Raw genomic sequence first — 114,682 nt, 5'->3', positions numbered from 1 at the left:
CTACGGCGCGTCGCGCACATTTGTGCGCGCCGTCTGCCGCAGCATAGCCGCTCATACGATCTCCTGCTTCGGATGGTCGGCAACGCATGACCATGAGGACTTCGGTGTGCCGTGCGCGGTTCCGGAGGACATGAAAAAGGACCCCTGAGGGGTCCTCTTCCGTTGCTCTCCCGACTGGACTCGAACCAGTAACCTGCCGGTTAACAGCCGGCTGCTCTGCCAATTGAGCTACAGGAGATCGAGCTCCCCCGACTGGACTCGAACCAGTAACCTGCCGGTTAACAGCCGGCTGCTCTGCCAATTGAGCTACAGGGGATCGCTTCGTTGCATCGAACGCACCTACCTGGGTATTCGCCAGGGGGCGTGCGCTTGCTGCGACACATACATTAGCGCAAGCAGGGGGGTGCTCCGCCAATCGGTTCCGCCCCCGCACCGATGCCGACGCAAGGGAAGGGTGGCCGTCATGCGCTACCGGCTCACATTCGTCGCCGGACTGGCTCTGGGTTACGTGCTGGGCTCTCGCGCCGGGCGCGAGCGTTACGAGCAGCTGAAGAAGTCCGCCCGCCAGATCTCGCAGAACCCGGCGGTGCGCAACACCGCCGAGAGCGCCGCCCAGCAGGGCCGCGAGTTCGCGGGCAAGGCGTACCACGCGGTGAGCGAGAAGGTGGGCGACCGGGTCCCCACCTCGGTGACCGACCGGGTCCGCTCCCTGCGCGAGCGGAACGCCAACGGCCGCGGCGAAGACGACTGGGGCACCTCCAACACCTAGCGAGGGGCGCCTCCAGCACGTAGCGATCGGGCCCGCACGATCCGGTCCGGCGCGGTCGCCTCTCGCGGTACGGCAGAATTTGCGCCATGGGGATAGTCGCCGGGTTGGACAGTTCGCCCGATTTCACTCGCATCGTCGTCTGCGACTCGGACACGGGTGTCGTACTCAAGCAGGGGTACGCGCCGCATCCGGTCGAGTCCACCGAGGGCGGCGGGCGTCCTTCCGACGTCGACCCTCAGGCCTGGCTGCTGTCCCTGGGAGAGGCGGCGGGCGGCGGACTGCTCGAAGGTGTGCAGGCCATCGGCGTGTCCGCGCAGCAGAACGGTCTTGTCCCGCTGGACGCGCAGGGGAACACGGTGCGGCCTGCGCTCGTCGGCAGTGACAAGCGGACGCAGGTCGCGGCCGCCGATCTCGTCGACGCGCTCGGCGGGCGCGAGGCGTGGGCCCAGGCCGTGGGCTGCGTACCGCAGGCCGCCCAGCCGGTGACCAAGCTGCGCTGGCTGAACAAGACCGAACCGGATTCCGCGCGGCGGACCGCGTTCCTCATGCAGGCGCACGACTGGCTGGTGTGGCAGCTGCTCGGGCGGCCGGTGCGCAGGACCACCGACCGGGGCGGGGCCTCCGGGACCGGGTACTGGTCGGCGGCGACCGGCGGTTACCGGCCGGACATCGTCGACATGGCGCTCGGGCACCAGGCCGGGCTGCCCGAGGTGCTCGGCCCTTCCGACGCGGCGGGGACCACCCCGGAGGGGCTCCTCATATCCGCCGGGACCGGCGAGACCATGGCGGCGGCGTTCGGGCTCGGCATCGGGCTCGGGGACGCGGTCGTCTCCCTCGGAGCCTCCGGTTCCGTGATGGCCGTACACCCCGAGGCGCTCTTCGACTCCTCCGGCATGATCACCTCACTCGCGGACGCGACCGGGATGCATCTGCCGGTCGTCACCACGCTCAATGCCGTACGAGCCCTGCGCGGCGCCGCCGAACTCCTCGGCCTGCCCGACCTGGAGAGCCTGTCCGACCTGGCGATGAAGTCGACGCCGGGCTCCCACGGCCTGGTGATGCTGCCGTATCTGGAGGGCGAGCGGACGCCGAACCTGCCGCACACGGCGGGGATGCTGGCCGGGCTGCGACGGGAGTCGATGCGGCCCGAGCATCTGGCGCGGGCCGCCTTCGAGGGCATGCTGTGCGGGCTCGCGGACGCGCTCGACGTGCTGCGCGGCCGGGGCGTCGACGTACGGCGGATCTTCCTTCTTGGACAGGCCGCCGAGCTGCCCGCCGTACAGGCCGTGGCGCCCGCGCTGTTCGGCGTGCAGGTCGTGGTGCCGCAGCCGGCGGACTACGCGGCGTTCGGCGCGGCCCGGCAGGCGGCCTGGGCGCTCGGCGTCTCGCAGGGCACCCTCGATCCGCGGACGCCGCCCGCCTGGCAGGGCCCGGTCGCACAGGTGCTGGACCCCGGTGAGGAACTGGCCATGGGCCAGGCCATAAGGCAGCAGTACGTGGCCGTACGGGAGCAGGCGCATCCTGGGGCGTTCCGGGGTTAACAGAGCCCGGGGCGTACGTCCCAGGTCTGAGGCCGGGTCGGTTCTTGGCCTGCACTTGGGTTAATCGGTTGAGGTAACACGGGGGGAGTGTCCGACGATAGGGGGTGGTGCACCCACCGCTCGCCCGTCGTCGACTCCGAGAGACCCCGCGTGCTCATACGACTACTTCGTACGTACCTCCGTCCGTACAAGAAACCCATCGCCCTGCTGGTGCTGCTGCAGCTCCTGCAGACCTGCGCCACGCTCTACCTGCCCACGCTCAACGCGCACATCATTGACAACGGCGTCGTGAAGGGCGACACGGGATACATCCTGTCCTTCGGCGCAGTCATGATCGCGATCTCGCTGGCGCAGGTCGTCTGCAACATCGGCGCCGTCTACTACGGCGCCCGTACGGCTTCGGCCGTCGGCCGGGACATCCGGGGCGCCGTCTTCGACCGCGTCCAGTCCTTCTCCGCGCGCGAGGTCGGCCACTTCGGGGCGCCCTCGCTGATCACCCGCACCACCAATGACGTCCAGCAGGTGCAGATGCTCGCCCTGATGACGTTCACCCTGCTGGTGTCGGCGCCGATCATGTGTGTGGGCGGCATCGTGCTGGCCCTCGGCCTTGACGTGCCGCTGTCCGGGGTGCTGGTCGCCGTGGTGCCGGTACTCGGCCTCGGTGTGACCCTGATCATCCGGCGGCTGCGGCCGCTGTTCCGCTCCATGCAGGTCCGCCTGGACACCGTGAACCGGGTGCTGCGCGAGCAGATCACCGGCAACCGCGTGATCCGCGCCTTCGTACGGGACGACTACGAGAAGGAGCGCTTCCGGAAGGCGAACGCCGATCTGACCGAGGTGTCGCTGGGCACCGGGCGGTACCTGGCACTGATGTTCCCGATGGTCATGACCGTCGTGAACCTGTCCTCGATCGCCGTGGTGTGGTTCGGCGCGCACCGGATCGACAGCGGGGGCATGCAGATCGGTGATCTGACCGCGTTCCTCGCCTACCTCATGCAGATCGTGATGTCCGTGATGATGGCCACCTTCATGTTCATGATGGTGCCGCGCGCGGAGGTCTGTGCCGAGCGCATCCAGGAGGTCCTGGACACCGACAGCAGTGTGGTGCCGCCGACCGCACCCGTCGTGGAGCTGCGGCGCCACGGCCACCTGGAGATCCGTGGCGGCGGGTTCCGTTACCCGGGTGCCGAGGAGCCGGTGCTGACGGCCGTCGACCTGGTGGCGCGGCCGGGTGAGACGACCGCCGTGATCGGGTCCACGGGCAGTGGCAAGTCGACGCTTCTCGGGCTCGTCCCCCGGCTGTTCGACGCCACGGACGGCGAGGTGCTCGTCGACGGCGTGGACGTGGCGACCATCGAGCCGAGACTGCTGGCCAAGACGGTCGGACTCGTCCCGCAGAAGCCGTATCTCTTCGCGGGCACGGTGGCGACGAACCTGCGGTACGGCAACCCGGACGCCACCGACGAGGAGCTGTGGCACGCGCTGGAGGTGGCGCAGGCCAAGGGGTTCGTGGAGGGCCTGGAGAACGGGCTCGACTCCCCCATCGCACAGGGCGGCACGAATGTGTCCGGTGGTCAGCGGCAGCGTCTCGCGATCGCCCGCACCCTCGTACAGCGCCCGGAGATCTACCTCTTCGACGACTCGTTCTCGGCGCTCGACTACAAGACCGACGCCATGCTGCGCGCGGCGCTCGCCGCCGAGACCGCCGAGGCGACCGTGGTGATCGTCGCCCAGCGGGTGTCGACCATCCGGGACGCCGACCGGATCGTGGTCCTCGACGAGGGCCGGGTCGTCGGCACCGGGCGGCACCACGAACTGATGGCGGGCAACGAGACATACCGGGAGATCGTCCTCTCCCAGCTGACGGAAGCGGAGGCTGCCTGATGGCCGGGCCTATGGGGCGGATGATGGCCGGGGGCGGCCCCGATCAGCGCTCGATGGATTTCAAGGGGTCGGGCAAACGGCTCCTCTCCCAGTTCAAGCCCGAGCGCGGCACGATGTACGCGATGCTCTCCCTCGGTGTGGTCAGCGTGGCGCTGTCCGTGCTGGGCCCGAAGATCCTGGGCAGGGCGACCGACCTGGTCTTCGCCGGGATCATCGGACGGGAGATGCCCGCCGGCCAGACGAAGGCCGAGGCCCTCGAGGCGATGCGGGCACGCGGCGACGGCGGCACGGCCGACATGCTCTCGGGCACGGACTTCACTCCGGGCAAGGGCATCGACTTCGGCGCCGTCGGGAACGTACTGCTGCTCGCGCTCTGTGCGTTCGTGGTGGCCGGTGTGCTGATGGCGGTGTCCACCCGGCTCTCGAACCGGGCGATCAACATGACCGTCTACCGGATGCGCGAGGACCTGCAGGCCAAGCTGTCCCGCCTGCCGCTTTCCTACTTCGACAAGCGGCAGCGCGGTGAGGTCCTCAGCCGCGCCACGAACGACATCGACAACATCCAGCAGACCCTCCAGCAGTCGATGGGCCAGCTGGTCAACTCCCTCCTCACCATCGTGGGCGTGCTCGCGATGATGTTCTGGGTCTCGCCGCTCCTCGCCCTGGTGGCGCTGATCACCGTGCCGCTGTCCTTCTTCATCGCCACGCGGGTCGGCAAGCGGTCGCAGCCGCACTTCGTCCAGCAGTGGCGGACCACCGGCAAGCTCAACGCGCACGTCGAGGAGATGTACACCGGGCACAACCTGGTGAAGGTGTTCGGGCGGCAGGACGAGTCGGCGGCGCAGTTCGCCGAGCAGAACGAGCAGCTGTACGAGGCCGGGTTCAAGGCGCAGTTCAACAGCGGGATCATGCAGCCGCTGATGATGTTCGTTTCGAACCTGAACTATGTGCTGGTGGCGGTGGTGGGCGGGCTGCGGGTCGCGTCCGGGTCGCTGTCGATCGGTGACGTGCAGGCGTTCATCCAGTACTCCCGGCAGTTCTCCATGCCGCTGACCCAGGTCGCTTCCATGGCGAACCTCGTGCAGTCGGGCGTGGCATCCGCCGAGCGGATCTTCGAGCTGCTCGACGCGGACGAGCAGGAGGCCGATCCGGTTCCGGCGCTCCGTCCCGACGAGCTGCGGGGGCGGGTGGCGCTGGAGAACGTGTCCTTCCGGTACGACCCCGACAAGCCGCTCATCGAGGATCTGTCGCTGAAGGTGGAGCCCGGGCACACGGTCGCGATCGTCGGCCCGACGGGCGCCGGCAAGACCACGCTGGTCAACCTCCTCATGCGGTTCTACGAGGTCACCGGGGGGCGGATCACTCTCGACGGGGTCGACATCGCCGCCATGTCCCGGGACGAACTCCGGGACGGCATCGGGATGGTGCTCCAGGACACCTGGCTGTTCGGGGGGACGATCGCGGAGAACATCGCGTACGGGGCCTCGCGGGACGTCACCCGGGGGGAGATCGAGGAAGCCTCGCGGGCCGCCCACGCCGACCGGTTCATCCGGACGCTGCCCGACGGGTACGACACCGTGATCGACGACGAGGGGACGGGGGTGAGCGCGGGTGAGAAGCAGCTCATCACCATCGCTCGGGCGTTCCTGTCGGATCCGGTGATTCTGGTCCTTGACGAGGCGACGTCTTCGGTCGACACCCGGACGGAGGTCCTGATCCAGAAGGCGATGGCGAAGCTTGCGCACGGGCGTACGTCGTTCGTGATCGCGCATCGCCTGTCGACGATCCGGGATGCGGACGCGATCCTCGTGATGGAGAACGGGTCGATCGTGGAACAGGGCGCGCACGCCGAGCTGCTTGCCGCGGACGGGGCGTACGCGCGCCTGTACAAGGCCCAGTTCGCACAGGCGGTGGCTGAGGTGGACTAGGTTTTTCGCCCCCTCCGCCCCTACCCGTCCCGTACCTGGGGGCTGCGCCCCCAGACCCCCACTCGCCCGAAGGGCTCGTCCTCAAACGCCGGACGGGCTGAAAGATCTCCCCCTGGCCGGGACGAAAGATTTCTGCTCCGGCCGGGGAAAATTCAGCCTCTCCGGCGTTTGAGGAGCGGGGGTTTGGGGGCGGAGCCCCCAAGGGACGGGAATGGGCAGGGGCGGAGGGGGCGAAACAAACCCCACCTCAGTCCAAGTAACCCCGCAGCTGGTCCGCGAACGCGTGGTCCCTGAGCTTGTTGAGGGTCTTGGACTCGATCTGGCGGATGCGTTCGCGCGTGACGCCGAAGATGCGGCCGATCTCCTCCAGGGTGCGGGGACGCCCGTCGGCCAGCCCGTACCGGAGCTGGACGACCTTCCGCTCCCGCTCCCCGAGCGTGGACAGCACCGCCTCCAGATGCTCACGGAGCAGCAGGAACGCGGCGGACTCGACGGGAGACGTGGCGTCGCCGTCCTCGATGAGGTCGCCGAGCGCGACATCGTCCTCCTCGCCCACGGGGGCGTGCAGGGACACCGGTTCCTGGGCGAGCCGGAGCACTTCGCTGACCCGCTCGCTGGGCAGATCGAGGTGCGCGGCGACCTCTTCGGGAGTCGGCTCGTAACCGCGCTCCTGAAGCATGCGCCGCTGCACACGCACGACCCGGTTGATCAACTCCACGACGTGGACGGGGACTCGGATGGTCCGGGCCTGGTCGGCGAGGGCCCGGGACATGGCCTGGCGGATCCACCAGGTCGCGTACGTCGAGAACTTGTAGCCGCGGGCGTAGTCGAACTTCTCAACCGCCCTGATCAGGCCGAGGTTTCCCTCCTGGACCAGGTCGAGCATGGTCAGTCCCCGGCCCACGTACCGCTTGGCGACGGAGACGACGAGCCGCAGGTTCGCCTCGATGAGGCGGCGCTTGGCCATGCGGCCCATGACGACCAGTTTGTCCAGGTCGAGGGCGAGCTGGCTGTCCAGATCGACGGCGAGGCGGAGCTTCTCCTCGGCGAAGAGACCGGCCTCGACACGGCGGGCGAGTTCGACTTCCTCGGCCGCGGTGAGCAGGGGGATCCGGCCGATCTCGCGCAGGTACTGGCGGAACAGGTCGGAGGAGGGTCCGCCGGTGTCGGCGGCGCGGCTCCGGGGCGGTTCGACGGGCTCGGGAGCCTCGGACTCGGCTTCCACCTCGGTGTTCTCGACGGCGCTCGCGGGCGGCTCGTCCAGCTCGGGCGGGCTCTCCGGCTCCGCTTCGGGGTGGTGCGCGGCACGGCTCTGCGGGGGTACCGCCGCGACGACGTCGGTCTCGGCGTCAGCGTCCGTATCCGTGGTGTTGTCGGTCTGTGCGAGGGTCTGGGTCTGCACGGGGGCGACCTCCAGGAATGTCGCTGCTGAGGGGGGCGGCAGCGTTACGTCGGGGATGGGGTCGACGGCCTCGCCGCTGTCCATCCCGTAGTCGTTTAGCGGAACCGCGGGGATCGGGGACCCGTCGCGTGCGGGTCGGCCGCGCTCCGAGGACTCAGGCACCGCAACCCAGTGTGGAGTACGACACATCGCCGCCACGAGGGGCGTGCGGTGACTTTTTGCGTCCGGTCCGTGACCGCGCGGTTACTTTCATGCACGAGTGCGCGTTTTAGGCGGCGCGAAACAGGTTGAAAGGCGCACGTGGGAAGCGAGTGCGCCGGGACGGGAAATCGCGAGGGCCCGGTGAACGCCCGGCAGACGATGTGAAAGCCCGGCGGGCCGGGCGGCCGCCCCCGCCCTCAGAGCGCCTCCGCGCCCCTCTCCCGCAGTGCCTGCTCGTACTGCTGGAGTACCCACAGCTCGTTCTGTACGGCGGCCAGCTGGGCCGGGTCGCCGTGCGCGCTGAGGCGGGACAGGCTGCCCTGGACGTCGCGGATGCGGCGGTCCACGGCGCGGCGGCGGACCATGACGAGCTGGTCGCCCGCGTAGGTCTCGTCGACCGTCTTGCGCATGATCGCCTCGACTGCCAGCTCGGTGACCATGGCGCGGGCCGCGTCGTCGGGGGCGGCCTCGCGGACCCTGACCAGGTACTCCTGGGGGTCCTGGACGCCGAACTCCGAGCCGCCCGCCTCCATGATCACCTGACGTACGGCGGCGTACGGCGGGGCGGTGAACTCGTCGATCCCGTAGGCGTCGAAGGCCGGGGAGACCAGCTCAGGGCGCTGGAGGGCGAGTTTGAGGAGCTCGCGCTCGGTGGCGAAGACCGGGTTGCGCAGGGTCAGGGCGGGGCCGCCGCCGTTGGGTGCCTGGGTGGTGGTGCCGTACGCCTGCTGGGTGCGCTGCTGGCTCGGCGCGGGGCCCTTGCCGCCGCGGTCGCGGGACCAACGGGCCAGCTGGGCCACCCGCTTGACCACGAACTGGGTGTCGAGGATGCCGAGCATGCCCGCGAGCTGTACGGCGACCTCGTGCTGGGCGCCGCTGTTCTTGATGCGGGCGACGATGGGTGCCGCCTCGTCGAGGGCGGCCGCGCGCCCGGCCGGGGTCTCCAGGTCGTACCGCAGGATGATCTGGCGCAGGGCGAACTCGAAGAGCGGGGTGCGGGGTTCGGCCAGGTCGGCGACTGCCGCGTCGCCCTTCGCGAGGCGCAGCTCGCAGGGGTCCATGCCGTCCGGGGCGATCGCGATGTACGTCTCGGCGGCGAACTTCTGGTCGTCCTCGAAGGCGCGCAGGGCGGCCTTCTGACCGGCCGCGTCGCCGTCGAAGGTGAAGATCACGCGCGCGGAGCCGTTGTCCATCAGCAACCGGCGGAGGATCTTGATGTGGTCGGTGCCGAACGCCGTGCCGCAGGTCGCGATCGCCGTGGTGACGCCGGCCAGATGGCAGGCCATGACGTCGGTGTAGCCCTCGACGACGACCGCCCTGCTGGCCTTGGCGATGTCCTTCTTGGCGAGGTCGATGCCGTACAGGACCTGGGATTTGCGGTAGATCGCCGTGTCGGGCGTGTTCAGGTACTTCGGGCCGTTGTCCGACTCGTAGAGCTTCCTCGCGCCGAAGCCGACGACCTCGCCGCCGATGTCGCGGATCGGCCACATCAAACGGCCGCGGAAGCGGTCGATGGGGCCGCGGCGGCCTTCCTGGGAGAGGCCGGAGAGGAGGAGTTCCTTGTCGGTGAAGCCCTTGCCGCGGAGGTAGCGGGTGAGGTGGTCCCAGCCCTGAGGGCTGTAGCCGACTCCGAAATGGGCGGCGGCCGACTGGTCGAAACCGCGCTCCGCGAGGAATTTGCGGCCGGTGTCGGCCTCGGAGCTGGTGTCGAGCTGTTCGATGTAGAACTGCGCGGCGGCCTTGTGGGCCTCGACCAGGCGGATGCGCTCGCCGCGCTGGTTGGCGGGGTTGTACCCGCCCTCCTCGTAGCGCAGCGTGATGCCTGCCTGGGCGGCGAGGCGCTCGACCGACTCGGAGAAGGTGAGGTGGTCGACCTTCATCACGAATGTGATGGTGTCGCCGCCTTCCTGGCAGCCGAAGCAGTGGAACAGCCCCTTGCTCGGGCTGACCTGGAAGGACGGGGACTTCTCGTCGTGGAAGGGGCAGAGACCTTTCAGGTTTCCGCCGCCCGCGTTGCGCAGCTGGAGGTACTCGGACACCACGGCGTCGATCGGGACCGCGTCCCGAACCGCCTTCACGTCCTCGTCGTTGATCCTTCCGGCCACGCGTGAATTCTACGGGGACGGTGTGACAGTCGAGCGCCGCCGTCGGTCACGGGACCAGACTGTCCAGCGGAACGTGCGGGTCGGCGAGCGCCTCGGTGTCCACCTGGGCCCGGGATCGGATCAGCTGCTGGATGGGCTCCGTGACGTCCCACACATTCACGTTCATCCCGGCCAGCACCCGTCCCTCCTTCACCCAGAAGGCGATGAACTCCCGCTTGCCGGCGTCTCCACGGATCACCACTTGGTCGTACGTCCCCGGGGGCGCCCAGCCCGAGTACTCGAGCCCGATGTCGTACTGGTCGGAGAAGAAATAGGGCACACGGTCGTACGTCAGCTCGCGGCCCAGCATCGCGCGGGCCGCCGCGGGGCCGCCGTTGAGGGCGTTGGCCCAGTGCTCGACGCGCAGCCGGGTGTCGAAGAGCGTGTGGTGGAAGGAGGCGACATCGCCGGCCGCGTGGATGTCGGGGTCGGAGGTGCGCAGCCGTTCGTCGACGGCGATGCCTCCGCCGTGCGCGCGGTCGGCCATCTCCAGGCCCGCGGCCTCGGCGAGAGCGGTGCGCGGGGCGGCGCCGATCGCGGCGAGCACGTCGTGCGCGGGGTGTTCCTCGCCGTCGTCGGTGCGGGCGGCGAGCACCATGCCGTCCTGGCCGACGATCTCGGTGAGGCGGGCGCCGAAGTGGAAGCGGACGCCGTGCTCGCGGTGCAGCTCGGCGAAGAGCTGGCCGAGCTCGGGGCCGAGGACCGCGTGCAGCGGGGTCCCCTCCGGCTCGACGACGGTGACCTCGGCACCGTACTCGCGTGCCGCCGCCGCGACCTCGAGGCCGATCCAGCCGGCGCCCGCGATCACGATGTGCCCGTTGTCGCGGCCCAGCGCGGCGAGGACGCCCTTGAGGCGTTCGGCGTGGGCGAGCCGGCGCAGGTGGTGGACTCCGGCCAGGTCCGTGCCCGGGACGTCCAGGCGGCGGGGCTCGGCGCCGGTCGCGATGAGGAGCTTGTCGTAGTGCACGAGGGTGCCGTCGTCGCCGTAGCGGACGGTCTTCGCGCTCCGGTCGATGGCGTCGACGGTCTGGCCGAGGTGCAGCTCGATGTCGTTGGCCGCGTACCAGGCGGGTTCGTGTACGAAGACGCTGTCGCGTTCCTCCTTGCCGAGGAGGTAGCCCTTGGAGAGCGGCGGGCGTTCGTAGGGGTGGTCGCGCTCGTCACAGATCAGTATCACCCGCCCGGTGAAGCCCTCCGCTCGGAGCGTCTCGGCCGCCTTCGCACCGGCCAGCCCTCCTCCGACGATGACGAATGTCTGATCCGCGTCGACCACTTGATGCCTCCTCGTAAGGATGTCGCCATATGCGAGCGTCCCGCACGCAGCGTGATGCGGGAAGAGGGAGAGACCCGATCAGGCCACGCAGGGTCACACTCCCCGGGACCCATGGGACCGCGTGGTGAGTCTGAGATGCAGGGAACGCGCCGAGGCGTCGGTGAGTGAGGCGATGTGGTCGACGATCACGCGCTTGCGTGCCCTGTCGTCCGGGGCCTCGTCGAACAGGGCGCGGAACTGCGGGTCGAGGCCGTCCGGGGCGCGGACGGTGAGCGCCTGGGCCAGCTCGGCGACGACGATCCGCTGATCGGCGCGGAGCGCTTCCTGCTCGGCGCGCTGCATCACGTACCGGTCGGCGACCGCCTTGAGGACGGCGCACTCCAGGCGCGCGGCGCGCGGGACGACCAGCTCCGCCGCGTACCGGGTGAGGCGACCGGTGCCGTACGCCGCGCGCGTGGCGCCCTCCGCCGCGAGACAGAAACGCCCGATGAGCTGGCTGGTCGCGTCCTTCAACCGGGCCTGCGCGACGGCCGATCCGTCGTATCCGTGCGGCCACCAATCCTGGTCGAGGAGGCGGTCGAGGGCTTCGGCGAGCTCCTCGGGGTCGGTGTCGGCAGGCACGTACCGCCCGATGGCCACCGCGAAGACCGCCTGCCTTTCCGGCTCGGCGTGCAGGCAGTTGGGGTCGATGTGGCCCGCGTGCAGACCGTCCTCGACGTCGTGCACCGAGTACGCCACGTCGTCCGACCAGTCCATGACCTGGGCCTCGAAGCACGTACGGGTGCCGGGGGCGCCCTTGCGGATCCAGTCGAAGACGGGCCGGTCGTCCTCGTAGACCCCGAACTTCCGGGACTTGGGGTCGGTGGGGTGGCCGCCGCGCGGCCAGGGGTACTTGGTGGCGGCGTCGAGGGCGGCGCGGGTGAGGTTGAGGCCGACGCTGACGAGTTCGCCGGTGGCTTCGGAGTGTACGAAGCGCTTCGGCTCGATACGGGTGAGCAGGCGCAGCGACTGCGCATTGCCCTCGAAGCCGCCGCAGTCCTCGGCGAATTCGTTGAGCGCCTGTTCGCCGTTGTGCCCGAAGGGCGGGTGGCCCATGTCGTGCGAGAGGCAGGCCGCCTCGACGAGGTCGGGGTCGCAGCCGAGGGCCGCGCCCAGCTCGCGGCCGACCTGGGCGCACTCCAGGGAGTGGGTCAGGCGGGTGCGGGGGCTGGCGTCCCAGATCTGGCTGCTGGTGCCGGGTGTGACGACCTGCGTCTTGCCCGCGAGACGGCGCAGGGAGGCCGAGTGCAGTACGCGTGCGCGGTCGCGCTGGAAGGCGGTGCGGCCGGGACGCTTGTCGGGCTCGACGGCCCAGCGCTCGGTGGAGGTGACGTCGTACCCGATCCCGTGCCCGTCCTGTCCGTCGGGCGTGGCGTGCTCTGCGTATGCGTTCGGATCGGTGCTTTCGGTCTTCGGTGCAGTGCCTTCCATGCCCCGACAGTAAACGCAGGCAGTGACAAACGGGGCACAGCTGTCTGCTCAGGACACGCTTCAGGCGGTGGCCAGGGCGCGTTCGGGGGCGGGCTCGGGGGTCGCGACGGCCTGGTCGTAGCGGTGCAGGACGAGGCGGGCCATCGCCGGGTGGTCGCCCAGGGGCTCGGCGGCGATCCAGGGGGCGGCCGCGGCGCACTCGGTGGCGAAGCGGCCGGGGGCGGTGAAGTACGAGGCGACGGCGATGCGGTGGCGGCCGCGGGCGGCCATGGCGCGGACGGCGGCTGCGACGGTGGGCGCGGCGGCGGACGCGTACGCGGGGACGACGGGAACGCCCAGTCGCTCGGCGAGCAGGTGCGCGGTGCGGCGGGTGTCGACGGCGGCGTCGGGGTCGCGGGATCCGGCGGCTGCGAGCACGATGCCGCTCGCGCGGCGGGTCGAGTCGCTCATCCGCGTCCGCCAGCCGGCCTCGACGAGCCGCGCGTACAGCGTCTCCACGAGCAGCGGGTGCGGGCCGAGCGGGGCGGCGACGCGGGTACGGAGCGGGGCGGCGGCGGCCGCGGCTTCGGGGATGTCCCGCTTGACGTGGTAGCCGCGGCTGAGCAGCAGCGGCACGAGGACGGCTTCACCGGTCCCGGTGCTCCGGGTGCCCTGGGTGCTCTGGAGTGACGCGAGCGTGTCGGGCAGCAGGGGTTCGTTCAGCTCGATGTGCCCGAGGTGCACGGCCAGGTGCGGGCGCAGCTCGCGGATCCGCTCGATGAGGCTGCGTACGGTGCTCAGGGTGCGCGGGTCGCGGCTGCCGTGCGCCACGAGGACGAGCGCGGGCGGCGCGGGCCGGCGTGCGCCGTCGATCGAGACGCGGCTGAGCTGGCTGCCGAGCTGGCTGGTGATCGCGTTCATGAGTTGCGCCGTACTGTCGAGGTGGGCGCCGCCGAGCGGCGGGGGGCCACCGGGGCTGAGCAAGGACTCGTCGCGTACTGGGTTCGACGCCGTCATGGAGAGATCCTGACGGTAGGAGGTTGCCACGCCGTTGCGCGGGTATGACGGGTGTTTTCCGGGGGTTCACGCCGGGGTACGCGGGAGTGTGAGCCTTCGTGACCTGCGGTGACAGGTTTCTGAGTGAAGCTGGTCACGCCACGGAGGCGAACCGGATCAGCGTTCGACGCGTCCTCCATGGTCGAGGCCACCTGGGGAGGGGACCGTCCGATGCGCCGTCCGATGCGCCGTCCGAAGCTGCCGAAGCTGCGCAGACCGCGTCTGCCGCGCCTGCCGCAGACCCGTGCCGGGCAACGGCGGGGCGTACAGGCCCTGATGCTGCTCTGCGTGCTCGCGCTGCTTCCGTCGACATGGATGTACGCGGTGACGGGCGACCGGCTGCGTACGACCGCCGACGCTCCGCGCACCGAGGTCGCGGTGGTCTTCGGCGCGGGTCTGTGGAACGGCGAGCCGTCCCCGTACCTCGCCAACCGCCTGGACACGGCGGCAAAGCTGTACCGGGCGGGGCAGGTCAAGGTCGTCCTCGTCACCGGCGACAACAGCCGCGTGGACTACGACGAACCGGACGCGATGCGCACGTACCTGACCGAGCACGGTGTGCCCGACGGGCAGATCGTCAGTGACTACGCGGGCTTCGACACCTGGGATTCCTGCGTCCGCGCGAAGAAGATCTTCGGGGTCGACCGGGCCGTACTGATCAGCCAGGGGTTCCACATCCGCCGCGCCGTCGCGCTGTGCCAGGCGGCGGGCGTCGAGTCCTACGGAGTCGGGGTCGACGCCAAGCACGACGCGACCTGGTACTACGGGGGCGCGCGGGAGGTCTTCGCGGCGGGGAAGGCCGCGCTGGACGCGGTGTTCAAGCCCGATCCGCGGTTCCTGGGGCCGAAGGAGTCCGGGGTCGGTCAGGCCCTGGCGGCGGCGGGCGAATGATGGCGGTCACCGACCTCACGCCCGCGGAACGCCGCGTCTGGGAGGCATTCCCGCTCGGCGAGGGAATCGACTTCCGCGAGAGCGCCGACGAGGGCTCAGCGGCCGGCTCGTCGTGGGGTCCCGAGCGGACCGTGCGCGCCGAGGTGCTGCGGGCTCTGCTGATCGACGGGCCGGCCCACGACGGTGAGATCGCCGGACTGAAGCTGACGGGCGCGCGCATCACCGGGCAGCTGGATCTCACGTACGGGACGGTCCAGCACGCCGTGCGGATGCGGTCCTGTCACTTCGAGCAGATCCCGACGCTCTACGGGGCGGAGCTCCGCGTCCTGGTGCTGAGCGACTCGGTGCTGCCCGGGCTCACCGCGGGGAACCTGCGGGTCGACGGGGCGCTGCGGCTCAGCTGCTCCCGTATCACCGGGCCGGTACGGCTCCAGGGGGCGAAGATCTCCGGCGCCGTGTTCATCAACGGGGCGCATCTGGGCAGCCCGGCGGCGCCGGACACCCCGGACGCCGACACCCCGGAGGAAGCGGCGCTCCAGCTGAACCACGCGGACATCGGCACCGACCTGTGGGCCGTCGGTCTGGTCGCCCACGGCCAGGTCCGGCTGAACGGGGCCACGGTCGGCGGGCAGGTGAACCTCGACGACGCCGAGCTGCACGCGCCCGGCGGCACCGCTCTGCATGCCGAGACCCTGTCGGTCGGCACCGACCTGCGTGCGATGCGGCTGCGCGCCGATGGCCGGGTCAACCTGAGCGGCTCCCGGATCCCGCACCAGCTGAACCTCGCCTACTCCCGGCTGTCCCACCCCGAAGGCCAGGCCCTGCGCGCCAGCAGCTGCGTGATCGGCGAGCTGTGGCTGCGCGACGCCGCCCCGATCGTGGGCGCCGTGAACCTGCGCCGCTCCCAGCTGGACCTTCTGCACGTTCCTCCTCAGGTGTGGCCCTCTCATGTCAGGATCGACGGCCTCAGCTACCGCAGCCTCGCCCCGCATCTCCCCGCGAAGGAGCGACTGCCGCTTCTTGAAAGGGAGGAGGGCGGCTATCTTCCGTACGCCTACGAGCAGTTGGCCGCCGCGTACCGCACCGCGGGTGACGACGCCGCGGCACGCACCGTCCAGCTGGCCAAACTCCGCCGGCACCGCAACACCCTGCCGCGCTACGCCAGGTTCTGGGGACATCTGCAGGACGCGACCGTCGGTTACGGCTTCCGCCCGATGCGGGCGGCAGGCTGGCTGGTGCTCCTGCTGTTCACCGGCGCCCTCGCCTTTACGCTGAACCATCCGCAGGCGCTGAAGCCCGACGAGGCCCCCGATTTCATCCCCGTCTTCTACACCCTCGATCTGCTGCTGCCCATCATCAGCTTCGGGCAGGAGGAGGCCTTCTCGCCGCGCGGCTGGTACCAGTGGCTCGCCTATCTGCTGATCGCCACCGGCTGGATCCTGGCGACCACGATCGCGGCGGGCGTCACGCGCTCGCTGAACCGTCAGTGACGCGCCACCGCCCTCACGGCGCCCTCCGCCCGGCCGGGAGGTCCCCGTCCCTGCCGCGTAACGCCCGCCTCCTCCTCCCGTAACACTCCCGACGCACGCTGACCGGTATGCAGGCCACCGCGACGCCCACCCACTGCCCCTACTGCGCCCTGCAGTGCGGGATGAACCTGACGCCCACGCCCGACGGAGGCGTCGAGGTGACGGAGCGCGCGGACTTCCCGGTGAACCGGGGCGCGCTGTGCGGCAAGGGACGTACGGCGCCCGCGCTGCTGTCCTCCCGGGTACGGCTGACCTCGCCCTTGATCCGGCGGGCGGGCACTCTCGAACCCGCGAGCTGGGACGAGGCGCTCGACCGGATCGCCGAGGGGCTGTCCCGCACCCGGACGGAACATGGCCCGGACGCGTGCGGGGTCTTCGGCGGCGGCGGGCTCACGAACGAGAAGGCGTACGCGCTCGGAAAGTTCGCGCGTGTCGTCCTTCGCACCTCGCAGATCGACTACAACGGCCGCTTCTGCATGTCGTCCGCGGCGGCCGCCGGAATCAAGGCGTTCGGCCTGGACCGGGGCCTCCCCTTCCCGCTGGAGGACATCCCGAGGACCGGCTGCGTGATCCTCGTCGGCTCCAACCTCGCCGAGACGATGCCGCCCGCGCTGCGCTACCTCACCGAGCTGAAGGAGAACGGCGGCACGCTGATCGTCATCGACCCGCGCCGCACCCGTACGGCCGAGCAGGCGGACCTGCACCTTGCGCCGCGCCCGGGCAGCGACCTGGCGCTCGCGCTGGGGATGCTCCACCTGATCGTCGCGGAGGGGCGTACGGACGAGGCGTACATCCAGGAGCGTACGAGCGGCTGGGAGGAGGCCCGGGCGGCGGCGATGGCGCACTGGCCCGAGTACGTGGAACGGATCACAGGGGTATCCGTTCCCGAACTCCGGGAAGCCGTACGGCTGTTCTGCGAGCCGGAGAACGCCATGGTGCTCACCGCACGCGGGCCCGAGCAGCAGTCCAAGGGCACCGACACCGTGGGCGCCTGGATCAACCTCTGCCTGGCGACCGGGCGTTCGGGGCGTCCGCTGTCCGGCTACGGCTGCCTCACCGGGCAGGGCAACGGGCAGGGCGGGCGCGAACACGGCCAGAAGGCCGACCAGTTGCCCGGCTACCGCAAGCTGACCGACCCGGCGGCACGACGCCATGTGGCCGAGGTGTGGGGAGTCGACCCGGACTCGCTGCCGGGGCCCGGGCGCAGCGCGTACGAACTCCTCGACGCGATGGGTACGGACATCCACTCGCTGCTGCTGATGGGCTCGAACCCGGTGGTGTCCGCGCCCCGGGCCGCGCACATCGAACAGCGCCTGAAGTCACTGGACTTCCTCGCCGTCGCCGATGTCGTCCTCTCCGAGACGGCCGCTCTCGCGGATGTCGTCCTCCCGGTCACCCAGTGGGCCGAGGAGACGGGCACGACGACCAGTCTGGAGGGCCGCGTCCTGCTGCGCCGCCGGGCGATCACCCCTCCCGACGGCGTACGCAGCGACCTCGACGTCCTGCACGAACTGGCCGACCGGCTGGGCGTGGAGAAGGGTTTCCCGAGGGACCCGGAGGAGGTCTTCGAGGAGCTGCGCAGGGCGAGCGCGGGCGGGGCGGCGGACTACTCGGGGATCACGTACCGCCGGCTGGCGGAAGAGTCGGGGGTGTTCTGGCCGTGCCCCTCCGCTACTGGGGAGACAAACGCCGGGGTCCATCCCGGCACCCCCCGTCTCTTCCTCGACCGGTTCGCCACCGAGGACGGGCGGGCCCGCTTCGTCGCCGTGGTGCACCGTCCGCTCGCCGAGGAGCCCGACGACGAGTACCCCGTACTGCTGACCACCGGGCGGGTCGTCGCCCAGTACCAGTCGGGCGCCCAGACGCGGCGCGTCGACGAGCTGAACGCCGCCGCGCCCGGACCGTTCGTGGAGATGCACCCACGGCTGGCGGCGCGGCTGGGGGCGGGGGAAGGCGATCGCGTCGCCGTGGTCTCCCGGCGCGGACGCGCCGTCGCACCGGCGCGGATCACCCGCGCCATCCGGCCCGACACGGTCTTCATGCCGTTCCACTGGCCGGGTGAGGGGCGCGCCAACACCCTCACCAACCCGGCGCTCGACCCGACTTCGCGAATGCCGGAGTTCAAGGCGTGTGCGGTACGGCTCGAAGTGGTGCCCCGCTTGTAGACGCGCGCGCCCGTCTCGAAGTGGTGCCTCGCCCGTAGCAGTGAACGCCTACGACGACGCGCTCGCCGAAGCGCTCGCGTCGCTGTCCGGCGGTGGGCTCGGCGTACCGCTGGGCATCCCGCTCGGCGGCGACCCGCTCGGCTGCCCGCTGGGCGGCTCTCCCCCGCCGCCCGACCCGTCGTTCTCCTTGTCCGGGTCGATACCGACGGTCAGTGCGCCCGTGAAGCCGTCGTCCACGGTCCCGGTGATGGTCATGAGCCCGTCCTTGGCGCCGCCCCCGGCGTAGACCATGTCGTCGTCGAGCTTGGTCCGGGTCCCGGTGTGCTCGGTGTACGGGGACTTCTTGTAGACCTCCTCGCCGTACTTGTCGTCGAAGAAGAGCTGCCCCGTCCAGTTGACCTTGCCGCCCTCGTACGTGTTGTCGGCCTTCTTGCCGCCGGTGTGCACCTTGACGTGGATGTGGGTGGCGCGCGGGGTGTACCAGCCCGGGTAGATCGTCGTGAGCTCGACGACCCCGTCGTCGCCGGTCGTCTGGAAGCCCCGCAGATACGTCTTGTCGTCGGCGCCGCTGGTGTCCTCGCTCTCGGCGGGCGCGGAGCCGCCGGGGTTGGCGGTGGTGTAGCCGGAGTAGTAGCCCCAGGCGTCGCAGTGCCAGATCTCCACGGCCGCGCCGGACACCGGGTCGCAGGACTCGGTCTGGTCCCGCACGGTCAGCTTCACGGTGAGCGGGACGCCCGGCTTCCCGTCGGTGATGTCCTTCCGGAACAGCGCGCCGTCCAGGTAGTACGGCCCCTCCGTGACGGTGGAGTTGAGCACGCACGTGTCGGAGGCCGCGGAGGCGCTCGCGGACGCACTGGCGGTCACGGAACTCGACCCGTCCGATTCGGAGTCCGAGGAGCACGAGGTGAGTCCGATACCCAGGGCCGCTCCGCCGGCCACGCCGCCGAGTGCAAGGGCGCGCCGTCTGGTGATGTCGCTGTCGGTCATGGCCGGACCATAGGGGCGGGGGCGTGCGGGGAGGCGGGGGCGCACGGGGGCCCTCTGGGCGGCCACTCGCACGAGTGCAATTGACGCACCGGCGTAGTTCAGCCGCCGTTGTGCCAGTCCCCGCCCTCGATGAGCTTGCCGCGGGAACGCAGCCGGGCGGCGACCGCGGGTGCGGCCACGTACACCCAGGCGCGCACGGTCGTCGCGTCGGCACGGGTCACGTCCCGCGCGATGCGCTCGTACAGGTTGCGGGGGTCGCCGGGCACGTACTCCTCCAGCCGGTCGAGAGCGGCCAGCAGTTCGCCGTACGCCCCGGGCAGCGCGGTCACGAGTTCGCCGGTCACCACTCCCCCGGGTTCCTCGACGGCGTACGGATATCCGGGGCCCTCGTAGAGCACGACTCCCCGCATGCGCACCGGCTCCTCGGACTCCGTACGTCCTCGCAGGAAGAGGTCGTGATTGCGCTCGCCGGGACGGAGGGTGCCGTAGACGAAGAAGGGCGCCGTGGCCATGGTTGCGGTCTCCCTTCCGAGGTCTTTGCAGAAACGATTCTCGCCCCCCGAAGACCCTCACACACCCACACACATCCGCCAGTAGGCGCTATGGACATGCCATGTCATGGACCTTTAAATCTTGTTCAACTTCAGCGCCCCCCCCGCAGCCCTCCACAAACCCCCACGCGTACCCCCCACCGCGCCCCACGGCGCCTCCCCTAGGAGACCGATGAGTCAGATACGGCCGATCCGTGGTTCACGCCTCGCCACCGCCGGCATAGCCACGGCCACCGCCGCACTGCTGGCGGCCGCACTGACCCCGACCGCGGACGCGGCCGACCGGCCGAGCAGGGCCACCGCGCTCAGCAACGCGGCGTCGGTACTGACCGCTCAGGCCGCACGCCTCGGCCTGACCTCCGCCCAGGGCACCAGCGTCCGCGATGTAGTGATCGACGCGGACGGCAGCCAGCATGTGCGGTACGACCGGACGTATCGTCAACTCCCGGTGCTGGGCGGCGACTTCGTGGTCCACCTGGCCCCGGACGGCTCCTACCGCGGCGCCAACCGCGCCACCACCCGCGCCATCGCTCTCTCGAGCGTCACGCCCACACTGTCCGCCCCCAAAGCCGCCGATCTGGCCACCGCGGCGCTGCGCGCCGTGAACCTCGGCGAGACCCTGCGCAAGCTGACGGCCAAGCCCCAGCTGGTCGTCGACGTGCTGCACGGAGCACCCCAACTGGCCTGGCGCACCGAGGTGGTGGGGCAGGACTCGCTGGGCAACCCGGTCGGCCGCACGGTGCTGACCGATGCCGGTACCGGCCGGCAGATCGACGCGTGGGACAACATCGAGACGGCGACCGGTGACGGCCAGTCCCTCTACGGCGGCAAGGTCCCGCTGGAGACGACGCTGTCGGGATCGACGTACCAGCTCAAGGATCCGACGCGCGGCAACACGTACACGGGCGACGCCGCGAACAAGACGGACCTGTGCATCCTGGGGATCTGCCTGAGCCGCGCCCCCGCGACGGTCTTCACCGACGCCGACAACCACTGGGGAACCGGGGCGACTTCGGACCGTTCGACGGCCGCGGTCGATGCCCAGTACGGCACGGACGCGACCTGGGACTACTACAAGAACGTCCACGGGCGCAGCGGTATCGCGGGCGACGGCAAGGGCTCGTACAACCGTGTGCACTACGGCACCAACTACAACAACGCCTTCTGGGACGACAGTTGCTTCTGCATGACGTACGGGGACGGTGACGGGACGACGTTCGGTCCGCTGGTGTCGCTGGACGTGGCGGGCCACGAGATGTCGCACGGCGTCACGTCGAAGACGGCGGCGCTGACGTACTCGGGTGAGCCCGGCGGCCTGAACGAGGCGACGTCCGACATCTTCGGCACGCTGGTGGAGTTCTCCGCGAACAACTCCTCGGACCCCGGCGACTGGCTGATCGGCGAGAAGATCGTGAAGTCCGGCTTCGGCCGGTCCGCTCTCCGTTACATGGACCAGCCCTCCAAGGACGGCAACTCCGCGGACTGCTGGAGCAGTTCGGTCGCCAACCTGGACGTCCACTACTCCTCGGGCGTCGCCAACCACTTCGCGTACCTCCTCGCCGAGGGCAGCGGCCCGAAGACCATCGGCGGCGTCGCCCACAACGGCACGACGTGCAACAGCTCGACGGTGACCGGCATCGGCCGCGCCAAGCTGGGAGCGATCTGGTACCGGGCCCTGACCGTCTACATGACGTCCTCGACGAACTACGCGGGGGCCCGGACGGCGACGCTGAGCGCGGCGAAGGATCTGTACGGCGCGGGCAGCACGGAGTACAACGCGGTGGCGGCGGCCTGGAGCGCTGTTTCCGTGGGCTGAGTTCCGGCCTCGGCCCAACGGTCCAACGGTCCAACGGTCCAACGGTCCAACGGCCTGAAGGTCGCCCCTGCCGCACGATCGGCGGGGCGGCCTCCAGGTACCCGAGGCGGTGGATGAACAAGGACGCCTGCGTTACGACGGTGTCCGCGTCACCGCCACGGAGAGGTCATTGTCGACCGTGTAGTAGGGGCGCAGGGTGACGCCGCCGACAGTGGCGGCCGGATAGACGAATATCTCCTTGCGGTCCGCCAGATCATCGAGCAGACGACCGACCCGGACCCGTGGCGCTCCCTCGGCGGGCTGGAGAAAGACGTCCCAGATGCCGCTGCCGCTGCCGGTACCGCCCGCAGCGGCCAACTCCTGGTGGTCCACGGTGAAGGAGAAGTCCCGGCCGTCACCCCCGGCACGGGGTTCGAGTGTCTGTACGACGCCGGCCTCGCCCCGCCGACGCAGCAGTACGGCGGCTCCCTCACCGAGGGAGGCACCGTGCAGCCGGGCCGCGACCGTCATCGACCGGTCCGTGACATCGATGGCGCCGGCCTCCGAGTGGGCGGTGCGCAGCCAGGCCCGTACGGCGAGATAGCCGTCCTTGGTGGCATACGGGATCCGCACGGCCACCGGCGACGACCGGTCACGGGTGTGCCCGTCGACGAGGGTCCGCTGATCCCGCAGCCCCGGGCGCAGCCGGAGCCGCTCCTCTCCCGGCTCCCGCAGGAGATACGCGTCCCACCGGCCCTCCGCGAGAGCGGGCTCCGAATCGAGGACGGCGCGTCGGCGGCCGTCCTCGGCGGGCTCCAGGTCGATCAGGTGAACGACCTGTTCGGGCTGCCCCTTCTTGGGGCGGAGCCGTAGCAGCAGCTGGGGGTGGATGGCCGAGTCCAGCCGCAGGCCGAAGGTGATCCGGCCGTGCGCGTCGACCGTGCAGTCCGCGCGGAGTTCTGCATCGCGGAGTTCCGTGGCGCGTGCCGCGCTCATCGCTGTCCCTTCCGTACCGGGCGCACTGTGCGCAGCATGCTGCCGGCCGCGGCATAGGCGGCGTCGCGTGCGGCGAAGCTCCTGCCCGCCAGGACTCGGCGCAGTCCGCCGCGTTCCGGCACAACCGGCCGCCCCGACTCTCTGGCCGAGATCACCTCGTCGAACAGGCGCTCGGCCTGCGCCACCACAGGTCCGGGGGCGAACCGGCGCCCGTTCTCCATGGCCGCACGGCCCATGCGGCGGCGCAGCGCGTCGTCGCGGACGAGTTCCAGCAGTGCGGCGCTCAGTGCGTCGCGGTCGTGCACGGGCACCAGTCTGCCGTCGACGCCGTCCTCGATGATCTCGCGCGGTCCGTAGGGGCAGTCGGTGCTCACCACCGGCAGCCCGCAGCGCATCGCCTCGACGATCGTCATACCGAACGGCTCGAAGTTGGACGCGGCCGCGCCGATGGAGCCCTTGACCCACTCCGCCTCCATGGGGGACGCCGCGCCCATCAGGAACACGTTGTCCCACAGGCCGAGGTCCTCGATGAGCCGCCGGAGCCGGTCGTGCTCCTCCCCCTTGCCGTAGATGCGCAGTCGCCAGTCCGGGTATGCGGCCGCGACCGGGGCGAACGCCTCGATGAGCAGGTCGTAGCGTTTCACCGGCACCAGTCGGCCGGCCGCGACCACCACCTTCGCGGTGCTGTCCGCGGCCGCCAGCGCAGGGTCGGGAACGCTGTTCGGGAGCGCTTCCACCCGGACCCCGGGCAGCAGCATCCTGCGCCGGTAGTCGGCGGCGTCCGCCTTCGTGACCGTGGTGAGAGCATCGAGCCGCGGGTAGGCCCGGCGCAGTGCGGTGCGCAGCCGCGGCGGATGGTTCTCCAGGGTGAGGTGCTCCTGCCCGATGCGTACGACGCGGCGCGGAGCCTGGAGCGCGAGGTGGACGTTGATTCCCGGTCGGGTGCCTATGACCACGTCGGCTTCGATCGCCTCGAGGTGCTCGCCGATCCGCTGGTCGGTCAGCTCGCTGTACTGCTGGTAGCGGTACTCGGCGGAGGGGAACACCTTGGCCGGTCTCCCATGCAGCGGATGCTCTTTCTCGTGCCGTAGGTCCACCAGCGCCCGCAGCGCCACTCTCGGGTCCGGGGTGAAGTTCGGGAGCTCCCGGTGCCGCAGCACGGAGACGATCTCCACGTCATGCCGTTCGGCCAGCGCCTGGGCCAGATTGAAGGTGGTGGTGATCGTGCCTCCGATTCCGTAGGCGTTGTGGATCAGGAATGAGATCTTCATGACCGGTGGACCCTACTCCCCGTACGGTCACCTCCCGTTACCGCTTTGTTTACCTTCGCATCGTTCCGCTGCCGCGGGGCGGGGCCTCTGTGCCGATTTGCCGAAGGCGCCGCGCCTGTGCGGTTCGTGCGCGGCGAGCGCGGCCCCTGCGGGATCCGGACGCCGACGACCGGTAAGTCGATCCGGCTACGGGCGCGTTGGTGCTGAGGCTCAAGAACCCTCACGGGTTTCGGTGTTCACCGGTGTGCGCGGAAGAACTCGGTGAGGTCGTGCGCGAGGAGTTCGGGTTCTTCGTGGGCGGCGAAGTGTCCGCCACGGGGCATGCGGGTGTACCTCGTGATGTTGTACGTGCGCTCGGCCCAGCTGCGGGGCGGCTGGGTGAGGTCGGCCGGGAACAGAGCGAGGGCCGTGGGCACGTTGACCCGTTCCACCCGCCTCGTCAGCCGCTGGGCGTATTCGTAGTAGGGCCGGAAGGAGGTCGAGATGGTGCCGGTGAACCAGTAGAGCGACGCCTGTGTGAGGAGGAAGTCGTCGCTGAACCGGGACGACAGGTCTCCCCCGCAGTCGCTCCACGCACGGTACTTCTCGACGATCCAGGCGAGCAGCCCGGTCGGTGAGTCGGCCAGACCGTAGCTCAGGGTGAGAGGGCGGGTGCTCTGTTGGTGCTGGTACCCGCCCTCTTCCGCGGACCACATCGCGACGGAATCGAGGTACTCCTGCTCCTCGGGGGTGACACCGGCCGCGTCATAGGCGACCGGGCCGGCGACCGCCGTCAGATGGATGCCCGCCACGGCCTCGGGGTGGGCTTCACCGAGCCGGGAGGTGATGCCGGCGCCCAGGTCGCCGCCGTGCGCGGCGTAGCGTGCGAAGCCGAGTTCGCCGTGCATGAGCCGGTGCCAGATCTCGTGGGTCTGCGGCGGCTCGGAGAGCGAGGGCCGCTGAGGTGAGAAGGCGAATCCGGGCAGCGAGGGGACGATGACGGTGAACGCGTCGGCGGCGTCGCCCCCGTACCGCGACGGCGTGGCCAGCCGACGGGCGAGGGTGGTCAGTTCGAGGAAGGAACTGGGCCACCCGTTGGTCAGGACGATCGGCAGGGCGCCGGGGTGTTCGCCGTCGAAGCGGAGGTAGTGGACGGGGGTTCCGTCGATATCTGCGAGATGGGACGGCAGGGCGTTGATGGTGGCTTCGTGGACACGCCAGTCGTATTCGGAGGCCCAGTAGGTGACGAGGCGTCGCAGTTCGCCGAAGTCGGTGCCGGCCTCCCAGCCTGTGGCGGGCCAGGGGGTCGGCCAGCGTGTGTTGAGCAGCCGTGAGCGCAGCTCGTTCAGCTCGGCCTCGGGGACGGCGATCACGGGCGCGTGGCGGGTCATGGGGGTCTCCAAGGGGTTCGTTCTCACATGACAGCGGTGCGTGCCTGGGTGTCGGAGCCGCTCTGCGTGTGGTTGTCGGGGGACTGGCGGGTGGTCCCGGCGATCACAGCGGACAGGGCCATGAGGATCGCGATGACGAGCAGGGCGACGACGGAGACGGCCCGGCGGGGGCCGATGCGTGTGACGACGTTCCTGACAGAGGCAGCACGACCACGCCGCCGACGGCGATGGTGAGCAGCAGGAGTCCCAGTGATGCCGAGTCGAGATTCAGCTGCGTGCGGACCTCGGGGAGCCGGGAGGACCAGGTCGACCCGGCGAGCCCCAGACCGGGGAAGACCGCGTAGGTCGCCCTCGCACCCGCCGTCACCTCCCGCGCTGTCGGCGCCGCCGGGACGGCGGCAGACGCTCCGGTCACGATCCCGGCCGACCGGCTGGGCCGAGCGTCTGGTCGATCGCGTCCCGCGTCCTCTCGCGCGACTCCGGCGCAGTCGTGAGCAGAGCATGCATGATCATTCCCTCAAGCAGGGGGTCCAGGCGGGCGGCGCTGTCCGGGCCGGTGAAACGGGCCAGAACGGTGCGGCTGTCCTCCGTCCATGCCTGCGTCAGGGCTCGCAGTCCGGGGTTGCGGAGGGCCGCCAGGTGCAGCTCGAAGCCGAGGACCGCACTGCGGTGCCTGGCAGGACCTCCGTGGACGAGATCGACCAGGACATCAACGAATTGCTCGTGCGTTTCGACATCCTCGAACAGATTCTCAAACACCGCGGACTGCAGTTCGACATGCCGGGCGAACGCCTGCGTCTGGAGATCGGTCAAGCTGGCGAAGTGGTAGGTGATCGACCCGAGCGGCACGCCGGCCCGGGCAGCGATGTGCCGATGCGTCGTCCCGGCCACCCCATGATCCGCAATGACGTCGAGGGTGGCGTCCAGAATGTGCGTCTTGCGGCCGGGGTCGTTGCGACGGGTCCGTCGCCGCCCGCCACCCGATTCGGCGGAGGTCCGGCGCTCACCACCGGCCATTTCCTCGGCCGTTTCACCTTCGGGAGGGTCCGCCGACGGCGGTTCGATGTGCAGCATGGACACAAACGTATAAGCCTTAAGAACAGATGTACAAATCAACGGCACGTGGCCGTCCACACCCACGGCAGCGACCTGCTGCTGCACGCGGCGAGCGAGGACGGCGCCGAGCAGGTCATGCGGTTCCGCTGGGACGGCGTACGACTCTCGACGGTGAGCGACATCAATCGGTACGGCACGCCGTCCGGAGCGACCGGGACGCCCGCGCCGACACCCACACACAGCAGCGAGAGCCGTCGGTAGCCCAATCAATCGCCCCACTCTTGTTATTGCAAGTAATATGCAACAAGCTTGACCGGCCCTTACCGCCTGCCACGGACGCGGAGCCACGTCATGCCCAACTTGCTGCCGGATGCCGGACCTCAGCGCGTCCTCGCCGCATCGAACTTCGTCTACACCATCGGCAGCGGCCTCTACCTGACCGCCGGAGTCCTGTACTTCACCCAGTCGGTTCACCTCCCGGCAGCCCAAGTGGGGCTGGGGCTCGGCATCGCCGGTTTCGTCTCGCTCACCCTGGGCATCGGCGCGGGGCACCTCGCGGACAGGTACGGAGCGCGGGGCGTCTACGCGGCCACCCTTGTCGTCCGAGCGGCGGCGACCGGCTGCTTCGTACTGGCTGACAGCTTCTGGCCGTTCGCGCTGGCGGTGTGCGCGGCAACTGGGGCGCAGGCGGCCGGAGTTGCCGCGCGCAGCCCGCTCATCAGGCACTACGGAGGTGACCGGCCGCAGGAGTTCCGGGCCTATCTCCGTTCGGTGACCAACGTGGGTATCTCCCTCGGCGCGCTGCTGGCGGGCTGGGCCGTGCAGGTCGGCACGCACAGCGCCTACGAGCTTCTCGTTCTCGGCATCGCGGTCTCCACCGCGGCCTCGGCGGTCGTCCTGGTCCGCCTGCCCGCGGTCGCGCCCGCCCCCGCCACCGCCGGCGGCCCACGCCGGCTCGCCCTGCGGGACCGCCCCTACCTCCTACTCACCGCCCTCGACGGCGTGATGGCCATCCAGTTCAAGGTGCTGACCGTGGCCCTGCCGCTCTGGCTGGTCGTGGCCACCACCGCCCCGCGCTGGCTCATCTCGGGCATCATGCTCGTCAACACCGTGATCGTCATCGCGTTCCAGGTACGGGCCAGCCGCGGCATCGACTCCCCCACGGCCGGCGGAGGCACCTACCGCCGGTCGGGTGTGGCCTTTCTCGTCTCCTGCTCACTGATCTCACTCGCCGCGGGGGTACCGGCATGGGCTGCCGCGACCCTGCTTCTGGCCGCCGTGGTGATCCACGCGGTGGGCGAACTGTGGCATTCCGCCGCCGGGTTCGAGGTGTCCTTCGCCCTCGCCCCGGAGCGCGCCACCGGCCAGTACCTGGGCGTGTTCGGCCTGGGCGCCGGCCTGGCCGAAGCCCTCGGACCGGTCCTGCTCATCTCGCTCTGCATCACCTGGGGCCGCCCCGGCTGGTACGTCGTAGGCGCACTGTTCGCCCTGACGGGTCTGGCGGCGCCGCTCGCCGTCCGGTGGGCGCAGCGTCAACAGCGTGCCGAGCGGGCTCAGTTCGAGGCACCGAAAAAGGTGGTGAACGCGGATCGCCCGAGCGGCAGACTGACCGCATGATCGGATCAGACCCCAAGGACGACCTCCGCATCCATCTTCAGGACGCTCGCGACACTCTGCTCTGGAAGCTCGAAGGGCTGTCGGAGTACGACATCCGCCGCCCGATGACTCCGACCGGCACCAACCTGCTGGGGCTGGTCAAGCACATGACCGGTGCCGAGGCCGTGTACCTCGGGGACACCTACGACAGGCCGTTCGGCGGGCCGACCCCGCCCTGGGTCCCCGGCAGCGACGCCGAGCCGGACTCGGACCTCTGGGCGACGGCCGACGAGACCCGTGAGGAGATCGTCGGGCGGTACCGCCGGGTGTGGGCCCACTCGGACGCGACGATCGACGCGCTGGCCCTCGACGCGCTCGGCCGCCTGCCCGGGGACATGCGGAAGGAGATGCGGAAGACGGTCACGCTCCACCGAACGCTCGTCCACGTGATCACCGAGACCGACCGGCACGCCGGGCACGCCGACATCATCCGGGAACTCATCGACGGGGTTGTGGGACACCGGCCCGGGAACGACGACATGGCGTCCGACGACGCGGCGTCGCGGGAGGAGCGTCGACTTCGGCTGGAGCGTGCGGCTCAGGAGGCGGACGCTGTGCGGCTGGGGGGCGTACGCCAACCCCGTGCGGCAGCCGACTGACTGCCCCGCTCAGGGACGACAGCGCACCTGGTCACGCCAGGGAACGCAGCGGCGGTTTCTGCCCGGACATCGCCGGCGGCTGGAGCAGCGGGGAGGGCTCGGGGCCCGGATCCTCGGTGTCGATGACACCGGCGGCCGAGTGGTCGAAGCCGGTGGGCCAGCGGGTGTGTTCGCTGGCCAGAGCGCCCGTCAGGCGTGCTTCGGCAAGGTCGGCCGTGCTCAGGTCGGTGCCGCGCAGGTCGGCCAGGCGCAGATCGGCGCGGCGGAAGACCGCGCCACGGGCGTCGGCCTTGCGCAGGTTCGCCTCGCGCAGATCGGCCTCGGTGAAGTCGGCGTCACGCAGGTCGGTTTCGACCAGCCGCGCACCCCGCAGATCGGCCAGCACGCAGCGGGCACGGCGGACAATCGCGGTCTTCATGTCGGCATGCCGCAGGTTCACCGAGACCAGCGACGCCTGGGTCAGATTGGCGTGGTAGAGACCCGCCGCCTCCATACAGGCGCGGTCGAGGTTGACCTCGTGCAGCCACAGCCCGTCGCAGTCGGCCCGTCGCAGGTCGGTGGCGCTGACGTTGACCCAGGAATTCTCCCGGTGTTGGCACAGCACGCCGAGCGCAGTCAGTGCCACCTGAGTGTCGGCGGCGCGGGTTTCGAGGGGTGCCACGTCGTTGATGGGTGCGTCCGCCGCGGGTGACTCCGGTCCGGTGGGCGGCCACGGCAGATGCGTACGCAGATACGCGGCCTGGATCGAGATGATGGCCTCGCGGTCCCGGCCGGACTGCTCCGCTATCCGCCACAGCGCGTGCAGCCCGCCGATACGCACATCCAGCTTGTCGCTGCCGAGTTGGTCGACCGCCCGGGTGAACCGGTCGGTGACGTAGCCCTCCTGCGTGGCACGCAAACCCTCCTGGCTCACCCGCAGTTGCCGCCACGTGGCGTACGCCCCGAACAGCACGACCAGGCCTCCGACGACCTGCAGAAGTGTCGTACGGACGGAGTTCACCGCGCTCAGCCGGTCCTTCGGGTCGACGCTCGCCCCGGCGAGATCGTGGTCGACCACCACACCCGGCAGGAGCACGAACACGGCGCCCAGGACGGCCAGTCCGGCCGCTCCGGCGATCAGCGCCACAGTCGTACGATGCCTGCCCGACCGCTCGTGCCACGGCCGCCGACCGTGGCCCGGGTCCCCCGTCTCCATGAGAACGGGAGCCTATAGGACGACGTCAGGAGTGTGATCCGGGCCCCCGAGCGGCAGTTGAGCTCCGGCGGCTACCGCGACAGACCGTGCAGGAGGTCCGTCACGCGTGCCGGGTCCGAGGGGCCGAGGTGGCCGGCGCCGGGGAAGTTGTGGACCGTGAAGCGGTTGCCCGGGGTGAGTTGGTCGGCCTCCGCGATCATGCGGTCCTGGAGCTCCGGGGCAATGGTCCTGTCCTTGCCGAACCGCAGATACGTGCGGGGGATCCGCCCCCAGGTGCCGGCCCGCCCGACGGCCCGGCCCTCGTACGCCGTCATCGACTCGTCCGTCTGCATGCCCCCAGCACCCGCAGGAACTCGGCGTCCGTGCGGTCCGCGCAGATCATCTCCTTGAACACCGCGAGGTCACGACGGCTGCTGGTACGCCAGTTGAGCCGCAGCACACCCAGTTTCCCGGGGTCCCCGATGACCTGCTCCAGCGGACTGATGGAGTGCTGCCCTTCGGGCGAGGCCGCACAGTCGTTCAGGGACGGCATGCTGCGGCTCGGGCAGAAGGCGGCCATGTAACAGATGTGCGCGAGGAGTTCGGGGACGGCGTCGGCGACCCTGCTGACCGAGAGACCGCCCATGCTGTGCCCGACCAGCACCACGGGCCCGCCCAGCCGCGCGGCACGGCGTACGGCATCGGTGACGCGCCGCTCGAAGTCGTCAAGCGTGAGCGCGGCGACCGGTGAGGGTTCCGTCGCGAGGGCAGCCGGGTCCTGCGTCTGGTACGCCTGCGGCACGAACTCCTCGGCGCCGTGCAGCGGTTGGTCCACCGCGACGACACGGTGCCCGCGCAGCGCCAGCTCCCTGCCGATCGCGCTCCAGAAGGCACCGGCACTGTGCGTGCCGTGCACCAGAACGTACGTACTCACCCTGCCGCTACCGCGTCCCCCGGCCGCCCTCGCCGTCCCCGCACCGGCGCCGAGGGCGAGCGCGGAACCGCCCGCCGCCAGCCCCCACAGCGCGCGCCTCCGCGAGAGCCCCGCGGATTCCGGGGCCGTGCTCATTGTGTTGTCCGTGCTGTCGTTACGTCCGTCATCAGCCATGCCGACGACACTATGAACGCCCTCGACGCCTCACCATGGCCCTGCCCACCCGGCCGACGGTGCACTTGGCAACACCCCCGGACGGCCATCATTTCGAACACCTGTTTGAGTCGGTTGGGCCGGGGCAGGAAGCCAGGCATGGCGACGATCTCCCTGCCCGGCCAACTCGTCCGCACGCGACGCTTCGAGCTCGGCGTCCCCGAACGGTTCACGGTGACGCCGGACGGATCGGCCGTGCTGTTCCTGCGCAGTCGCGCGGGTGACGATCCCGTCGCCTGTCTGTGGGCGCTGGACCTCGCCTCCGGGACGGAGCGGCTGCTCGCGGATCCCGCGAAGCTGGTCGACGCGCCCGGGCAGGCGATCGGGATCGAGGCCTATGCCACCGACCGGGCCGCCGCCGGGCTGGTCGCCTTCTCACTGGCCGGTGGGTTGTGGACGGTGGACACCGGCGGCGGCCGGGCCCGGCGGGCACCCGTCGAGGGTCCGGTGACCGACCCCCGGCCCGATCCCACCGGACGACGGATCGCATACGTACGCGGCGGCGCCCTGCGGATGACCGAGGCCGACGGGACCGGTGACCGGGCGGTCCTGACGCCCGACGGGCCGGATCTCACCTACGGGGTCGGTGAGCACACGGGCGCCACGTCGACGGACGGTCCGCGCGGGTACTGGTGGGCGCCGGACGGCGAACGGCTGCTGGTCGCGCGCACGGATTCCGCGGCGGTCGAGCTCTGGCACATCACCGACCCGGCCGAGCCCGCCAGGCCTCCGCGCGCCGTGCGCTACGCGGCGGCCGGGAGGGCCAACGCCGAGGTGACGCTGTGGATCGCGGGGGCCGAGGGCGGGTCACGGACCGAAGTGCGCTGGGACCGGCGGGCGTTCGAGTACGTGGTGGGCGCCGGGTGGGACGCGCACGGCCCGTACGCCGTCGTGCAGTCCCGTGACCAGCGTACGGTCCGCTTCCTCGGGATCGACCCGGTCCGCGGCCGGACGAGAGTGCTGAACGAACAGCGCGACGAGCGCTGGGTGCAGCTGATCCGCGGCCTGCCCGCGCGCACCGGCTCCGGCGCCGTCGTCGCACACGCCGATCTGCGCGGCACCAGGTATCTGACCGTGGACGGAACGACCGTCACACCACCCCGGCTTCAGCTGCGGGCCGTGCTCGGCATCGAGGGCGACGACCTGCTGTTCACCGCGTCCGAAGATCCGGCCGAGACCCACCTGTGGACGTACCCGGCCGCCGGCGGCCTGCGGCGGCTGAGCGTCGAGCCAGGGGTGCACTCCGGTGTGCGCCACGGCGGGACCCTGGTCCGGGTCGCCCGGTGCGCGGACCGGCCGGGCGGGCGGACCGCTGTACTGCGGGAGGGCCAACCGGCCCTCCCCATCGACTCGTTGGCCGAGCGGCCGGTGCTCGACGTAGACGCGACGCGGCTCGTGCTCGGACCCCGCGAACTGCGCGCCGTACTCCATCTCCCGTCCTGGCACCGGCCGGGCAGCGGGCGGCTGCCGGTCCTCCTCGACCCGTACGGCGGGGCGGGCAGACAGCGGGTCACCGCCGAACTGGAGTGGCGGTCGCTCGTGGCGCAGTGGTTCGCCGAGCAGGGCTTCGCAGTCCTGGTGACCGACGGGCGCGGCACTCCGGGGCGCGGGCCCGACTGGGAACGCGAGGTCCACGGCGACCTGTTCGGGCCGGTGCTCGAGGACCAGGTGGCCGCGCTGCACGAGGCCGCCCGGCTCCACGCCGACCTCGACCCGGGCCGCGTCGGTATCCGCGGCTGGTCCTTCGGCGGCGCCCTCGCCGCGCTCGCCGTACTGCGCCGCCCGGACGTCTTCCACGCCGCGGTCGCCGGGGCGGGCGTCACCGACCAGCGGCTCTACCACGCCCACTGGCGCGAACGGTTCCTCGGCCATCCCGACGAGTTCCCGGCACGGTACGAGACCAACTCGCTGCTGCGCGCCGCGCCCCGGCTCACCCGGCCGCTGCTCCTGATGCACGGCCTCGCCGACACCAACGTCCACCCGGCCAACACCCTGCGCCTGTCCAGCGCCCTGCTGGCCGCCGGGCGCCCGCACGAGCTGCTGCTCCTGCCCGGTGTCGGGCATCAGGCGATGGGCACGCCGATCACCGAGGAACTGCTGTGGCACCAAGTGCGGTTCTTCCAACGGAACTTGGGAGTACCTCCCCGATGACTGACGCGAGGGCGCCTCACCCGACGTACGGGTTCTTCTCCTTCGCCTCCCTCAACGCCCTTGCCCACCAGGCAAGCTGATCCAGCATCACATCGGCTGCCGCCGCCGGGCCCGCGGTGTCCCGAGGCTTCCCCTCCTCGTCGAACGAGGCGCCCGCGCCGTGGAAGGACACCGTGTCGCGCACCGTGACGGCATGGAGTTCGGCGAAGACCTGGCGGAGGTGTTCGGCGGCACGGAGGCCTCCGGCGAGGCCGCCGTAGGAGACGAGGGCCACGGGCTTGGCGCGCCACTCGGTGTAGTGCCAGTCGATCAGGTTCTTGAGGCCCGCGGGGAAGGAGTGGTTGTACTCGGGCGTGAGCACGACGAACGCGTCGGCGGCGGCGAGGGCCGGGGTCACCTTGGCCAGCTCGGCGGCCGCCTCGGAGCTCGCGGAGAACGTCGTGGGGAGATGGACCGAGGCGACATCGACGACCTCGGGGAGGAAGTCGTCGCGCTCACGGATCCGGCTGAGCAGCCAGTCGGCCACGACGGGACCGAATCGGCCCTCGCGGTTGCTGCCTACGACGAGGGTGAGACGTACAGGGGGGTCGGGTTCCGGAAGAGGGGCGGGGGCGCTGCCAGGGGCGGTGTCGGCAGCGGCGGGAGCGGTGGCGGTGGAATCAGCTGTGGCTGTCTTCATGACGCACAGCCTCATACCTCAACCTTTGTCGAGGTCAAGCCGGCACTGCGGGCGGCATGGGTGGGGCGGGCGGTGGTACGGGAGGGGCGGCGCGGACGGCGTGAGCGGCATGAGCGGTACGGGCAGCATGAGCAGCGCAGGCGGCGTGAGCGGCACGAGCAGCGCGAGCGGTACGGGCAGCGCGAGCGGCGCCGACGGCATAGGCCGCAGACGCCCGCGCGGGCCGCGCCCCGCGGACGCCGCCACCACCGGACTCCGGCCGACGTCACCTCGCCCGGCCGGGCGCCCCCGCCCTGACCCCACCACCCCTCCACCCCCGATCACCCGTTCACACCCCCACCCCACACCCTTCGGGTTCTTTTCCGCGACGCACCACCCACACCCCGGTGACCTGCCGGAATGCCGCCGATCCAACCCTCCCGGCGCTCCCGTCTGACACCCGTTCACATCATTTCTGACGTGTCATCAGGAAGCGCGCCCGGCCATGTGCCACTTACCTCGGAAGGGCAGGGGCACGACCGATCCAGCGGCGCTTGGGGGTGTCGCCGGCCGCGCCCCCTCGGAGGAGCAAGCAACCATGCGACGCACAGCCCGTCTGGTGACCGGTACCGCGCTCGCCGTCGCCGCCGCGGGCCTCGCCGCGGCGCCCGCGTACAGCGGGGACGCCGGCAGCCTCGAGGTGTACCCGTCCACCGTCGTGCCCGGCGGTGACGTCACGGTGAACACGTCGGCGTGCGGTGCGGACGGCACCGCCGCGGGCGACGCAAGCGCGGTGGGCGCGGGCTCGTTCACGCTGGCCCCCAGCGCGCACGAGCAGGACGTGATCGGGCAGTTCCGGGTGCCGCCGAGCGCGCAGCCGGGGACGTACGAGATCGTCGCGAAGTGCGCCGGCGGCCGGCAGGTCACGGGCGACCTGATGGTGACCCTGACCTCCACGCGCGAGCAGATCCATCCGCGCGGACATGTGAAGACGGGGGTCGGCGGCGCACTCGGCCCCGACCCCGTGCAGACCGCGGCAGGAGTGGCGGCCCTGGCCGTCGCAGCCGCGGGCGGTACCTGGCTCCTGCATCGCCGGGCGAGAGGCGACGGGATCTGACGGACACCCTCCGCTGTCCGTCCGCCGGTACCGCAGTCCCCTCCCCCTCCGTGGCCCGACGCCCCTCGCGGCCCGGAGGGGGAAGGGGACCCGAAACAGATCGACCCCCTGCACACCGGGCCCGTACACAACCCACCCCGTACACAACCGGACCCGTACACAACCGAACCCAGACCAGAACCGGACCCAGAGAGGAGGCCCGCGTGCGCCGGTTCAGCAACGTCAGCAAGGTCGGCAAGGCCGGCAACATCGCCATAGCCTCCGTCACCGTCGTCGCCCTCTGCTCCGGCGCCTGGCTGCTGCGCAGCGGCGCCGAGACGCATGCGCCGCCCCAGCCGTCGGCCGCGCAGGCCAGCACCGACCGGCCCATGGAGGAGTCACCCGCGGCCCCCGCGCTTCCGCACTCCCCGCCCGACCGCATCCGCATCCCCTCGATCCAGGTGAACGCCCCCCTGATGGGCCTCGGCCTCACCCCGCAGGGCAGCCTGGACGTCCCGCCCGCCGCGAAGAAGAACCTCGCCGGCTGGTACGAGGCGGGCACCACCCCCGGTGAGCAGGGCACCGCCATCGTCGCCGGACACGTCGACAACGCCAAGGGCCCCGCCGTCTTCTACGACCTCGGCGCCCTCAAGAAGGGCAGCAACATCGAGGTGGAGCGCCGTGACAGCAGTACGGCCGTCTTCACCGTGGACGCCGTCGAGGTGTACGACGCCCACGACTTCCCCGACGAGAAGGTGTACGGCGCCGCACACCGACCCGAGCTGCGCGTCATCACCTGCGGCGGCGGGTACTCGAAGTCGACGGGATACCAGGGGAACGTGGTCGTCTTCGCCCATCTGACGGGCAGCCGCGACGGCTGACCGGCGGGGGTCTCTCGCCGCGACAGAGGTCGGTGGCGGCATTACGCTGAAAAAGGGCAGATTCTTTTCCCTGGCCTGAGTGTTGGCGCCTCGGCCGGGAGCTAGGAGGCCCTGATGTGGCCGATTGCCAGAATGGTCGTCACTGCCGTGTCAGCCATCGCTTTGAGTGGCGGTATCACGGCGACAACCGCGACAGAGGCAAGAGCCGACGACATGTCTCCGGATGAGATCTTCGATCGGGTGGCGCCCGCGACCGTTCAGGTACTCGGTAACGAGTCGAGTGGTACGGGGATCATCTACGACGCCGAACAAGGTCTCATCCTCACCAATGCCCACGTGGTCGCTGGCCAGACCGCCCTCCAGGTCCGCATCGCGGACGGTGGGCCCGTGCCGGTTCGGCTGATGGCCAGCGATCCCTGCGAGGACCTGGCGGTCGTGAAACTCTCCACACCGCAAGAGGACCTGAAACAGGTCGAGTTCGGCGACAGCGGCGAACTCGGGCAGGGTGACGAAGTGACGGCGATCGGCTATCCGGAGGCGGCCGGCGACGCCAGTCAGCAGAAAGCCGTGCTCACCACCGGCGTGGTCCAGTCGCCCGACGTCGCCGCGACGGGCTTCTCCTCCTCGCCCGATCTGCCGTCCACCGTCCAGCATTCGGCAACGCTCAACGCGGGCAATTCCGGAGGCCCGTTGCTCAATGACAACGCGGAACTCGTCGGAATCAACTCGTTCAGCCTCTCGGGCACCGAGGGCCAGTACTACTCCATCAGCAGCAAGCACGCCCAGCCCCATCTCCAGGGCCTCGCCGAGGGAAAGGGCCAGAACAATCCCGGATGGCAGGGACTGGTCTCGGTTTCCGACCCCAACTTCGCCTACTACTTCTCCGAGAACGACCAGGCCGATGCGAACGCGATTCAGAAGCGTCTCCTCAACAAGGAGATCGACGGTCTCTACGTGAAGAGCGTGGACAGCAACTCTCCGGCCAGCGAGGGCGTAGCCGCCGGTGACGTCATAACCCACGTCAAGAACACCGCGGTCAACGCCGTCCCGCAGGTGTGCAACATCCTTCAGTCGTCCGCACCGGGCGAGAAGCTCAGCCTCGAGGGCGTGGCTACGGAGAGCGGGCAGTTCTCCGACGGGACAACGTACGCGTTCGGCGATGCCTGGGAATCCACCATCACGCTGAAGAAGTGATGCTCCGCCGCCACTACGCAACCCACTGCTGATACCCCATATTCGCCACCAACGCGAACACCACGGTCAGCAGCACCACCCGTACGAACCCGCTCCCCTTCTTCAGCGCCGTGTGCGCCCCGACCATCCCGCCCGCCAGGTTGAACACGGCCATCAGCGCGGCCAGCTGCCAGTGGACCGTGCCTTTCCAGGCGAAGGTCGCGAGGGCGCCGGCGTTGGTGCAGCAGTTGACGATCTTGGCGGTGGCGGAGGCGGTCACCAGGTCGAGGTGGAGGAGCGCGGTGAGGGCGAGCACCAGGAACGTACCGGTGCCGGGGCCGATGAGCCCGTCGTAGAAGCCGATGCCGAGGCCCGCGAGTCCGATCGCGGCGAGGATCCGGCGCGGGGAGACCGGAGCGGTCGAGGGCGCCGTGCCGAAGGCGGGCTTGAGGATCACGAAGACCCCGACGCCCAGCAGGACGACCATGACGACCGGCTTCAGCACCTCGGTGCTCAGGCCCGCCGCGACGAACGCACCCCCGGTCGAACCCGCGAGCGCCGCGAGCCCGATCTTTACGGCCAGGCCCACGTCCACCGGCGCCTTGCGCGCGTACGTCACCGCCGCACCCGTCGTGCCGACGATCGCCACCGCCTTGTTGGTACCCAGCGCGTACGCGGCGGACGTACCGGGCGGCAGGCCGAGCAGCAGTGCGGGGAGCAGGAGCAGCCCGCCGCCGCCCACCACCGCGTCGATCCAGCCCGCCGCGAGCGCGGCTGTACAGAGCAGGGCGACCATGGTCAGCGATATGTCGGGCATGATCGCGACCTTATGGACGAGATAGATGCGCAGTCCATGAATCCCGCGAACCTTGAGGGTCTTCTGAGGTTCGGCAGGTGGGAGCCGCCCGTACGGCCTGGTCATCCGAGGTCAGGACCGAGGGTCCGCCGAATCCTCACATCCGGACCGCGCCCCCGCTGAGGGCAGCGTTCCTCCCGGGAAACAACGGTGATGCGGCCGGGTAACACCGGCACCGCACGCTGCGGTCATGACCTCGAATACGCGTGTGGTGGTGATCGGCGCCGGGCTGGCGGGCGTACGGCTCGCCCGGCGGCTGGGTGAGCTGGGCACTCCCGGCGCGCCCGCCGTCTCCGTCACGCTCGTCGGCGAGGAGGAGCACCGCCCGTACAACCGCGTCCTGCTCGCCGAGGTCCTCGCCGGGCGGTACGCCCCCGAGGTGATCGCCCTCCCCGCGCCGGCCGGGCTGACCCGCGCCCGGGTCACCGGCATCGACCGTGCCGCGCGCACCCTGGAGTGCGCCGACGGCTCGGCGATCGCATACGACACGCTGGTCCTCGCGACCGGCTCGAACCCCGTACTCCCGCCCCTGCGCGGCCTGTTCGCGACCGATGCCGCGACCGGCCGGCGCGAACTCCCCGAGGGCGTGCACGCGTTCCGCACCATGGACGACTGCCTGAGCCTGTCGAAGGCCGTACGGCGAGGGGCTCGCGCGGTCGTCATCGGCGGCGGTCTCCTCGGTGTCTCGGCCGCCCGCGCGCTGGCGGTGCGCGGCGCCCAGGTGGTGCTGGCCCAGCAGGGCGAGCGGCTCATGGAGCGCCAGCTCGACCCGTCCGCGTCCCGGCTGGTCCGCCGGCACCTCACGGACCTCGGCGTCGAGGTGCACACCGAGTGCCGGGTGCGCGATGTGCGCTGCGTCGGCGGCGCGGTCCGCTCGGTCGAGATGGCCGACGGATACGCCCTCGACGCCGACCTCGTCGTCCTCGCCTGCGGGGTGCACCCCCGCGTGGGCCTCGCCCAGGACGCGGGGCTCGCCGTGCACAAGGGTGTCCTCGTCGACGACGAGCTGCGTACGTCCGACCCGCACATCCGGGCCATCGGGGACTGCGCGCAGCACTCGGGCACGGTGTACGGCCTTGCGACACCCGCGCTCGAACAGGCCGACGCACTGGCGGAGTTGATCGCCGGTGACGCGGGCGTCCGCTACACGGGCACGCGCGCGGTCACCCGGCTCACGCTGGCCGGACCCGAATTCCTCGACCTCGCCGCGTTCGGCGAGCCAGACCCCCGCCCGGGCGACGACGTCGTCCAGCTCGCCGATGCCACTCGCGGCACCTACCGCAAGGTCGTCGTCCGCGACGACCGTGTCGTCGGCGGCGTACTCGTCGGCGAACTCGGCACCGTCGGCGCGCTCGCCCGTGCCTGGGAGGGCGCCGAACCGCTGCCCGCGGACGGCGCACCGCTGCTCCACCTGCTCACCAACGACGGAGGCTCCTGATGCACACGGACACGACGAAGGCGGCGATCGCCACCGACGGGAACGGGTCCGCGCACACGATCGTGCTCGTGGGTCACGGCATGGTCGGCCAGCGCTTCCTGGAGGCGCTCGCCGAGCGCGGCCTGACCGCCACACACCGCGTGGTCGTGCTGTGCGAGGAGCCCCGCCCGGCCTATGACCGGGTCCAGCTCACCTCGTACTTCTCGGGCCGCACCCCGGACGAACTCTCCCTCACGGACGCGGAGTTCATCGCGGAGCACGGCATCGAGCTGCACCTCGGCGACCCGGCCGAGACGATCGACCGTCAGGCGCGGACGGTAACGGCCCGCTCCGGCCTGGTGATCGCGTACGACACGCTCGTCCTGGCCACCGGCTCCTACCCCTTCGTCCCGCCCGTCCCGGGCAAGGACGCCGAGGGCTGCTTCGTCTACCGCACGATCGAGGACCTCCTCGCGATCGAGGAGTACGCGAAGGCGCGCGCCACCACGGGTGCCGTCGTGGGCGGCGGGCTTCTCGGACTCGAGGCGGCCGGTGCGCTCAAGGGGCTCGGACTGACCACGCACATCGTGGAGTTCGCGCCGCGTCTGATGCCGGTCCAGGTCGACGACGGCGGCGGCGCGGCGCTGCTGCGCACCATCGAGGACATGGGCCTGTCCGTGCACACGGGCACGGGTACGCAGGAGATCGTCGTCGGCGACGACGGCGCCGTGTCCGGCATGAAGCTGTCCGACGGGTCCCAACTCGCCACGGATCTGGTGGTGTTCTCGGCCGGTGTGCGCCCTCGCGACCAACTGGCCCGCGACACCGGACTCACGGTCGGCGAGCGCGGCGGCATCAAGGTCGACGAGCAGTGCCGCACCGCGGACCCGCGGGTGTTCGCGATCGGCGAGTGCGCGCTGGCGTCGGACGGCCGGGTGTACGGGCTGGTCGCACCGGGCTACGAGATGGCCGAGACGGCCGCCGCCACGATCGCCGCGGACGAGGCGAGCTTCACCGGCGCCGACCTCTCCACCAAGCTCAAGCTCCTCGGCGTCGACGTCGCGTCCTTCGGCGACGCGCACGGCGCCACCGCGGACTGCCTCGACGTCGTCTACTCCGACTCACGCTCCGGCACGTACAAGAAGCTGGTCATCGGCCGCGGCGGCGAACTGCTCGGCGGGATCCTGGTCGGCGACGCCGACGCGTACGGCACCCTGCGCGCCTTCACGGGATCGGTCCCGCCGATCGCCCCCGAGCAGCTGGTCCTCCCGGCGGGTGCGGGCGCCCCGGTCGCACTCGGCCCTTCCGCACTCCCCGACTCCGCCGTCATCTGCTCCTGCCACAACGTCACCAAGGGCACCATCCGCGGCGCGGTCACCGAGCACTCCTGCACCACCGTGCCCGAGGTCAAGAAGTGCACCAAGGCCGGTACGGGCTGCGGCAGTTGTGTGAAGGTGCTCGGGCAGCTCGTCAACGACGAACTCGAAGCGAGCGGCGTCGAGGTCGACCACGGCCTGTGCGGCTGCTTCGGGCAGACCCGCGAGCAGCTGTACGAGATCGTCCTCTCGCTCCGCATCACCTCGCACCAGGTCCTCCTCGACCGCTACGGCCGTGAGGGCGCCCGGGGCGGCGACGGCTGCGAGATCTGCAAGCCCGCCGTCGGCTCCATCATCGCCTCCCTCGCCCCGACGATCGGCGCCGACGGCTACGTCCTGGAGGGCGAGCAGGCCGCACTCCAGGACACCAACGACCACTTCCTCGCCAACCTCCAGAAGAACGGCTCCTATTCGATCGTGCCGCGCATCCCCGGCGGCGAGATCACCCCGGAGAAGCTGATCGTGATCGGGGAGGTGGCACGGGACTTCGGGCTCTACACCAAGATCACCGGCGGTCAGCGGATCGACATGTTCGGCGCGCGGGTGGAGCAACTCCCGCTGATCTGGTCCAGGTTGGTGGACGCGGGCTTCGAGTCGGGCCACGCATACGGCAAGTCGCTGCGCACGGTGAAGTCCTGCGTGGGCCAGACCTGGTGCCGCTACGGCGTCCAGGACTCCGTCCGCATGGCCATCGACCTGGAGCTGCGATACCGGGGGCTCCGGTCCCCGCACAAGCTCAAGTCGGCCGTCTCCGGGTGCGCCCGCGAGTGCGCCGAGGCCCAGTCCAAGGACTTCGGAATCATCGCCACCGCCGGCGGCTGGAACCTGTACGTCGGCGGCAACGGCGGCGCGACCCCGCGCCACGCCGACCTCCTCGCGCAGGACCTCTCCGACGCCGAACTCGTCCGTCTCATCGACCGGTTCCTGATGTTCTACATCCGTACGGCGGACCGGCTGGAGCGCACCTCCACCTGGCTGGAGCGGATCCCGGGCGGCCTGGACCACGTACGCGACGTGGTGGTGGAGGACTCGCTCGGCATCTGCGAGGAGCTGGAGTCACTGATGACCGCACATGTGGCGGGCTACCGCGACGAATGGGCCGAGACCATCAACGACCCCGAGAAGCTGGCCCGGTTCGTGTCCTTCGTGAACGCCCCGGACACCCCCGACCCGGTCGTCGGCTTCGTCCCCGAGCGCGACCAGATCAAGCCCGACCTGCCGCTGCTGACCATCGGCACCCGCCCCCTGGAAGGAAGCGCCCAGCGATGACCCTCGCGCCCGAGACGACCACTCTCAAGGTCCAACTCCTCCTGGACGCCAGCTGGTTCACGGTCTGCGACCTGACCCTGCTGCTGCCCGGACGCGGAGTCGCCGCACTCCTCCCCGACGGCCGCCAGGTGGCGCTGTTCCGCGACCGCGCGGGCCGCACGTACGCCGTCGACAACCGCGACCCGTTCACCGGCGCGGCCGTCCTCTCCCGCGGCCTCCTCGGCACCCACCAGGGCCACGCCTTCGTGGCCTCGCCCCTCCTGAAGCAGCGGTTCGACCTGGAGTCGGGACGGTGCCTGGACGATCCGGAGGTCTCGGTGGCGGTGTACGAGGTGCGCGCGGCCTGAGCGTGCGCACCTGGCGTTGTCACACTTTCAGCGCGTCGTACGTCACTCCCGTCAGCTCCTCCGAGGCCTCCCAAAGCCGCTCCCCCGCAAGGTCGTTGAGGGTCCATCCGGCCCGCCAGGACTTCGCGGGCGAGCCGCGCCACATCGCGAACGAGGGCCCGGTGAAGGAGTCGGGCTGTACGCCGGGCGCGGTGGCGGCGTACAGCGTGGGCAGCGCTCCGGCGTCGGCGCTCTGCCCGAAGACCCGGTTGCCGATCTCGATGAGCCGCTCGGTGCCCTTGCGGCCCTCCATCCTGGCCCCGGCGGTCTGGAGGTTGGTGGTGGCGTACCCGGGGTGGGCGGCGGCCGCGACGACCTCGGAGCCGATGGTGGCGAGGCGGCGGGCGAGTTCGTGCGTGAAGAGCAGGTTGGCGGTCTTGGAACGGCCGTAGGCGATCCAACGCCGGTACTGGCGCTCGCTGTTGAGGTCCGTGATGTCGATGTTCGAGAGCGCGTGGACCCCGCTGGAGAGCGTCACGACGCGGGCGCCTGGGGTGCCGAGCAGTGCGGGCAGGAGCAGCCCGGTGAGCGCGAAGTGCCCGAGGTGGTTGACGCCGAACTGCGTCTCGAACCCGTCCGCCGTACGGCCGAGCGGCAGCGCCATCACACCGGCGTTGTTGATGAGCAGGTCGAGCCGGTCGTACGCGTGCTCGTACGTTGCCACGAACTCCCGTACGGATTCCAGGTCCCCGAGATCCAGCCGTACGAACTCGACGTGCGCGCCCGGCACTTCGGACACGAGTCGGTCCCCGGCCTCGTTGCCGCGGGCCTCGCTGCGGCAGGCCAGGATCACCTGGGCGCCCTTGCGGGCCAGTTCACGTGCGGTGACGTAGCCGATGCCGCTGTTGGCGCCGGTGACGACGGCGGTACGGCCGCTCTGGTCGGGGATGTCGCTCGCGTTCCAGCCCGTCATGGCTGAGCTCCCTCAGGGTGTGCCCGGTGTTCCGGGAATACCAGCGTATGCCGCGAGGCGTTCCCCGCGGTCTGGCCGGCCTCCCACCCAGCCGTCCGCCCACCCGACGCAATTTGTCCATGACCCGTCAACTCTGCGCGTCTAGGATCCGTCAGCGCGCGACCCCGCCGTCGACCCCGGCGGCGGGGCGGTCACGGCCCTCTGGAGCGAGAGTGGAACGTCGTACCCTTCTGCGTGCAGCCGTCCTCGGTGGTTCGTCCGCCGTCCTGGGCGGAACCCTGTGGCGCGGCGCCGCCTATGCCGCACCCGCCCAGCCCGGCACCGGCCCCTACGGGGCACTCGGCACCGCCGACGCCAACGGCATCCAGCTGCCGAGCGGGTTCACCAGCCGGGTGATCGCCCGTTCCGGGCAGACGGTCCCCGGCACCTCGTACACCTGGCACAGCGCCCCCGACGGCGGCGCCTGCTACGCCGACGGCACGGGCTGGATCTATGTCTCCAACTCGGAGATCAACCCCTCCGGCGGGACGAGCGCGGTGAAGTTCTCCTCGACCGGCACGGTCACCGCCGCGTACCGCATCCTCTCCAACACCCGGCAGAACTGCGCGGGCGGCAAGACCCCGTGGAACACCTGGCTGTCCTGCGAGGAGGTGTCCCTCGGCTACGTCTACGAGACCGACCCGTGGGGCGTGAACGCGGCGGTGCAGCGGCCCGCGCTCGGCCGCTTCAAGCACGAGGCTGCCGCCGCCGACCCGGTGCGCCAGGTGATCTACCTGACCGAGGACGAGACCAACGGCCGCTTCTACCGCTTCGTCCCGACCACCTGGGGCAACCTGTCCGCCGGCACCCTCCAGGTCCTGGTCGCGGGCACGGCCACCTCGGGCTCCTTCACCTGGACCACCATCCCCGACCCGGACGGCTCGCCGACGACCACCCGTACCCAGGTCTCCGGCTCGAAGTCCTTCAACGGCGGCGAGGGCTGCCACTACGCCGACAACACGGTCTGGTTCACCACCAAGGGCGACAACCGCGTCTGGCAGCTCAACCTGGCGAGCAACACCTACGAGTTGGCGTACGACGACTCCCTCGTGACGTCCGGCACGGCCCCACTGACCGGCGTCGACAACATCACCGGCACCGCCTCCGGCGACCTCTTCGTCGCCGAGGACGGCGGCAACATGGAGATCTGCGTGATCACTCCCGCCGACGTGATCGCGCCATTCCTCCGCATCACCGGCCAGTCGGCCTCGGAGATCACGGGACCGGCGTTCTCACCCGACGGCAGGCGGCTGTACTTCTCCAGCCAGCGCGGTACCAGCGGGAGTTCGTCGGGCGGGATCACGTACGAGGTGACGGGGCCGTTCCGGGCGTAACCGCTGTGGGGGAAGGGGGTGGGACGCCTGGCGAACGCAGCCGGGATTCATACGGCTCTCAGAGTCGGCTGATTCCCTGTGCTCGCCAGGTCCCGCCCCCCGTTCTCCCCGGAGGCCTTGAGCCATGCCCCGCAACCACCCCTCCCCCACGCGCCGCGCCGTCCTCGGCGGTGCCGCCCTCGCCACGCTGGCGCTCGCGGCCGGTGCCGGAACGGCGAATGCCGCGTCCGCCACGTCCTCCTGGCCGACCGAGATCCCGCTCCCGAACGGCTTCCTCCCCGAGGGAATCTCCATCGGCGCCAAGCCGTACGCCTACTTCGGCTCCCGCGCGAACGGCGCCGTCTACCGCGCCGACCTGCGCACCGGCGAGGGCACCATCCTCTACGCGGGCGCGACCGGCACAATCACCAACGGGCTGAAGGTCGACGACCACGACGGCCTGCTGTACCTCTCCTCCGGATCCACCGGCGGCGCCGCGCGCATCGTCGACTCCCGGACCGGCAACCTCGTGGCCACCTACCAACTCACCGACCCGACAGGCCACTTCATCAACGACGTCGCCCTGCTCGGCGACCGCGCCTGGTTCACCGACTCCTACGGCGCCGTCCTCTACGGCGTGCCGCGCGGCGGCACGGGAGACGTCCGCGAACTGCCGATCAGCGGCGACTGGGTGCAGTCGGCCACGGGACTCAGCGCCAACGGCCTGGTCGGCACCCCGGACGGCAAGGCCCTGATCGTCGTCAACGGCGGCAAGCTCTACCGCGTACCGCTCACCACCGGTGAGGCCGTCGAGATCACCCTGAGCGGCACGACCGCGCTCACCAACGGCGACGGCCTCGTCCGGATCGGCCACACGCTGTACGTCGTCCAGAACCGCCTCAATCAGGTCAGCGTCCTCACCCTCGACCCGGGGGCCACCACCGCCACCCTGACCCGCACGATCACCGACCCCCGCTTCAACATCCCCACCACCGCCGCCCACTTCGGCAGCCTCCTCTACGTCGCCAACGCCCAACTGGGCCTCCCCACGACCCCGGACACACCGTTCAACTCGGTCGCCGTGGCCCTCTGACACAAGTAGGGGGCGCCCTCGGCAAGTTGCTGTACGCGGGCGTACGGAGCGAGGAGGAGACGGGTCTGATGTGCGCCCTCACAGGTCCCGTACCTTCTCGCGCCTGCGCCTCTTCTGGGACGCTGATTCCTCGGGATTTCGGGCCGGGTTCGGGCCGACGGGGGAATCGTGGACTGGCCGACAGCGATGGTGTGCGGGGCTATCGGAGGTTGCCTCATCGAGGCGATCGTCTTCTACGGGCGGGTCTCGGAGTGGCGGACGGCACGACACGAGGCCAGGGCGAGGGCAAAGCGCAGGAAACGCCTGCCGTCGCTGCGCGAGCATGTCGACCTGCCCGCCGACTCGCTGGTCGCCCTGACCCGGCTGGCCCTCGGCGGAATCGCGGGCGGGCTGTTCCACTCCCAGGTCATCGGCATGATGGCCGCCGTCGCGGTCGGTGCGTCGGCGCCCGCGCTGCTGCAACAGCTGGGCGCTACCCGGCAGGTGCAGGAAGCGCTCCAGGAACCGGGGGCGGCCGAGTCCGCCCCGCAGCGGCCGCAGCCGCACCCGATCGGTGACGGTCTCGTACTGGGGGTCGCACCGGCACCCGGCGAGGTACCCGCGGAGTGAGCCGGACCCCGTTCCGGCGCCGGTACTTGGAGTCCCTGGTGGGGCGGGGACGCGCGGACCGGCCGTACGCGCGATACCGGCCGACCGAGAACTCCCCGCTCTGGCGCCGCTATCTCGTCTCCCTGCTCGGCGTACCCCGCGCGCCGCGCCCGGCGCCCCGCCCGAGGGTCCGCACCGCGCGGCGGATGCCGCTCACTCTGGCCCTGGCGGCGGTGGCGGCGGCCGTTGTCCTGGGCGGTTCCACGTTCGCGGCGTTCCAGGCGGGTTCCGACCGCGACATCGGCGGCGGGCCGATCGTGGTTACGACGCACACCACGGGAAGCGACACAGGGACCGTCGGCGGAGGTGGGCCGGGCGGCGCCGGCTCCACTGGGGGGACCACCTCGGCAGACCCGACCGACGTACCGACCAGCGAGCCGGTCGGCCAGCCGAATGGCACCTTCGCCCCGTCCAGCCCGCACCCCTCCGAACCGGGCGACGAACTGCCCAGCACCGGAGCACCCGCCCTCCTCCTTCTCCTTACCGCTTCACTCGGCCTCTTCCTTCTCGCCCTGGGAACGGTGGGCCTCCGCCTCACTCGTACCCGAACTGTCGGTTAGGTTCGATCACACCGTCGAAGGACGGGACCAGAACCTACGCGTGAGGAAGCCCGCATGGCCTCGATCCACCGCACCACCATGACGCCCACCAAGCTGGAGCTGCTCACCGACTGGCTGCCGAAGCAGAGTTGGTACGCGGGCGACGCGGCGACGCCGGAACTGGTCAAGGCCGGCGGGTTCCGTCTGGACGATCCGGCGGGTGCGGTCGGGATCGAGTTCATGGTCGTGGTGGACGCCACCGCGCAGGAGCCGGTGGCGTATCTGGTGCCGATGAGCTACCGCGACGCGGCTCTCGATGGCGCCCCCGGCGAGGCGTTGATCGGCACGTCCGAACACGGTGTGCTCGGCACCCGGTGGATCTACGACGGCGTCCACGACCCGGTGCTGATGGCCCAGTTGGGCGCCCTCCTACGCGGTGAGGCGATTCCGCAGCAGCAGAGCGAGAGCGACACCCCTGACCCGACAGTCACCGTCCACGGAACCGGCCCTGCCGACGGGCTCGACGTCCAGGTGAACCGCGTCCTGGGGCAGGCCGAGGCCCCGCAGAGGTCGTCCCGACACGTCGTCGCCGGGTGGACCTGGCCGAACGGAACGGCTGCACGGGGGGCACTCGCGGCCTTCGTGCCGCGCTAAGAGGGAACGAGCTCAGCGCCGCGCCTGCATGCAGCTCTCGAGATGGGCGATGAGGTCACTGGCCGGGCCCAGGTCCGTACTGCCGTCGGTGACCAGGGTGTGGCCGTCGTACTGCAGGCGGTACTCGAAGCGGTCCCTGGCGTTCTCGTCGACACTGCGGGACGGAAGCTCGCCGAAGTCCACCGCGTCGAGCAGGGAGTTGAGCTGCTTCTTCTCGGCCGGCGTCAGTGCATCTGACTGCTCGCGGCCGCCCTTGCGGTCGGTGAGGTCAACCTCTTCGCCGGGGCCGACCTCGATGCCGTACTGGACCCCGGCGAAGCCGCCACTGACGGTGAGACTCACTCCGTCGTCGGCGGCTCCGGGCGCGGACGGTTGGCTGCAGCCACTCAGCAGGAGTGCACCGGCAAGGAGGGCGAGCAGCAGCCTTGTTCGCATGGTCATGTTCGCCATCCCTGGGTCCGGCAGAGTGTAGTGACGAGCGTCAGCGCCGCCCCACGCAGGATGCCGCCCCTCCGGGAGAAAGTCAGGTCAAGCGCTCCACGAGCATGAGAGCCAGCGGCCCGGCAGGCAGCAGGAACTGACCGTCGGCTGCGGCGCTGATGGCGTCGGCAAGGGGCCACCAGGACAACTTGAAGCCGGCTTCGGACGGGGTCAGGGATTGGCGGCCCAAGGAGAGGTCGCGGGCCTCGTAGAGGTGGACGCGACTGGTGGAGCCGAGGATGATGGCGTATGAACCGAGTGCACGCCACGTCTGCGCGGTGACGCCCGCCTCTTCGGCGAGCTCGCGGCGTGCGCACTCTTCGGGGCTTTCGCCGGGTTCCCTGCGTCCGCCGGGCAGGAACAGGTACTCGCCGCCGTGGCGGGGGAAGTCGGCGCTGAGGACGGCTACCAGGCCCTCGTTGTCGACGGCGACGACCACGGAGGCGTCAGTGACCGGGCTGCTGCTGTGTTCTCCCATGCGGGCTGAGGGTAACGGGCTGGGCGTGCCAGGCGGCGTACGGCACGTTCAGGACCGTGCGGTGGGCGACTTCGCCCACTTCAGCAAGCAGGCGAGGTGATAGTGGAAGGCGGAGCCGCCGACCGAGCTGCTGAACTTGTCATAACTGCGGCGCTGTTGGGCCGGTGTGATGGCCTTCTGGCAGTAGCAGCAGATCAACCCGCGCTCGGTCATCGCCGGGTCTCCCTCACGGCCTTGTGCAGCGCTGTGCCTGTCTCGCACCGGGACTGGTCGTCGGCGCACTGCTCGCATGTTCCGGCATGGTCCAGCAGAGCGCGGTAGTAGCGCGCTCCAGCACACGTGAGGCAACCACGCGGGAACCACCGCCGGGCCTCAACTCCGTGGGCAGTTGAGGTCCGCTCCCCGAGGTCGACGGCCGCACGGTTGTCAAGGGTCGCGCCGCACCACACGCAGCCCTTGCCCCGAACCTGCGCCTCGGACAGCGTGTCCACAGACGGCACAGGATGGGCCGCGAGTTGGACCGTGCCTTGCTCCTGAGATCGGGCGTCTCTGCTCATGACTTGAGGAAACCGGAAGTGTCCTGTCGCCCATCAGGACAGAACTGGGGGAGTTACCGGCAGCCGACCGGACAGTTCTACCGGGCAGGCAGCGGCGGTAGGGCTACCGTCGAGGGACGCAGGTGCACGAGGGGGAACGGTCGTGGCCAGACAACGGAACGTCCAGCTTGAGGCGCTGCTCACCGAGTTCGGGCTCACGCACCAGCAGCTGGCCGACGAGGTGAACCGAACTGCCGAGGACATGTTCGGCAAGGCCAACGACTGCACCGACCGGCATGTGCGGCGGTGGATCGCCGGGGACGTGCAATGGCCGTGGGCCCGCTACCTTCTGCCCCTTCAAGAAATCTTCGGCCGCAGCCCGGAGGCCATGGGTTTCGTCCCGCGGAAGTCCTCACGTGTGCCGACCCCGCCGCTGCGGCCGACTCCTGTGAAGGAGCAGCGCCCGGTGAGACGACGGGAGTTCATCGCGGTCGGCCTGGCCACCGCTCTCGGCCTGGACGCCATCCCCTCGGCCGGCCGTCTCGGCATGAGCGACGTCGAGCGAATCCGCGGCATCGTTCCCGCCCTGTACACCCACGATCACACTCTCGGCGGGGGTGCCCTGCACAAGGTCGCCGCGCAAGCCCTGAGGCACGTCCACCACGCGCTCAACCACTGCGCCTACGGAGAGCGCGTCGAGCGCGCCCTGTACGCCGCTACAGGGGATCTCGCCGCGTCCGCAGGCTGGTTCGCCTACGACGCGGGTAGGCAAGGGGAGGCGACCAGCCTCTACAACGAGGCCCTGCAGCACGGCATGCTCGCCGGAGACGGCATGCTGCAGGCACGGGTGTGGTCCAACCTCGCGATGCAGGCACGCCTCCTCGACCGGGATCAGGAGGCACTGCGTATCGGCCGAGCCGCGGTCGAGACCCGCCAGGCCAAGGGGGACCCGTGGTTGATGGCATTGCTGCACTGCCGTCAGGCCGTCGGGCATGCACGCACTGGGGACCGTACTCGCGCCGAACGCTCCCTCGCCCGCGCCGAGACGGCCTACGACCGTACACAGGGCGAGCCCGCTGCCTGGCTGTCGTTCCTGACGCCTGCGGAACTGGTGGGGCTAGCCGGAGCCGCCCACCAGGCCCTCGGCCGCCACGAACGGGCACAGTTACTCACCGGCGCCGCCCTGGACATGCTGGAGCCTCGCTTCGAGCGCAACCGGGTGTACTACACGGCGCAGCGAGCGCAGGCATTTCTCGACAGCGGCGACATCGAGCAGGCCGTCACCGAGGCCAGGCAGGCGTGCGCGATCGCAGGGCGGGTGCAGAGCGAACGGATTCAGGGGAAACTCGGCGACCTACGGCGGGAGTTACGGCGCTTCGCCCATGTGCCGGCGGCGGCCGACTTCCTTGAGCAGACACGCCAGACCCCAGGAGCGTGAAGCATGGACGGGCTGCAGCTGGAACGCAGGGACGCCACAGGCCTTGATGACGTTCGGCACGAACTTCTCGATGTGTACGCGGAGATCTACGCGGACCGGCTCAGCGAGGAGTTCCACAGCATCGAACGGTTCGACGAACGGCTCGGCTGGAACACCGAGGTGCCCGGCTTCGCCGCGGTCGTCGGCTACCTCGACGACACCCCGATCGGCTACGCCTACGGCTGCACGCTGCCGACCGACACCCGCTGGTGGAACGGACTGCTCACACCAGTTCCCGACGGTGCGACCGTCGAGACCGGCGCCCGCACGTTCGCCCTGTCCGAACTCATGGTTGTCGACAAATTCCGGGGCACCGGGGCCGCGAGGAAGATTCACGACGAGCTACTGCGCGGCCGACCCGAGGAACGGGTGACGCTCCTCGTCGAACGTGATCACCCGAAGGTCCGTGGCCTGTACGAGACATGGGGCTACGCATGGTTCGGCGAGGTACAGCCCTTCGCGGACGCGCCGCTCTATGACGCGATGAATCTGCCCCTGGCACCCTAACCCCTGGCCGGCACCTCGTCGTCGGAGAGGACGCAGATCAGGCACGAAGGGACGGCACCCCCGCACAGAGTGGATGGCTGACTTCCTGAGCTGGGAAGTCAGCCATCTGTCATAGCTGGCGGGCACTCTCAGGGCACATCGTTGAGAGTCGCCTCCATCATGCCGGCCGTCCGATCCTCTTCCGCCTCCCACAAGTGGGTGTAGACGTTCAGCGTGATCGACGGCTTGGCGTGACCAAGCCGTCTCTGCACCTGCTTCGGCGCCGCCCCGTTCTTGGTCAGGACCGAGGCATAGAAGTGCCGTAGGTCGTGGAGCGTCGTGCCTTCGGGACACGGAACTTGCTACCGGGCTTCTCCCCGCTCCCGCACTGCCCGCAGCAGCCGTGCGAACCGGTCCGCCCACAACCCGGTGAACCACTCGATCCACACCGGCTCAGCCCTCAACACCCCACCCATACAAGGGAAATGCCCGCCCACGGACTTCTGGCACAGGCTTTAGTTGGGATCGGCGATCCGCGCGAGTCCTGCCTCGGTCTTCTGGACCATCCAATGATTGTGGATTCGGGCGCCGATCTCCAAGGCGCGCGCATACTGCTCGCCTGCCTGTGGGAAATCGCCGGAGCGTTCTGCGCACCTGGCGACGTGATACAGGCTCCAACCCGCCAGACCGTCGTCGTGAGAAGCCAGGGCGACACGCGCAGCGGCTGCGTAGTGCTCCCGCTCCTGGTGGGCGTCTTCCTCGGCCCGTGCCAACTCGGCCATCATGTGGTGGCTCCAGCCTGCGGCCGCAGGGCAGCGATGGGTGTCCGCCACCGCCAAGGCTCGCTCGAAGAAGTCCTTGGCCGCCGCCAGTTCACCGCGTCGGTTTCGGTACACGCCGAAGTTGTACAGGCTCCAGGCCTTCAGATGTGCGTCGCCTGTCTCGTCGGCGAGGCGATCGGCCCGGGTGAAGAACCTCAGCGCCATCTCGGGGTCATCGACTCTCCAACGACAGGAGCCGAGGCCGTCCCACGCCCAGCCTTCCTTCCGCCTGGCGCGGTGCTGGATGGCCAGGTCGAGAGCCGACCAGTAGTGATCCTCGGCCTGTTCGAGCGCACCTTCGTTACGCTCTTCAGTGGCCTGTTCGAGCAGGCTGTCAAGGTCTGCCAGCCCTGGACCGGCCGTTGGGAGGCCTTCGACGTCCTCCCTCACTACTGAGGTTGCCGCGGCGGACACTTCGCGGCTGTCGTCGTCCGTCAGAAGCCGGAGTTGCTCTTCCGCGCGGGCTCGGACTGTCTCGTTGCCGATGCGGTACAGGTGGGCGAGTTGCCGCACTCCGCCGAGCCGGTCGTCCGCGAACGGGCTGCGCAGGGACTGCTGAAGATGGACGGGCAGCACCCAGTTGACGTTCCTGGCGATGACGGTGCGGCCCTCTACGTTCTCCTGTTTCTTGGGCCGCTGCTGCGGCATCTCGGTGACGACCTTGTCGTGGACATAGGTGTACAGCTCGTCGAGGGTGATGTCGCCGTCGTCGTCGAGGTCGGCGCTGCCGTCGCGCAGCCCCTGCACCAGGTGCCCGGTGAAGACCGACCGGGGGGCACTGCCGTGTAGTTGGTCGCCCTCGAAGGAGTACTGGGTGGCGTCGGAGGCGGTCAGCACGGTACGGCCGCGGCCTTGGCCTTGGAACCGCTCCAGCGTGTGTACGTCGGTGTCGTCGCCTTTGGCGAGCCGGCCGGCCGGGAAGGCGCCGCTGTAGCAGCAGTCGAGGATCAGCACCTGCTGCCGGGAGTTGCAGGCGCTCATGGCCCGGTCGATCCCCTCCGCGGACAGGGAGGTGAACATGAGGTTGTTGCGGCGGGTGTCGCACGTGGCGAGGTGGAGCCGGCCCTCGTCGTCCTTGAGACCGTGCCCGGTGAAGTACAGCAGGGCGAGGTCGTCGTGGCGGCAGTCGCGGAAGAAATCGCCGAGAGCCGCGCCGACCCGGTCATGCGGTTCGTTGATCAGGATCTTCACCTCGAACCCGGCGATGTCCGGGGCGCTCAGCACCTCGGACAACGCCTCGGCGTCGTGACCGGGCGCGGTCAGCTGCCGCAGTCCCTCGTCGTCATACGCGTACGTGGCGATCAGCAGGGCCAGCCGACGTCCCACGGCTACTCTCCACCCGCCCCGTGTCGGCGCACGAAAGCCTCGATCAGCTGCCGCCGTTCTTCGGGGGTCGCCTGTTCCAGCTCCAACGTGTCACTGTCGATGGTGACCGAGACCCGGTGCCCGGCGGACTGCCGCCCGAGCCAGTCCTGCAACAGCCCGACCAGCGAAGTGAGTACCCCGCTCGGAGCGCTCAGCGCCAGGACGACGGCGCCCGCGGTGACCGGATCGACCGCCTTGGCGCCCTCGGGAGGGGCGCCGTCGGCAAGCACCTGCAACGTGTAGATGTCGAGCCTGCGCACCTCGGCGCGCAGACGGATCGTCAGCCGCTCGCTCTCTTCCGCGTCCGCCGCGCCGTCCGGCGTCAGACCCAGTAGAACATCCATGATGCGCCCCCCGATCGGCCATGGACCCGCTTGCTCCACGGCGCAGTTACCAGTGTGGTGAGTTGGACTCTCCCAGGGGGCGGTTTCCGGGAAGCCCACGGATCCCATCTCTGCCGGTCAGTACACCAACTGCTCGTGTAGACCGTCGAGTGCTCATCTCCTGCTGAGATGCGGGCTCGATTGCTGAAGTAGGTCGGCCCTTTACACCGGGAGAGTGGAGGGCCCTCCCCCGAGGTCAGCCAGCGCGACGGTTGGCCAGTGTCGCCGGGACCACGGCGCCCGTCCCGAACCTCGCGTTCGCACGGCCGATGACCCGTTCCAGCCGCAGCAACTTCTCGCGGGAGCCGCCCAAGGAAAGCTGCTCAGTCACGCCGTTGGCGGTGGCGAGCTGGTCGGCGCGCAGCTTGATTCCGCGCACCCGGGCGCGTTCCAGGGCCAGGGAGGGCCACATGCCAATCGCGGCGGTCCGCAGGTCCTCGGTGGGCAGACGGAGCGGCCAGCGCGCGAGTCCGCTCGATCACGGCGCCTCCGGCCAGACTCACGGTCAGCATCAGGGCGCCGGCGACCTGGTGGCTCTCCCGAAGCCGAGACGCGATCGTGACGACCGTGTCCAGCACTTCGGTGGGGAGCAGGTCCGGGTAGAGGGTGTCGCGGTCGAGCAGCCGCTGATCGCTGGTGCTGGCAGGTAGAGCGGTGGGCACAATCGCGCGGGGGGCGAGACCGCGAGCCCGGTCATACGCGCGACGACCCACGCGGGCGCCGAGGATACGCTGCACGGTGCCGAGCGGGGTGTTGGCAAGGACTCCGACGGTGTCCAGGCCGAAGCGGACGAGGGTGGCCGCATGGGCGGGACCGATGCCGTCCAGGTCTTTCACCGGCAGAGGGTAGACGAACGCCCGGATCGCGTCGGGATCCGCGGGGACCAGGCGTATGCCCTCCGTCCCGGCGTGGCCGGACGCCATCGTGGCGAGTGCTCGGTCGGCGCGATGCCGATCCGGATGGCCAGGCCATCGGGGCCAAGGTGGGTGGTGGCTCGGAGCCGGATCTGCAACGCAAGCTCGTACGGCGTCCCTCCGAAATACCGGCATGCCCCGCCGGCATCAGCGAGCACTACGGACGGTGGCAGCGGCTGCACCACTGGCGTGACGTCGCCCAGCAGATCCAGCAGGAGGCGGAACACGACCGCGTGAAATCTGGCCGACAGCGCACATGCAGTCGCGTCGGCGGAGGGTTCGCCGCCAACGGTCCACAACCAGCCTCTCTGGTGGCAGCGCGTTCAGGCCCCAATCGCGCCCAGAAGGCACAACGAGGGCACAACACCTTCCCTCGCGTTCAACGGCAACCAACGCAAGCAAACGCCATTTTGTCTGGTCAGCCACGTAGCTTGGCAGTCCCCGCAGATGATGCACGAAGGGGCAGCACCCCCGCACAGGGTGCCGCCCCTCCTTCGTGCGCCCGAACCGCCGTCGAGTCGGTGAGGGTCGGGGTGACCCGACCGCGGTTCCGGGGGTTTCAGCGCATCAGCGGTGGTCACTCCCCGCCGAAGACGACGCCGCGCGCCCCGCCTCAAGCCGCGCCACCGGAATCCGGAACGGCGAGCAGGACACGTAATCCAGCCCCACCTCGTGGAAGAAGTGGACGGACTCGGGGTCGCCGCCGTGTTCGCCGCAGACGCCGAGTTTGAGGTCGGGGCGGGTTTCGCGGCCGGCGATGGCGGCGTCGCGTACGAGCTTGCCGACGCCGTCGCGGTCGATGGTCTCGAAGGGGGAGACTCCGAAGATGCCCTTCTCGAGGTAGGCGGTGAAGAAGGACGCCTCTACGTCGTCTCGGGAGAAGCCCCAGACCGTCTGGGTGAGGTCGTTCGTGCCGAAGGAGAAGAACTCCGCGGCCTCGGCGATCTGACCGGCGGTCAGCGCGGCGCGCGGGAGTTCGATCATCGTGCCGATGGCGAGCTTGAGTTCGGTGCCCGTCGCGGCCTGGACCTCGGCGATGACCTCGTCGGCCTCCTCGCGGACGATCTCCAGCTCCTGCACCGTACCGACGAGCGGGATCATGATCTCGGCGCGAGGGTCGGCCTTGGCGTTCTTGCGCTCGGCGGCGGCCTCGGCGATCGCCCGTACCTGCATGGTGAACAGGCCGGGGATGACCAGGCCGAGACGCACGCCGCGCAGGCCCAGCATCGGGTTCTGCTCGTGCAGGCGGTGGACGGCCTGGAGGAGGCGCAGGTCGTTCTCGTTGGAGTCCTTGCGGGACTCCGCGAGGGCCACCCGGACCGACAGCTCGGTGATGTCGGGCAGGAACTCGTGCAGCGGCGGGTCCAGGAGACGGATCGTCACCGGCAGCCCGTCCATCGCCTCGAACAGCTCGATGAAGTCCTGCTTCTGGAGCGGCAGCAGCTCCTTGAGCGACTCCTCGCGCTCGGCGTCCGTGTCGGCCAGGATCAGCCGTTCCACGAGCTCGCGGCGGTCGCCCAGGAACATGTGCTCCGTGCGGCACAGGCCGATGCCCTGGGCGCCGAAGCGCCGGGCGCGCAACGCGTCCTCGGCGTTGTCGGCGTTGGCGCGGACGCGGAGCCGACGGACGCGGTCCGCGTACGCCATGATCCGGTGCACGGCGGCGACCAGCTCGTCGGCGTCGTCGGCACCCGCGTGCATCCGGCCCTCGAAGTACTCGACGACCGGGGACGGGACGACCGGGACCTCGCCCAAGTACACCTTGCCCGTGGAGCCGTCGATCGAGACGACGTCGCCCTCTTCCACCACCACACCGCTCGGAGACGTCAACCGCCGCCGCTTGGTGTCGACTTCGAGCTCCTCGGCGCCGCACACACACGTCTTGCCCATGCCTCGCGCGACGACGGCCGCGTGGGAGGTCTTGCCGCCGCGGCTGGTCAGGATGCCCTCGGCGGCGATCATGCCGTCGAGGTCGTCCGGGTTCGTCTCGCGGCGGATCAGGATGACCTTCTCGCCCGAACGCGACCACTTGATCGCGGTGTACGAGTCGAAGACCGCCTTGCCGACCGCCGCACCCGGCGACGCCGCGATGCCCCGGCCGATCTGGTCGACCTTCGCCTCGTCGTCGAAGCGGGGGAACATCAGCTGGGCCAACTGCGCACCCGTCACCCGCTGCAGCGCCTCGGCCTCGTCGATCAGACCCTGGTCGACGAGCTGCGTGGCGATACGGAAGGCCGCACCCGCCGTGCGCTTGCCGACACGCGTCTGGAGCATCCACAGCTGTCCGCGCTCGATGGTGAACTCGATGTCGCAGAGATCCTTGTAGTGGTTCTCCAGGGTCGTCATGATCTGCATGAGCTGGTCGTACGACTTCTTGTCGATCTGCTCCAGCTCGGCGAGCGGGACCGTGTTGCGGATGCCCGCGACGACGTCCTCGCCCTGCGCGTTCTGGAGGTAGTCGCCGTACACGCCCTGGTGGCCGGAGGCCGGGTCGCGGGTGAACGCGACGCCCGTACCCGAGTCGGGGCCGAGGTTGCCGAAGACCATCGAGCAGACGTTGACCGCCGTGCCGAGGTCGTGCGGGATGCGCTCCTGGCGGCGGTAGAGCTTGGCGCGGTCGGTGTTCCAGGAGTCGAAGACCGCGTGGATGGCGAGGTCCATCTGCTCGCGCGGCTCCTGCGGGAAGTCCCGCCCGGCCTCGGTCTTGACGATCTTCTTGAACTTCGTGACCAGCTTCTTCAGGTCCGCCGCTTCGAGGTCCGTGTCGACGGTGACCTTCTTGGCCTCCTTCGCCGCCTCCAGCGCGTCCTCGAAGAGCTCGCCGTCGACGCCGAGGACCGTCTTGCCGAACATCTGGATGAGACGGCGGTACGAGTCCCACGCGAAGCGGTCGTCACCGGCCTGCTTGGCGAGGCCCTGCACCGACTTGTCGGAGAGCCCGATGTTCAGGACGGTGTCCATCATGCCCGGCATGGAGAACTTCGCACCGGAACGGACGGATACGAGCAGGGGGTTATCGGCCTGCCCGAGCTTCTTGCCCATCCGCAGCTCCAGCGCGTCGAGGTGTGCACTCACCTCGTCACGCAGTGCCGCCGGCTCCTCGCCGCTGTCGAGGTACGTCTTGCACGCCTCGGTGGAGATCGTGAAGCCCGGAGGGACGGGAAGACCCAGGTTGGTCATCTCGGCGAGGTTCGCACCCTTGCCGCCGAGGAGGTCCTTGAGGTCTTTGTTGCCCTCGGTGAAGTCATAAACGAACTTCACTCCCTCAACCGCGCTCTCAGCTACGTGGGGATCTTTGTTTTCCGACACGAGTCTCGACTCCTCGACGTCGCGGTGGCTGCCCTGACGACGGGGAACATACCCAGATCGAAGGCGTCTGGGTACGTCCACTTGCGCGTCATGCGCCTGTAACCACTCGTCCGCCACCAGATCGAAAGTCAAGGCTTGGCAAGCGATGGGGTGGCGATGTTTTCACTTCTTGAACGAATCAACGCCCGTAGACCAGGATATTCACTCATCTGAGCGGCTCCAGACTCGCCTGAGTTCAGCTGCTGAACGATCAAGGGGTGGCACTGAGTGCCACCCCTTGGAGAAGTGCAGCCGCTCATGATCCGCTCATCTGAGCCTACCCCTTATCAAGCGTGGCGAGAATCACGCCGGGAGGAAGGCCGGATTTCACCATGCGGACCAGGATCTGGACACGTCACACGGATGTCACACAACTCCCCGAGCGGGCATCGATCACGCCCAGCTCCGGCGTCGGTCACACACCCGGCACCGGTGTCGGTCACACACCCAGCGCCGCCAGCCGCTCCTCGACCCGCTCAGGCGCGTACAAGTACTCCACGACCAGCGCCCCGGCCCCGATCAGCCCGGCCCGCTCGCCGAGTCGCGAGGTCACCACGTCCAGATGAGCGGTGGAGCGGGGCAGCGCCCGCTGGTACAGCAGCTCCCGTACGCCGGTCAGGAAGGGAGTTCCGGCCAAATCCCCGGCGATCATCAGAACGCCCGGGTTGAGCAGCGTCACCACGGTCGCCAGTACGTCCCCGACCTGGCGCCCCGCCTCCCGCGCGAGCGCCATCGCCTCCGGATGCCCGGACGTCAGCAGGTCCCGCACATCTGAGCCGGAAGCCGCCGCCACCCCGGACTCGGCCAGCCGCCGCGCCACCGCGCCGCCACTGGCGACGGCGGCCAGACAGCCGTACGAACCGCACCGGCACAGCGCGTCGGCGCCCACCCGGATGTGCCCGATGTCGCCGGCGCCGCCGTCGATCCCCCGGTAGATGGTGCCGCCGACGACCATGCCCGCACCGATACCGGTGGAGACCTTGACCAGGGCGAACGCCGAACAGTCCGGGTAGCCGGTGCGCTGCTCGCCGTACGCCATGAGGTTGGCGTCGTTGTCGACGAGTACGGGGACGCCTGCCCCGGCGGCACTCAGGGTGCCCGCACCCGCGTGCTCAGCGAACGCGCGGCTCAGGCGTCCCCTTATGTCATAGCCGTCCCAGCCCGGCATGATCGGCGGCTGTACGACCCGGCCGGTGTCGCTGTCGACCGGCCCGGGAACCGCGAGGCCGATGCCGCACACGGCGTCGGCGGGCTTTGCGGCCTTCACCAGGAGGTCGGCGAACCAGCGGCCGAGTTCTCCGAGGACCGCGTCCGGGCCCTCGTCGACGACCAGGAGGCCCGACTTCTCGGCCAGGATCTCGCCGGTCAGGGTGAGGACGGCCGCCCGGCCGTGCCGGGTGTCGAGGTCGGCGGCGAGGACGACGGCGTGGGCGTCGTCGAATTCGAGGGTGATGGAGGGGCGCCCCCCGAGCGGGGAGTCCACCGGGCCGCCGGCGCCCTCGCGCAGCCAGCCCACGCGGAACAGCCGGTCGAGGCGCTGGCCGACGGTGGCCCGGGACAGACCGGTGGCCTGCTGCAGCGCGCCGCGCGTCGTGGCCCGGCCGCTGCGCACCAGTTCGAGCAGCTCTCCGGAGCTTGCCTGGTTCCCTGCGCGCACGGTCCTGTCCGCCCTTCCTGTCATGCCCACCCTCTTGCGTTCCTCAACTCTGCATTACATATTGAGTTTTGCGTGTTAAATAGACGTAACCCTACGGTAGCTACAGCCGAACTGGTCGGCAGGATGTCTTCCGGGAGACCTGAGTGGACAGCACAACCCAGCTCACCGCCTTGCGCACGGGAATCATCACCTCCGTACGCACCTCAGGCACACCCGCGCACACCTCCGGACCATCGTCGCCACCGGGTCGGGGTGAGGTCACCCATACCGGACCACTTGTATACGATCCCGCACAGTCGGCGGGGTCGCTGCACCTCAGGGCCGCCCGGGTACTGAACGACAACTGGACGGGAACGTCCACCGTGCCCTCGCGCGGCCTGTACCCGCACCAGTGGTCCTGGGACTCCGCGTTCATCGCGATCGGGCTGCGCCACCTGTCGCCCCTGCGGGCGCAGACGGAGCTGGAGACGCTGCTCGGCGCCCAGTGGGGCGATGGCCGTATCCCGCACATCGTCTTCAACCCCTCCGTGCCGCTCGACGCGTACTTCCCGAGCCCCGACTTCTGGCGCTCCTCGACCGCGGGGCACGCCACCGGCGCCCCGCGCAACGTACAGACGTCGGGCATCGTCCAGCCACCGGTGCACGCGCTCGCCGCATGGCTGGTGCACCAGGCCGACCCGGGCCTCTCACGGGCCCGCGCCTTCCTCCCCCGCGTCTATCCCCGCCTCGCCGCCTGGCACCGCTATCTCCTGCACCGCCGGGACCTGGGCGGCGGCGGCCTCGCCTCCGTCGTCCACCCCTGGGAGCAGGGCATGGACAACAGCCCCTGCTGGGACGCGCCGCTGAGCCGGATCACCCCGGCCCCGGCCCGCTCCTTCCGCCGCGCCGACCTCGACCACGGGGCCGCCGAGGACCGTCCGACGGATCTGGACTACGGGCGTTACGTGCGGCTGGCGACGGACTACCGGGACGGCGGGTACGCGGACGGGGCGGGCGAGTTCGCGGTCGAGGACCCGGCGTTCAACGCGCTGCTGATCGCCTCCGAGCACGCCCTCGCCCACATCGCACAGGAGCTGGGGGCGGCCGGGACCGCCCGGCACGCCCGCGCGGAGCGCCTGACGGCGGCCCTGGTGGACCGGCTGTGGGATCCGGCGGAGGGGATGTTCTTCTGCCGGGACGTGTACGGGGGCGGCGAGAGCGGTGCTCTCGAATCGGAGCGGCGCTCGCAGAGCAGTGCTCTCGGAACAGAGCGCCGCTCTCAGGTGCGCGGTGCTCTCATCACCGAGCGCAGTGTCGCCGGGCTGATCCCGCTCCTCCTGCCCACGCTGCCCAGCGACATCGCAGCCACCCTCGTACGCACCGCGAGCGGCCCGCACTTCGGACTCGGTGACGCCACGCGGCTCGTGCCGAGTTACGACCTGACCGGGGACGCGTTCGATCCGCACCGCTACTGGCGCGGCCCTGCCTGGTTCAACACCAACTGGCTGCTGGAGCGCGGGCTGCGGCTGCACGGCGAGCAGGTGCGCGCGGACGGGCTGCGGGCCGCGCTGCTCGACACGGCCGGTGAGTCCGACTTCGCGGAGTACGTGGATCCGTACACCGGCGAGGCCTGTGGCGCACTCGGCTTCAGCTGGACGGCCGCGCTGACGCTCGACCTGCTGCACGCGCCCGCGGGGGCGGATCAGTTCGCTTCCCACCCGGGCCACGACACGTTCGACAAGGCACACCGCGCGAGCACGTTCGGGAACGCGCTCGCCTACGCATTCGAGACGGGCGCCAAGGGAGGGGACCGGGGATGACGGACCGGCATCATCTGCTCGTGCACGGTGGGACGTTCGCCGCCGTGAGCGACGGCGGGGACATCAGCGGCGTACGGGGCGGCAGCTCCCCGGACGGCTTATTCGTGCGCGACGCACGGCACTTGAGCCGCTGGCAGCTGACCCTGGACGGCGCGGTGCCCGAGGCACTCACGCCGGTCGCGGACGGCGACACGGCACGCTGTGTACTCGTCCCGCGCGGCGGCCGCAACGAACCGCCCGCATACACGGTCTTCCGCGAACAGGCCGTCGCCGAGGGCGCGTTCGTGGAGGCGCTGCGCGTCACCAGCAACCGCCCGGCGCCCACCACGGTCCGCGTCGCGGTCACCGCGGACGCCGACTTCACGGACCAGTTCGAGCTGCGCTCCGACTACCGCACCTACGCCAAGACGGGCGTGGTCCGCTCCCGCCAAGTCCTCGACGACGGCGTGGAGTTCGGCTACCAGCGCGGTGAATGGCGGTCCTGTACGACGGTCACCTCCGAGCCCGCCCCGGACGGCGTGGAGGAGACGGGCACGGGCGCCCGTCGCCTCGTATGGACCCTCGATCTCGAACCGCACGGCAGCGCGGAGCTGTCACTGCGGGTCGCGGCACGTCCGCACGGCGCCGCCCACGAGCCGGACGTACCGCTCTCCCCCGCCGCCGCGAACGAGCAACTCCTCGCCCTCGAAGGGGAGTTCACCGAGGGCGTGCCCTTCCCGACCGGCTGGCCCGAGCTGGCCGCCGCCTGCTCGCGGGGCCTGTCCGACCTGGCGGCGCTCCAGGTCGGCGCCCTGGGCCCGGACGGCGAGGAACTCCGCGTCCCGGCGGCCGGAGTCCCGTGGTTCCTGACCCTCCTCGGCCGTGACGCGCTCCTGACCTCCCTCTTCGCGCTCCCCTACCGCCCCCAGCTCGCCGCCGCCACGCTGCCCGCGCTCGCCGCGACGCAGGCGACCGAGGTGGGCGCCGAGGCGGTGTGCCAGCCCGGCAAGATCGTGCACGAGGTGCGACACGGCGAGCTGGCGCACTTCGGGCAGGTGCCGTACGGGCGTTACTACGGTTCGGTGGACGCGACACCGCTGTTCCTGGTGCTGCTCGGCGCGTACACCGAGCAGACCGGTGATACGAGCCTGGCCCGGCGCCTGGAGGCCAACGCCCGTGCGGCGATCGGCTGGATGCTGGACCACGGCGGGCTGACTTCGCGCGGCTATCTCGTCTACCGCGCGGACGGCGGCGGCCTCGCCAACCAGAACTGGAAGGACTCCCCGGGCGCCATCTGCTCGGCCGACGGCAGCCGCCCCTCAGGACCGGTGATGGCGGCGGGTGCGCAGGGATACGCGTACGACGCACTGCGCCGCACCGCGCACCTGTCCCGCACGGTCTGGGACGACGAGGTCTACGCGGCCCTCCTGGAACAGGCCGCCGGGGACCTCCGCGACCGCTTCCAGCGGGACTTCTGGATGCCCGAACACTCCTTCCCCGCACTGGCGTTGGACGGCGACGGCCGGCATGTCGACGCCCTCGCCTCCGACGCGGGCCACCTCCTGTGGTCGGGTCTGCTCGACAAGGAGTACGGCAAGCTGGTCGGCCGCCGTCTCCTCGAACCCGACTTCTTCTCCGGCTGGGGCGTCCGCACGCTCGCCTCCGGCCAGGCGGCGTACCACCCGCTCTCGTACCACCGCGGCTCGGTCTGGCCCCACGACAACGCCCTGATCACCCTGGGGTTGGCGAGGTACGGCCTGCACGACGAGGCCCGCACCGTCGCCCACGCCCTGGTCGACGCGGCCACCGCCGCGGGCCACCGCCTCCCCGAGGTCCTCGCGGGCTACGGCCGCGACACCCACTCGGAGCCGGTGCCCTACCCGCACGCGTGCGTACGGGAGTCGAGGTCGGCGGCGGCGCCGCTGGCGCTGCTTACGGCGGTGGGGGGCGCCTGAGCCTGGCGCTACCGCGCTAGTTGTCGGGTTCGCCGAGCTCGGTGAAGAGGGTCAGCTGAAGGGCTCCCGGTGCCTCCAGCCGGGAGTTCAGCGAGTTCCAGGGGGTGCGCGTCGGCTCCGCGATCACCTGGGCCCCGGCCGCGGCGAGCTTCGCCGTGGTGGCGGCGGAGTCGTCGACCTGGAAGGCGACCCGCATATGGCCGGCCACCCGCCGCCCGACCTCGACGTCGTCGATGAAGGCGGCGTGGTTGGGGTCGGTCAGTTCCAGGGTGGCCCGTCCGGCGTCGAGGATGGTGACCCGCCCTCCGGGGGACGAGAACGCCCCGCGCTCGGCCAGGCCGAGGACGTCGCGGTAGAAGTGCAGCGCCGCGTCGTAGTCGGCCGCGGTGACGACCAGGCGGAGTTCACTGACGGCGGGTTCGTCGGGCTTCGACACTGCGTCGGCGTCGGACATGTCGGCTCCTTGGGGATCGCGAGTGCTGATCACTCGTCAACTGGCGCGTCGATCCGACAATTCCCCATCGCACCTCACGAGGCGATCATGGCCGTGCGGGCCGCCTCGATGAACTCCTCCAGCCTGTGGCGGAACGCCCTGTGATCCTCGTCGAAGCGTTCACGGGCGCCGGGGTCACCTTCCGTGACCCGCCACAGAGCACGACAGGCCTCCGCCGCCGTCCGCTGAACGCCCTTTGCCGCCTCGGCGGCGGGAGCGGGGCCCTCCAGGACGATCACCCTGACACAGCGCATGAGCGGGTCGAACGCGTCGCGCAGTTCGACGCGGAGTCCCTGAATGCGCGTCAAACGGTCGTCAGGGTCGTCGAGTTGGGCGTACGCCCACACCGCGCTGTCCGCCACACCGCACAGGCGAGCCGGTTTCCCCCTGTCGAGACCGGGTCGAGGCGGGTCACCCCCCGGACGTGTCCAGCTCCGCGTCCTCGCCGATCCCCGCGCAGTCGTACGGGTCCTTGAGCCAACCCTCCGGCAGGACAACCCTGTTGTTGCCGGACGTACGGCCGCGGGGCCCGTCCGCGCCGAGCGGCCAGGGCTGGTCGAGGTCCAACTCGGCGAGTCCCTCGGAGAGTTCGGCGATCGACGAGGTGATGGCGAGGCGCTTGCGCATGTCGGAGCCGACGGCGAAGCCCTTCAGGTACCAGGCGACGTGCTTGCGGAAGTCGATGACACCGCGTGCCTCGTCGCCGATCCACTCGCCCAGCAGCGTCGCGTGCCGGACCATCACGGCCGAGACCTCACGGAGGGTCGGTCGCGCGTACTCCACACGCCCCTCGAAAGCCGCCACCAGATCCCCGAACAGCCACGGCCGCCCCAGGCACCCGCGCCCGACGACCACCCCGTCGCACCCGGTCTCCCGCACCATCCGCACCGCGTCGTCCGCGGACCAGATGTCGCCGTTGCCGAGGACGGGGATCTCCGGCACGTGCTCCTTGAGGCGCGCGATGGCGTCCCAGTCCGCCGTGCCGCCGTAGTGCTGGGCGGCGGTCCGGCCGTGCAGGGCGATCGCGGTGACGCCCTCCTCGACGGCGATCCGGCCGGCGTCCAGGTACGTGATGTGGTCGTCGTCGATGCCCTTGCGCATCTTCATCGTGACGGGGAGGTCACCGGCCCCGCTCACGGCCTCCCGGAGGATCGCCCGCAGCAGGTTCCTCTTGTACGGGAGGGCGGAACCGCCGCCCTTGCGTGTCACCTTCGGGACCGGGCAGCCGAAGTTCAGGTCGATGTGGTCGGCGAGACCCTCCTCCGCGATCATGCGGACGGCCTTGCCGACGGTCGCCGGGTCCACCCCGTACAGCTGGATCGAACGCGGCTTCTCGGTCGCGTCGAAGTGGATCAGCTGCATGGTCTTCTCGTTGCGCTCGACCAGCGCCCGTGTGGTGATCATCTCGCTGACGAACAGTCCCTTGCCGCCGCTGAACTCCCGGCACAGCGTGCGGAAGGGCGCGTTCGTGATCCCGGCCATCGGGGCCAGGACGACGGGCGGCTGGACGGTGTGGGGGCCGATCGACAGCGGGGACGCGGGGGCGAGGGTGGGCGTGGACATTCCCCCATTGTCACGTACGCCGGCGAGTGCCGCGACAGTCGTTAGTTAGACGCACTATAGAAACGGTCGTACGATGGTGGAATGCCCGAGCTCAGCCACCGCCACCGCATGCTGGTGCTCGCGATCTGCTGCATGAGCCTGCTGATCGTGAGCATCGACACCACCGTTCTGAATGTCGCCCTGCCCTCGATGCAGAAGGAACTGCACGCGAGCGTGGCGGGCCTCCAGTGGACGATCGACGCGTACACGCTGGTCCTCGCGTCACTGCTGATGCTGGCGGGCTCGACAGCCGACCGCATCGGGCGGCGGAAGGTCTTCGTCGCGGGCCTGGTCCTCTTCACGCTCGGCTCGGTCCTGTGCTCCCTCGCCCCGAACCTCGATTCGCTCATCGCCTTCCGCATGGTGCAGGCGGTCGGCGGTTCGATGCTGAACCCGGTCGCGATGTCGATCATCACCAACACCTTCACGGATCCGCGCGAGCGTGCCCGCGCGATCGGTGCGTGGGGCGCCGTGGTCGGCATATCGCTGGCCGCGGGGCCGCTGGTCGGCGGCCTCCTCGTGGACTCGGTCGGCTGGCGTTCGATCTTCTGGATCAACCTCCCGGTGGGCCTGGCCGCGCTCCTGCTCACCCTGCGCTACGTCCCGGAGTCCCGCGCCGCCAAGGCCCGCCGCCCGGATCCGGTCGGCCAGCTCCTCGTCATCGCGCTCCTCGCCTCCCTCACGTACGCGATCATCGAGGCGCCCACCTCGGGCGCCGTCGAGATCGTCGCCTTCGGCGCGGTCGCCGTCGCCTCGCTGCTCGGCCTCCTCAGCTACGAACGCCGGCGCACCGAACCTCTCGTCGACCTGCGCTTCTTCCACTCGGCACCGTTCAGCGGGGCCACCGTCATCGCCGTCGCCGGGTTCGCGGCGCTCAGCGGCTTCCTGTTCCTCTCGACGCTCTATCTGCAGAACGTGCGCGGCCTGGACGCACTGCACGCGGGCCTGTGGATGCTGCCGATGGCGGCCATGTGCTTCGTCTGCGCACCGCTGTCGGGCCGACTGGTCGGCAGCCGCGGCCCGCGCATACCCCTCCTGATCGCCGGGATCGCGATGACCGCGAGCGGTGTGCTGTTCGCCGCGTTCGAGGGCGAGACGTCCAACACCACCCTCGTCATCGGCTACGTCCTCTTCGGCCTCGGCTTCGGCTTCGTGAACGCCCCCATCACCAACACCGCCGTCTCCGGCATGCCCCGCTCCCAGGCGGGCGTCGCCGCCGCCATCGCCTCGACCAGCCGCCAGATCGGCGGCACCCTCGGCGTCGCCGTGATCGGCGCGGTGCTGGCCTCCGGCGTGACCACGACGGCGTACAAGGCCACCTTCGTGTCCGCCGCCTCCCCCGCCTGGTGGATCATCGCCGGCTGCGGCCTCGCGGTCCTCTTCCTGGGCGCCCTGACCACCGGCCGCTGGGCACGCCGGACGGCCGCGGAAACGGCCGCGCGGCTCGAGCCGGAGGTGTCGGAGACACGGGACACGGCGGGCGTACGGGCTTAGGGCCTGCGTGACAATTCCGGTCTGCCCGCGACGCCGCGCACGCACTCTCGTCACACCGCTCGGCGTTGGCGCTACGCCCGCACGCTCTCGCGCTCCACGGCGATCGCGTGCAGCTGCTCCAGGCGTTCGCGGGACTCCTCGTCGGCGGGTGCGTACGTCACCATGCGCGACCCGGCCTCCGGGTTCAGCCACAGGTCGGTGTGGTCCACGGTGATCCGGCCGACGTCCGCGTTGCGGAACTCCTTGCGCTTGGTTCGCGCGCCGAGCACCTCGTGCCGCTCCCAGACCTCGCAGAACTCCTCCGACTCCGCACGCAGCCGCTTGAGCAGCATCTTCCAGGCGGGGTCCGCGAGATGCCCGGCCATGGAGGCGCGGAACTTGGCGGCCATCAGCCGCATCGTCTCGTCGAGCAGCACGATCGAGGAACGCCACTGCTCGTTCGTCGTGATGAGGACCATGCAGTTGCGGTCCTCGGCCGGCACCTCATCGAGGTCGCAGAGCAGACGGGCGTACGTGCGGTTGTACGCGAGGATGTCGTACCGGCTGTTCTGGATGCAGGCCGGGAGCGGCTCCAGTTGCTCCAGCATCCGCAGCAGCGCCGGAGTGATCGTCGGGCAGCGCGAGGCCGGGGTGGGGTCGACAGCACCGGCCAGCTGGAAGAGGTGGACGCGCTCGCTCGGGTCGAGCATCAGGGCGCGGGCGAGTGCGTCGAGCACCTGCACGGAGACCTGGATGTCCCGGGCCTGTTCCAGCCACGTGTACCAGGTGACACCGACGGCGGCGAGCTGCGCGACCTCCTCGCGGCGCAGGCCGGGAGTGCGCCGGCGGGGGCCGCGGGGCAGGCCGACCCGCTCGGGGGTGACGTGCTCGCGGCGATGCCTCAGGAAGGCGGCCAGTTCATGCCGCCGGATCTCGGACTCCTGCCCGCCGTGCCCAACCGCCGCCCCCGCTCGCTGCTCCTGCGCCATCGTCGTCATGCTCCCCAGCTTGCCGCACACCTCACCCTGTTTCCAGGTACTTCTTCTACCAGGATAAGGAGACTCTGGTACCAGCCTGAGACCAGGAGAAGGCTGGAGGACGTGACCGAAACCGGAACCCTCACCACCTCCGCCCGCTCCCCCGCCGCCCCACCCCTGCTCGGCGGCCTCGGGCTCTTCACCGTGCTGCTCGGCGCCGCCCTGCCGCTCATCGACTTCTTCATCGTCAACGTCGCCCTGCCGACCATGGGCCAGGACCTGCACGCGAGCGAGTCCGTCCTCGAGCTCGTCATCGCCGGGTACGGAGTCTCGTACGCCGTCCTCCTGGTCCTCGGCGGCCGGCTCGGCGACCTCTTCGGCCGGCGCCGGCTCTTCCTCGGCGGCATGGCGGCCTTCGGCCTGACCTCGCTGGCGTGCGGGCTCGCGCCCGATGCCTGGACGCTGGTGGCGGCACGTGTCGCGCAGGGCGCGGCGTCCGCGGCGATGCTGCCGCAGGTGCTCGCCACCATCCAGTCGGCGACCGACGGGCCGCGCCGCGCCAAGGCGATGAGCCTGTACGGCGCGACGGCCGGGCTCTCCATGGTGGCCGGGCAGATCCTCGGCGGCGTACTCGTCGCCGCCGACATCGCGGGCACCGGCTGGCGCTCGGTGTTCCTCGTGAACGTGCCCGTGGTGATCCTCGGCCTGGTCCTGGCCGCACGTGCCGTCCCCGAGACGCGCTCGCAGCACCCGGAGCCGGTCGACGGCCCGGGCACGGTACTGCTCGCCATAGCGCTGCTCGCGCTGCTGGCCCCGCTGACCGAGGGCAGGGCTGCGGGCTGGCCGCTGTGGACATGGCTGTCGCTCGCCCTGTTCCCGCTCGCGGCGGCGGCGTTCTACTTCGTCGAGCGACGAGAGGACCGCCGCGGCCGTACGCCACTGGTCCCGCCGAGCCTGTTCGCGCTGACGTCGTTTCGCCGGGGGCTGGTGATGATCGTGCCGTTCGGGATCGGCTTCAGCGGTTTCATGTTCGTGATCGCGGTGGCGTTGCAGGACGGCGCCGGGCTCGGTCCGGTCCAGGCGGGGCTGGCCCTCGCGCCGATGGCGGCGGTCTTCTTCGTCGTCTCGCTGTGCGGCCCGCACCTGATCGCACGCTACGGCACCCGGGTCGTCACCGCAGGCGGGCTGATCCAGGCAATCGGCGTGGCCCTACTCGCGCTGGCCGCGTGGCGGTCCTGGCCGGACCTGGGCGTCTGGCAGCTGGCACCGGGCGCGGCGGTGGCGGGCGCGGGCCAGGCCCTCCAACTCCCCGTCCTCTTCCGGATCATCCTCTCCGAGGTCCCGCCCGTGCGAGGCGGCGTCGGCAGCGGCGTCATGATCACCACCCAGCAGTCGGCCCTCGCCCTCGGCGTCGCCACCCTGGGCTCCCTCTTCCTCTCCCTCGTCCCGGGCCACGGAATGCAGGACGCCCTGGTGACAACACTCCTGGTCCAGCTGGCGATAGTGGCACTGACAACGCTCCTGAGCCTGCGACTGCCGCGCAGGATCAGCTAGTTCGCTCCTTGGCCACCAACTCCACAACAGCCGGGGCGACTTCATGTGCAAAGCGTTCGAGTGTGGACGGGTCGTCGGAGGCGAGCAGATAGGCGCTCACCCCTTGGGTGAGGGTGAGTTCGGCGAGTTGCTCGGCCGGGGCGAGGCCGGGCAAGTTGTAGAGACGGCGCACCGACCGTGGGTCCCGCCCCGCGGCAGTCGCAGCCTCGTCCACGATCCGCTGGCCCACGGCGAGTTCGGTGGGCGGCACCCGGATCGCGCTGGGCAGCCACCCGTCGGCTGAGCGCCCGATCAGGCGCAGCATCCGCGCCCCCAGCGCGCCGACCCAAACGCTGATCGGGTGGACGGCCGCGGGCCCGGGCCTGGCCCCGTCGAGCCAGTAGTGCTTGCCTCCGACTGCCTTGCCGTTCCCATTTCCCCCGCTGTCCCCATCGGTTGACCACAGCGCCCGGATCACGTCGATCGCCTCACCCAACGCCTCGACGGCCTCCCCAGGCATACGCCGCGGCTGCCCCTCGCTTGCGATGGCGTCCCAGTAGCCTCCCGCCCCGAGCCCCAACTCCACACGCCCGCCGCTGAGTACGTCGAGGCTCGCCGCGGCCCGCGCCAGCCCCGCCGGCGGCCGCAAGGGCAGATTGGCCACGTTCGGGAAGACCCGCACCCGCTCGGTACGCGCCGCGATCACGGACAGCAGGGTCCAGGCGTCCAGGAAGTCCGGCCGGTACGGGTGGTCGGCGACGCTGACGAGGTCGAGCCCGGCCCGGTCGGCGAGCCTCGCCAACTCGATGACGGTGTCCGGTTGTTGGGCGTCGGGGGTGAGCACCGCGCCGAAGAGGAGGTCGTGGCCGTAGTCGGGCATGGCGGGTCCTTAGGGATGTCCGGCAGGGGATTTCGTCAGGGGATTTCGACAGGGGTGTTCAACCACTGGGATCACATCGCAGCGTAATGATTACATGCCGACATCATTACGTCGAGGGTAGGATTGCCGACATGGCCCCGACCCGCGAAGACGCCCCCACCGACAAGCCGGACGAGACCCCTCACCCCCCGGACTCGCCGGCCACACGCCCCCCGACCCTGCTGGCCCTGCCCTCCTACCTGGCGGGCCACGTCGCCCGGATCGGCCACCGCACCCTGGTCGAGGCCCTCAGGGAACACGGTCTCCGCCTCCCCCACTTCGCGATCCTCGCGGGCCTCGGCGACTTCGGCCCCCTCGCCCAGCACGAACTCGCCGACCGCCTCGGCCTCAACCGCAGCCACCTCGTGGGATACCTCGACGAGGTCGAGCAACAGGACCTCGTGCACCGCGAACGCGACCCCCGTGACCGCCGCCGCCAGCGCGTCGCCCTCACGGCGGCGGGCGAAACACGGCTGGAGGAGCTGAAGAAGGTGGCCGACCGCTCACAAGCCGACTTCCTGAGCGACCTGTCGGCCACCGAACGTGAGACTCTGATCACCCTGATGCGGCGGATCGTGACGACGGACGACCGCGCCGCCAACTCGCGGCCAAAGAATCCCCGTTGATCTTCGCCATGCTGCACACTCCTTGCTGCATAAGGGAATGCGGTAATACGCGGCATCACGCGGTATCACCAGGAGGTGGCATGCTGCAGATCAACACGAGCAAAGTAAGCCGCTGGGACCAGCACGGCCGCGAACACGTCGTACACGTCCAGCGAACCGGCGTACAGCGCACGATCAGATGCGACACGTGCGGCTGGCGCAAGCCGGCGCAGTTCCTGCCGTGGCTGAAGGCGGAGGAACACCTGGCGGAGGCGCATCAGGCGACGGTGGATCCGACGGAGGGGTAACACTCCGCCGGGCCCACGGTCGGCCTCAGCAATTCCGCGGCTCAGCAGCTCAGCGGCTCAGCCCGCGCAGAAGGAGGTCGACGACCGAGGTGAACTCGGCCTCGATGCCCGGCTGTTCCCATTCACGGGCGTAGGCGGGGTCATGGAAGCGGCCGGTGGCATCGAAGACTGCGCGGGCCGTCAACAAGGGGTTGGCATCCTGGATGACGAAGTCGCCCTCCCGCACGCCACGTTCGACAATGAGCATGAGCTGGTGAACGAGGTCGGCGATGTGCTCATCGACCACGGCGCTGGTCTCACCGAGCAGCACCGAGTACGTGGCGAACAGCTCCGGATCGCCCCCCGCCTTCTGCCGCTTGGCGGTGAACAGTGCGCCCAGCCAGTGCCGTAGGGCCACGGGAGGCGTCTGATCACGCGTCCGGGCAATCTGCTCCAGCGTCTGCGACGTACGGTCCAGCCAGCGCTTGGTGACCGCCTCCCGCAGCGCCGCCTTCGTACGGAAGTGGCGATAGACGCTGCCGTGGCTGACGCCGAGCGCACGGGCCACGTCCACCACGGTGGCCTTGGCGGGCCCGTGGCGGCGCAGCACCTCCTCGGTCGCTTCGAGGATGCGCTCGGCGGTCAGTGCTTCGGTGGTCCGTGCCATGACGAAGACCGTACCTGGCGGTACCGTCAGCGCTCCGTGCCGAGGTGAGCCATCTGCGCCTGCGGGTAGCGGTCACCCGCGGCGGCACCGTCCGGCACGGCCTCCTCGATGGAAGCGAGGTCGTCGGCGTCCAGCGTCACGTCCAGCGCACCCAGCGCCTCCGCCAGCCGGTCCCGGCGACGCGCACCGACCAGCGGCACGATGTCCTCGCCGCGCGAGAGCACCCAGGCGATCGCGATCTGCGCGACGCTGACCCCCTTCTGCTCGGCGACCTTCCGCAGCGCGTCGACCAGGTCCAGGTTGCGCTGGAGATTCTCACCCTGGAAGCGGGGGCTCATCCCACGGAAGTCGTTCGCGCCGAGTTGCCGGTCCCGCGTGAAGTGCCCGGAGATCAGCCCGCGCGACAGCACGCCGTACGCGGTGATGCCGATCCCCAGTTCACGGGTGGTCGGCAGCACCTCGTCCTCGATGCCGCGGGAGATGAGGGAGTACTCGATCTGAAGGTCCGAGATGGGGGCGGTGGCGGCGGCCCGCCGAATGGTGTCGGCCCCGACCTCGCTCAGCCCGATGTGCCGTACGTGCCCGGCCTCCACCAGCTCCGCGATCGCGCCCACCGTCTCCTCGATCGGCACACCGGAATCGGCCCGCGCGATCCGGTACACGTCGATGTGATCCACGCCGAGCCGCTGCAACGAGTACGCGGCGAAGTTCTTCACCGCCGCCGGGCGGCCGTCGTACCCCGACCAGCCGCCGTCCGGGTCACGCAGCGCACCGAACTTGACGCTCGTGAGCGCCTGCTCACGCCGAGCCGAGGGCGCCCCGCGCAGCGCCTCGCCGATCAGCATCTCGTTGTGACCCATGGCGTAGAAATCACCGGTGTCGAGCAGGGTCACGCCAGCCTCGAGCGCGGCATGGATGGTCGCGATGGACTCGGCCCGGTCGGCCTCGCCGTACAGCGCGGACATGCCCATGCAGCCGAGTCCGAGGGCGGAGACCTGGGGGCCGGTGGATCCGAGGGGGCGGGTTTGCATGAGGACTCCTTGGGGTTCCAGGCGGGGAATGTGCCCCGGAAGGGTGTCGTACATCCACGATGGCATGACAGATAACAGATTTCAATATCTGTCAGTTGTCATCTGTCAGCCGCCGACTGTCACCTGTTGGACTGCGACCCGCGCCGCAGGTGCTACCTGCGCTCGCAGAGGTGTCAACCCGGGACGTTTGAGCTCAGGCGAGGACCCCCGGTCGTCGGCGAGATGTGCACCCGGGACGCAGGAGGCGTCATCGGAAGGCAGGGACGCGATCGCGGTGGCGATCTCCTCGCCGGTCCCTACGTATCCAGGAGCATGGCCGGGGCGCTGTGGCAGATGGCCGCACCGGCATGCGTCTCCGTACGCTCTACGAAACCCGCCCCGAGTTGGCTCACGCGCTGGTCAACGTCGAACCTCAACTGACGCGCATCTTGACCGCACTGCTGGAAGGAATGTGCGCCAGGCCGAGTCCTGACGCGTCCGGGCACAGCCACTGAGCGGAGGCGCCGCAACGGCGTGCGGCCGGCGCCGAGCGCTTCCATCCCTTGTTCTTCGCAGGGGATCCCGGCCTTCAGGCCGGGCGGGAATGCGATCCTCGACCCGGAGGCGCGGAGCGCCGGAGTTCTCTGCGTCCTTGGTGGTGGCGGTCGGAGCGGACGACAGGGCCGTCTTCGGCGGGTGGTGCGCAAGCGGATGTACGTGAGCGCCTCAACTGTTGAACTCTCACAGTTCCATGCAGAAGCTCTTCGCGCCGACGCCTGGCGATGAGCGCCGGGCCAGAACAGGAACTGAGGCCGCAGGCGAAGTGGCCTCATCGTCTGATATGACGAGTTCGTATTCTATGTGGTGATGTTAGTTGAGTGTGTATGGTCGGGTGAATTCGTCCGGAGGGGGTGGGTCGCGTTGATCCGTGCGTACAAGTTCCTCATGCGACCCACCGTCCGGCAGACGCAAGCCCTGTCCGAGATGCTGCGAGACCACTGCTCCCTCTACAACGGGGCGTTACAGGAACGCCGCGACGCCTACCGGCACGTCTCGAAGGCCAGCGTCACGTACGGAATGCAGTCCGCGCAGCTGAAGGACATCCGGGCGTTCGACCCGGGGTGTCAGGGCCGCTGGTCGTTCAGTTCGCAGCAGGCCACCTTGCGCCGCCTGGACAAGTCGTTCGCCGCGTTCTTCCGCCGGGTCAGGTCCGGTGAGGCACCCGGCTACCCGCGTTTCCGTGGAGTCAACTGGTTCGACACGGTGGAGTTCCCCAAGGACGGCGACGGCTGCCGGTGGGACTCCGCCCCGCACGACCCCGTCACCCGGGTCCGCTTCCAGGGAGTCGGACACGTCAAGGTCAACCAGCACCGCGCCGTGACCGGCCGGGTCAAGACGGTGTCGGTGAAGCGCGAGGGCCGTAGGTGGTTCGTCGTGCTGACCGCCGAGCAGGCTGCCCCTGAACCGCTGCCCGCGACCGGCTCCGTGATTGGGATCGACCTGGGCATTGCCAACTTCCTCGCCGACTCGAACGGCGGGTTCGTGCCCAACCCGCGCCACGGGCGCAAGGCCGCCGCGAAGCTCGAGGCGGCACAGCAGGCGCTGTCCCGGTTCCCGCGTAGCAAGGCCAGGGACCGGACCGCCAATCACCAGCGGGCGGTGGAGAAGGTCGCCGGGCTGCACAGCAAGGTGCGTCGCCGGCGGCTCGACCACGCGCACAAGACCGCCCTCGGCCTGGTCCGCGTGCATGACTTCATCGCGCACGAAGACCTCAAGATCCGCAACATGAGCAAGGCCCCCGCACCCAAGCCCGACCCTGGCCAGCCGGGCACCTTTCTGCCCAACGGGGCCGCGAGCAAGGCCGGGCTCAACAAGTCCATCAACGATGCCGGTTGGGGGGTGTTCCTGACGATCCTGCACGCCAAGGCTGAAAGCGCCGGACGGGAAGTGATCGCCGTGGACCCCCGCAACACCTCCCGCACCTGCCCCGAATGCGGGCACACCGCCAAGGAGAACCGGCCCACACAGGAAAAGTTCCACTGCGTCGCCTGCGGCCACACCGCACACGCCGACACAGTCGGAGCCACCAACGTTCTACGGGCCGGGCTGGTCCGTCGCAAAGCCCAACCGGCATAGCGAGAAGCCCCCAGCTTCAGCCGGGGGAGGAGTCACCAACTGGGACGGCTCGAAGAAACATAACTGGACATTAGACGACAACGTCAAGGCGCTGCAGGGCCGTTGAGGACGGCCACAGGACGCGAGGGGCCCCGTCACCGGGGGCCCCTCGCCCTTCACACGATCCGGCTCAGCCCTGCCGCAGCGGAATCGCCAGGTCCACCGCCTGCCGCCCCTGCGGGAACGATCCGGTCGAAGTCGCCTTCCCCGTCAGCAGGTTGATCCGGAAAGTCTTGCCGCCGGTCACCGCGTACCCGGTGTTCGTCCCGTTCCGTGCCGAACTGTAGATGTCGAACCCGGAGTTCAGCGGCGCGTCCACGCCCAGCTTGCCGGTCGGGGCGAGGTTGCCGGCGTTGGCGGGTGACTGGACCGACACCTGGTCGAGGGTGGTGTCGAGGTCGAAGAGGGTGGTGGCCGTCGCGGTGTCGAGGTCGTTGTTGGTGTACGCGGCTGCGGTCACGCCGAGCGCGGTGGCGCCCGGGTTCGGGGGCACCGGCGGGTTGGTGAGGGTGCCGTCGGTGGCCGTGGTGCCCGCGGCGGGGGCGCCCGCCGGGTCGTCGAGGTTGTGGCGGAGGTTCTGGCCGGTGTCGCTGATGACGCGGAGCCGGTTGGCGGCGGGGTTGAAGTCGACGCCGAAGGACTTGCCCTGGAGTGCGACGGTGAGCTGGGAGACCTTGGTGGCGCGGGCGCCGGCCTCGCGGATGGTGTAGATGCCGCCGCGGTCGCCGACGCCGTACAGCTTGTTGTTCTGTACGCGGTAGTCGATGCCGACGAGTGCCATATCGCCCTTGAGCCCGCTGACCTTGCCGAGCGGGGCCGTGTCCGCGGGCCGGTCGACCCGGAAGGCGATCAGCCGCTGGTCGGCGGTGAGCCCGACGGACCGCAGCCCGCCCGGTGCGAGTGCCTTGGGCAGGGTGCCGGTGCCTCCCTTGGCCTCGACGGCCGCGGAGCCCGAGGTCTCGGACCCTCCGCCCAGTGCCCCGGTTCCGACGGCGCCCACCGTCCCGATCGCCACCGCCATCGTCAGTACGCCAATGACTGCTTGCTTACGCATGTACGCCCCCGTGGAAGGTGCACGGCCCACCCCCTGCGGGCCGTATGACATCTCCTTCGGAGCGCGGGTCGTCCCGGATTGGTGCTTCCTGCGGGGAAATCTCCTTGCGCCACCGAAAGTTCCCCTGCCGTTCCGTTGGACACCGATGCCCCGCTCTCGGACAATTCGAGCTGTCGGCGAACAGTCACCTCTTGCGGCGCCTGGCGCCGGCACGCGGATACGCCTGCGTCGCTCGAGGAGGCGCCATGACCATCCGTATCGCCACCTTCAACGCGGAGAACCTGTTCCGCCGCCCCAAGGTCTTCGGCATCGAGGACGAGGGCGAACGCAACGAAGTCCTGGACGACTTCAACGAGTTGGCCGCCCTCATCGCGAAGGACCTCTACTCCGACGCGGACAAGGAGCGGATCGCCGCGCTGGTGAAGAAGCACCGGGCCTACGAGGCCGATCCGGACCGGGCCGGGGCGATCTACGTCAACCAGACCAAGGGAGCGGGCGCCAAGCTCTTCACGCTGGGCGGGACCGACGCCGATCCGGTCATCAACATCAAGGCCAAGGGCCGTTCGAAATGGGCGGGTTGGGCCGAGCTGGTGCGTTCCGACGTGAGCTGGACGGCCGTGCGCAACACCGGTCGGGTGATCGCCGAGGTCAACGCCGACATACTGCTCACCGTCGAGGTCGAGGACCGTCTCACCCTGGCCCGCTTCAACAGGCAGGTCCTGGGTGACGCGCTGGGGAAGGAGCCGTACCCGTACAACATGCTGATCGACGGCAATGACAGCCGGGGTATCGACGTCGGCATCCTCAGCCGCCACCCCATCACGTCCCTGCGGTCGCACATCTTCGACCCGAAGCCGTCCGACCCGCCCGTCTTCAGCCGGGACTGCCCCGAGTTCGAGATAGAGCTCGACGGGACGCCGCTGTGGATCCTGGGCAACCACTTCAAGAGCCAGATACGGGGAGAGGGCGCGGGCCGGCGGCTGGCGCAGGCCAGGAGGGTCAAGGAGATCTACGAGGAGGCGCTCCTGCGGTCGGTGCACGTCGTGGTCGCCGGGGACCTCAACGACCGGCCGACGAGCCTGCCGATCAAGGAACTCCTCGATGCCGGCCTCCGGGACGCGATGACCCACCCCAGCTACACGGGCGCCCCCGGCACTCACGGGACGGGCACCAGTGCCGCCCAGAAGCTCGACTACCTCATGTTCTCGCCCCAGTTGTGGGAGCTCGTACGGGGGACGGGTGTGGAGCGGCGCGGAATCTGGGCGCCGAACACCTTCGAGCACTTCGACACCGTGACCGCGAGGCCCGAGCAGGCCTCCGACCACGCGGCGCTGTACGCGGACCTGGACCTCTGAACTCTGCGAACGCACCGGTGCCGGGCCCCTGGGAAAGGGACCCGGCACCAGTGACGTACAAGCGGACTCAGCAGCCGATCAGCCGGCTGGCGAGGTAGCCCTCGATCTGGTCGAGCGACACCCGCTCCTGCTTCATGGTGTCGCGCTCGCGCACGGTCACCGCGTTGTCGTCGAGCGTGTCGAAGTCGACGGTGACGCAGAACGGGGTGCCGATCTCGTCCTGGCGGCGGTAGCGGCGGCCGATGGCGCCGGCGTCGTCGAAGTCGATGTTCCAGTTCTGCCGGAGCGCGGTGGCGAGGCCCTTGGCCTTCGGGGAGAGCTCCGGGTTGCGGGACAGCGGGAGGACGGCGACCTTGACGGGGGCCAGGCGCGGGTCGAGGCGCAGGACGGTGCGCTTCTCCATCTTGCCCTTGGCGTTGGGGGCCTCGTCCTCGACGTAGGCGTCCAGGAGGAACGCCAGCATCGCGCGGCCGACACCGGCGGCGGGCTCGATGACGTACGGCGTCCAGCGCTCGCCGGCTTCCTGGTCGAAGTAGGAGAGGTCCTGGCCGGAGGCCTTGGAGTGGGCGTTCAGGTCGTAGTCCGTGCGGTTGGCGACGCCTTCCAGCTCACCCCACTCGTTGCCGCCGAACTGGAAGCGGTACTCGATGTCGGCGGTGCGCTTGGAGTAGTGCGAGAGCTTCTCGGCCGGGTGGTCGTACCAGCGCATGTTCTCCTCGCGGAGACCGAGGCCGGTGTACCAGTTCCAGCGCTCCTGCATCCAGTACTCCTGCCACTTCTCGTCCTCGCCCGGCTTGACGAAGAACTCCATCTCCATCTGCTCGAACTCGCGGGTGCGGAAGATGAAGTTGCCGGGCGTGATCTCGTTGCGGAAGGACTTGCCCATCTGGCCGATGCCGAAGGGCGGCTTGCGGCGCGAAGTCTGCTGCACGGAGGCGAAGTTGGTGAAGATGCCCTGCGCGGTCTCGGGGCGCAGGTAGGCGACGGAGCCGCTGTCCTGCGTGGGGCCGAGGTGCGTGGAGAGCAGGCCCGAGAACTGCTTGGGCTCGGTGAACTGGCCCTTGTTGCCGCAGTTGGGGCAGTTGATGTCGGCGAGGCCGTTCTCCGGGAGGCGGTGGTGCTTGGCCTCGTAGGCCTCCTCCAGGTGGTCGGCGCGGTAGCGCTTGTGGCAGGAGGTGCACTCGGTGAGCGGGTCGGAGAAAGTGGCGACGTGACCCGACGCGACCCAGACCTCTGTGGCCAGGATCACCGACGAGTCGATACCGACGACGTCCTCACGGGAGGTGACCATGTAACGCCACCACTGGCGCTTGATGTTCTCCTTGAGCTCGACGCCGAGCGGGCCGTAGTCCCAGGCGGCCTTCTGCCCGCCGTAGATCTCACTACAGGGGAAAACGAAGCCACGGCGCTTGCTCAGGCTGACGATGGTGTCGATCTTGTCGGCGGCCACGGTGCTCTCTTCATTACGAACGGACGGCAGCGAATGCTTCAGGTTACCGGCGCTGCCCACCCCGGTATCAAATCGGTTGGGTGACCAAACCCTTGTTGACAATCGTTTCCAAATTTGTTGAAAATGACTGTCATGAACGTACGACGACGCCTCATATCGGGGACCGCTGTGACCGCGGCCACTTTCCTCGGTCTCGCGACCCTCTCCGCCTGCTCGGACTCGTCCGCCGCCGACAGCAACAGCAGCGGGAAGCTCGACGTCGTGGCGTCGTTCTATCCCCTGCAGTACCTCGCCGAGGAGATCGGCGGGGACCACGTGAGCGTCACCAACCTGACCGAGCCCGGTCAGGAGCCGCACGACCTGGAGATCAGCGCCAAGCAGACCGCGCAGCTCCAGGAGGCGGACGCCGTCCTCTATCTCAAGAACCTCCAGCCGGCCGTCGACGACGCCGTGGCGCAGTCCGAGGTCAAGACGAAGATCGACGCCGCGACGCTGACCACCCTGGAGAAGCACGGCAACGAGGTCGGCGGGCACGCGGCCGAGCACGACGACACCGAGGGTGAGGAGACGGGGGCCACCGACCCGCACATCTGGCTGGACCCGGTGAAGTACGCCGAGGTCGCCGAGGGTGTCGGCAAGGCCTTCGAGAAGGAGGACCCGGACAACGCCGGGGAATACAAGAGCAACACCGCAGCGCTGGTGAAGAAGCTCGACGCCCTCAACACCCAGTACGCGGACGGGCTCAAGAACACCACCAGCAAGGTCTTCATCACCACGCACGCCGCCTTCGGCTACCTCGCCGAGCGCTACGGTCTCACCGAGGAGGCCATCAACGGCCTGGACCCGGAGTCGGAGCCCAGCGCGAACCGCGTGAAGGACCTTGAGACGATGGCCAAGGCGGACGGCGTCACGACGGTGTTCTACGAGACCCTCGTCAGCGACGACACCGCCAAGACCATCGCCAAGGACGCGGGCCTCAAGACGGACGTCCTCGACCCGATCGAGGGCATCACCGACAAGTCCAAGGGCGACGACTACCTGCAGGTCATGGAGTCGAACCTGAAGGCGCTGGAAACGGCCCTGGGCGCGAAGTGACAGAACGCAGCACGAAGTGACGCAACGAACACGGAGGACGGCGGCATGAAGAGCGGGCCCGTCATATCCCTGCGCGGAGTGACCGCAGAACTCGGTTCACGCCCCGTCCTGCGCGGTATCGACCTCGCCGTGAACCACGGCGAGGTCGTCGCGCTGCTCGGCGCCAACGGATCCGGCAAGTCCACGGCCGTGCGCAGCATCATCGGCCAAGTCCCGGTCAGCGGCGGGGAGATCGAGATCTTCGGCACCCCGCGCCGCCGCTTCCGCGACTGGGCGCGCATCGGCTACGTACCGCAGCGCACCACGGCCGCGGGCGGTGTGCCCGCGACGGTGACCGAGATCGTGGCCTCCGGACGGCTGTCCCGCGCCCGCTTCGGCGTGCTGCGCAAGGCCGACCATGAGGCCGTACGGAAGGCCATCGGCCTCGTCGGCATGGCGGACCGCGCCAAGGACTCCGTGAACGCGCTGTCCGGCGGCCAGCACCAGCGGGTCCTGATAGCCCGCGCTCTCGCCTCCGAACCCGAGCTGCTGATCATGGACGAGCCGATGGCGGGCGTCGACCTGGCGAGCCAGGAGGTGCTGGCGTCGACCCTGCGCGAGCAGGTCGCCCAGGGCACCTCCGTCCTCCTCGTCCTGCACGAGCTGGGCCCCCTGGAGCCGCTGATCGACCGCGCGGTGGTGCTGCGCGACGGCTGCGTCCTGCACGACGGCCCGCCCCCGCAGGCGCTCGGCCAGCACGCGCTGCCCGGTCACGACCACGTACACCCGCACGCGGCTCACGACGCCGAACCGATCCGGACGGGACTGCTGAGCTGATGGACATCCTCGATTACGCGTTCATGCAGCGGGCCCTGCTCGCCGCCGTCCTCGTCGGCATCACCGCGCCCGCCGTCGGCATCTACCTCGTGCAGCGCCGCCAGGCCCTGATGGGCGACGGAATCGGCCACGTCGCGATGACCGGCGTCGGCCTCGGCTTCCTGCTCTCCTGGTCCCCGGTGTGGATGGCGACGGCCGTCTCCGTGGTCGGCGCGGTCCTCATGGAGCTGATCCGCTGGTACGGCAAGACGCGCGGCGACATCGCCCTGGCCATGCTCTTCTACGGCGGTATGGCGGGCGGCGTGATGTTCATCAACCTCGCGCCGACCGGCTCGAACGCCAACCTGACCTCGTACCTCTTCGGCTCGCTGTCCACCGTCTCGGAGTCCGACGTGACGGCGATCTGCGTCCTTGCGGCCTTCGTCGTACTCGTCACCCTGGGCCTGCGCCGCCAGCTCTTCGCGGTCAGCCAGGACGAGGAGTTCGCGCGTGTGACGGGCCTGCCGGTGCGCGCCCTGAACCTGCTCACGGCCGTCACGGCGGCGGTGACGGTGACGGTCGCGATGCGAGTCGTCGGGCTGCTCCTCGTGTCCGCCCTGATGGTGGTTCCGGTGGCCGCGGCGCAGCAGCTCAGCCGGAGCTTCGCCGCCACCTTCGCGATCGCGGTGGCGATCGGCGTGAGCGTGACCATCGGCGGCACCGTGACGTCGTACTACCAGGACGTGCCGCCCGGCGCGACGATCGTGCTGCTGACCATCGGCGCGTTCATCGTGCTGACCGCCCTTGCGACCCCGATCGCACGGCGCAGGGCCCGGGCGCTGGCGGCCGCGCAGGCGGCCGGGGACCCGGCGGAGTGCGCGATTCCGGCCATCCGCGGAACGAACAGGAAGGTCGGCGTCTGAACGGGCACAGTCCGGACTGGCACAATGGCCGGGCAAGGACAGACGTGGAGGAGGCAACGGTGACAACCGCTGGATCGCCCGTACGGGGCCGTTCCACCCGGCAACGTACCGCCGTGGCGGCGGCGCTGGACGAGGTGGACGAGTTCCGCAGCGCGCAGGAACTCCACGACATGCTCAAGCACAAGGGCGACTCCGTCGGTCTGACCACCGTGTACCGCACGCTGCAGTCCCTCGCCGACGCCGGCGAGGTCGACGTCCTGCGTACGTCCGACGGCGAGTCCGTGTACCGCCGCTGCTCCACCGGCGAGCACCACCACCACCTCGTCTGCCGTGTCTGCGGCAAGGCGGTCGAGGTCGAGGGCCCGGCCGTGGAGACGTGGGCGGAGGCGATCGCCGCCGAGCACGGGTACGTGAACGTGGCCCACACGGTGGAGATCTTCGGGACCTGCGCGGAGTGCGCAGCCGCCTAGCTCTGACTGTGGGCATGCGTGCCGCTAGGGGCGGCACGGGTGGGCACAGCGGCACCCCGCAAGCGCCGGGCCACGCGACCCACCCCGACCCCAGCCCCAACGCCGGGACCCCGCAGCCAAGGCCCCCGGATCCACGGGAGATACGCGCGCGTGCGCGCCGCGCGGTGAGACCGTCGGGCCCGACCGAGCCTGTCCGACCGCCGTTCCGTCAACGAAGAGTCATCGAACGTCCATCGAACGGCCTGGTCACCCGTGAGGCAGAGGGATAACCCTCGACCTCCCGGGTTCAGATGACATGCCCTCATCAAGGGTGTCACTGTTCCTCCAGCCATCCCCCACGTCTTGCGCACCCTGCCCCCTCACGAGGGATGCGCGCTGCTCAGCTCGCCCCGGGCTGCACACCCCCGTCTGCCCGGATCTGTCTCCGGCCGCCGAACCGCGGCCGTCGCAGTAGGAGTACGAGTGAGACGCAACAGCCCCCACAGATCCCTCCTCACCCCCGGTCGACTCTCCCCCAGGACGACCGCAGCCGGCGCGCTGGTCGCCGCCGCCGCACTCCTGGCAGTCGGTGTCCAGACGGTTCCGGCCGCCGCGAAGCCCGCTCCCCCGAGCCCAAGCCCCTTGCGCACCAGCGCACTTGAGGCGGAGCTCACCCCCACCCAGCGCACCGCGCTGATCAAGAGCGCGGCCGAGAAGACCACGCAGACCGCCACCACCCTGGGCCTCGGCGCCAAGGAGAAGCTGGTCGTCAAGGACGTCGCCAAGGACAACGACGGCACGCTGCACACGCGGTACGAGCGCACCTGGGCCGGGCTGCCGGTCCTCGGCGGCGACATCGTGGTGCACACCCCGCCCGCCTCGCAGGCCTCGGGCACGGTCAGCAGCACCTTCAACACCAAGCAGACCATCAAGGTCGCCTCCACCACCCCGACCTTCACCAAGTCGGCCGCCGAGACCAAGGCGCTCGGCGCCGCCAAGGCCCTGGACGCCGAGAAGGCCACCGCCGACAGCGCCCGCAAGGTGATCTGGGCCGGCAACGGCACCCCGAAGCTCGCCTGGGAGACGGTGATCGGCGGTCTCCAGGACGACGGCACGCCCAGCAGGCTGCACGTCGTCACCGACGCCGCCACCGGCGCGGAGCTCTACCAGTACCAGGACATCAAGACCGGTACCGGCAACAGCCAGTACAGCGGAACGGTCACCATCGGCACCACGCTGTCCGGTTCGACGTACCAGCTGAACGACACCACGCGCGGCACCCACAAGACGTACAGCCTCAGCAACGGCACCTCCGGCACCGGCACCCTGATGACCGACGCCGACGACACCTGGGGCACCGGGTCCGGCTCCAACACCCAGACCGCCGGTGTCGACGCCCACTTCGGCGCCCAGACGACCTGGGACTTCTACAAGAACACCTTCGGCCGCAGCGGCATCAAGAACGACGGCGTCGCGGCCTACTCACGCGTCCACTACAGCACCGCGTACGTCAACGCGTTCTGGGACGACGACTGCTTCTGCATGACGTACGGCGACGGCACGAGCAGCACTCACGCGCTCACCTCGCTGGACGTGGCGGGGCACGAGATGAGCCACGGTGTCACCTCCAACACCGCGGGCCTCAACTACACAGGCGAGTCGGGCGGGTTGAACGAGGCGACCTCCGACATCTTCGGCACCGGCGTGGAGTTCTACGCGGCGAACTCCACCGACGTCGGCGACTACCTCATCGGCGAGAAGATCGACATCAACGGCGACGGCACGCCGCTGCGTTACATGGACGAGCCCGACAAGGACGGCGGCTCCGCGGACAGTTGGTACTCCGGCGTCGGCAACCTGGACGTCCACTACTCCTCGGGCCCGGCGAACCACATGTTCTACCTGCTCTCCGAGGGCAGCGGCTCCAAGACCATCAACGGCGTGACCTACAACAGCCCGACCTCCGACGGTGTCGCCGTCGCGGGCATCGGCCGGGCCGCCGCCCTGCAGATCTGGTACAAGGCGCTGACGACGTACATGACGTCCAGCACCACGTACGCCCAGGCCCGCACCGCCGCGCTGAACGCCGCCGGGGTGCTCTACGGCACCAGCTCCACCCAGTACGCCGGGGTCGGCAACGCCTTCGCCGGTATCAACGTCGGCAGCCACATCACCGTGCCGACCACGGGGGTCACGGTCACCAACCCGGGCAGCCAGTCCTCGACGGTCGGCACCGCGGTGAGCCTGGCGATCACGGCCAGCAGCACCAACAGCGGCACGCTGACGTACGCCGCGAGCGGCCTGCCCACCGGCCTGTCGATCAGCAGCTCCACCGGCGCGATCTCCGGCACCCCGACCACGGCGGGCACCTACAGCACGACCGTCACGGTGACCGACAGCACGGGCGCCACGGGTACGGCGTCCTTCACCTGGACGGTCAGCGCGAGCGGCGGCGGCTCCTGCACCTCGGCGCAGCTGCTCGGCAACGCCGGCTTCGAGTCGGGCGCCACCACTTGGACCGCCACCAGCGGGGTCATCACCAGCTCCAGCAGCCAGGCCGCCCGCACCGGCTCCTACAAGGCCTGGCTGGACGGCTACGGATCGACGCACACCGACACGCTGTCCCAGTCGGTGACGATCCCGAGCGGCTGCACGGGCACCACGTTCACGTTCTACCTGCACATCGACACGGCCGAGACCACCACCAGCACCCAGTACGACAAGCTGACGGTCACCGCCGGGTCGACGACTCTGGCCACCTACTCCAACCTGAACGCGGCCAGCGGGTACGTGGCGAAGTCCCTGAGCCTGTCGGCCTACGCGGGCACCACCGTCGCGCTGAAGTTCACCGGTGTCGAGGACTCCTCGCTCCAGACGAGCTTCGTCATCGACGACACGGCGGTCACGACGAGCTGATCCCGTAGCCCGTACGGCCCGTAGGTCCCGTACGACAGACAGCGGCACCCGGCGTGGGGAGCGCCGGGTGCCGCCCTGTTCGTACGGCGGCGGCGTCAGGCCTCCGTGTCGCCCTCTGTGTTGCCCTGCATGGCCCGCTCCATCGCGAGCAGTTCGTCGTTCGGGACGGCGCCGCCGAAGCGGCGGTCGCGGGAGGCGAACTCGACGCAGGCCCGCCACAGGTCACGCCGGTCGAAGTCGGGCCACAGCACGTTCTGGAAGACCATCTCGGCGTAAGCGCTCTGCCAGAGCAGGTAGTTGGAGGTGCGCTGCTCGCCGCTGGGCCGCAGGAACAGGTCCACGTCCGGCATGTCCGGGTAGTAGAGGTACTTCGCGAAGGTCTTCTCGCTGACCTTCGACGGTTCGAGCCGGCCGGCCTTGATGTCCTCCGCCATGGCCTGCGCGGCGTCGGCGATCTCGGCACGACCGCCGTAGTTCATGCAGAAGTACAGCGTCAGCCGGTCGTTGTCCTTGGTCTGCTCCTGAGCGATCTGGAGCTCCTTGGCCACCGACTTCCACAGCTTGGGCATCCGGCCCACCCAGCGGACCCGGATGCCGAGCTCGTCGAGCTGGTCGCGGGTCTTGCGGATGAAGTCGCGGTTGAAGTTCATCAGGAAGCGCACCTCGTCGGGCGAGCGCTTCCAGTTCTCGGTGGAGAAGGCGTACAGCGAGATGGCGCCGACCCCCATCTCGACCGCGCCCTGCAGTACGTCGAGGACACGCTCGGCGCCGACCTTGTGCCCCTCGGTACGCGGCAGCCCGCGTTCCTTGGCCCAGCGTCCGTTGCCGTCCATGACGATCGCCACATGGTTCGGCACCAGCTCACCGGGGAGCTTGGGCGCGCGGGCACCGGACGGGTGCGGTTCCGGCGTCCTGTACTCGCGGCGCTGGCGTCCCAGGATCCCGCGTACGGCCATGTGTTTCTCGTCTCCTTGGTTCCTTGGTTCTTTTTACTTCTCTACGTAACGCAGTGAGCGAAGGCCGCGTTCCAGATGCCAGTGCAGGTAGGCGGACACCAGTCCGCTGCCCTCCCGGACGTGCCGCGGCTCGGCGGCGTCCGCGGTCTCCCAGTCTCCCGTCAGCAGCGCGCCGAGCAGTTCGAGGGCCTGCGGCGAGGGTACGACGCTGCCGGGCACCCGGCAGTCGACGCAGACGGAACCTCCCGCAGCGACCGAGAAGAACCGATTCGGTCCCGCCATCCCGCACTTCGCACAGGCACTGAAACTGGGCGCGTAGCCGTTCACGGCGAGGGAGCGCAGCAGGAAGGCGTCGAGGACGAGATGCGGCTCATGCTCACCGCGGGCGAGGGTGCGCAGCCCGCCGACCAGCAGCAGATACTGCTGCACGGCCGGCTCCCCCTCATGATCGGTGAACCGCTCGGCGGTCTCCAGCATGGCCGTCCCGGAGGTGTACCGCGCGTAGTCGGTCACGATCCCGCCACCGTACGGAGCGATCGTCTCGCTCTGCGTACACAGCGGCAGCCCCCGCCCGACCAGCTCACTCCCCCGCGCGAAGAACTGCACGTCCACATGCGAGAACGGCTCCAGCCGCGCCCCGAACTTCGACTTGGTCCGCCGCACTCCCCTGGCTACGGCGCGTACGCGTCCGTGACCCCGGGTGAGCAGGGTGATGATGCGGTCCGCTTCACCCAGCTTCTGGGTGCGCAGCACGATGCCGTCGTCGCGGAACAGGCTCATGAGGCCATTCTCGCGTACGCCGGGAGTGGTACGGCGCCCTACCGGGAACCCCACGATTTCCTTGGCGAACACAATCCCCTCTCATGACGCAACACCCGTTCCACTGGCCCCAGTTGTCATGGAGACTGCAGAAATCCGGTCAGTGATGAACGGGTCACGGACAGAGGGGGACTCGCAGTGGAACAGCAGCGACATGGACCGAGCAGACGACAGGTGTTACGCAGGGGGGCGGGGATCGCCGCGGTGGCGGCGGCCGGGCCGGCGGTCACACTCGGGGCCGCGGGGGTGGCGCACGCGGACGTCGGTGCGACCCCGCACTTCTACCTCCCGGGTGACGGAGACATCCTCGTGCGGCGGGCCACACTGCACCAGCCGAACTGGGCGATGCAGTCCTTCGCCTTCGACAACGTGAACGGCCACATCTACTTCGTGCAGGACAAGTCGGGCCAGGCTGCCGGGAACAAGGGCGACCTGTGGATCACGAAGACCGACCTCTCGGGGAACATCCTGGGCGCGATGGCGCTGTGGAACTTCGGCCACGGCTCGTCGATGGGCGTGGAACCGGTCGGATCGGGGTCGACGCCGTATCTGTGGCTCGAAGGCGCTTCGTCCGCGGAAGGAGCCGGCCAGCGGCTCGCCCGCTTCCGCTTCGTCGACGGACTGACCCTCGACTACACGAACCCGGTCATCACCATCTACGACCGTACGCCGACGATCAACAGCTACGCCAAGCTGCCCCGGCCCGCGATCGACCCGTACAAGAACCGGCTGCTCATCCGTTACGCGACCCAGGAGCCGGCCGACCGGGTGTGGCGGATCGCGGTGTTCAGCATGGCCGACGCGGCAGCCGGCCGTCTCGGCCAGGACAACCGCCTGGCCGAACGCGCGATCCCCAACAACAAGGAGCTCGGCCTCTCCGACCTCGACCTGTTCCAGGGCATCGCGCTCTGCGGCCAGTACGTCTACCTCTCGTACGGCGATGCGGGCAGGGGCTCGTACCTGGTGATCCTCGACCTGAACCAGACCGGGGGTTCGTACGCGGAGGTGTACCAGCACCACGTGGCGGACTCTTTCCCCGGCCGTGACATGCAGGGCGCCGCGATCTGGATGTCCGCGGGTCAGCCGCGACTGGCCTGCGGCATCTCGGCGAAGGAGGGCACTCCGGACACCTTCGACGCCACCATCTTCTACAAGAGCCAGTTCATCAGCACCTGGCCGGCCTGACCCGCCCGCCTCGGAGCGGCCGTCGGTCCGCTCCGAGGCGCGCCACGGGCGGCCGGACAGGTCCTAGGGCAGCTCACCGCGGCTGCGTGCGTTCGCATACGCCGTCGCCGCGCTGAGCCGTTCCGCCGGGGTCGCCCGGCGGACCGCCTCCGGCTCGACGTCCCACTCCTTGCCCCCGCCGATCGATCTCATCTGTACGTACGGTCCCTCGTGCCCCATGACCATCCCCACCTTTCCCGTCCGCGTGTCCACCGCGTACGACCCGATCACCGGCTTCACCGCAGGGCCGCCGCGAGCCGAGCCGCCAACTCGACGGAACAGCCGCCCAATTCAACTCGCGGACAGGGCGCCTCTCGCGCCAAACTCGCCGGGTCGACCCCTAGTGACGGCAACGTAATTCCGGCGTTCGCAAGCGCCGCCCGCAATTCCTTCACCGTTTCCTCCACCTCTTCGACGCACCGCGCCGAGTGCTGTGCCTTCACCGTGCTCCCCTGCCTTTTCGACTTTCACTCTTCTCATCTCCAGCATGACGCCCTGCGCCTACACTCGGCAGGAGTCTGTGCTCTACAAATGCAGGGCAGCGCAAGGGGGTTGGCCATGGCCAACGGTTCGCGGCAGGCGGCTTGGGAGTTCTTCGGGACGGAGTTGAAACGGCGACGGGAGGACGCGGCGTTAACCCAGGCGGAGTTGGGCCATCGCGTTTTTGTGTCGGGCGGCTATATTGGGCAATTCGAACAGGCCATTCGTAAGCCGCAGTTGGATGTGGCACAGAGGATCGACGAGATCCTACAAACCGGAGGCTTTTTCGAGCGGCTATGGCGAAAACTCATCAAGGAGGAGCGATACGCGGAGTACTTCGCGCATGCGGCGGAACTTGAGCGGCTCGCTACGGAGATCTGCGAATACGCACCGGCGGTCGTCCCGGGGCTGCTCCAGACCCCCGAGTACGCAGGCGCGATCTACCTGGCGCACAACCCGCTCGCCGCGGACGAGTACATCGAGGAGATGGTCAGGCTGCGCATGGACCGCACCCAGCTTCTCAAGGACGCTACACGGCCCGTGTATTGGGCGGTCCTGCACGAGACGGCCCTGCGCGTCCCGGTCGGCGGCCCCTCCGCGATGGCCCAGCAGCTCGACCGGATCGCGGCGATGGTGCGTGAGCGCAAGGCGCTGGTGCAGGTGCTTCCGTTCTCGGCCGGGGCGCACCCAGCGATGGGCAAGATGATGTGGCTCATGGAGTTCGAGGACGCTCCGCCAACTGTCTATACAGAGGCCGTGTATTCGGGGAATCTGCTGGATGATCCGGCACTAGTGAGGCGGACCCGGGCGGATTACGATCTGCTCAGGGCCGCCGCGTTGTCGCCGGAGGCGTCCCTGGCCCTGATCGAGTCGGCGGCGGAGGACTTCAGACGATGCGCGAGTACGACCTGAGCAACACCCAGTGGCGCAAGAGCAGCTACAGCGGTGGCGGCGGCGGAGAGGCGTGCGTCGAGGTAGCCGACGGATTCCCCGGCGTCGTCCCCGTCCGCGACAGCAAGACCCCGGACGGCCCCGTCCTGATGATCGGCTCCGCCGCCTGGACGGAGTTCACCCGCGCCGTGGCCGAGTGACCCTGCCCCCGGTTCTCACGTAACCGTCGGGGCCGCCCGCACGGCTGCGACGAGTTCGTCGAGAGAGCCGCGGACTCGGGCGGCGGTGACATGGTCGAAGTAGTCGCGGGAGCTGATGATCTCGCCGTCGCGTACCCGCAGGACGAAGATGCCGGGCAGCGCGAAGGGTTCTCCGGTCTCTGCGACTGTTCCCTGGTACTCGAACTCGGCGACGATGACCTCGGGGTCGGTCGTCTCGTGGATGGTGATGTTGGTTGCCCGGCGGTGCAGTTGGGGACCGTCACCGGTCGGCCTGAAGTGTTCGCGGAGTTCGTCGCGGGTACGGAGCGCGGCGGCGCGAAGCGGGTCGAACGGGTGCACCACATGGGTCTGCTCCGCGTACAGATCGGGCAGTTCGCTCCAGCGGCCCTCCGCGACACCGTTCACGAGCGCGAGGAAAACCTCCCGCGCACTGAGGACTTGGGTCATGACACTCTCCCGTCATCGGCACCGGCACCGGCACCGGTCTGCAATGGCATCGCACTACTATCCGAAGTGCGGACTCCGATTATACGGAGTCGCGACTTCGGATAGCAGCGATATGAGCGAAAGCGCGATGAGCACCCCAGACAGCACCCCCGGCAGCACCCCAGCCAACCGCGACCCCGGCGGCAGACGGCCGCAACGCGCTGACGCGCGAACCAACCGCGAGCGGATCCTGAACGTTGCCGATGAGGTCTTCGGCAAGGGTGGCGAATCCGCGTCCACCGAGGAGGTGGCCCGCCTGGCGGGCGTCGGCATCGCCACGGTCTTCCGCCACTTCCCCACCAAAGCGGCGCTGTTGGAGGCCGTTCTCGTGCAGCGGTTCGATCGCCTGCGCGAGCAGGCCGAAGCGCTGTTTGACGCCACGGACCCGGGTACGGCGTTCTTCGACTTCTTCAGCCACCTGGTCGCCGACGCGGCCGGCAAGATCGCCATTGCCGAGGCCCTGCTCGACGCCGGTGGTGACCACAGCGGCGACGCCGCCCAGGCATCGGACGGACTGCGCCGAGCCGTCGGTGCGCTGCTGCAGCATGCCCAACGCTCCGGCGCCGTCCGGGACGACGTCGAACTGCCCGAGGTGTACGCCTTGCTCGTTGCCACATCACGAGCCTCCGCACTCGCCCGCCTCGAGGAGGACGTACGGCACCGGATGCTCGCCATCGTCTTCGACGGCCTCGCCACGAGCCCGACGCGCTCCAAGGCCGCGGCCCCTCGGAGTTGAGCCCTCAGGAGCGCGCCGGAAAGTACTGCCGCGGTGTCACGCCCACGACGCGGTGGAAGGCCGCGACGAAGGAGCTGGCTGAGGCGTAGCCGACGTGGTGGGCGACTGTTTCCAGGGTCAGGCCGTCGGCGAGCAGCGGCATGGCGGCCTGCATGCGGAACTGCTCGCGCCACTGACCGAAGGCCAGGCCCGTTTCGGCGACGAAGAGGCGGGCCAACGTGCGTGAGCTGGCGCCGACTTGGGATCCCCAGGAGGACAGCGGGCGCCCGTCGGCCGGATCGGCGGTGAGGGCCTGGGCGATCGCACGCGTCCGTGGGTCCCACGGCTCGGGGACCGCGACGCTTGTCACCGGGACGGGGCTCAGTACGTCCAGGAGCACGGCCTCCGCGCGGGACCGAGCCCCCGGAGCGAGGTCCGTGCGCACCAGGTGGTCGACGAGGGCACGCTGCAACGGCCCGACCGCCACCACCGTCGGCTCCGTCCAGGCGATCTGCGGGCAGCTCGCGGGATCGACGTACGGACTCCGCATGACCGCGTCACCCTCCGACCCGGTCGAGTGCGGCAGCCCGGCGGGGATCCACAGGGCGAGCGAGGGCGGCAGCAGCCAGGAGCCCTTTTCGCTGCTGACGCGCAGCAACCCCTTTGCGGACCAGGCCAGTTGGTGGAAAGGATGCCAATGCGTGGTGAAGGAGGTTCCCCGGGGCATGGTGAAGTGCCCGACGAAGATCGCGGTGTCGGACGTGGGCGGGTGCGGTCCGTGCCGCGACGTCGCGGGCGGCGGGCGCTGTCCGTTCTGCGACATGGAACGGCAGCGTAGCCCGTGGTGGACAGGCCCCGGCGGCGCCTAGCGTCGGGGTCATGCCGATGAATCGAGCCCATCGCAAGCTGTGCAGCTCCGAGGAGTGGGCGCAGACCACCAAGGACCGCATTCTGCCCTGGGCCCTGGAGGGCGTTGATCTGGGCGAGGACGTACTGGAGATCGGACCCGGTTACGGAGCCAATCTGCGCGTACTCGTGGAACAGGTGCCCCGTCTGACCGGCGTGGAGATCGACGGGGACACCGCCCGCCTCCTCCAGGACACGTGGGGCGAGCGCGCCCGCATCCTCCACGCGGACGGCGCGGCCACGACCCTGCCCGACACCTCGTACGACTCCGTCGTCTGCTTCACGATGCTGCACCACGTCCCGACGGCCGCACACCAGGACCGCATCTTCGCCGAGGCCTTCCGTGTCCTGCGCCCCGGCGGCACCTTCGCCGGCAGCGACAGCCAACCCAGCCTGCGCTTCCGGCTGTTGCACTTCCGCGACACGATGAACACGCTGCGCCCGGACACCCTCCCCGCACGTCTGACGGGGGCGGGCTTCAAGGACGTATCCGTGGACCTGCACCCGGAAAGCGGCGGGCTCCGCTTCCGGGCCACCCGCCCCTGAGCACGCCGGGCCAACAGAAACGTCCAGGCCGACCCCTGCGGGCCGACCTGGACGTCACGGTCGATCAGTCGATCAGAAAAGGTCAGACGAGGTCGAACCGGTCCAGGTTCGAGACCTTCACCCACGCGGCGACGAAGTCGTTCACGAACTTCTCCTTCGCGTCATCGCTCGCGTAGACCTCCGCGAGCGCGCGCAGCTCGGAGTTCGAGCCGAAGACGAGGTCGGCACGGGTGCCGGTCCACTTGACGGCGCCGGAGGCGTCGCGGCCCTCGAACTCGTCCTGCGCGGTGGACGTCGACTTCCACTCCGTACCCAGGTCGAGCAGGTTGACGAAGAAGTCGTTGGTCAGCGTGCCCGGCCTGTCGGTGAGGACGCCGTGCTTGGACTGGCCGGAGTTGGCGCCGAGGACGCGCAGACCGCCGACGAGGACCGTCATCTCGGGTGCGCTGAGGCTCAGCAGGTTCGCCTTGTCCGTCAGCAGGAACTCGGCCGGCAGGCGGTTGCCCTTGCCGGCGTAGTTGCGGAAGCCGTCGGCCTTCGGCTCGAGCGCGGCGAACGACTCGACGTCCGTCTGCTCCTGCGTAGCGTCCACCCGGCCCGGCGTGAACGCCACCTCGACCTCGACGCCGCCGGCCTTGGCCGCCTGCTCGACGGCCGCGGAGCCCGCGAGCACGATCAGGTCGGCGAGGGAGACCTGCTTGCCGCCCGCGGAGTTGAAGGACTCCTGGATGCCCTCGAGCGTACGGAGCACCTGCGAGAGGTCGTCCGGGTTGTTGACCTCCCAGCCGCGCTGCGGCTCGAGGCGGATGCGGGCGCCGTTGGCGCCACCGCGCTTGTCGCTGCTGCGGAAGGAGGACGACGCGGCCCAGGCCGCGGAGACGAGCTGGGCGATCGTCAGGTCGGAGCCGAGGATCTGCTCCTTGAGGGAGGCGATGTCGGCGGCGTCGATGACCGCACCCTCGCGCGCCGGCAGCGGGTCCTGCCACAGCAGCACCTCGGAGGGGACCTCCGGGCCGAGGTAGCGCTGGATCGGGCCCATGTCGCGGTGCGTCAGCTTGTACCAGGCGCGGGCGAACGCGTCCGCGAGCTGCTCCGGGTTCTCGTAGAAGCGCCGCGAGATCTGCTCGTAGACCGGGTCGAACTTCAGCGAGAGGTCGGTGGTGAGCATCGTCGGGAGCTTCTTCTTCGACGCGTCGTGCGCGTCGGGGATGATCGCCTCGGCGTTCTTCGCCACCCACTGGTTCGCACCGGCCGGGCTCTGGGTGAGCTCGTACTCGTACTCGAAGAGGTTCGTGAAGAACCCGTTGCCCCACTGGGTCGGCGTGGCGGTCCAGGTCACCTCGAGGCCACTGGTGATGGCGTCGCCGCCCTTGCCGGTGCCGTAGGTGCTCTTCCAGCCGAGACCCATCTGCTCGATCGGGGCGGCCTCGGGGTCGTCGCCGACGCTCTCCGCCGGGCCCGCGCCGTGGGTCTTGCCGAAGGTGTGGCCACCGGCGATGAGGGCGACGGTCTCCTCGTCGTTCATCGCCATGCGGCGGAACGTCTCGCGGATGTCGCGGGCCGCGGCGATCGGGTCCGGGTTCCCGTTCGGGCCCTCCGGGTTGACGTAGATGAGACCCATCTGGACGGCGCCGAGCGGGTCCTCCAGCTCGCGGTCGCCGGTGTAGCGCTCGTCGTCGAGCCAGGTCGTCTCGGGGCCCCAGTAGACGTCCTCGTCCGGCTCCCACACGTCGGCGCGGCCGCCGGCGAAGCCGAAGGTCTTGAAGCCCATCGTCTCCAGCGCGACGTTGCCCGTGAGGATCATGAGGTCGGCCCAGGAGATGTTCTGGCCGTACTTCTTCTTGACCGGCCACAGCAGACGGCGGGCCTTGTCCAGGTTGCCGTTGTCCGGCCAGCTGTTGAGCGGGGCGAAGCGCTGCTGCCCGGCACCCGCGCCACCGCGACCGTCGCTGATGCGGTACGTACCGGCGCTGTGCCAGGCCATACGGATCATGAGCGGGCCGTAGTTGCCGAAGTCCGCCGGCCACCAGTCCTGCGAGGTGGTCAGGATCTCGGCGATGTCCCGCTTCACGGCCGGGAGGTCGAGGGTCTTGAACGCCTCGGCGTAGTCGAACTCCTCACCGAGGGGGTTGGACACGGCGGGGTTCTTGGCGAGGATCTTCAGGTTGAGCTGTTCCGGCCACCACTGGCGGTTTCCGCCGCCCTGGGTCGGGTGCGGGGCGCGTCCGTGCGCGACGGGGCAGCCACCTCCACCCTCCGATTTCGCGTCGGTGACGATTGCGTCGTTGTTCTCAGTCATGGGAATCCTTCCGGACCTGGCGGATCACGTGCTCAGGAACTGCGGGCGGTGGAACGGTCGGGCGGGGGGTACGAAGTCTGTGGTCGGCGACGGCGAAGTCGGGGGTACAGGCCTCTCCGGCCTGTGGAGGGCCTCACGCACGACAAGGGAGAAACGGCCCGCGCGATCGCGCATCCCGGAGGGGATGGATCGCCTCGACGCCGAGGTGGTCCCGTCACGTCTCTGTCTCATGCCGTACTGGAGTCTTCCTGTCCCTTGGCTATCGCCAGATCCGATCCTACGATGGACGGAGTCCAAGTCAAGAAGCGGGCCAAGCCCATATCCAACCGGACCCCGGACCTAGACCGGTAAACTCCGGGCATCACACCGAACCTGAATAGGTGAACCGATATGAGTGACCTGCTGGAGCGACTGCGGGGGCGTGGCTGGCGGATGACTTCCCAGCGACGCGTCGTTGCGGAGGTCCTCGACGGCGAACACGTGCACCTCACGGCCGACGAGGTGCACGCCCGTGCGGCGCAGCGGCTGCCGGAGATCTCCCGGGCGACCGTCTACAACGCCCTGGGCGAGCTCGTCTCCCTCGGCGAGGTGATAGAGGTCTCCACGGACGGCCGCGCCAAGCGTTATGACCCGAACGCGCACCACCCGCACCAACACCTGGTGTGCTCCAAGTGCGGCACCATCCGTGACGTCCACCCGGCCGGCAATCCGCTGGCCGACCTCCCTGCGGAGGAGCGGTTCGGTTTCACGGTGTCCGACGTCGAGGTCACCTACCGGGGGCTGTGCCCGGACTGTTCCTGAGCGCTCCGCCGGCAGTCCGGTGGTGCTTCGTCTGCGGGTCCGTTGTGGCTGGTCGCGCAGTTCCCCGCGCCCCTTACGGGGCTGCGGTACCGCAGCCGGTGAAGCGCCGTACGTACGCCCGCTGCCAAGGCGTCTCCACCGCATGCCGGTCGTAGTGCCGACGTACGAAATCAACCGCCCCCTCCGGAGACACGCCGTCGAGGATCGCCAGGCAGGCCAACGCCGTGCCCGTGCGGCCCCGGCCGCCGCCGCAGGCTAGTTCGACGCGGTCGGTGGAGGTTCGGCTCCAGGCCTCGGTGAGCAGTTCGGCGGCCCGGGTGCGGTCGGCGGGCAGGCGGAAGTCCGGCCAGCGCAGCCAGTGGGCCTCCCAGGGGACTTCGGGGGGCTGCTTGCCGAGGAGATACACGGCGTACGTCGGTGACGGGCCCTCGGTCGGAAGCGGGCGGCGCAGGGCGCGGCCACGCACCAGCCGGCCGGAGGGCAGACGCAGGACGCCCGCACCGTTCGGGTTCCAGGTCGCCCCGGTCACGGGGACGGGCTCACCGCCAGCGGCTCCCGCACCGTTCGGGTCCCAAGCCGTTCCACTCACGTCAGCTCACCCCCCGTGACTCCTGTGCCGCCCGCGCCTCGATGCCCCGGAAGTGGAACGCCATCGCCCGCTGTGCGCCCTCCACGTCGTGGGCGCGCAGGGCGGTGACGATGTCGCGGTGGCGGCGGACGGTGACCTCGGGTGCCGGGTCGTCGGTCCAGCCGCGGATGCCGGAGACGCGGCGGAAGACGGTCCAGAAGGCGCCGAGGAGCTGTGGGACGAGGGCGTTGCCGAGGGAGGCGTACAGCAACTCGTGGAATTCGCGGTCGAGTTCGGCGAAGGGGCCGCCCTCCTGGCCCGCGGTCTCCATCCGGGTCACGACGGATTCGAGCCGGTCGAGCTCGGCCTCGGAGAGTGTGCCGGCGACCCGGCGGATCAGCCCCTCCTCCAGCACCTCGCGGACCTGGAGTATCTCGGCCAGCGCGCTCGCGTCGTCGCTGGGCCGTGCGAGGGTCCGGAAGGTCAGTCCGTCGACCAGGGGTGTCAGAGATGCCTCGCCGACGTACGTGCCGTATCCATGCCTTATGTCGACTATGTCGAGGGCCTGGAGGGCCTTGAGGGCCTCACGGACGGAGTTGCGGCTGACGCCCAGGTCCTCCATGAGTTCCGCCTCGGTCGGCAGCGGCGCGCCGGCCCGGAGTTTGCGGTCGAGGATCAGCTGCATCACCTCGCGCTGTATCTGGCCGCTCAACCGGCGTTCGGGCCTGCGCCGGCTACCGGTCTCCTCGGGCATGCGCCGCATCGTACGCTCGCTGGACATCCGACGTCCCACCTCCGGGATGAAGAAACGTCAATCAGTAATTGACAAGTCGTCAATTAGGCCTATTTCTAGGTGCCATTGGTCGCACCTTTGGAACATACGCCATTCGTGCGTGTTCCCTTGACCCCCCTCACGCCCCCTCTTAGGGTCACGCTGCCCCCTATGACGTAGGACGTCGTATCTCCCACTCACTGGACCACTCCTCACTGGAGGAACCGTGCGCGACGTGACCCCCACTCCGGCGCTGCACCGCCGGTCGTTCCTGAAGTACACCGGCGCGCTGGGCGCGGCCGCCGCCGTCTCGTCGTCCCTGTCGGCCTGCTCGGCGGGGCCGGAGTCCACGAACGACACCGGCGGCGGGGGCAGCGGCGGGAACAGCACGCTGACCGCCGTCATCGGCTACGGGAACGACGGCAGCTGGGATCCGACGCAGACGGCGTCCGCCTTCTCGATGGCCGCCAACAACCACATCTACGAGGGCCTGCTCGACACGGACCCGATCTCCCGCGAGCCCTACGCCGCGCTCGCCACGCAGGTGCCCGCCGACCTCACCGGCACCTCCTGGAAGTTCGAGCTGCGCCCGGGCGCCAGGTTCCACGACGGGAAGCCCGTCACCGCGGACGACGTGGTGTTCGTGTTCGACCGGATCCTCGATCCGAAGACGCAGACCCTCGGCAAGGGCTTCTTCGCGAGCTGGCTGAAGGAGGTCAGGAAGATCGACGCGATGAACGTCGAGCTGGTCCTCAAGTTCCCCTTCCCCGAAGGGGTTTCCCGGCTCACCCTCGCGAAGGTCATGCCGAAGCACGTCTTCTCCCAGCCGGGCGCCTGGGACGAGGCGATCAGGGGCAAGGCGATCGGCTCGGGACCGTACCGGCAGACCGCCCACCACCCGAAGTCGAACACCACCTTCGAGGCCTTCGCCGACTACAACGGCCCGCGCAAAGCGGCGTTCAAGAAGATGAACTGGCTGACGATGGTGGACGCCGCACCGCGCGTCGCGAAGATCTCGGGGGCGAGCGCCGGAGCGCCGATCGCCGACAACATCCCCTACGCCAACATCGAGCAGCTCAAGAAGGGCGGCATGACCGTCCAGGGCGGCGCGGGGATGAACAACCTCTTCCTGATGTTCAACACCCAGCACAAGCCCTTCGACGATGTGCGGGTGCGCCAGGCGCTGCACTACGCCATCGACACCGACAAGATGGTCCAGGTCGCACTGAAGGGGCACGGCAGGGCGTCGAGTTCGTTCCTCAACGAGGGCAACCCGAGCTACCGGCCGGCGAAGACCGTCTACGCGTACGACCCGGAGAAGGCGAAACAGCTCCTGGCGGACGCGGGCGTCGAGGGGCTGAAGGTCGACATCATGGCGGTCAACGTCAGTTGGATCGTCGACTGCCTGCCCACGATCAAGGCGTCCTGGGACGCGATCGGTGTCGAGACGACGCTCGACCCGCAGGAGACCACGGCCGTCTTCACGAAGATGGACCAGAAGCAGGACTACCAGGTGGTCGCGGCGGCCTCGAACCCCAACCAGTTCGGCCTCGACGCGGACCTGATCATGCACTACAACTACGGCCCCCAGAACCTGTGGATGGGCTACGCCCGCTGGGCCGGTGACCCCGTGGCCAAGAAGCTCTTCAAGGACATGGACCAGGCGACGCAGGAGCCGGACGCCACCCGGAAGAAGACGATGATCCAGGACTACATCGACGTCGTCGCCGAACAGGCCGTGCTCTACCCGGTCGTGCACAACGAGCTGATGACCGCCTGGGACCCGAGGAAGCTCACGGGGATAAGGGCACAGCCGTACCCCGGGATCAACCTCCTGCAAGCCAAGTGGGCGTAGACCGGAGGTAGTCAGCACGTGGTCACCGTCGCCAGGATCCTGCTCCGCCGTATCGCCCTGCTCGTACCGCTGATGCTCGGGATCGTGCTCTTCGTCTTCATCGTGATGCGGTTCTCGGACGTCGATCCGGCATCCGCGTTCTTCCAGGGCGCCAATCCGACGCCGCAGCAGCTGATCGACTTCCGGGAGCAGAACGGGCTCCTCGACCCGTTCCCGGTGCGCTACTTCCACTTCCTGGGGGACCTGCTCCACGGCGACCTGGGCACCAGCGCGCTGACCGGCGCACCGGTGCTCGAACAGATCACCACCGCGCTGCCGCTCACCCTCCAGCTCACCTTCCTTGGCCTGGGCATCGCGGTGGTGCTCTCGCTGCTCGGCGGGGTCACCGCGGCGATCTACCGCGACCGGCTGCCGGACCAGATCATCCGGGTCGTCTCGCTGACCGGTGTCGCGGCGCCCGGCTTCTGGCTGGCGCTGCTGATGATCCAGTACCTGGCCGTCGACCTGGGCTGGTTCCCGACCGGCGGCTACATCAACCCGGCCGACTCCCTGACCGGCTGGCTCAAGACGATGACGCTGCCCGCGCTCGCGCTGTCGCTGCCGGTCGCCGCGCAGCTCACCAGGATCGTGCGGACCTCGGTGGTCGAGGAGCTCGACAAGGACTATGTGCGCACGGCGATCGGCAGCGGCCTGCCGCCCCACGTGGTCGTCGGCCGCAACGTCCTGCGCAACGCCCTGATGAACCCGCTCACCGTGCTCGGGCTGCGCGTGGGGTACCTGCTCGGCGGGGCGGTCGTCATCGAGACGATCTTCTCCCTGCCCGGCATGGGGAAGCTGATGATCGACGCCGTGAAGAACGGTGACCCGGCGGTCGTCCAGGGCGTCGTCCTGACCACGGCCACCGGCTTCGTCGTCGTGAACCTCGTCATCGACATCCTGTATCTGCTGGTCAACCCGCGGCTGAGGGAGGCGACCTGATGTTCACATCGTTCAATCGCAAGCGTCTCACCGAGGCCCTGTCCCGGCCCGGCATCCGGCTGCGCGGCTGGCGCCGGCTGCCGCTCCTCTCCCGGGTCGCGGTCTGCTTCCTGACGCTCGTCGTCGTGGTGGCGGTGTTCGCGCCGCTGCTCGCACCGGACGACCCGCTCGACCAGCAGCCGCTCGTCGGCGGCACGGGAGCCCCGTCCGCAGAGCACTGGATGGGGCAGGACAGCCTCGGCCGGGACATCATGAGCCGGCTGATGTACGGCGCCCGCTGGTCGCTTGCCATCGGCCTGGGCGCCACCGCGCTCGCCCTCGTCGTGGGAGCACTCCTCGGCGCGGTCGCGGCGACCTCGCGCAAGGCGGTCGACGAGACGCTGATGCGCTGCCTGGACGTGGTCATGGCGTTCCCCGGCATCGCACTGGCCGCCGTCCTGGTGGCCGTGTTCGGCGGCGGGATCACCGTGCTGATCTGCGCGATCGCGTTCCTGTTCACACCGCCCGTCGCCAGGGTCGTACGCGCGAACGTCCTCGACCAGTACGGCGAGGACTACGTCACTGCCGAGCACGTCATCGGCGCCCGCACCCCGCACATCGTCATCAAGCACGTGGCGATCAACTGCGCCGCGCCCATCCTGGTGTTCTGCACCGTGCAGGTCGCCGAGGCCATCGTCTTCGAGGCCTCACTGTCCTTCATCGGCGCGGGGGTCAGGCCCCCGGACCCGTCCTGGGGCAGCGTCATCGCCGACGGCAAGAACATGGTGCTCACCGGCGGCTGGTGGGCCACCGTCTTCCCGGGCCTGCTGATGCTGATCACCGTGCTGTCGCTGAACATCCTCTCCGAGGGCGTCTCGGACGCGTGGGCCGCGCCCGCCGCGCGCGACGTACCGGCACGAGAGGCGAAGGACCGGCTGGAGGCCCCCGAGCCCGGCAGCGGCAAGGTCCTGGATCTGCCGGGGCTCACCGAGGCAGCGGCCCGGCTGCGCAGCCGGGCCCGCCCCCTTCCCGAGGGCGCCGTGCCCGTCCTGGCCGTCGAGAACCTGGCCATCGGCTTCGATGCCCGCCACGGGGGTGTGGACATCGTCGACGGCATCAGTTTCGAGGTGCAGCCGGGTGAGGTGCTCGGGCTGGTGGGCGAGTCCGGCTGCGGCAAGTCGCTGACCGCGCTGACGGTGATGGGCCTGGAGCCGAAGGGCGCCAGGGTCCGCGGCCATGTCCGGTTCAACCAACGGCAGTTGGTGGGCGAGCCGATGCGCGTACGGCGCAGACTCCTCGGCCACGAGATGGCGATGATCTACCAGGATGCGCTGTCGTCCCTGAACCCGGCGATGACGATCCGGGCACAGCTGAAACAGGTCGTACGGCGAGGCGGCAAGCGCACTCCTGCGGAGCTGTTGGAGCTGGTCGGCCTCGACCCCGAACGCACCCTGCGCAGCTACCCGCACGAGCTCTCCGGCGGCCAGCGCCAGCGCGTACTGATCGCCATGGCGCTGTCCCGCGACCCCAAGCTCATCGTCGCCGACGAACCGACGACGGCCCTCGACGTGACCGTCCAGGCGCAGGTCATGGAGCTGCTGCTGCGGCTGCGCACGGAGCTGGACTTCGCACTGATCCTCGTCTCCCACGACCTGGCGCTGATCTCGGCGGTCACCGACCGGGTGGTCGTCATGTACGGCGGCCAGATCGTCGAGACCGGGGTGACCGCCGACCTCGTCGAGGAGCCGGCCCACCACTACACACGCGGACTCCTCGGCAGCGTGCTGTCGCTGGAGACGGCCGCCGAGCGGATGACGCAGATCAAGGGCGTCGTGCCCTCCCCCGCGGACTTCCCGGCGGGCTGCCGGTTCGCCGACCGCTGCCCGATGGCGAGCGAGCCGTGCCGCGACACCGCACCCGACCTGCTGGGCAGCCGCTACCACCTGGCGGCCTGCCACCATCCGGCGATCGACCTGACACCGGAACCGACCGGAAGCGAGGTCGTGAATTGAAGGGTGAATTGAACGGCGAGCTGAACGCGCTGGTGACACTCGCCGACGCCCACGTCGTCCACAAGGCCCGCACCGGGGGCCTCTTCTCCCGCGACCGGGTGTACGCCCTCACCGGCGCCGACCTCACCATCGCGCCCGGCGAGACGGTCGGCGTCGTCGGTGAGTCCGGCTGCGGCAAGTCGACACTCGCCAAGGTGCTGGTGGGGGTGCAGCGGCCGACGTCCGGCACGGTGACGTTCGGCGGCCGGGACCTGTGGTCGCTGCCGCCCACCGAACGGCGTACGGCCGTCGGCGGCAGCACCGGCATGATCTTCCAGGACCCGTCGACGGCGCTGAACCGGCGGCTGACGGTCCGGCAGATCCTGCGGGACCCCCTCGACGTCCACAAGCGCGGTACGCCGGCCCGGCGCGAGGAGCGGGTCAAGGAGCTGATGGAGCTGGTCGGCCTGCCCCGCGTCCTGGCCGAGGGCCTGCCGGGCCAGCTCTCCGGCGGCCAGCGCCAGCGCGTCGCCATCGCCCGCGCCCTCGCCCTCGACCCCGACCTCGTCGTGGCCGACGAGCCCACGAGCGCCCTTGACGTGTCGGTCCGCGCCCAGATCCTCAACCTCCTCCTGGACCTCAAGGAACGCCTGGGCCTCGCCCTCGTCTTCGTCTCGCACGACATCCAGACGGTACGCAGGATGAGCGACCGGGTGATCACGATGTACCTCGGCCGGATCGTCGAGGAGTCCCCGGCCCACGAGGTCACCGACAGCTCCCGGCACCCGTACACCCGGGCCCTCTTCTCAGCCGCCCCCGGCCTCCTCGACCCCATCGACCCCATCCCCCTGGTGGGACCCGTCCCCTCGGCCACCCGCCCGCCGTCCGGCTGCCCCTTCCGTACCCGCTGCTGGAAGGCGGACGCGGTGTGCGCGGGTGCCATGCCGGACTTCACGGCCGCGTCGCACCCCGATCACCGTTACCGGTGCCACCATCCTGTGCAGGAGGGTCAGTCGACGCGCGACCTGGTCACGCAGGCGCTGTCCGCCTCGCCGGCCGCCGCCACGGCCGACGTCCCGCTCGAGCACACCAGGGAGCCTTGATGTCGATCCCCACCCCGCTGGCCGGTGTCGTTCCGCCCGTCTGCACGCCCCTGACACCGGCCCGCGAGGTGGACGTCCCCTCCCTCATCAGGCTCGTGGACCACCTGGTGGAGGGCGGGGTGCACGGTCTGTTCGTGCTCGGCTCCTCCTCCGAGGCCGCGTATCTCACGGACGCGCACCGGCGGCTCGTCGTCTCCACCGTCGTCTCGCACGTCGGCGGGCAGCTTCCCGTGCTTGCCGGGGCGATCGACATGACGACGCCGCGGGTGCTGGACCACGTGGAGTACGCGGCCTCGGCCGGCGCCGACGCGGTCGTGGTGACCGCCCCCTTCTACACCCGCACCCACCCCGCCGAGATCGCCCGCCACTTCCGCGTCCTCGCCGCACGCTCGCCCCTGCCCGTCTTCGCCTACGACCTTCCGATGTCCGTCCACACCAAGCTGAGCCCCGAGCTGGTGCTCGAACTCGCCGCCGACGGTGTCCTCGCCGGCCTCAAGGACTCCAGCGGGGACCTGGCAGGCTTCCGCTCCGTCGTCATGGGCGCCCGCTCGCATCCCGGCATCACCGGCTTCAGTGTGCTGACCGGGTCCGAGCTCGTCGTCGACTCCGCGCTCGCGCTGGGGGCCGACGGGGTCGTGCCCGGGCTGGCGAATGTCGACCCCGAGGGGTACGTGCGGCTGTACCGGCTCTGCCGGGACGGGGACTGGGGGCGTGCTCGGGCCGAGCAGGAACGGTTGTGTGCGTTGTTCGGGATCGTGGGGGTTGGGGATCCGGCGCGGATGGGGGGTAGTTCCGCCGGGCTCGGAGCCTTCAAGGCGGGGCTGTATCTGCGGGGGGTCATCGACTGTCCGGTCACGGCGGAGCCGCAGGTTGCGTTGTCGGAGGGGGAGGTTGAGCGGGTGGGGAAGTATCTGGCGGCGGCGGGGTTGCTGTAGGGGGTTTTCGCCCCCTCCGCCCCTACCCGACCCGTACCTGGGGGCTGCCGCCCCCAGACCCCCGCTTTCGGCCTGGACGGCCTCGTCCTCAAACGCCGGACAGGCTGAAAGATCTTCCCCGGCCAGGGCGAAAGACTTCAGCGCCAGCCGGGGAAAGATTCAGCCCCTCCGGCGTTTGAGGAGCGGGGGTCCAGGGGGCGGAGCCCCTTGGCGGGGTCTGGGGCGGAGCCCCAGGGACAAGGGACGGGTAGGGGCGGAGGGGGCGAAAAACTCACTACCCCCGCAGGTCAGCCACCCGCACCCGGCGGAACTCGATCCTCTCGTACGTCCCCGTCGAACCCGTCTCGTAGAGGACCCCCACTCGACTGGTCCCGAGCTGCACGAGGTCGGAGTACGCGGCCCGCTGCTGCGACAGCGTGACCACCTTGGTGAACGTCAGACCCCCGTTCGTGCTGCGCCAGATCGCCATGGACTGGCGCGCGGTGGGAACGGACGGCCCGGAGAAGAGCAGCCCCGCACCCGAGCCCCGCAACTGAAGGACGCTGCCCTGGACGACAGGGACATCGTCCAGAGAGGGCTGGACCCTGTACCGGCGGTCCAGCGTCTCCGCGCCGTCGCTGGAGTAGGAGTCGAGCCGGTTGCCGGCACTCGTGCCGTTCTGGTCACGGGAGCTGAAGTAGATCCGCCCGTCGGGAAGTTCGGCCGCGATGGACTCGTTCGCGTTGTCGACACCGTCGTAGGAGTCGTCGACGAAGCCGAGCGCCCAGGTCAGCCCACCGTCGTCGCTGAAGATGGCGTGGGCGCCGTAGTACTTGGGCTCCTGCCCGGTGTCGGCGGACCCGGCACCCGGCGCGGCGGAGTGATTGGCGGCGACCACCAGGCGCCCGGCATGCGGCCCGTGCCGCAGGGCGACCGCGTGCCCGGGCCCGGTGGCGTACCACCGCCAGTTCGGCAGCTTCACCTCCGCCGTGATGTCACGGGGAGCGGAGAAGCTGAGCCCGTCGTCGAGGCTCGTCTGTACGAAGACGCGCCGGCTCTGTGCCGGAGTGACCTCGCCCCGCATGATCTGACCCTCGGTCACGGCCCCGCTGTTGTACGACGTGACGAGCACGATCCGGCCGGTGCGCGGGTCCACGACCGGCGCCGGGTTGCCCCGGGTGTCCCCGTTCCCGGACGCGACGACCCGCAGCGCACCCCACGTACAGCCGTTGTCGTAGGAACGTCTGACGACGACGTCGATGCTGCCGCTGTCGCCCGCGCCGTTGTGCCGCCCCTCGGCGAAGGCGAGCAGCGTGCGGGCGGGGGTCGTGACCGTGGCCGGGATGCGGTACGTGTCGTAGCCGCCCTGGCCCGCGGTGTACGGCACGGAGGAGGTGCAGTCCTGCGAGGACAGCGGACCGGCGGACGCGGTGCCGGTACCGAGGCCGGCGACGGCCGTGAGGAGTGCGGTGGCTGCCGCGAACGCGGCCGGACGGCTCATGACGGTCATGGCGCTCCCTGAACTGCGACGGACGACAGACGACGGGCGACAGACAACGGATGACGGATGACGGATGACGGATGACGGACAGCGGACAGCGGACAGCGGACAGCAGTCATCGAAGAGCGGACATGGGACGTAGGACATGGGATGTCCAGCCGAAACTAATCTGCCCCGAGGAGCCCCGAGATACGCCTGCCCGTACGCCGTATTGACGTGCCGTCAGCTCAGCAAGCGCCCGGCGCGACGAGCCCCGACTCGTACGCCACGATCACCAGCTGGGCCCGGTCACGGGCACCCAGCTTGCCCATGATGCGGCTCACGTGGGTCTTCGCGGTGAGTGGGCTCAGCCCCAACGCCTCTGCTATCTCGGTGTTGTTGAGGCCGCGGGCGACCAGCGTCAGCACTTGGCGCTCGCGCTCGGAGAGGCACTCGGGGCCGCCCGTCGCGGGGGCCGAAGGGCTGCGCAGGAAGCGGGCGATCAGCCGGGCGGTCGGGCCCGGCGAGAGCAGGGACTCACCGGCTGCCACCGTGCGGATCGCGTCGAGGAGTTCGGCGGGCCTGGTGTCCTTCACCAGGAAGCCGGAGGCGCCCGCGCGCAGGGCCTCCGCGATGTGCTCGTCGGTGTCGTACGTGGTCAGGACCAGGACCCTGACGCCGGCCAGGTCCGCGTCGGCGGCGATGAGCCGGGTTGCCTCGATGCCGTCCAGGTCGGGCATGCGGATGTCCATGACGATCAGATCCGCCCGTGCGCTGCGGGCCAGCTCCACCGCTTCCCGGCCGGTGGCTGCCTGCCCGACGACCGCCATGTCCCGCGCCGACTCGACGAGCATCGCGAACGCGGCCCGCACGAGGGTCTGGTCATCGGCGAGGACTACACGGATGGTCATCGGAGCTCGCCTCGGTCGAATTCGGCTTCACGCACGGCCTCTACCGCACGGACGGGTTCTGCTTCACGTACGACGTCAGACTCACGTACGGCCGCTGATTCATGGACGGCCTCTGCTTCACGTACAGAATTCTGCGCGGGCAAGGCAGCAACGGCGCCCCCCAGCGGCAGCACCGCGACCACCTCGAATCCGCCCTCTCCCCGTACCCCCGCCTCCACCGTCCCTCCCACGCTGCGAGCCCGCTCCCGCATCCCCACTAGCCCGAACCCGGGGGTGGTGCCGCCCGTGTCGCCCGCACCCTCGTCGGTGACCGTCACCCGGAGCGTGCCGCCCTCGGCGCGCAGGTCCACGCGCACCGGCACGTCGGGGCCTCCGTGTCGTACCGCGTTGGTGAGTGCCTCCTGGACGATCCGGTAGGCGGCGGCGCCGACCGCGGGCGGGACGTCGTCGGCGTGTACGGACAACTCGACCTCGGCGCCGGAGAGCCGGGCCGCCTTCGCCAGGTCCGGCACTCCGTCGAGGCCGGGCAGCGGACCGCGCCGGTCTCCCCCGTACTGGGACTCTCGGAGCACCTCCAGGGTGGCGCGCAGTTCGCCGCGTGCGCTGCGGCAGGTGCCGGAGATGTCGTCGAGGGCCTTGGCGACGGCCTCGCGGTCGAGGCGGTCGGGGTCGGCGGCCAGGACGTGTGCGGCGACGGACGTCTGCACGCCGATCAGGGTGATGGTGTGGGCGAGCAGGTCGTGCAGGTCGCGGGCGATGCGCAGGCGTTCCTCGGCGACGCGGCGGCGGGCCTCCTCCTCGCGGGTGCGTTCGGCGCGTTCGGCGCGTTCGACGACGGCGCCGATGTAGTTGCGGTGCACGCGGACCGCTTCACCCGTGATCGCACACGCCAGGATCCAGCCGGAGATGCGCAGCAGCTCGATGCCCCGTTCCGGATTGATGCTGGTGAGCATGATCACGCTCAAGCCGAGCAGGGTCGGCACCACGGCCAGGGTCCGGCGCCGCGGCCCGGCCACCGCGAGCGAGTAGATGGCGACGATCGTCACCGCGATCAGCCCGGAGTGGGCGTTTCCCAGTACGTGGTAGGTGCCCTCCACGACGATGAGCACGAGGAGCGCGCCCATCGGATAGTGCCGCCGCCAAGCGAGCGTCAGCGCCGAAAGACCGAACAGCGTCCAGCCGAGGACGTCCGGCGTGTGTGCGTTGTCGCCCTGCGCCACGAACGTCAGCGGGATCGACGCCAGGCCGGTCCCCACCGCGAAGAGCCAGTCGCGCCGGGCGGGCCGGGCAAGCCGTTTGCCGCGGCGGCCGAGATGTTCCCTGGTGGTCAACACGTGCTCCATCCTCGCCGATCCGACCGGAGGCCGGACCCCCTGGGCGTGAGCCCGGAGGTCCGGCCGGCTGTCCCGCGTCCGGTTCAGCGCATTCCCACGGTCTCCGTGACCGGCTCGGGCAGCTCCCGGCTCCCCGCGGCCGGTTGCTTCGACAGCGCGCCCGGCCACCACACCTTGCGCCGCAGCGCCACGCTCGCGCTGGTGACCAGGTAGGTGCGGACGAGGAAGGTGTCCAGCAGGACACCGACCGCGATCACGAAGCCCATCTCAACGAGTTGGACCATCGGCATGTTCATCAGCACCGCGAACGTCGCCGCGAGGACCAGCCCTGCCGACGCGATCACCCCGCCCGTCGTGCGCAGCGCGATCAGCGCGGCCTGTACCGGTTCGGTGCCCTTGAGGGACTCCTCCCGCATGCGGTGCATCAGGAAGATGCCGTAGTCGACACCGAGCGCCACCAGGAAGACGAAGGACAGCAGGCCCAGGCCCGGGTCCGTGCCCTCGAAACCGAAGACCGGGCCGAAGACCAGTCCGCCGATACCGAGTGCCGCGCCCCACACCGCCGCCACGGCCGCCACCAGGATCAGCGGCGCGACGATCGACCGCAGCAGGGCGATCAGGATCAGCAGGACGAAGACGAGGACGAGCGGTACGACGACCATCCGGTCACGGGCGTTGGTGTCCGCAAGGTCCAGCTGCTCGGCGCTCGCCCCGCCGACGTAGGAGCCGTCGAGGCGGTCGCGCAGGTCCTTGATGGTGGCGGTCTCCCCCGCCGACTGGGGTGCGGAGGCGGCGGTGACGGTGATCTCGGTCCAGCCTCCCCCACTCTCGGCTTCGCTCGAGCGGGGGGACCCCCATCCACTGCGGCCGCGGGTCGCACTGTCGACGCCCGGGGTGTCCTGGGCCTCGGCCAGGGCGGCGTCGGCACGGTCGGTGGGGGCGATGACGGTGATGGGCTGGGTGCCGAACCCCGGGTAGGCCTTGCCGAGGGTCTCCATGGCGGCGACCGCGTCGGGCTTGCTGGTGAAGGAGTCCTCCAGCTTCAGGCTGCCGGGCAGGTTCAGCGCGCCGAGCGCCAGTGCGCCGAGGAGGACCGCGCCGCCCGCGAGGACCGTCAGCGGCCGGCGGCCTGCGGAGCTGCCCATCGCGGCGAACAGCGACCGGCGGACCTTGGGGGTGCTGCCGTAGCGCGGGACGAGCGGCCAGAAGACGCGGCGGCCCAGCAGGACGAGGATCGCGGGCAGCAGGGTCATCATGGCGACCAGCGCGCACAGGATGCCGACGGTACCGAGCGGGCCCATACCCCGGATGGAGTTGAGGTCGGCGGCGAGCAGGCAGAACAGGCCCGCGGCGACCGTTCCGGACGAGGCGAGTACGGCCGGTCCGCACCCGCGCAGTGCGGCGACCATCGCGTCGTACGGCCGCTCGATGCGCCGCAGTTCCTCGCGGTACCGGGAGATCAGCAGCAGCGCGTAGTCGGTGCCGGCGCCGAAGACGAGGATCGTCATGATGGCGGAGCTCTGGCCGGTCACGGATGTCCCGAACCCCTGGTTCAGCCCGTAGGCGACCCCCATCGACAGGTAGTCGGCCAGGCCTGCGACAGCGAGCGGCACCAGCCACAGGAAGGGACTGCGGTAGATGAGGATCAGCAGGAGTGCCACGACCGCGGCGGTGGTGTAGAGCAGGGGTCCGCCGAGCGAGTTGTAGACCTCGCTCGCGTCGGTGGCGAACGCACCCTCGCCGCCGACCTCGACGCTCAGTCCGTCCTCGCTCTTCGCGATGTCCCGTACGTCGTTGACGAGTTGGTCGCGTGCCTTCTCGTCCGTGCCGGGCTCGGTGCTGGCCACCGGGTACATCAGGGTGGTGCCGTCCTTGGACGGGATGCCCTCCGGCTGCGCGGCGAGCGGGTGCGCGCTGGCGATCTCGCCGATCTGGTCGGCGGCCGTCGTCCTGTCCGCGACGGTCAGCCCGCCGTCACGGTGGTAGACGACGACCATCTGGGTGGTCTCTCCGCCGGGCAACTGATCCTGGATCTTGGCCACTTGGGTGGAGTCCGCACTCGCCGGCAGGTAGTCCACGGCCCGGTCGTGCTGCACGTCTGCCAACTTGGAGGCGAACGGCGCGACGAAGGCGAGCAGCGCCACCCAGAGCCCGAGCAGCGCCCAGGGCACGGCCCTTCGCCGCGTACGCGTGGTTGTGTTTCCGGGCCCCATGGCGGGGTCCCCCCTCCTGGACGGTTGTCTGGACACACACCAGACTTCCGGCGCGGAGAACCGGATTCGTCGCGCGGGAGGGCGAGTTCGGGGATACCGCCGCGGGTGGCCCGACGGCCGGACTACTCCCCCGGGAGTACGGGGAGGATTACGACGGTGTACGCGCGGCCGCCAGCAGCCGTGTCACATCGTCCGAGCAGATGGTCAGCGCCGCGCCCACCGTCGCCAGGACCTCCCGCTCGGCGGGCGTGTACGGCCCGTCGGCCAGCGCGATGCGCGCCCCCTGGAGGAGGATCGCCTCCCGGCCCGTGGGGGCGAGGTGCGGGGCGAGCGGGTCCAGGGCCTCATGGAGCTCTATGGCCAGGCTCGCGCCGCACGGCTCCCCGAGGACGCGCCCGGTGTCCGCGGCGAGCGCCTCGACGAGCGCGCCGAGCTGGTCCTCGGTGCAGTCGTCGAAGCCGGCCGAGCGGACGGCCGAGGCGGCGGTCTCCAGGGACGTACGGGCGCAGTGGCCGTCCGCGGCGAGCACGGCGAGGGCGACCGTGTGGACGGCGTCGCGGAGCATCGCGGAGAAGCGGGTGGTGGTGGGGTGGTCGAGGACGTCGGCGCCGAAGTGGTGGCTGCAGGCGGCGCATTCGACGACGGGCCCGGTCTCGCCGCGCGGGAGAACGGGAACGCCGAGGCAGGTGAAGCGTCGCCGGCCGGTGAGCCGCTGGAAGTTGCGGTCGCCTCCGCAGCCCGGGCAGAAGAACTCGCCGTCGCCGACCGTGGTCCATGCGGTACGGGTGCCCAGGATCCGGGAAACCGGAAGTGCACGACCGTTTCGTCCCCATCCTGGCAGCACGCGCGCACACCTCCGTAACGCCGCGGCAACATCGCCGCGCTGGCGTGATGTTAGCCACATTGTTGATGCGGAGTCAGTACCCCGGACGAGACCCACCCGTGACCTGCACATGGAATGGCCGGTAAACGACGGGGCCCCGCCCGCCTCGAAAGGCGGACGGGGCGAAGAAAAACCAGGTGAACGGGTTCAGCGGGCCGCGCGGTTGACCGCGGAGACCACGGCCTTCAGCGAGGCACGTGTCGTATTCGCGTCGATCCCGATTCCCCACAGAACCTTGTCGCCGATGGCGCATTCGATGTACGAGGCGGCCTGCGCGGAGGCGCCCTCGCTCATCGTGTGCTCCTGGTAGTCCAGCAGCCGGGCGTCGATGCCGATGCCCTGCAGCGCCTGGAAGAACGCGGAGATCGGACCGTTGCCGCTGCCGACCAGAACCGTCTCGACGCCGTCCACCTCGGCCTCGACGGTGAGCGTGTCGATGCCGTCGCGGTCGGTCGTGCTCTGGCCGTTGCGGACCTGGATACGGCCCCACGGGTTCCCGGAGATCGGCAGGTACTCGTCCTGGAAGATCGCCCAGATGTCCTTCGGCGTGACCTCGCCGCCCTCGGCGTCCGTCTTCGCCTGGATGATCTTCGAGAACTCGATCTGCATCCGGCGCGGCAGGTCCAGCTTGTGCTCGTTCTTCAGGACGTACGCGATACCGCCCTTGCCCGACTGCGAGTTGACCCGGATGACCGCCTCGTAGGAGCGGCCGACGTCCTTCGGGTCGATCGGCAGGTACGGGACCGCCCACTCGATGTCGTCGACGGTGACGCCCTTGGCTGCCGCGTCGGCCTCCATGGCGTCGAAGCCCTTCTTGATGGCGTCCTGGTGGGAGCCGGAGAAGGAGGTGTAGACGAGGTCGCCGACGTACGGGTGGCGTGCGTGGACCTCCATCTGGTTGCAGTACTCGGCGGTGCGGCGGACCTCGTCGATGTTCGAGAAGTCGATCTGCGGGTCGACGCCCTGCGAGAACAGGTTCATGCCCAGGGTGACCAGGTCGACGTTGCCGGTGCGCTCGCCCTGCCCGAACAGGCAGCCTTCGATGCGGTCGGCGCCGGCCATCAGCGCCAGCTCGGCCGCCGCGACGGCCGTACCGCGGTCGTTGTGCGGGTGCACGGAGACGCACACGTACTCGCGGCGGGAGAGGTTGCGGCTCATCCACTCGAAGCGGTCCGCGTGCGTGGAGGGGGTCGAACGCTCCACCGTGGCGGGCAGGTTGAGGATGATCTCGCGGTCAGGGCCGGGCTGCCAGACGTCCATGACGGCCTCGCAGACCTCCAGGGCGAAGTCCAGCTCGGTGTCGGTGAAGATCTCGGGGCTGTACTGGTAGCCGAAGGTGGTCCGCTCGTCCAGCAGCTTCTCGGCGTACTCCATGACCAGCCGCGTGCCGTCGACGGCGATCTGCTTGATCTGGTCCTTGGAGCCGCGGAAGACGACCCGGCGGAAGACCGGGGCGGTGGCGTTGTAGAGGTGGACGTTGGCGCGCTTGGCGCCGACCAGGGACTCCACGGTCCGCTCGATCAGGTCCTCGCGGGCCTGGGTCAGTACGGAGATCGTGACGTCGTCCGGGATCGCGCCCTCTTCCTCGATGATCGAGCGCACGAAGTCGAAGTCGGTCTGGCCCGAGGCCGGGAAGCCGACCTCGATCTCCTTGTAGCCCATCTTCACCAGCAGGTCGAACATCTCGCGCTTGCGCGCGGGCGACATGGGGTCGATCAGGGCCTGGTTGCCGTCACGCAGGTCGGTGGAGAGCCAGCGGGGGGCGACGGTGATCCGGTTGTCCGGCCACGTACGGTCGGGGATGTCGACCTGGTCGTACGGGCGGTACTTGTGGACCGGCATGGAGGTGGACTGCTGGCGGTTCGCCATGATGCGTGGGCTCCTCGAAGGTGTCCGGAAGGACGGCCGACGGCGCAACGCCAGACTCCGCGGGGAGGGGGTCGGCCTCGACTTACAGGCCCTCGCCGCGGCAGCTAAGGAGGAGCAGCCCGAAACGCATGATGCTCCGCATGCTAGCCGAGCCGCGCCAGGTGCGGGGGCCCGTATCAGTATGCGGGACCGCCCTCACAAATAGGGCGAAAGGTGCGCTATACCACTTCAGGGCCGGTCCGGGGGTTCCTTATCGCCGCATTTCACCAATCATGGTTGCTGGTAGTGACAGAGGCATGACTCAGTGCAAATGTGCCCACATGACCGCCAACCCGTCAGGCTTCGAGCCTGTCTTCTGCACCATCGTGCCGCCCCACGTCCTCGACAAGCTGGCCCGGGCCGAGGACCCCGCGCTCGCCGGTCCTGCCCGCCGCACCCTGGAGCGCGACGCCCTCGAACGCACCCACCGCCGTCTGACCACGGTCATCGGCGCGCCCACCGTGGCCCCGGCGAAGGAAGCCGCCGAGGACAAGCCGCACCGCACGATCTACGACGCCCGGCACCGCCAGGACCTGCCCGGCAAGAAGGTCCGCGGCGAGGGCGACAAGCCCGGCAAGGACGCCACGGTCAACCGCGCGTACGCCGGTCTCGGCGCGACCTTCGAGCTGTACCTGAACGCCTACCGGCGCAACTCGATCAACGGCGAGGGCCTGCCCCTCGACGCCACCGTGCACTTCGACGCGAACTACAACAACGCCTTCTGGAACGGCGAGCAGATGGTGTTCGGCGACGGTGACGGCGAGATCTTCCTCGACTTCACCATCCCGGTCGACGTCATCGGCCACGAGCTGACCCACGGCGTCACCCAGTACACCGCGAACCTCACCTACTTCGGCCAGCCCGGCGCCCTCAACGAGTCGATGTCCGACGTCTTCGGCTCGCTGATCAAGCAGTACACACTCGGCCAGACCGCCGCCGAGGCCGACTGGCTGATCGGCGCGGGCCTGCTCGCCCCGCGCGTCACCGGCACCGCCCTTCGCTCCATGAAGGAGCCGGGCACGGCGTACGACGACGACGTGCTCGGCAAGGACCCGCAGCCCGCGACGATGGACGACTTCGTGAACACCGGCCGCGACAACGGCGGCGTCCACATCAACTCCGGCATCCCCAACCACGCCTTCTACCTCGCCGCCACCGCCCTCGGCGGCAACGCCTGGGAGCGGGCGGGACAGATCTGGTACGACGTCCTCACCGGCGGCGAACTGGGCCAGCAGGCCCTGTTCACCGACTTCGCCAAGCTCACGATCGCCGCGGCCCGCGCCCGCTTCAACGACGGCGAGGAACTGCAGGCCGTCCTGAAGGCGTGGGAACAGGTCGGGGTACCCACCGCCTAGCCCCTCGGCCCGACTCGCACTAGACAGGACCCATGCGTATTCAGGTAAGGCGCACGGGCGGATTCGCAGGCATCGAGCGCCACGCCGAGGTGAACACCTCGGGACGCCCCGATGCCCACGAGTGGCACACCCTGGCCGAGCAGGCGGTCGCCGCCGGCCGGGGCGCTGCCCCCACCGGCGTTCCGGACGGCTTCAGCTACGAGATCACGGTGGACGGAAAGACGGTGTACGCGGCCGATCCAAGACTGACGGAGGAGCAACGGAGCCTGATCTCGCGGGTGTTGAAGGAGGGCGCGTAGAAGGGATCCCGGTAGTTCGGCCGGACAGGTCGGTACAGCGGGGCGGGCCTCTCCCCCGCACGGTGGTCAAGTGGCGGCCGGGTACCCGTTCTGCGCACGGCGCATGGCCAACCCCCCAGTCATGTGATCAAGCCTGTTACTCCCCCATCCGCCGCGCGATGGCCGTCGGCTCGCGAGCGGCCAGCAGCCAGCCCGCGAGAACGGCGAGCACCGGAGTCCCGACCACGACGGTGATCGGGTAGCCGATCGGCACCCGGCCGAACACCGCCAGATCGTGCCGGTAGATCGCGACCATGGCCAGGCACGCGCCGCCGGCCCCGAGGATCACCCCGAGCAGGGCCAGTGCCCCGGCCGTGGTGGCCGTGAGGATGCGCCGGATCGCCGGGGTGGCGCCGGTCGCGGTGAGCGTGCGGAGGTCGGCCGCGGCCTCGCTGCGGATCAGCCCGACGGTCATCGCCAGGACGCCGAGCGCGAACAGGACGCCGACGGCCACGGCGCCCAGCCTGGTGTTGGTGACGGCGCCCTGGCCGTCCCGGATCTCGACGGTCAGCCCGTTGTTCACCGCGAAGCTCCGTGCGGCGGCCTGCTGCGCCCCGGTGAGCGGCCGGTCCGACTGGATGAACCAGCCGGAGCTGATCGTGGTCCAGCCGTGCCGGGCGAGGGCCGCCGGGGTGATGAGCGTGGTGGGCATGGAGGTGTAGGCAGGGCCTTGGACGTGGGTGATGGCGGGGTCCCGCGCGTCGCGCGGGATCACCAGGCGGTCCGACCGGGTGGTGACGAGGTCGGTGGCCGCGCCGATCCGGGCGGGATCGGTGCCCAGCAGCCGGTACAGGGCCGGTGAGGCGACGTAGGTGGAGACATCCCTGCTCTCGTCGCCGGTGCCCGGGGTCCCTGCCGAGACGGTCATCTGCGCGGGGACGCCGTCGGGTTCGGCGCCCTTCTGCATGTCGGGCGACACCGCCTTTTTCAGCGGGACGACCGTCGCTCCCGGCACCAGCCGGTTCACCTGGCCGGCGAGGGCGGCCAGTTCGGAGGACGTATGG

The 114,682-nt window shown here is 70.0% G+C and carries 101 protein-coding genes, 2 tRNA genes and 2 pseudogenes (1 of these 105 cut by a window edge); 52 read left to right on the top strand and 53 right to left on the bottom strand.

The window, feature by feature from the left end; translation table 11 throughout:
- Positions 1–165: 165 nt before the first annotated feature.
- Together OG266_RS30375 and OG266_RS30370 are read right to left on the bottom strand one after the other, a co-directional pair.
- A tRNA-Asn gene (locus OG266_RS30375) sits at positions 166–238 on the bottom strand.
- Positions 239–243: 5 nt separating this feature from the next.
- Positions 244–316: transfer RNA gene (locus OG266_RS30370), tRNA-Asn, on the bottom strand.
- Between the two features lie 147 nt (positions 317–463).
- Between OG266_RS30370 and OG266_RS30365 the strand changes: the two genes are divergently transcribed.
- The 4 genes from OG266_RS30365 to OG266_RS30350 all read left to right on the top strand — a co-directional run bounded on the left by OG266_RS30365 (position 464) and on the right by OG266_RS30350 (position 6,122).
- On the top strand, positions 464–769 hold the full coding sequence (locus tag OG266_RS30365) for a YtxH domain-containing protein (protein WP_266462868.1): 306 nt from the start codon (positions 464–466) through the stop codon (positions 767–769).
- An 86-nt stretch (positions 770–855) separates the two neighbouring features.
- Positions 856–2,310 carry an FGGY family carbohydrate kinase gene (locus OG266_RS30360; protein ID WP_371549461.1) on the top strand — a complete coding sequence of 485 codons (1,455 nt, stop codon included), beginning with the start codon at positions 856–858 and terminating at the stop codon, positions 2,308–2,310.
- Positions 2,311–2,460: 150 nt separating this feature from the next.
- Positions 2,461–4,194, top strand: a complete 1,734-nt coding sequence (locus tag OG266_RS30355) for an ABC transporter ATP-binding protein (protein WP_266464318.1) — start codon at positions 2,461–2,463, stop codon at positions 4,192–4,194.
- Complete coding sequence (locus OG266_RS30350) at positions 4,194–6,122, top strand: ABC transporter ATP-binding protein (RefSeq protein WP_371549460.1); 1,929 nt, start codon at positions 4,194–4,196, stop codon at positions 6,120–6,122. The genes OG266_RS30355 and OG266_RS30350 overlap by 1 nt, the downstream gene beginning before the upstream one ends.
- 247 nt (positions 6,123–6,369) lie before the next feature.
- Here OG266_RS30350 and OG266_RS30345 read toward each other — a convergent pair whose 3' ends face one another.
- The 5 genes from OG266_RS30345 to OG266_RS30325 form a co-directional block, all read right to left on the bottom strand.
- Positions 6,370–7,686 (bottom strand): RNA polymerase sigma factor, encoded by a 1,317-nt coding sequence (locus OG266_RS30345; RefSeq protein WP_371549458.1) that lies wholly within the window; start codon positions 7,684–7,686, stop codon positions 6,370–6,372.
- A 236-nt stretch (positions 7,687–7,922) separates the two neighbouring features.
- Positions 7,923–9,830, bottom strand: a complete 1,908-nt coding sequence (gene dnaG / locus OG266_RS30340) for a DNA primase (protein WP_326723274.1) — start codon at positions 9,828–9,830, stop codon at positions 7,923–7,925.
- A 46-nt stretch (positions 9,831–9,876) separates the two neighbouring features.
- On the bottom strand, positions 9,877–11,142 hold the full coding sequence (locus OG266_RS30335) for an NAD(P)/FAD-dependent oxidoreductase (RefSeq protein ID WP_371549457.1): 1,266 nt from the start codon (positions 11,140–11,142) through the stop codon (positions 9,877–9,879).
- Between the two features lie 93 nt (positions 11,143–11,235).
- Entirely contained in the window at positions 11,236–12,612 is a 1,377-nt protein-coding gene (locus OG266_RS30330; RefSeq protein WP_266462852.1) for a deoxyguanosinetriphosphate triphosphohydrolase, read from the bottom strand.
- A 60-nt stretch (positions 12,613–12,672) separates the two neighbouring features.
- Positions 12,673–13,608, bottom strand: coding sequence for a sirohydrochlorin chelatase (locus OG266_RS30325; protein ID WP_371549456.1), 936 nt, complete (start codon positions 13,606–13,608; stop codon positions 12,673–12,675).
- Positions 13,609–13,818: 210 nt separating this feature from the next.
- Between OG266_RS30325 and OG266_RS30320 the strand changes: the two genes are divergently transcribed.
- The 3 genes from OG266_RS30320 (at position 13,819) to OG266_RS30310 (ending at position 18,232) form a co-directional block, all read left to right on the top strand.
- Complete coding sequence (locus OG266_RS30320) at positions 13,819–14,538, top strand: vancomycin high temperature exclusion protein (protein ID WP_371549455.1); 720 nt, start codon at positions 13,819–13,821, stop codon at positions 14,536–14,538.
- Entirely contained in the window at positions 14,538–16,028 is a 1,491-nt protein-coding gene (locus OG266_RS30315; RefSeq protein ID WP_371553018.1) for a membrane-associated oxidoreductase, read from the top strand. The genes OG266_RS30320 and OG266_RS30315 overlap by 1 nt, the downstream gene beginning before the upstream one ends.
- A gap of 107 nt (positions 16,029–16,135) precedes the next feature.
- On the top strand, positions 16,136–18,232 hold the full coding sequence (locus OG266_RS30310) for a molybdopterin oxidoreductase family protein (protein ID WP_371549454.1): 2,097 nt from the start codon (positions 16,136–16,138) through the stop codon (positions 18,230–18,232).
- Between the two features lie 48 nt (positions 18,233–18,280).
- On the opposite strand, the gene OG266_RS30305 is transcribed toward OG266_RS30310, so the two are convergent.
- Together OG266_RS30305 and OG266_RS30300 are read right to left on the bottom strand one after the other, a co-directional pair.
- Positions 18,281–19,219, bottom strand: coding sequence for an intradiol ring-cleavage dioxygenase (locus OG266_RS30305; RefSeq protein WP_329547732.1), 939 nt, complete (start codon positions 19,217–19,219; stop codon positions 18,281–18,283).
- 98 nt (positions 19,220–19,317) lie between these two features.
- The gene (locus OG266_RS30300; RefSeq protein WP_371549452.1) at positions 19,318–19,731 is read right to left on the bottom strand and encodes a gamma-glutamylcyclotransferase family protein; all 414 of its coding nucleotides are present in this window, start codon (positions 19,729–19,731) and stop codon (positions 19,318–19,320) included.
- A 211-nt stretch (positions 19,732–19,942) separates the two neighbouring features.
- Here OG266_RS30300 and OG266_RS30295 point away from each other — a divergent pair, with 211 nt between their 5' ends.
- Positions 19,943–21,586, top strand: coding sequence for a M4 family metallopeptidase (locus tag OG266_RS30295; protein WP_371549451.1), 1,644 nt, complete (start codon positions 19,943–19,945; stop codon positions 21,584–21,586).
- A 132-nt stretch (positions 21,587–21,718) separates the two neighbouring features.
- On the opposite strand, the gene OG266_RS30290 is transcribed toward OG266_RS30295, so the two are convergent.
- The 4 genes from OG266_RS30290 to OG266_RS30275 all read right to left on the bottom strand — a co-directional run bounded on the left by OG266_RS30290 (position 21,719) and on the right by OG266_RS30275 (position 26,276).
- Complete coding sequence (locus tag OG266_RS30290) at positions 21,719–22,561, bottom strand: transferase (RefSeq protein ID WP_371549449.1); 843 nt, start codon at positions 22,559–22,561, stop codon at positions 21,719–21,721.
- Entirely contained in the window at positions 22,558–23,832 is a 1,275-nt protein-coding gene (locus OG266_RS30285) for a glycosyltransferase family 4 protein (protein ID WP_371549447.1), read from the bottom strand. The genes OG266_RS30290 and OG266_RS30285 overlap by 4 nt, the downstream gene beginning before the upstream one ends.
- Positions 23,833–24,068: 236 nt before the next feature.
- The gene (locus OG266_RS30280) at positions 24,069–25,202 is read right to left on the bottom strand and encodes an epoxide hydrolase family protein (RefSeq protein WP_371549445.1); all 1,134 of its coding nucleotides are present in this window, start codon (positions 25,200–25,202) and stop codon (positions 24,069–24,071) included.
- A 411-nt stretch (positions 25,203–25,613) separates the two neighbouring features.
- Positions 25,614–26,276, bottom strand: a complete 663-nt coding sequence (locus tag OG266_RS30275) for a TetR/AcrR family transcriptional regulator (protein ID WP_371549444.1) — start codon at positions 26,274–26,276, stop codon at positions 25,614–25,616.
- Positions 26,277–26,324: 48 nt separating this feature from the next.
- Here OG266_RS30275 and OG266_RS30270 point away from each other — a divergent pair, with 48 nt between their 5' ends.
- The 3 genes from OG266_RS30270 to OG266_RS30260 all read left to right on the top strand — a co-directional run bounded on the left by OG266_RS30270 (position 26,325) and on the right by OG266_RS30260 (position 28,513).
- Positions 26,325–26,519 (top strand): hypothetical protein, encoded by a 195-nt coding sequence (locus OG266_RS30270; RefSeq protein WP_371549442.1) that lies wholly within the window; start codon positions 26,325–26,327, stop codon positions 26,517–26,519.
- A gap of 90 nt (positions 26,520–26,609) precedes the next feature.
- Positions 26,610–27,875 carry an MFS transporter gene (locus OG266_RS30265; RefSeq protein WP_371549441.1) on the top strand — a complete coding sequence of 422 codons (1,266 nt, stop codon included), beginning with the start codon at positions 26,610–26,612 and terminating at the stop codon, positions 27,873–27,875.
- Positions 27,872–28,513 (top strand): DinB family protein, encoded by a 642-nt coding sequence (locus OG266_RS30260; protein WP_371549439.1) that lies wholly within the window; start codon positions 27,872–27,874, stop codon positions 28,511–28,513. The genes OG266_RS30265 and OG266_RS30260 overlap by 4 nt, the downstream gene beginning before the upstream one ends.
- 31 nt (positions 28,514–28,544) lie before the next feature.
- Here the strand turns inward: OG266_RS30260 and OG266_RS30255 are convergent, their stop codons facing one another.
- Together OG266_RS30255 and OG266_RS30250 are read right to left on the bottom strand one after the other, a co-directional pair.
- Positions 28,545–29,633, bottom strand: coding sequence for a pentapeptide repeat-containing protein (locus OG266_RS30255; protein ID WP_371553017.1), 1,089 nt, complete (start codon positions 29,631–29,633; stop codon positions 28,545–28,547).
- A 146-nt stretch (positions 29,634–29,779) separates the two neighbouring features.
- A pseudogene (locus OG266_RS30250) lies at positions 29,780–30,756 on the bottom strand (alpha/beta hydrolase).
- A gap of 177 nt (positions 30,757–30,933) precedes the next feature.
- Between OG266_RS30250 and OG266_RS30245 the strand changes: the two are divergent.
- Entirely contained in the window at positions 30,934–32,985 is a 2,052-nt protein-coding gene (locus OG266_RS30245) for a prolyl oligopeptidase family serine peptidase (RefSeq protein ID WP_371549437.1), read from the top strand.
- A gap of 16 nt (positions 32,986–33,001) precedes the next feature.
- Here OG266_RS30245 and OG266_RS30240 read toward each other — a convergent pair whose 3' ends face one another.
- On the bottom strand, positions 33,002–33,664 hold the full coding sequence (locus OG266_RS30240) for an NADPH-dependent FMN reductase (RefSeq protein WP_371549435.1): 663 nt from the start codon (positions 33,662–33,664) through the stop codon (positions 33,002–33,004).
- A gap of 60 nt (positions 33,665–33,724) precedes the next feature.
- Between OG266_RS30240 and OG266_RS30235 the strand changes: the two genes are divergently transcribed.
- From OG266_RS30235 to OG266_RS30220, 4 genes are all read left to right on the top strand, one after another.
- Positions 33,725–33,961, top strand: coding sequence for a hypothetical protein (locus OG266_RS30235; RefSeq protein ID WP_371549433.1), 237 nt, complete (start codon positions 33,725–33,727; stop codon positions 33,959–33,961).
- A gap of 280 nt (positions 33,962–34,241) precedes the next feature.
- Entirely contained in the window at positions 34,242–34,760 is a 519-nt protein-coding gene (locus OG266_RS30230; RefSeq protein ID WP_371549432.1) for a hypothetical protein, read from the top strand.
- Between the two features lie 203 nt (positions 34,761–34,963).
- Complete coding sequence (locus OG266_RS30225) at positions 34,964–35,620, top strand: class F sortase (RefSeq protein WP_371549430.1); 657 nt, start codon at positions 34,964–34,966, stop codon at positions 35,618–35,620.
- A 213-nt stretch (positions 35,621–35,833) separates the two neighbouring features.
- Positions 35,834–36,814 (top strand): S1C family serine protease, encoded by a 981-nt coding sequence (locus OG266_RS30220; RefSeq protein ID WP_266462799.1) that lies wholly within the window; start codon positions 35,834–35,836, stop codon positions 36,812–36,814.
- 13 nt (positions 36,815–36,827) lie between these two features.
- Here OG266_RS30220 and OG266_RS30215 read toward each other — a convergent pair whose 3' ends face one another.
- Positions 36,828–37,610, bottom strand: coding sequence for a sulfite exporter TauE/SafE family protein (locus OG266_RS30215; RefSeq protein WP_329547718.1), 783 nt, complete (start codon positions 37,608–37,610; stop codon positions 36,828–36,830).
- A 229-nt stretch (positions 37,611–37,839) separates the two neighbouring features.
- On the opposite strand from OG266_RS30215, the gene OG266_RS30210 reads away from it, so the two are divergent.
- Genes OG266_RS30210 through nirD form a run of 3 tightly spaced genes read left to right on the top strand, consistent with a single transcriptional unit; the run spans position 37,840 to position 42,058 of the window.
- Entirely contained in the window at positions 37,840–39,087 is a 1,248-nt protein-coding gene (locus OG266_RS30210; RefSeq protein ID WP_329547717.1) for an FAD-dependent oxidoreductase, read from the top strand.
- Positions 39,087–41,711, top strand: coding sequence for a nitrite reductase large subunit NirB (gene nirB, locus OG266_RS30205; protein ID WP_371549427.1), 2,625 nt, complete (start codon positions 39,087–39,089; stop codon positions 41,709–41,711). The genes OG266_RS30210 and nirB overlap by 1 nt, the downstream gene beginning before the upstream one ends.
- Positions 41,708–42,058 carry a nitrite reductase small subunit NirD gene (gene nirD / locus OG266_RS30200; RefSeq protein ID WP_266462787.1) on the top strand — a complete coding sequence of 117 codons (351 nt, stop codon included), beginning with the start codon at positions 41,708–41,710 and terminating at the stop codon, positions 42,056–42,058. The genes nirB and nirD overlap by 4 nt, the downstream gene beginning before the upstream one ends.
- Before the next feature lie 19 nt (positions 42,059–42,077).
- Here nirD and OG266_RS30195 read toward each other — a convergent pair whose 3' ends face one another.
- Positions 42,078–43,010: an oxidoreductase gene (locus tag OG266_RS30195; protein ID WP_329547715.1), complete on the bottom strand. Its 933-nt coding sequence runs from the start codon at positions 43,008–43,010 to the stop codon at positions 42,078–42,080.
- Between the two features lie 212 nt (positions 43,011–43,222).
- On the opposite strand from OG266_RS30195, the gene OG266_RS30190 reads away from it, so the two are divergent.
- The 5 genes from OG266_RS30190 (at position 43,223) to OG266_RS30170 (ending at position 47,296) form a co-directional block, all read left to right on the top strand.
- A complete protein-coding gene (locus tag OG266_RS30190; protein ID WP_371549424.1) occupies positions 43,223–44,383 on the top strand; it encodes an alkaline phosphatase PhoX in 1,161 nt (386 codons plus the stop codon).
- A gap of 124 nt (positions 44,384–44,507) precedes the next feature.
- Positions 44,508–45,455, top strand: coding sequence for an SMP-30/gluconolactonase/LRE family protein (locus tag OG266_RS30185; RefSeq protein WP_371549422.1), 948 nt, complete (start codon positions 44,508–44,510; stop codon positions 45,453–45,455).
- Positions 45,456–45,623: 168 nt separating this feature from the next.
- Positions 45,624–46,064: a hypothetical protein gene (locus tag OG266_RS30180; protein WP_371549420.1), complete on the top strand. Its 441-nt coding sequence runs from the start codon at positions 45,624–45,626 to the stop codon at positions 46,062–46,064.
- Positions 46,061–46,663, top strand: a complete 603-nt coding sequence (locus tag OG266_RS30175) for a hypothetical protein (protein WP_371549418.1) — start codon at positions 46,061–46,063, stop codon at positions 46,661–46,663. The genes OG266_RS30180 and OG266_RS30175 overlap by 4 nt, the downstream gene beginning before the upstream one ends.
- A gap of 54 nt (positions 46,664–46,717) precedes the next feature.
- Positions 46,718–47,296 (top strand): 1,4-alpha-glucan branching protein, encoded by a 579-nt coding sequence (locus OG266_RS30170; RefSeq protein WP_371549416.1) that lies wholly within the window; start codon positions 46,718–46,720, stop codon positions 47,294–47,296.
- 12 nt (positions 47,297–47,308) lie between these two features.
- Here OG266_RS30170 and OG266_RS30165 read toward each other — a convergent pair whose 3' ends face one another.
- From OG266_RS30165 to OG266_RS30155, 3 genes are all read right to left on the bottom strand, one after another.
- Entirely contained in the window at positions 47,309–47,737 is a 429-nt protein-coding gene (locus OG266_RS30165; RefSeq protein ID WP_371549414.1) for a hypothetical protein, read from the bottom strand.
- Positions 47,738–47,819: 82 nt separating this feature from the next.
- Positions 47,820–48,254 (bottom strand): NUDIX hydrolase, encoded by a 435-nt coding sequence (locus tag OG266_RS30160; RefSeq protein WP_371549412.1) that lies wholly within the window; start codon positions 48,252–48,254, stop codon positions 47,820–47,822.
- Positions 48,255–48,302: 48 nt separating this feature from the next.
- Positions 48,303–48,467, bottom strand: a complete 165-nt coding sequence (locus tag OG266_RS30155; protein WP_371549411.1) for a hypothetical protein — start codon at positions 48,465–48,467, stop codon at positions 48,303–48,305.
- Positions 48,468–48,953: 486 nt separating this feature from the next.
- Here OG266_RS30155 and OG266_RS30150 point away from each other — a divergent pair, with 486 nt between their 5' ends.
- Both OG266_RS30150 and OG266_RS30145 read left to right on the top strand, forming a co-directional pair.
- Positions 48,954–50,228 carry a hypothetical protein gene (locus OG266_RS30150; protein ID WP_371549409.1) on the top strand — a complete coding sequence of 425 codons (1,275 nt, stop codon included), beginning with the start codon at positions 48,954–48,956 and terminating at the stop codon, positions 50,226–50,228.
- Positions 50,229–50,231: 3 nt separating this feature from the next.
- Positions 50,232–50,774, top strand: coding sequence for a GNAT family N-acetyltransferase (locus OG266_RS30145; protein ID WP_371549407.1), 543 nt, complete (start codon positions 50,232–50,234; stop codon positions 50,772–50,774).
- 128 nt (positions 50,775–50,902) lie between these two features.
- Here the strand turns inward: OG266_RS30145 and OG266_RS30140 are convergent, their stop codons facing one another.
- From OG266_RS30140 to OG266_RS30105, 8 genes and pseudogenes are all read right to left on the bottom strand, one after another.
- Positions 50,903–51,055, bottom strand: a complete 153-nt coding sequence (locus OG266_RS30140; protein WP_371553015.1) for an integrase — start codon at positions 51,053–51,055, stop codon at positions 50,903–50,905.
- Between the two features lie 72 nt (positions 51,056–51,127).
- Positions 51,128–51,229: pseudogene (locus OG266_RS30135) on the bottom strand (IS5/IS1182 family transposase); the annotation flags it as partial.
- 39 nt (positions 51,230–51,268) lie between these two features.
- The gene (locus OG266_RS30130; RefSeq protein ID WP_371549405.1) at positions 51,269–52,900 is read right to left on the bottom strand and encodes a caspase family protein; all 1,632 of its coding nucleotides are present in this window, start codon (positions 52,898–52,900) and stop codon (positions 51,269–51,271) included.
- Between the two features lie 2 nt (positions 52,901–52,902).
- The gene (locus tag OG266_RS30125) at positions 52,903–53,283 is read right to left on the bottom strand and encodes a hypothetical protein (RefSeq protein WP_371549403.1); all 381 of its coding nucleotides are present in this window, start codon (positions 53,281–53,283) and stop codon (positions 52,903–52,905) included.
- 235 nt (positions 53,284–53,518) lie between these two features.
- Complete coding sequence (locus OG266_RS30120; protein WP_371549402.1) at positions 53,519–53,653, bottom strand: hypothetical protein; 135 nt, start codon at positions 53,651–53,653, stop codon at positions 53,519–53,521.
- Positions 53,646–54,245 carry a hypothetical protein gene (locus tag OG266_RS30115; RefSeq protein WP_371549400.1) on the bottom strand — a complete coding sequence of 200 codons (600 nt, stop codon included), beginning with the start codon at positions 54,243–54,245 and terminating at the stop codon, positions 53,646–53,648. Before OG266_RS30115 ends, OG266_RS30120 begins: the two co-directional genes overlap by 8 nt.
- A 558-nt stretch (positions 54,246–54,803) precedes the next feature.
- Positions 54,804–57,545, bottom strand: coding sequence for a pyruvate, phosphate dikinase (gene ppdK, locus OG266_RS30110; protein WP_266462761.1), 2,742 nt, complete (start codon positions 57,543–57,545; stop codon positions 54,804–54,806).
- A 478-nt stretch (positions 57,546–58,023) separates the two neighbouring features.
- Positions 58,024–59,265, bottom strand: coding sequence for an ROK family protein (locus OG266_RS30105; RefSeq protein WP_371549398.1), 1,242 nt, complete (start codon positions 59,263–59,265; stop codon positions 58,024–58,026).
- 119 nt (positions 59,266–59,384) lie between these two features.
- Between OG266_RS30105 and OG266_RS30100 the strand changes: the two genes are divergently transcribed.
- Positions 59,385–61,040 (top strand): hypothetical protein, encoded by a 1,656-nt coding sequence (locus tag OG266_RS30100; RefSeq protein WP_371549396.1) that lies wholly within the window; start codon positions 59,385–59,387, stop codon positions 61,038–61,040.
- Positions 61,037–62,974, top strand: coding sequence for a glycogen debranching N-terminal domain-containing protein (locus OG266_RS30095; protein ID WP_371549395.1), 1,938 nt, complete (start codon positions 61,037–61,039; stop codon positions 62,972–62,974). Before OG266_RS30100 ends, OG266_RS30095 begins: the two co-directional genes overlap by 4 nt.
- A 16-nt stretch (positions 62,975–62,990) precedes the next feature.
- Here OG266_RS30095 and OG266_RS30090 read toward each other — a convergent pair whose 3' ends face one another.
- The 3 genes from OG266_RS30090 to dusB all read right to left on the bottom strand — a co-directional run bounded on the left by OG266_RS30090 (position 62,991) and on the right by dusB (position 65,030).
- Positions 62,991–63,428, bottom strand: coding sequence for a VOC family protein (locus OG266_RS30090; RefSeq protein ID WP_371549393.1), 438 nt, complete (start codon positions 63,426–63,428; stop codon positions 62,991–62,993).
- Between the two features lie 74 nt (positions 63,429–63,502).
- Positions 63,503–63,829 (bottom strand): hypothetical protein, encoded by a 327-nt coding sequence (locus OG266_RS30085; RefSeq protein ID WP_371549391.1) that lies wholly within the window; start codon positions 63,827–63,829, stop codon positions 63,503–63,505.
- 49 nt (positions 63,830–63,878) lie between these two features.
- The gene (gene dusB / locus OG266_RS30080) at positions 63,879–65,030 is read right to left on the bottom strand and encodes a tRNA dihydrouridine synthase DusB (RefSeq protein WP_266462746.1); all 1,152 of its coding nucleotides are present in this window, start codon (positions 65,028–65,030) and stop codon (positions 63,879–63,881) included.
- A gap of 81 nt (positions 65,031–65,111) precedes the next feature.
- Between dusB and OG266_RS30075 the strand changes: the two genes are divergently transcribed.
- Positions 65,112–66,563, top strand: a complete 1,452-nt coding sequence (locus tag OG266_RS30075; protein ID WP_371549389.1) for an MFS transporter — start codon at positions 65,112–65,114, stop codon at positions 66,561–66,563.
- A 71-nt stretch (positions 66,564–66,634) separates the two neighbouring features.
- Here the strand turns inward: OG266_RS30075 and OG266_RS30070 are convergent, their stop codons facing one another.
- Positions 66,635–67,540, bottom strand: coding sequence for a helix-turn-helix transcriptional regulator (locus tag OG266_RS30070; protein ID WP_371549387.1), 906 nt, complete (start codon positions 67,538–67,540; stop codon positions 66,635–66,637).
- Positions 67,541–67,642: 102 nt separating this feature from the next.
- Here OG266_RS30070 and OG266_RS30065 point away from each other — a divergent pair, with 102 nt between their 5' ends.
- Positions 67,643–69,073, top strand: a complete 1,431-nt coding sequence (locus tag OG266_RS30065; protein ID WP_371549385.1) for an MFS transporter — start codon at positions 67,643–67,645, stop codon at positions 69,071–69,073.
- Here OG266_RS30065 and OG266_RS30060 read toward each other — a convergent pair.
- Positions 69,066–69,932: an LLM class flavin-dependent oxidoreductase gene (locus OG266_RS30060; RefSeq protein WP_371549383.1), complete on the bottom strand. Its 867-nt coding sequence runs from the start codon at positions 69,930–69,932 to the stop codon at positions 69,066–69,068. The two genes, OG266_RS30065 and OG266_RS30060, sit on opposite strands and share 8 nt — an antisense overlap.
- Before the next feature lie 131 nt (positions 69,933–70,063).
- Here OG266_RS30060 and OG266_RS30055 point away from each other — a divergent pair, with 131 nt between their 5' ends.
- Positions 70,064–70,597 (top strand): MarR family winged helix-turn-helix transcriptional regulator, encoded by a 534-nt coding sequence (locus OG266_RS30055; protein WP_371549381.1) that lies wholly within the window; start codon positions 70,064–70,066, stop codon positions 70,595–70,597.
- Positions 70,598–70,677: 80 nt separating this feature from the next.
- Entirely contained in the window at positions 70,678–70,884 is a 207-nt protein-coding gene (locus OG266_RS30050) for a hypothetical protein (RefSeq protein ID WP_266462731.1), read from the top strand.
- Positions 70,885–70,933: 49 nt separating this feature from the next.
- On the opposite strand, the gene OG266_RS30045 is transcribed toward OG266_RS30050, so the two are convergent.
- Entirely contained in the window at positions 70,934–71,530 is a 597-nt protein-coding gene (locus tag OG266_RS30045) for a TetR family transcriptional regulator (RefSeq protein WP_371549379.1), read from the bottom strand.
- A 26-nt stretch (positions 71,531–71,556) separates the two neighbouring features.
- A complete protein-coding gene (locus OG266_RS30040) occupies positions 71,557–72,561 on the bottom strand; it encodes an aldo/keto reductase (RefSeq protein ID WP_371549376.1) in 1,005 nt (334 codons plus the stop codon).
- Between the two features lie 900 nt (positions 72,562–73,461).
- On the opposite strand from OG266_RS30040, the gene OG266_RS30035 reads away from it, so the two are divergent.
- Positions 73,462–74,676, top strand: a complete 1,215-nt coding sequence (locus OG266_RS30035; RefSeq protein ID WP_371549375.1) for an RNA-guided endonuclease InsQ/TnpB family protein — start codon at positions 73,462–73,464, stop codon at positions 74,674–74,676.
- 169 nt (positions 74,677–74,845) lie between these two features.
- Here OG266_RS30035 and OG266_RS30030 read toward each other — a convergent pair whose 3' ends face one another.
- Positions 74,846–75,769, bottom strand: a complete 924-nt coding sequence (locus tag OG266_RS30030; protein WP_371549373.1) for a DUF4394 domain-containing protein — start codon at positions 75,767–75,769, stop codon at positions 74,846–74,848.
- A gap of 245 nt (positions 75,770–76,014) precedes the next feature.
- Here OG266_RS30030 and OG266_RS30025 point away from each other — a divergent pair, with 245 nt between their 5' ends.
- Positions 76,015–77,124 carry an endonuclease/exonuclease/phosphatase family protein gene (locus OG266_RS30025; RefSeq protein WP_371549371.1) on the top strand — a complete coding sequence of 370 codons (1,110 nt, stop codon included), beginning with the start codon at positions 76,015–76,017 and terminating at the stop codon, positions 77,122–77,124.
- Between the two features lie 67 nt (positions 77,125–77,191).
- Here OG266_RS30025 and OG266_RS30020 read toward each other — a convergent pair whose 3' ends face one another.
- On the bottom strand, positions 77,192–78,574 hold the full coding sequence (locus OG266_RS30020; protein ID WP_266462716.1) for a glycine--tRNA ligase: 1,383 nt from the start codon (positions 78,572–78,574) through the stop codon (positions 77,192–77,194).
- 132 nt (positions 78,575–78,706) lie between these two features.
- Here OG266_RS30020 and OG266_RS30015 point away from each other — a divergent pair, with 132 nt between their 5' ends.
- The 5 genes from OG266_RS30015 to OG266_RS29995 all read left to right on the top strand — a co-directional run bounded on the left by OG266_RS30015 (position 78,707) and on the right by OG266_RS29995 (position 84,752).
- Positions 78,707–79,669, top strand: a complete 963-nt coding sequence (locus OG266_RS30015; protein WP_266462714.1) for a metal ABC transporter solute-binding protein, Zn/Mn family — start codon at positions 78,707–78,709, stop codon at positions 79,667–79,669.
- A 45-nt stretch (positions 79,670–79,714) separates the two neighbouring features.
- Positions 79,715–80,485, top strand: coding sequence for a metal ABC transporter ATP-binding protein (locus tag OG266_RS30010; protein WP_266462712.1), 771 nt, complete (start codon positions 79,715–79,717; stop codon positions 80,483–80,485).
- On the top strand, positions 80,485–81,387 hold the full coding sequence (locus OG266_RS30005) for a metal ABC transporter permease (protein WP_266462707.1): 903 nt from the start codon (positions 80,485–80,487) through the stop codon (positions 81,385–81,387). The genes OG266_RS30010 and OG266_RS30005 overlap by 1 nt, the downstream gene beginning before the upstream one ends.
- A gap of 59 nt (positions 81,388–81,446) precedes the next feature.
- Positions 81,447–81,857 carry a Fur family transcriptional regulator gene (locus OG266_RS30000; RefSeq protein WP_371549368.1) on the top strand — a complete coding sequence of 137 codons (411 nt, stop codon included), beginning with the start codon at positions 81,447–81,449 and terminating at the stop codon, positions 81,855–81,857.
- 462 nt (positions 81,858–82,319) lie between these two features.
- On the top strand, positions 82,320–84,752 hold the full coding sequence (locus OG266_RS29995; RefSeq protein WP_371549367.1) for a M4 family metallopeptidase: 2,433 nt from the start codon (positions 82,320–82,322) through the stop codon (positions 84,750–84,752).
- A 95-nt stretch (positions 84,753–84,847) separates the two neighbouring features.
- On the opposite strand, the gene OG266_RS29990 is transcribed toward OG266_RS29995, so the two are convergent.
- Together OG266_RS29990 and recO are read right to left on the bottom strand one after the other, a co-directional pair.
- The gene (locus tag OG266_RS29990; RefSeq protein WP_371549365.1) at positions 84,848–85,708 is read right to left on the bottom strand and encodes an isoprenyl transferase; all 861 of its coding nucleotides are present in this window, start codon (positions 85,706–85,708) and stop codon (positions 84,848–84,850) included.
- Between the two features lie 33 nt (positions 85,709–85,741).
- Complete coding sequence (gene recO / locus OG266_RS29985; RefSeq protein ID WP_371549363.1) at positions 85,742–86,488, bottom strand: DNA repair protein RecO; 747 nt, start codon at positions 86,486–86,488, stop codon at positions 85,742–85,744.
- A gap of 213 nt (positions 86,489–86,701) precedes the next feature.
- Here recO and OG266_RS29980 point away from each other — a divergent pair, with 213 nt between their 5' ends.
- Entirely contained in the window at positions 86,702–87,712 is a 1,011-nt protein-coding gene (locus tag OG266_RS29980) for a hypothetical protein (RefSeq protein ID WP_371549361.1), read from the top strand.
- A gap of 63 nt (positions 87,713–87,775) precedes the next feature.
- Here the strand turns inward: OG266_RS29980 and OG266_RS29975 are convergent, their stop codons facing one another.
- Positions 87,776–87,991: a hypothetical protein gene (locus OG266_RS29975; RefSeq protein WP_266462685.1), complete on the bottom strand. Its 216-nt coding sequence runs from the start codon at positions 87,989–87,991 to the stop codon at positions 87,776–87,778.
- 318 nt (positions 87,992–88,309) lie between these two features.
- On the opposite strand from OG266_RS29975, the gene OG266_RS29970 reads away from it, so the two are divergent.
- Together OG266_RS29970 and OG266_RS29965 are read left to right on the top strand one after the other, a co-directional pair.
- Positions 88,310–89,143, top strand: coding sequence for a Scr1 family TA system antitoxin-like transcriptional regulator (locus OG266_RS29970; protein ID WP_371549360.1), 834 nt, complete (start codon positions 88,310–88,312; stop codon positions 89,141–89,143).
- A complete protein-coding gene (locus OG266_RS29965) occupies positions 89,125–89,322 on the top strand; it encodes a DUF397 domain-containing protein (RefSeq protein WP_371549358.1) in 198 nt (65 codons plus the stop codon). The genes OG266_RS29970 and OG266_RS29965 overlap by 19 nt, the downstream gene beginning before the upstream one ends.
- 15 nt (positions 89,323–89,337) lie before the next feature.
- On the opposite strand, the gene OG266_RS29960 is transcribed toward OG266_RS29965, so the two are convergent.
- Positions 89,338–89,790: a nuclear transport factor 2 family protein gene (locus OG266_RS29960; RefSeq protein WP_371549357.1), complete on the bottom strand. Its 453-nt coding sequence runs from the start codon at positions 89,788–89,790 to the stop codon at positions 89,338–89,340.
- Between the two features lie 127 nt (positions 89,791–89,917).
- Here OG266_RS29960 and OG266_RS29955 point away from each other — a divergent pair, with 127 nt between their 5' ends.
- Positions 89,918–90,565 (top strand): TetR/AcrR family transcriptional regulator, encoded by a 648-nt coding sequence (locus OG266_RS29955; protein WP_371549356.1) that lies wholly within the window; start codon positions 89,918–89,920, stop codon positions 90,563–90,565.
- A gap of 4 nt (positions 90,566–90,569) precedes the next feature.
- On the opposite strand, the gene OG266_RS29950 is transcribed toward OG266_RS29955, so the two are convergent.
- The gene (locus OG266_RS29950) at positions 90,570–91,367 is read right to left on the bottom strand and encodes a helix-turn-helix domain-containing protein (RefSeq protein WP_371549354.1); all 798 of its coding nucleotides are present in this window, start codon (positions 91,365–91,367) and stop codon (positions 90,570–90,572) included.
- A 56-nt stretch (positions 91,368–91,423) separates the two neighbouring features.
- Between OG266_RS29950 and OG266_RS29945 the strand changes: the two genes are divergently transcribed.
- Complete coding sequence (locus OG266_RS29945) at positions 91,424–91,996, top strand: class I SAM-dependent methyltransferase (RefSeq protein ID WP_266462662.1); 573 nt, start codon at positions 91,424–91,426, stop codon at positions 91,994–91,996.
- An 82-nt stretch (positions 91,997–92,078) separates the two neighbouring features.
- Here the strand turns inward: OG266_RS29945 and katG are convergent, their stop codons facing one another.
- Positions 92,079–94,295, bottom strand: coding sequence for a catalase/peroxidase HPI (katG, locus tag OG266_RS29940; protein WP_371549352.1), 2,217 nt, complete (start codon positions 94,293–94,295; stop codon positions 92,079–92,081).
- A gap of 390 nt (positions 94,296–94,685) precedes the next feature.
- On the opposite strand from katG, the gene OG266_RS29935 reads away from it, so the two are divergent.
- Positions 94,686–95,096 carry a Fur family transcriptional regulator gene (locus OG266_RS29935; RefSeq protein WP_266462656.1) on the top strand — a complete coding sequence of 137 codons (411 nt, stop codon included), beginning with the start codon at positions 94,686–94,688 and terminating at the stop codon, positions 95,094–95,096.
- Between the two features lie 73 nt (positions 95,097–95,169).
- Here the strand turns inward: OG266_RS29935 and OG266_RS29930 are convergent, their stop codons facing one another.
- Together OG266_RS29930 and OG266_RS29925 are read right to left on the bottom strand one after the other, a co-directional pair.
- On the bottom strand, positions 95,170–95,625 hold the full coding sequence (locus OG266_RS29930) for a protein-tyrosine phosphatase family protein (protein ID WP_371553013.1): 456 nt from the start codon (positions 95,623–95,625) through the stop codon (positions 95,170–95,172).
- Positions 95,626–95,686: 61 nt separating this feature from the next.
- Positions 95,687–96,418 (bottom strand): FadR/GntR family transcriptional regulator, encoded by a 732-nt coding sequence (locus tag OG266_RS29925; RefSeq protein WP_371549350.1) that lies wholly within the window; start codon positions 96,416–96,418, stop codon positions 95,687–95,689.
- A 244-nt stretch (positions 96,419–96,662) separates the two neighbouring features.
- Here OG266_RS29925 and OG266_RS29920 point away from each other — a divergent pair, with 244 nt between their 5' ends.
- From OG266_RS29920 to OG266_RS29900, 5 genes are read left to right on the top strand one after another with little or no spacing between them, the layout of a single operon-like run.
- Positions 96,663–98,291 (top strand): ABC transporter substrate-binding protein, encoded by a 1,629-nt coding sequence (locus OG266_RS29920; RefSeq protein WP_371549348.1) that lies wholly within the window; start codon positions 96,663–96,665, stop codon positions 98,289–98,291.
- A gap of 18 nt (positions 98,292–98,309) precedes the next feature.
- Positions 98,310–99,269, top strand: coding sequence for an ABC transporter permease (locus tag OG266_RS29915; protein WP_266462646.1), 960 nt, complete (start codon positions 98,310–98,312; stop codon positions 99,267–99,269).
- Positions 99,269–101,260: a dipeptide/oligopeptide/nickel ABC transporter permease/ATP-binding protein gene (locus OG266_RS29910; protein ID WP_371549345.1), complete on the top strand. Its 1,992-nt coding sequence runs from the start codon at positions 99,269–99,271 to the stop codon at positions 101,258–101,260. The genes OG266_RS29915 and OG266_RS29910 overlap by 1 nt, the downstream gene beginning before the upstream one ends.
- Positions 101,261–101,280: 20 nt before the next feature.
- Entirely contained in the window at positions 101,281–102,342 is a 1,062-nt protein-coding gene (locus OG266_RS29905; protein WP_371553011.1) for an oligopeptide/dipeptide ABC transporter ATP-binding protein, read from the top strand.
- Complete coding sequence (locus OG266_RS29900; RefSeq protein ID WP_371549344.1) at positions 102,342–103,277, top strand: dihydrodipicolinate synthase family protein; 936 nt, start codon at positions 102,342–102,344, stop codon at positions 103,275–103,277. The genes OG266_RS29905 and OG266_RS29900 overlap by 1 nt, the downstream gene beginning before the upstream one ends.
- 274 nt (positions 103,278–103,551) lie before the next feature.
- On the opposite strand, the gene OG266_RS29895 is transcribed toward OG266_RS29900, so the two are convergent.
- The 6 genes from OG266_RS29895 to leuA form a co-directional block, all read right to left on the bottom strand.
- A complete protein-coding gene (locus OG266_RS29895) occupies positions 103,552–104,766 on the bottom strand; it encodes an exo-alpha-sialidase (RefSeq protein ID WP_371549342.1) in 1,215 nt (404 codons plus the stop codon).
- Between the two features lie 218 nt (positions 104,767–104,984).
- A complete protein-coding gene (locus tag OG266_RS29890) occupies positions 104,985–105,647 on the bottom strand; it encodes a response regulator (RefSeq protein WP_371549340.1) in 663 nt (220 codons plus the stop codon).
- Positions 105,644–106,978, bottom strand: a complete 1,335-nt coding sequence (locus OG266_RS29885) for a sensor histidine kinase (protein ID WP_371549338.1) — start codon at positions 106,976–106,978, stop codon at positions 105,644–105,646. The genes OG266_RS29890 and OG266_RS29885 overlap by 4 nt, the downstream gene beginning before the upstream one ends.
- A gap of 86 nt (positions 106,979–107,064) precedes the next feature.
- Positions 107,065–109,194: an MMPL family transporter gene (locus OG266_RS29880; RefSeq protein WP_371549336.1), complete on the bottom strand. Its 2,130-nt coding sequence runs from the start codon at positions 109,192–109,194 to the stop codon at positions 107,065–107,067.
- A 148-nt stretch (positions 109,195–109,342) separates the two neighbouring features.
- Positions 109,343–110,038 carry a TerB family tellurite resistance protein gene (locus OG266_RS29875; RefSeq protein ID WP_266462621.1) on the bottom strand — a complete coding sequence of 232 codons (696 nt, stop codon included), beginning with the start codon at positions 110,036–110,038 and terminating at the stop codon, positions 109,343–109,345.
- 186 nt (positions 110,039–110,224) lie between these two features.
- Positions 110,225–111,946: a 2-isopropylmalate synthase gene (leuA, locus tag OG266_RS29870; protein WP_371549334.1), complete on the bottom strand. Its 1,722-nt coding sequence runs from the start codon at positions 111,944–111,946 to the stop codon at positions 110,225–110,227.
- 320 nt (positions 111,947–112,266) lie between these two features.
- Between leuA and OG266_RS29865 the strand changes: the two genes are divergently transcribed.
- Positions 112,267–113,340: a M4 family metallopeptidase gene (locus OG266_RS29865; RefSeq protein WP_266462614.1), complete on the top strand. Its 1,074-nt coding sequence runs from the start codon at positions 112,267–112,269 to the stop codon at positions 113,338–113,340.
- 32 nt (positions 113,341–113,372) lie between these two features.
- Positions 113,373–113,639, top strand: a complete 267-nt coding sequence (locus OG266_RS29860) for a protealysin inhibitor emfourin (protein WP_371549332.1) — start codon at positions 113,373–113,375, stop codon at positions 113,637–113,639.
- Positions 113,640–113,775: 136 nt separating this feature from the next.
- On the opposite strand, the gene OG266_RS29855 is transcribed toward OG266_RS29860, so the two are convergent.
- Positions 113,776–114,682, bottom strand: partial view of an FtsX-like permease family protein gene (locus tag OG266_RS29855; RefSeq protein WP_371549331.1) — the end only. Its footprint extends 1,511 nt past the window's final position; the window shows 907 of its 2,418 coding nt (coding positions 1,512–2,418); its start codon lies off the right edge, out of view; it ends in the stop codon at positions 113,776–113,778.

The organism is Streptomyces sp. NBC_00554 (genome assembly GCF_041431135.1).
Lineage (GTDB): Bacteria > Actinomycetota > Actinomycetes > Streptomycetales > Streptomycetaceae > Streptomyces.
The sequence above is the reverse complement of the archived record's forward strand: the minus strand, read 5'-3'. Positions and strand labels throughout refer to the sequence as shown.

What these genes read in the sequence shown, in the direction of transcription:
- OG266_RS29945 (WP_266462662.1), top strand. Translation starts at nt 91,424, where the DNA reads ATGCCGATGAATCGAGCCCATCGCAAGCTGTGCAGCTCCGAGGAGTGG.
- OG266_RS30245 (WP_371549437.1), top strand. Translation starts at nt 30,934, where the DNA reads ATGGCGACGATCTCCCTGCCCGGCCAACTCGTCCGCACGCGACGCTTC.
- OG266_RS30105 (WP_371549398.1), bottom strand. Translation starts at nt 59,265, where the DNA reads ATGACAGGAAGGGCGGACAGGACCGTGCGCGCAGGGAACCAGGCAAGC.
- OG266_RS30165 (WP_371549414.1), bottom strand. Translation starts at nt 47,737, where the DNA reads ATGACCATGCGAACAAGGCTGCTGCTCGCCCTCCTTGCCGGTGCACTC.
- OG266_RS29860 (WP_371549332.1), top strand. Translation starts at nt 113,373, where the DNA reads ATGCGTATTCAGGTAAGGCGCACGGGCGGATTCGCAGGCATCGAGCGC.
- OG266_RS30010 (WP_266462712.1), top strand. Translation starts at nt 79,715, where the DNA reads ATGAAGAGCGGGCCCGTCATATCCCTGCGCGGAGTGACCGCAGAACTC.
- OG266_RS30060 (WP_371549383.1), bottom strand. Translation starts at nt 69,932, where the DNA reads ATGCCCGACTACGGCCACGACCTCCTCTTCGGCGCGGTGCTCACCCCC.
- OG266_RS29890 (WP_371549340.1), bottom strand. Translation starts at nt 105,647, where the DNA reads ATGACCATCCGTGTAGTCCTCGCCGATGACCAGACCCTCGTGCGGGCC.
- OG266_RS30045 (WP_371549379.1), bottom strand. Translation starts at nt 71,530, where the DNA reads ATGGCACGGACCACCGAAGCACTGACCGCCGAGCGCATCCTCGAAGCG.
- OG266_RS29965 (WP_371549358.1), top strand. Translation starts at nt 89,125, where the DNA reads ATGCGCGAGTACGACCTGAGCAACACCCAGTGGCGCAAGAGCAGCTAC.
- OG266_RS29910 (WP_371549345.1), top strand. Translation starts at nt 99,269, where the DNA reads ATGTTCACATCGTTCAATCGCAAGCGTCTCACCGAGGCCCTGTCCCGG.
- OG266_RS30320 (WP_371549455.1), top strand. Translation starts at nt 13,819, where the DNA reads ATGCGCCGTCCGATGCGCCGTCCGAAGCTGCCGAAGCTGCGCAGACCG.
- OG266_RS30070 (WP_371549387.1), bottom strand. Translation starts at nt 67,540, where the DNA reads ATGACGACGATGGCGCAGGAGCAGCGAGCGGGGGCGGCGGTTGGGCAC.
- OG266_RS30055 (WP_371549381.1), top strand. Translation starts at nt 70,064, where the DNA reads ATGGCCCCGACCCGCGAAGACGCCCCCACCGACAAGCCGGACGAGACC.
- OG266_RS30210 (WP_329547717.1), top strand. Translation starts at nt 37,840, where the DNA reads ATGACCTCGAATACGCGTGTGGTGGTGATCGGCGCCGGGCTGGCGGGC.
- OG266_RS30160 (WP_371549412.1), bottom strand. Translation starts at nt 48,254, where the DNA reads ATGGGAGAACACAGCAGCAGCCCGGTCACTGACGCCTCCGTGGTCGTC.
- OG266_RS30025 (WP_371549371.1), top strand. Translation starts at nt 76,015, where the DNA reads ATGACCATCCGTATCGCCACCTTCAACGCGGAGAACCTGTTCCGCCGC.
- OG266_RS30360 (WP_371549461.1), top strand. Translation starts at nt 856, where the DNA reads ATGGGGATAGTCGCCGGGTTGGACAGTTCGCCCGATTTCACTCGCATC.
- recO (WP_371549363.1), bottom strand. Translation starts at nt 86,488, where the DNA reads ATGAGCCTGTTCCGCGACGACGGCATCGTGCTGCGCACCCAGAAGCTG.
- OG266_RS30145 (WP_371549407.1), top strand. Translation starts at nt 50,232, where the DNA reads ATGGACGGGCTGCAGCTGGAACGCAGGGACGCCACAGGCCTTGATGAC.
- OG266_RS29900 (WP_371549344.1), top strand. Translation starts at nt 102,342, where the DNA reads ATGTCGATCCCCACCCCGCTGGCCGGTGTCGTTCCGCCCGTCTGCACG.
- OG266_RS29955 (WP_371549356.1), top strand. Translation starts at nt 89,918, where the DNA reads ATGAGCACCCCAGACAGCACCCCCGGCAGCACCCCAGCCAACCGCGAC.
- nirB (WP_371549427.1), top strand. Translation starts at nt 39,087, where the DNA reads ATGCACACGGACACGACGAAGGCGGCGATCGCCACCGACGGGAACGGG.
- OG266_RS30005 (WP_266462707.1), top strand. Translation starts at nt 80,485, where the DNA reads ATGGACATCCTCGATTACGCGTTCATGCAGCGGGCCCTGCTCGCCGCC.
- OG266_RS30305 (WP_329547732.1), bottom strand. Translation starts at nt 19,219, where the DNA reads ATGACCGACAGCGACATCACCAGACGGCGCGCCCTTGCACTCGGCGGC.
- OG266_RS30215 (WP_329547718.1), bottom strand. Translation starts at nt 37,610, where the DNA reads ATGCCCGACATATCGCTGACCATGGTCGCCCTGCTCTGTACAGCCGCG.
- OG266_RS30185 (WP_371549422.1), top strand. Translation starts at nt 44,508, where the DNA reads ATGCCCCGCAACCACCCCTCCCCCACGCGCCGCGCCGTCCTCGGCGGT.
- dusB (WP_266462746.1), bottom strand. Translation starts at nt 65,030, where the DNA reads ATGTCCACGCCCACCCTCGCCCCCGCGTCCCCGCTGTCGATCGGCCCC.
- OG266_RS30330 (WP_266462852.1), bottom strand. Translation starts at nt 12,612, where the DNA reads ATGGAAGGCACTGCACCGAAGACCGAAAGCACCGATCCGAACGCATAC.
- OG266_RS29970 (WP_371549360.1), top strand. Translation starts at nt 88,310, where the DNA reads ATGGCCAACGGTTCGCGGCAGGCGGCTTGGGAGTTCTTCGGGACGGAG.
- OG266_RS30230 (WP_371549432.1), top strand. Translation starts at nt 34,242, where the DNA reads ATGCGACGCACAGCCCGTCTGGTGACCGGTACCGCGCTCGCCGTCGCC.
- OG266_RS29950 (WP_371549354.1), bottom strand. Translation starts at nt 91,367, where the DNA reads ATGTCGCAGAACGGACAGCGCCCGCCGCCCGCGACGTCGCGGCACGGA.
- OG266_RS29880 (WP_371549336.1), bottom strand. Translation starts at nt 109,194, where the DNA reads ATGGGGCCCGGAAACACAACCACGCGTACGCGGCGAAGGGCCGTGCCC.
- OG266_RS29925 (WP_371549350.1), bottom strand. Translation starts at nt 96,418, where the DNA reads ATGCCCGAGGAGACCGGTAGCCGGCGCAGGCCCGAACGCCGGTTGAGC.
- OG266_RS29935 (WP_266462656.1), top strand. Translation starts at nt 94,686, where the DNA reads ATGAGTGACCTGCTGGAGCGACTGCGGGGGCGTGGCTGGCGGATGACT.
- OG266_RS30325 (WP_371549456.1), bottom strand. Translation starts at nt 13,608, where the DNA reads ATGACGGCGTCGAACCCAGTACGCGACGAGTCCTTGCTCAGCCCCGGT.
- OG266_RS29990 (WP_371549365.1), bottom strand. Translation starts at nt 85,708, where the DNA reads ATGGCCGTACGCGGGATCCTGGGACGCCAGCGCCGCGAGTACAGGACG.
- OG266_RS30220 (WP_266462799.1), top strand. Translation starts at nt 35,834, where the DNA reads ATGTCTCCGGATGAGATCTTCGATCGGGTGGCGCCCGCGACCGTTCAG.
- OG266_RS30040 (WP_371549376.1), bottom strand. Translation starts at nt 72,561, where the DNA reads ATGCAAACCCGCCCCCTCGGATCCACCGGCCCCCAGGTCTCCGCCCTC.
- OG266_RS30170 (WP_371549416.1), top strand. Translation starts at nt 46,718, where the DNA reads ATGGCCTCGATCCACCGCACCACCATGACGCCCACCAAGCTGGAGCTG.
- OG266_RS30155 (WP_371549411.1), bottom strand. Translation starts at nt 48,467, where the DNA reads ATGACCGAGCGCGGGTTGATCTGCTGCTACTGCCAGAAGGCCATCACA.
- OG266_RS30275 (WP_371549444.1), bottom strand. Translation starts at nt 26,276, where the DNA reads ATGCTGCACATCGAACCGCCGTCGGCGGACCCTCCCGAAGGTGAAACG.
- OG266_RS29960 (WP_371549357.1), bottom strand. Translation starts at nt 89,790, where the DNA reads ATGACCCAAGTCCTCAGTGCGCGGGAGGTTTTCCTCGCGCTCGTGAAC.
- OG266_RS30115 (WP_371549400.1), bottom strand. Translation starts at nt 54,245, where the DNA reads ATGGCGTCCGGCCACGCCGGGACGGAGGGCATACGCCTGGTCCCCGCG.
- OG266_RS29895 (WP_371549342.1), bottom strand. Translation starts at nt 104,766, where the DNA reads ATGACCGTCATGAGCCGTCCGGCCGCGTTCGCGGCAGCCACCGCACTC.
- OG266_RS30240 (WP_371549435.1), bottom strand. Translation starts at nt 33,664, where the DNA reads ATGAAGACAGCCACAGCTGATTCCACCGCCACCGCTCCCGCCGCTGCC.
- nirD (WP_266462787.1), top strand. Translation starts at nt 41,708, where the DNA reads ATGACCCTCGCGCCCGAGACGACCACTCTCAAGGTCCAACTCCTCCTG.
- katG (WP_371549352.1), bottom strand. Translation starts at nt 94,295, where the DNA reads ATGACTGAGAACAACGACGCAATCGTCACCGACGCGAAATCGGAGGGT.
- OG266_RS30350 (WP_371549460.1), top strand. Translation starts at nt 4,194, where the DNA reads ATGGCCGGGCCTATGGGGCGGATGATGGCCGGGGGCGGCCCCGATCAG.
- OG266_RS30265 (WP_371549441.1), top strand. Translation starts at nt 26,610, where the DNA reads ATGCCCAACTTGCTGCCGGATGCCGGACCTCAGCGCGTCCTCGCCGCA.
- OG266_RS30075 (WP_371549389.1), top strand. Translation starts at nt 65,112, where the DNA reads ATGCCCGAGCTCAGCCACCGCCACCGCATGCTGGTGCTCGCGATCTGC.
- OG266_RS30300 (WP_371549452.1), bottom strand. Translation starts at nt 19,731, where the DNA reads ATGGCCACGGCGCCCTTCTTCGTCTACGGCACCCTCCGTCCCGGCGAG.
- OG266_RS30030 (WP_371549373.1), bottom strand. Translation starts at nt 75,769, where the DNA reads ATGCGTAAGCAAGCAGTCATTGGCGTACTGACGATGGCGGTGGCGATC.
- OG266_RS30090 (WP_371549393.1), bottom strand. Translation starts at nt 63,428, where the DNA reads ATGTCCGACGCCGACGCAGTGTCGAAGCCCGACGAACCCGCCGTCAGT.
- OG266_RS30365 (WP_266462868.1), top strand. Translation starts at nt 464, where the DNA reads ATGCGCTACCGGCTCACATTCGTCGCCGGACTGGCTCTGGGTTACGTG.
- OG266_RS30295 (WP_371549451.1), top strand. Translation starts at nt 19,943, where the DNA reads ATGAGTCAGATACGGCCGATCCGTGGTTCACGCCTCGCCACCGCCGGC.
- leuA (WP_371549334.1), bottom strand. Translation starts at nt 111,946, where the DNA reads ATGGCGAACCGCCAGCAGTCCACCTCCATGCCGGTCCACAAGTACCGC.
- OG266_RS30050 (WP_266462731.1), top strand. Translation starts at nt 70,678, where the DNA reads ATGCTGCAGATCAACACGAGCAAAGTAAGCCGCTGGGACCAGCACGGC.
- OG266_RS30310 (WP_371549454.1), top strand. Translation starts at nt 16,136, where the DNA reads ATGCAGGCCACCGCGACGCCCACCCACTGCCCCTACTGCGCCCTGCAG.
- OG266_RS30285 (WP_371549447.1), bottom strand. Translation starts at nt 23,832, where the DNA reads ATGAAGATCTCATTCCTGATCCACAACGCCTACGGAATCGGAGGCACG.
- OG266_RS30125 (WP_371549403.1), bottom strand. Translation starts at nt 53,283, where the DNA reads ATGGATGTTCTACTGGGTCTGACGCCGGACGGCGCGGCGGACGCGGAA.
- OG266_RS30015 (WP_266462714.1), top strand. Translation starts at nt 78,707, where the DNA reads ATGAACGTACGACGACGCCTCATATCGGGGACCGCTGTGACCGCGGCC.
- OG266_RS29865 (WP_266462614.1), top strand. Translation starts at nt 112,267, where the DNA reads ATGACCGCCAACCCGTCAGGCTTCGAGCCTGTCTTCTGCACCATCGTG.
- OG266_RS30315 (WP_371553018.1), top strand. Translation starts at nt 14,538, where the DNA reads ATGGCGGTCACCGACCTCACGCCCGCGGAACGCCGCGTCTGGGAGGCA.
- OG266_RS30280 (WP_371549445.1), bottom strand. Translation starts at nt 25,202, where the DNA reads ATGACCCGCCACGCGCCCGTGATCGCCGTCCCCGAGGCCGAGCTGAAC.
- OG266_RS30260 (WP_371549439.1), top strand. Translation starts at nt 27,872, where the DNA reads ATGATCGGATCAGACCCCAAGGACGACCTCCGCATCCATCTTCAGGAC.
- OG266_RS30095 (WP_371549395.1), top strand. Translation starts at nt 61,037, where the DNA reads ATGACGGACCGGCATCATCTGCTCGTGCACGGTGGGACGTTCGCCGCC.
- OG266_RS30290 (WP_371549449.1), bottom strand. Translation starts at nt 22,561, where the DNA reads ATGAGCGCGGCACGCGCCACGGAACTCCGCGATGCAGAACTCCGCGCG.
- OG266_RS30195 (WP_329547715.1), bottom strand. Translation starts at nt 43,010, where the DNA reads ATGACGGGCTGGAACGCGAGCGACATCCCCGACCAGAGCGGCCGTACC.